Source organism: Bradyrhizobium sp. LTSP849 (assembly GCF_000938255.1).
In the GTDB taxonomy this organism is placed as follows: Bacteria; Pseudomonadota; Alphaproteobacteria; order Rhizobiales; family Xanthobacteraceae; genus Bradyrhizobium.
This window is the reverse complement of sequence record NZ_JYMR01000013.1, coordinates 1-115,343: the sequence shown is the minus strand read 5'-3', so window position 1 is coordinate 115,343 and position 115,343 is coordinate 1. Positions and strand designations below refer to the sequence as shown.

Annotated in this window: 100 protein-coding genes and 1 tRNA gene; 49 read left to right on the top strand and 52 right to left on the bottom strand. The window is 63.8% G+C overall.

Annotated elements, in window-relative coordinates; all coding sequences use genetic code 11:
* Window positions 1-192: 192 nt before the first annotated feature.
* From UB31_RS11505 to UB31_RS42140, 6 genes are all read right to left on the bottom strand, one after another.
* Entirely contained in the window at window positions 193-678 is a 486-nt protein-coding gene (locus UB31_RS11505; RefSeq protein WP_045005662.1) for a F0F1 ATP synthase subunit B family protein, read from the bottom strand.
* A gap of 5 nt (window positions 679-683) precedes the next feature.
* Window positions 684-1,247, bottom strand: a complete 564-nt coding sequence (locus tag UB31_RS11500) for a F0F1 ATP synthase subunit B (protein WP_045010967.1) — start codon at window positions 1,245-1,247, stop codon at window positions 684-686.
* A 62-nt stretch (window positions 1,248-1,309) separates the two neighbouring features.
* Window positions 1,310-1,540, bottom strand: a complete 231-nt coding sequence (locus UB31_RS11495; protein ID WP_007599451.1) for a F0F1 ATP synthase subunit C — start codon at window positions 1,538-1,540, stop codon at window positions 1,310-1,312.
* A gap of 53 nt (window positions 1,541-1,593) precedes the next feature.
* Window positions 1,594-2,343: a F0F1 ATP synthase subunit A gene (locus tag UB31_RS11490; protein WP_045005660.1), complete on the bottom strand. Its 750-nt coding sequence runs from the start codon at window positions 2,341-2,343 to the stop codon at window positions 1,594-1,596.
* A gap of 110 nt (window positions 2,344-2,453) precedes the next feature.
* Window positions 2,454-2,828, bottom strand: a complete 375-nt coding sequence (locus tag UB31_RS11485) for an AtpZ/AtpI family protein (RefSeq protein ID WP_045005659.1) — start codon at window positions 2,826-2,828, stop codon at window positions 2,454-2,456.
* 51 nt (window positions 2,829-2,879) lie between these two features.
* Window positions 2,880-3,152: a hypothetical protein gene (locus UB31_RS42140; RefSeq protein WP_045010966.1), complete on the bottom strand. Its 273-nt coding sequence runs from the start codon at window positions 3,150-3,152 to the stop codon at window positions 2,880-2,882.
* A 59-nt stretch (window positions 3,153-3,211) separates the two neighbouring features.
* Here UB31_RS42140 and UB31_RS11475 point away from each other — a divergent pair, with 59 nt between their 5' ends.
* Window positions 3,212-3,733 (top strand): hypothetical protein, encoded by a 522-nt coding sequence (locus UB31_RS11475; RefSeq protein ID WP_045010985.1) that lies wholly within the window; start codon window positions 3,212-3,214, stop codon window positions 3,731-3,733.
* Between the two features lie 134 nt (window positions 3,734-3,867).
* Window positions 3,868-4,341 (top strand): secondary thiamine-phosphate synthase enzyme YjbQ, encoded by a 474-nt coding sequence (locus UB31_RS11470; RefSeq protein ID WP_045010965.1) that lies wholly within the window; start codon window positions 3,868-3,870, stop codon window positions 4,339-4,341.
* Between the two features lie 64 nt (window positions 4,342-4,405).
* Here UB31_RS11470 and UB31_RS11465 read toward each other — a convergent pair whose 3' ends face one another.
* Window positions 4,406-6,091, bottom strand: coding sequence for an MFS transporter (locus UB31_RS11465; RefSeq protein WP_156175297.1), 1,686 nt, complete (start codon window positions 6,089-6,091; stop codon window positions 4,406-4,408).
* A 303-nt stretch (window positions 6,092-6,394) separates the two neighbouring features.
* Here UB31_RS11465 and UB31_RS11460 point away from each other — a divergent pair, with 303 nt between their 5' ends.
* A complete protein-coding gene (locus UB31_RS11460) occupies window positions 6,395-7,066 on the top strand; it encodes a response regulator (RefSeq protein ID WP_045010984.1) in 672 nt (223 codons plus the stop codon).
* A 177-nt stretch (window positions 7,067-7,243) separates the two neighbouring features.
* Here the strand turns inward: UB31_RS11460 and UB31_RS11455 are convergent, their stop codons facing one another.
* Both UB31_RS11455 and hemA read right to left on the bottom strand, forming a co-directional pair.
* Window positions 7,244-10,753 (bottom strand): PAS domain-containing hybrid sensor histidine kinase/response regulator, encoded by a 3,510-nt coding sequence (locus tag UB31_RS11455; protein ID WP_045010983.1) that lies wholly within the window; start codon window positions 10,751-10,753, stop codon window positions 7,244-7,246.
* Between the two features lie 279 nt (window positions 10,754-11,032).
* On the bottom strand, window positions 11,033-12,262 hold the full coding sequence (hemA, locus tag UB31_RS11450; RefSeq protein ID WP_045005655.1) for a 5-aminolevulinate synthase: 1,230 nt from the start codon (window positions 12,260-12,262) through the stop codon (window positions 11,033-11,035).
* A 301-nt stretch (window positions 12,263-12,563) separates the two neighbouring features.
* Here hemA and aroQ point away from each other — a divergent pair, with 301 nt between their 5' ends.
* Window positions 12,564-12,995, top strand: a complete 432-nt coding sequence (gene aroQ, locus UB31_RS11445) for a type II 3-dehydroquinate dehydratase (protein WP_045005653.1) — start codon at window positions 12,564-12,566, stop codon at window positions 12,993-12,995.
* Between the two features lie 46 nt (window positions 12,996-13,041).
* Here aroQ and UB31_RS11440 read toward each other — a convergent pair whose 3' ends face one another.
* From UB31_RS11440 to UB31_RS11425, 4 genes are all read right to left on the bottom strand, one after another.
* On the bottom strand, window positions 13,042-14,103 hold the full coding sequence (locus UB31_RS11440) for an MBL fold metallo-hydrolase (protein WP_045005651.1): 1,062 nt from the start codon (window positions 14,101-14,103) through the stop codon (window positions 13,042-13,044).
* A 95-nt stretch (window positions 14,104-14,198) separates the two neighbouring features.
* Entirely contained in the window at window positions 14,199-16,352 is a 2,154-nt protein-coding gene (locus UB31_RS11435) for a methyl-accepting chemotaxis protein (RefSeq protein WP_045010964.1), read from the bottom strand.
* Window positions 16,353-16,519: 167 nt separating this feature from the next.
* Complete coding sequence (locus UB31_RS11430) at window positions 16,520-17,245, bottom strand: outer membrane protein (protein ID WP_045005648.1); 726 nt, start codon at window positions 17,243-17,245, stop codon at window positions 16,520-16,522.
* Window positions 17,246-17,468: 223 nt separating this feature from the next.
* Window positions 17,469-17,789, bottom strand: a complete 321-nt coding sequence (locus UB31_RS11425; RefSeq protein WP_045010963.1) for a hypothetical protein — start codon at window positions 17,787-17,789, stop codon at window positions 17,469-17,471.
* Window positions 17,790-17,910: 121 nt separating this feature from the next.
* On the opposite strand from UB31_RS11425, the gene UB31_RS11420 reads away from it, so the two are divergent.
* Window positions 17,911-18,252, top strand: a complete 342-nt coding sequence (locus tag UB31_RS11420) for a hypothetical protein (RefSeq protein ID WP_045005646.1) — start codon at window positions 17,911-17,913, stop codon at window positions 18,250-18,252.
* Between the two features lie 122 nt (window positions 18,253-18,374).
* On the top strand, window positions 18,375-18,659 hold the full coding sequence (locus tag UB31_RS42515) for a hypothetical protein (RefSeq protein WP_082078490.1): 285 nt from the start codon (window positions 18,375-18,377) through the stop codon (window positions 18,657-18,659).
* 67 nt (window positions 18,660-18,726) lie between these two features.
* Here UB31_RS42515 and UB31_RS11415 read toward each other — a convergent pair whose 3' ends face one another.
* Window positions 18,727-20,025, bottom strand: coding sequence for an NADH:flavin oxidoreductase/NADH oxidase family protein (locus UB31_RS11415; RefSeq protein WP_082078489.1), 1,299 nt, complete (start codon window positions 20,023-20,025; stop codon window positions 18,727-18,729).
* Window positions 20,026-20,114: 89 nt separating this feature from the next.
* On the opposite strand from UB31_RS11415, the gene UB31_RS11410 reads away from it, so the two are divergent.
* Window positions 20,115-20,579, top strand: a complete 465-nt coding sequence (locus UB31_RS11410) for a MerR family transcriptional regulator (protein WP_045010962.1) — start codon at window positions 20,115-20,117, stop codon at window positions 20,577-20,579.
* A gap of 25 nt (window positions 20,580-20,604) precedes the next feature.
* Here UB31_RS11410 and UB31_RS11405 read toward each other — a convergent pair whose 3' ends face one another.
* From UB31_RS11405 to UB31_RS42135, 3 genes are all read right to left on the bottom strand, one after another.
* Window positions 20,605-21,117 carry a PaaI family thioesterase gene (locus tag UB31_RS11405; RefSeq protein WP_045005642.1) on the bottom strand — a complete coding sequence of 171 codons (513 nt, stop codon included), beginning with the start codon at window positions 21,115-21,117 and terminating at the stop codon, window positions 20,605-20,607.
* A 106-nt stretch (window positions 21,118-21,223) separates the two neighbouring features.
* Window positions 21,224-21,433 carry a hypothetical protein gene (locus UB31_RS11400; protein WP_045005640.1) on the bottom strand — a complete coding sequence of 70 codons (210 nt, stop codon included), beginning with the start codon at window positions 21,431-21,433 and terminating at the stop codon, window positions 21,224-21,226.
* Complete coding sequence (locus UB31_RS42135; RefSeq protein ID WP_197087341.1) at window positions 21,430-21,594, bottom strand: hypothetical protein; 165 nt, start codon at window positions 21,592-21,594, stop codon at window positions 21,430-21,432. The genes UB31_RS11400 and UB31_RS42135 overlap by 4 nt, the downstream gene beginning before the upstream one ends.
* Before the next feature lie 348 nt (window positions 21,595-21,942).
* Between UB31_RS42135 and UB31_RS43015 the strand changes: the two genes are divergently transcribed.
* The gene (locus tag UB31_RS43015) at window positions 21,943-22,212 is read left to right on the top strand and encodes a hypothetical protein (RefSeq protein WP_082078488.1); all 270 of its coding nucleotides are present in this window, start codon (window positions 21,943-21,945) and stop codon (window positions 22,210-22,212) included.
* A 19-nt stretch (window positions 22,213-22,231) separates the two neighbouring features.
* Here the strand turns inward: UB31_RS43015 and UB31_RS11390 are convergent, their stop codons facing one another.
* The 4 genes from UB31_RS11390 to UB31_RS11375 form a co-directional block, all read right to left on the bottom strand.
* On the bottom strand, window positions 22,232-23,851 hold the full coding sequence (locus UB31_RS11390; RefSeq protein ID WP_045010961.1) for an ABC transporter ATP-binding protein: 1,620 nt from the start codon (window positions 23,849-23,851) through the stop codon (window positions 22,232-22,234).
* A gap of 2 nt (window positions 23,852-23,853) precedes the next feature.
* The gene (locus tag UB31_RS11385; protein ID WP_045010960.1) at window positions 23,854-24,693 is read right to left on the bottom strand and encodes an ABC transporter permease; all 840 of its coding nucleotides are present in this window, start codon (window positions 24,691-24,693) and stop codon (window positions 23,854-23,856) included.
* A complete protein-coding gene (locus UB31_RS11380; RefSeq protein WP_045010959.1) occupies window positions 24,690-25,661 on the bottom strand; it encodes an ABC transporter permease in 972 nt (323 codons plus the stop codon). Before UB31_RS11380 ends, UB31_RS11385 begins: the two co-directional genes overlap by 4 nt.
* A gap of 271 nt (window positions 25,662-25,932) precedes the next feature.
* Window positions 25,933-27,483 carry an ABC transporter substrate-binding protein gene (locus UB31_RS11375; protein ID WP_045005630.1) on the bottom strand — a complete coding sequence of 517 codons (1,551 nt, stop codon included), beginning with the start codon at window positions 27,481-27,483 and terminating at the stop codon, window positions 25,933-25,935.
* Window positions 27,484-27,706: 223 nt separating this feature from the next.
* Here UB31_RS11375 and UB31_RS11370 point away from each other — a divergent pair, with 223 nt between their 5' ends.
* The 4 genes from UB31_RS11370 to UB31_RS11355 all read left to right on the top strand — a co-directional run bounded on the left by UB31_RS11370 (window position 27,707) and on the right by UB31_RS11355 (window position 30,873).
* A complete protein-coding gene (locus UB31_RS11370) occupies window positions 27,707-28,360 on the top strand; it encodes a TetR/AcrR family transcriptional regulator (RefSeq protein WP_045010958.1) in 654 nt (217 codons plus the stop codon).
* 250 nt (window positions 28,361-28,610) lie between these two features.
* On the top strand, window positions 28,611-29,273 hold the full coding sequence (locus UB31_RS11365; RefSeq protein WP_045010957.1) for a DUF3313 domain-containing protein: 663 nt from the start codon (window positions 28,611-28,613) through the stop codon (window positions 29,271-29,273).
* Window positions 29,274-29,308: 35 nt separating this feature from the next.
* The gene (locus UB31_RS11360) at window positions 29,309-29,890 is read left to right on the top strand and encodes a DUF2147 domain-containing protein (RefSeq protein ID WP_045005626.1); all 582 of its coding nucleotides are present in this window, start codon (window positions 29,309-29,311) and stop codon (window positions 29,888-29,890) included.
* 143 nt (window positions 29,891-30,033) lie between these two features.
* On the top strand, window positions 30,034-30,873 hold the full coding sequence (locus UB31_RS11355) for an alpha/beta fold hydrolase (RefSeq protein WP_050044762.1): 840 nt from the start codon (window positions 30,034-30,036) through the stop codon (window positions 30,871-30,873).
* A gap of 6 nt (window positions 30,874-30,879) precedes the next feature.
* Here the strand turns inward: UB31_RS11355 and UB31_RS11350 are convergent, their stop codons facing one another.
* Window positions 30,880-32,430: a winged helix-turn-helix domain-containing protein gene (locus UB31_RS11350; protein WP_045010956.1), complete on the bottom strand. Its 1,551-nt coding sequence runs from the start codon at window positions 32,428-32,430 to the stop codon at window positions 30,880-30,882.
* Window positions 32,431-32,564: 134 nt separating this feature from the next.
* Between UB31_RS11350 and mddA the strand changes: the two genes are divergently transcribed.
* Both mddA and UB31_RS11340 read left to right on the top strand, forming a co-directional pair.
* Window positions 32,565-33,353, top strand: coding sequence for a methanethiol S-methyltransferase (gene mddA, locus UB31_RS11345; RefSeq protein WP_045005624.1), 789 nt, complete (start codon window positions 32,565-32,567; stop codon window positions 33,351-33,353).
* 77 nt (window positions 33,354-33,430) lie between these two features.
* Window positions 33,431-33,853: a GFA family protein gene (locus tag UB31_RS11340; RefSeq protein WP_045010955.1), complete on the top strand. Its 423-nt coding sequence runs from the start codon at window positions 33,431-33,433 to the stop codon at window positions 33,851-33,853.
* A 53-nt stretch (window positions 33,854-33,906) separates the two neighbouring features.
* On the opposite strand, the gene UB31_RS11335 is transcribed toward UB31_RS11340, so the two are convergent.
* A complete protein-coding gene (locus UB31_RS11335) occupies window positions 33,907-35,463 on the bottom strand; it encodes a winged helix-turn-helix domain-containing protein (RefSeq protein WP_045010954.1) in 1,557 nt (518 codons plus the stop codon).
* A gap of 219 nt (window positions 35,464-35,682) precedes the next feature.
* Complete coding sequence (locus UB31_RS11330) at window positions 35,683-36,084, bottom strand: BA14K family protein (protein ID WP_045005619.1); 402 nt, start codon at window positions 36,082-36,084, stop codon at window positions 35,683-35,685.
* Window positions 36,085-36,534: 450 nt separating this feature from the next.
* Here UB31_RS11330 and pcaB point away from each other — a divergent pair, with 450 nt between their 5' ends.
* Together pcaB and UB31_RS11320 are read left to right on the top strand one after the other, a co-directional pair.
* Complete coding sequence (pcaB, locus tag UB31_RS11325; protein ID WP_045010953.1) at window positions 36,535-37,896, top strand: 3-carboxy-cis,cis-muconate cycloisomerase; 1,362 nt, start codon at window positions 36,535-36,537, stop codon at window positions 37,894-37,896.
* 113 nt (window positions 37,897-38,009) lie between these two features.
* Window positions 38,010-39,266, top strand: a complete 1,257-nt coding sequence (locus UB31_RS11320; RefSeq protein ID WP_045005617.1) for an aminopeptidase — start codon at window positions 38,010-38,012, stop codon at window positions 39,264-39,266.
* A 67-nt stretch (window positions 39,267-39,333) separates the two neighbouring features.
* Here the strand turns inward: UB31_RS11320 and UB31_RS11315 are convergent, their stop codons facing one another.
* Window positions 39,334-39,888, bottom strand: coding sequence for a hypothetical protein (locus tag UB31_RS11315; RefSeq protein WP_045010952.1), 555 nt, complete (start codon window positions 39,886-39,888; stop codon window positions 39,334-39,336).
* 236 nt (window positions 39,889-40,124) lie between these two features.
* Between UB31_RS11315 and UB31_RS11310 the strand changes: the two genes are divergently transcribed.
* A complete protein-coding gene (locus UB31_RS11310; RefSeq protein ID WP_045010951.1) occupies window positions 40,125-40,580 on the top strand; it encodes a cupin domain-containing protein in 456 nt (151 codons plus the stop codon).
* A gap of 73 nt (window positions 40,581-40,653) precedes the next feature.
* On the opposite strand, the gene UB31_RS11305 is transcribed toward UB31_RS11310, so the two are convergent.
* The 4 genes from UB31_RS11305 to UB31_RS11285 form a co-directional block, all read right to left on the bottom strand.
* Entirely contained in the window at window positions 40,654-41,706 is a 1,053-nt protein-coding gene (locus UB31_RS11305; RefSeq protein ID WP_045010950.1) for an amidohydrolase family protein, read from the bottom strand.
* 126 nt (window positions 41,707-41,832) lie between these two features.
* Window positions 41,833-42,645 (bottom strand): MBL fold metallo-hydrolase, encoded by an 813-nt coding sequence (locus UB31_RS11300; protein ID WP_045010949.1) that lies wholly within the window; start codon window positions 42,643-42,645, stop codon window positions 41,833-41,835.
* 400 nt (window positions 42,646-43,045) lie between these two features.
* On the bottom strand, window positions 43,046-44,572 hold the full coding sequence (locus UB31_RS11290) for a hypothetical protein (protein WP_045010947.1): 1,527 nt from the start codon (window positions 44,570-44,572) through the stop codon (window positions 43,046-43,048).
* A complete protein-coding gene (locus UB31_RS11285) occupies window positions 44,569-45,318 on the bottom strand; it encodes an ABC transporter ATP-binding protein (RefSeq protein ID WP_045010980.1) in 750 nt (249 codons plus the stop codon). The genes UB31_RS11290 and UB31_RS11285 overlap by 4 nt, the downstream gene beginning before the upstream one ends.
* A gap of 263 nt (window positions 45,319-45,581) precedes the next feature.
* Between UB31_RS11285 and UB31_RS11280 the strand changes: the two genes are divergently transcribed.
* The 6 genes from UB31_RS11280 (at window position 45,582) to UB31_RS11255 (ending at window position 52,367) form a co-directional block, all read left to right on the top strand.
* Window positions 45,582-46,457: a branched-chain amino acid ABC transporter permease gene (locus UB31_RS11280; RefSeq protein ID WP_045005604.1), complete on the top strand. Its 876-nt coding sequence runs from the start codon at window positions 45,582-45,584 to the stop codon at window positions 46,455-46,457.
* A 5-nt stretch (window positions 46,458-46,462) separates the two neighbouring features.
* A complete protein-coding gene (locus UB31_RS11275) occupies window positions 46,463-47,614 on the top strand; it encodes a branched-chain amino acid ABC transporter permease (RefSeq protein ID WP_045010946.1) in 1,152 nt (383 codons plus the stop codon).
* Window positions 47,611-48,369, top strand: a complete 759-nt coding sequence (locus tag UB31_RS11270) for an ABC transporter ATP-binding protein (protein ID WP_045010945.1) — start codon at window positions 47,611-47,613, stop codon at window positions 48,367-48,369. The genes UB31_RS11275 and UB31_RS11270 overlap by 4 nt, the downstream gene beginning before the upstream one ends.
* Before the next feature lie 4 nt (window positions 48,370-48,373).
* Window positions 48,374-49,162 carry an ABC transporter ATP-binding protein gene (locus UB31_RS11265; protein ID WP_045010944.1) on the top strand — a complete coding sequence of 263 codons (789 nt, stop codon included), beginning with the start codon at window positions 48,374-48,376 and terminating at the stop codon, window positions 49,160-49,162.
* 91 nt (window positions 49,163-49,253) lie between these two features.
* On the top strand, window positions 49,254-51,092 hold the full coding sequence (locus tag UB31_RS11260) for an AMP-dependent synthetase/ligase (protein WP_045010943.1): 1,839 nt from the start codon (window positions 49,254-49,256) through the stop codon (window positions 51,090-51,092).
* Window positions 51,093-51,167: 75 nt separating this feature from the next.
* On the top strand, window positions 51,168-52,367 hold the full coding sequence (locus tag UB31_RS11255; RefSeq protein ID WP_045005596.1) for an ABC transporter substrate-binding protein: 1,200 nt from the start codon (window positions 51,168-51,170) through the stop codon (window positions 52,365-52,367).
* Between the two features lie 174 nt (window positions 52,368-52,541).
* Here UB31_RS11255 and UB31_RS11250 read toward each other — a convergent pair whose 3' ends face one another.
* Together UB31_RS11250 and UB31_RS11245 are read right to left on the bottom strand one after the other, a co-directional pair.
* The gene (locus tag UB31_RS11250) at window positions 52,542-53,666 is read right to left on the bottom strand and encodes a lysozyme inhibitor LprI family protein (protein ID WP_045010942.1); all 1,125 of its coding nucleotides are present in this window, start codon (window positions 53,664-53,666) and stop codon (window positions 52,542-52,544) included.
* A gap of 191 nt (window positions 53,667-53,857) precedes the next feature.
* Window positions 53,858-54,613, bottom strand: a complete 756-nt coding sequence (locus UB31_RS11245; protein ID WP_045010941.1) for a transglutaminase-like cysteine peptidase — start codon at window positions 54,611-54,613, stop codon at window positions 53,858-53,860.
* Between the two features lie 618 nt (window positions 54,614-55,231).
* Here UB31_RS11245 and UB31_RS11240 point away from each other — a divergent pair.
* The gene (locus UB31_RS11240; protein ID WP_050044761.1) at window positions 55,232-65,971 is read left to right on the top strand and encodes a beta strand repeat-containing protein; all 10,740 of its coding nucleotides are present in this window, start codon (window positions 55,232-55,234) and stop codon (window positions 65,969-65,971) included.
* Between the two features lie 160 nt (window positions 65,972-66,131).
* Window positions 66,132-68,366: a CHASE2 domain-containing protein gene (locus tag UB31_RS11230; RefSeq protein WP_045010940.1), complete on the top strand. Its 2,235-nt coding sequence runs from the start codon at window positions 66,132-66,134 to the stop codon at window positions 68,364-68,366.
* 296 nt (window positions 68,367-68,662) lie between these two features.
* On the opposite strand, the gene UB31_RS11225 is transcribed toward UB31_RS11230, so the two are convergent.
* Complete coding sequence (locus tag UB31_RS11225; protein WP_045010939.1) at window positions 68,663-70,258, bottom strand: ABC transporter substrate-binding protein; 1,596 nt, start codon at window positions 70,256-70,258, stop codon at window positions 68,663-68,665.
* A gap of 201 nt (window positions 70,259-70,459) precedes the next feature.
* Here UB31_RS11225 and UB31_RS11220 point away from each other — a divergent pair, with 201 nt between their 5' ends.
* From UB31_RS11220 to UB31_RS11165, 12 genes are all read left to right on the top strand, one after another.
* On the top strand, window positions 70,460-72,115 hold the full coding sequence (locus UB31_RS11220) for an ABC transporter substrate-binding protein (protein WP_045010938.1): 1,656 nt from the start codon (window positions 70,460-70,462) through the stop codon (window positions 72,113-72,115).
* Between the two features lie 198 nt (window positions 72,116-72,313).
* Complete coding sequence (locus UB31_RS11215; protein WP_045005589.1) at window positions 72,314-73,267, top strand: ABC transporter permease; 954 nt, start codon at window positions 72,314-72,316, stop codon at window positions 73,265-73,267.
* A 162-nt stretch (window positions 73,268-73,429) separates the two neighbouring features.
* Window positions 73,430-74,332 (top strand): ABC transporter permease, encoded by a 903-nt coding sequence (locus UB31_RS11210; RefSeq protein WP_045010937.1) that lies wholly within the window; start codon window positions 73,430-73,432, stop codon window positions 74,330-74,332.
* Window positions 74,333-74,335: 3 nt separating this feature from the next.
* Window positions 74,336-75,397: an ABC transporter ATP-binding protein gene (locus UB31_RS11205; RefSeq protein ID WP_045010936.1), complete on the top strand. Its 1,062-nt coding sequence runs from the start codon at window positions 74,336-74,338 to the stop codon at window positions 75,395-75,397.
* Window positions 75,394-75,591: a hypothetical protein gene (locus UB31_RS11200; RefSeq protein WP_045005586.1), complete on the top strand. Its 198-nt coding sequence runs from the start codon at window positions 75,394-75,396 to the stop codon at window positions 75,589-75,591. Before UB31_RS11205 ends, UB31_RS11200 begins: the two co-directional genes overlap by 4 nt.
* The gene (locus UB31_RS11195) at window positions 75,588-77,003 is read left to right on the top strand and encodes an amidase (RefSeq protein WP_045010935.1); all 1,416 of its coding nucleotides are present in this window, start codon (window positions 75,588-75,590) and stop codon (window positions 77,001-77,003) included. The genes UB31_RS11200 and UB31_RS11195 overlap by 4 nt, the downstream gene beginning before the upstream one ends.
* On the top strand, window positions 77,000-77,974 hold the full coding sequence (locus UB31_RS11190) for an ABC transporter ATP-binding protein (protein ID WP_045010934.1): 975 nt from the start codon (window positions 77,000-77,002) through the stop codon (window positions 77,972-77,974). The genes UB31_RS11195 and UB31_RS11190 overlap by 4 nt, the downstream gene beginning before the upstream one ends.
* Window positions 77,975-78,183: 209 nt before the next feature.
* Entirely contained in the window at window positions 78,184-78,453 is a 270-nt protein-coding gene (locus UB31_RS11185) for a GlsB/YeaQ/YmgE family stress response membrane protein (protein WP_045005582.1), read from the top strand.
* Between the two features lie 265 nt (window positions 78,454-78,718).
* A complete protein-coding gene (locus UB31_RS11180; RefSeq protein WP_045010933.1) occupies window positions 78,719-80,467 on the top strand; it encodes a type I secretion system permease/ATPase in 1,749 nt (582 codons plus the stop codon).
* A complete protein-coding gene (locus UB31_RS11175) occupies window positions 80,464-81,798 on the top strand; it encodes an HlyD family type I secretion periplasmic adaptor subunit (RefSeq protein ID WP_045005578.1) in 1,335 nt (444 codons plus the stop codon). Before UB31_RS11180 ends, UB31_RS11175 begins: the two co-directional genes overlap by 4 nt.
* A gap of 214 nt (window positions 81,799-82,012) precedes the next feature.
* Window positions 82,013-83,482: an AMP nucleosidase gene (locus tag UB31_RS11170; protein ID WP_045010932.1), complete on the top strand. Its 1,470-nt coding sequence runs from the start codon at window positions 82,013-82,015 to the stop codon at window positions 83,480-83,482.
* A 79-nt stretch (window positions 83,483-83,561) separates the two neighbouring features.
* Window positions 83,562-83,837 carry a DUF1488 family protein gene (locus tag UB31_RS11165; protein ID WP_045010931.1) on the top strand — a complete coding sequence of 92 codons (276 nt, stop codon included), beginning with the start codon at window positions 83,562-83,564 and terminating at the stop codon, window positions 83,835-83,837.
* Between the two features lie 164 nt (window positions 83,838-84,001).
* Here the strand turns inward: UB31_RS11165 and UB31_RS11160 are convergent, their stop codons facing one another.
* Entirely contained in the window at window positions 84,002-84,484 is a 483-nt protein-coding gene (locus UB31_RS11160; RefSeq protein ID WP_045010930.1) for a CinA family protein, read from the bottom strand.
* Window positions 84,485-84,653: 169 nt separating this feature from the next.
* Here UB31_RS11160 and UB31_RS11155 point away from each other — a divergent pair, with 169 nt between their 5' ends.
* From UB31_RS11155 to UB31_RS11145, 3 genes are read left to right on the top strand one after another with little or no spacing between them, the layout of a single operon-like run.
* Window positions 84,654-85,712 (top strand): amidohydrolase family protein, encoded by a 1,059-nt coding sequence (locus UB31_RS11155; protein ID WP_045010929.1) that lies wholly within the window; start codon window positions 84,654-84,656, stop codon window positions 85,710-85,712.
* 24 nt (window positions 85,713-85,736) lie between these two features.
* A complete protein-coding gene (locus UB31_RS11150) occupies window positions 85,737-86,846 on the top strand; it encodes an amidohydrolase family protein (protein ID WP_045010928.1) in 1,110 nt (369 codons plus the stop codon).
* Window positions 86,846-87,259: a Rieske (2Fe-2S) protein gene (locus tag UB31_RS11145; protein WP_045005570.1), complete on the top strand. Its 414-nt coding sequence runs from the start codon at window positions 86,846-86,848 to the stop codon at window positions 87,257-87,259. Before UB31_RS11150 ends, UB31_RS11145 begins: the two co-directional genes overlap by 1 nt.
* 115 nt (window positions 87,260-87,374) lie before the next feature.
* Here the strand turns inward: UB31_RS11145 and UB31_RS11140 are convergent, their stop codons facing one another.
* Together UB31_RS11140 and UB31_RS11135 are read right to left on the bottom strand one after the other, a co-directional pair.
* Complete coding sequence (locus tag UB31_RS11140; RefSeq protein ID WP_045010927.1) at window positions 87,375-88,706, bottom strand: MFS transporter; 1,332 nt, start codon at window positions 88,704-88,706, stop codon at window positions 87,375-87,377.
* Between the two features lie 143 nt (window positions 88,707-88,849).
* Window positions 88,850-89,749 carry a transcriptional regulator GcvA gene (locus tag UB31_RS11135; RefSeq protein WP_045005567.1) on the bottom strand — a complete coding sequence of 300 codons (900 nt, stop codon included), beginning with the start codon at window positions 89,747-89,749 and terminating at the stop codon, window positions 88,850-88,852.
* A gap of 110 nt (window positions 89,750-89,859) precedes the next feature.
* Here UB31_RS11135 and UB31_RS11130 point away from each other — a divergent pair, with 110 nt between their 5' ends.
* Together UB31_RS11130 and UB31_RS11125 are read left to right on the top strand one after the other, a co-directional pair.
* Window positions 89,860-90,063 (top strand): DUF1127 domain-containing protein, encoded by a 204-nt coding sequence (locus UB31_RS11130; RefSeq protein ID WP_045010926.1) that lies wholly within the window; start codon window positions 89,860-89,862, stop codon window positions 90,061-90,063.
* An 82-nt stretch (window positions 90,064-90,145) separates the two neighbouring features.
* Window positions 90,146-90,769: a GNAT family N-acetyltransferase gene (locus tag UB31_RS11125; protein ID WP_045010925.1), complete on the top strand. Its 624-nt coding sequence runs from the start codon at window positions 90,146-90,148 to the stop codon at window positions 90,767-90,769.
* Window positions 90,770-90,821: 52 nt separating this feature from the next.
* Here UB31_RS11125 and UB31_RS11120 read toward each other — a convergent pair whose 3' ends face one another.
* From UB31_RS11120 to UB31_RS11110, 3 genes are all read right to left on the bottom strand, one after another.
* Window positions 90,822-91,442: a cupin domain-containing protein gene (locus UB31_RS11120; RefSeq protein WP_045010924.1), complete on the bottom strand. Its 621-nt coding sequence runs from the start codon at window positions 91,440-91,442 to the stop codon at window positions 90,822-90,824.
* Window positions 91,443-91,486: 44 nt separating this feature from the next.
* The gene (locus UB31_RS11115) at window positions 91,487-92,317 is read right to left on the bottom strand and encodes an enoyl-CoA hydratase (RefSeq protein WP_045010923.1); all 831 of its coding nucleotides are present in this window, start codon (window positions 92,315-92,317) and stop codon (window positions 91,487-91,489) included.
* Between the two features lie 117 nt (window positions 92,318-92,434).
* Window positions 92,435-93,136, bottom strand: a complete 702-nt coding sequence (locus UB31_RS11110) for an SDR family NAD(P)-dependent oxidoreductase (protein ID WP_045010922.1) — start codon at window positions 93,134-93,136, stop codon at window positions 92,435-92,437.
* A 233-nt stretch (window positions 93,137-93,369) separates the two neighbouring features.
* On the opposite strand from UB31_RS11110, the gene UB31_RS11105 reads away from it, so the two are divergent.
* Window positions 93,370-95,154 carry an acyl-CoA dehydrogenase family protein gene (locus tag UB31_RS11105; protein WP_045010921.1) on the top strand — a complete coding sequence of 595 codons (1,785 nt, stop codon included), beginning with the start codon at window positions 93,370-93,372 and terminating at the stop codon, window positions 95,152-95,154.
* A gap of 43 nt (window positions 95,155-95,197) precedes the next feature.
* Window positions 95,198-96,286, top strand: coding sequence for a Zn-dependent alcohol dehydrogenase (locus UB31_RS11100; RefSeq protein ID WP_045010920.1), 1,089 nt, complete (start codon window positions 95,198-95,200; stop codon window positions 96,284-96,286).
* A 255-nt stretch (window positions 96,287-96,541) separates the two neighbouring features.
* Here UB31_RS11100 and UB31_RS11095 read toward each other — a convergent pair whose 3' ends face one another.
* From UB31_RS11095 to UB31_RS11065, 7 genes are all read right to left on the bottom strand, one after another.
* Entirely contained in the window at window positions 96,542-98,014 is a 1,473-nt protein-coding gene (locus UB31_RS11095; RefSeq protein WP_045010977.1) for an amidase, read from the bottom strand.
* Between the two features lie 208 nt (window positions 98,015-98,222).
* Window positions 98,223-99,194, bottom strand: coding sequence for an iron exporter MbfA (gene mbfA, locus UB31_RS11090; protein ID WP_045010919.1), 972 nt, complete (start codon window positions 99,192-99,194; stop codon window positions 98,223-98,225).
* A 65-nt stretch (window positions 99,195-99,259) separates the two neighbouring features.
* Window positions 99,260-100,408 (bottom strand): alpha/beta hydrolase, encoded by a 1,149-nt coding sequence (locus UB31_RS11085; protein WP_045010918.1) that lies wholly within the window; start codon window positions 100,406-100,408, stop codon window positions 99,260-99,262.
* 126 nt (window positions 100,409-100,534) lie between these two features.
* Window positions 100,535-101,404, bottom strand: coding sequence for an MBL fold metallo-hydrolase (locus UB31_RS11080; protein ID WP_045010917.1), 870 nt, complete (start codon window positions 101,402-101,404; stop codon window positions 100,535-100,537).
* Window positions 101,405-101,419: 15 nt separating this feature from the next.
* On the bottom strand, window positions 101,420-102,031 hold the full coding sequence (locus UB31_RS11075) for a glutathione S-transferase family protein (protein ID WP_045010916.1): 612 nt from the start codon (window positions 102,029-102,031) through the stop codon (window positions 101,420-101,422).
* Between the two features lie 136 nt (window positions 102,032-102,167).
* Window positions 102,168-103,010 (bottom strand): fumarylacetoacetate hydrolase family protein, encoded by an 843-nt coding sequence (locus UB31_RS11070; protein ID WP_045005542.1) that lies wholly within the window; start codon window positions 103,008-103,010, stop codon window positions 102,168-102,170.
* A gap of 219 nt (window positions 103,011-103,229) precedes the next feature.
* Window positions 103,230-104,081, bottom strand: a complete 852-nt coding sequence (locus UB31_RS11065) for an MBL fold metallo-hydrolase (protein ID WP_045010915.1) — start codon at window positions 104,079-104,081, stop codon at window positions 103,230-103,232.
* A gap of 124 nt (window positions 104,082-104,205) precedes the next feature.
* Between UB31_RS11065 and UB31_RS11060 the strand changes: the two genes are divergently transcribed.
* Window positions 104,206-104,637: a DUF3775 domain-containing protein gene (locus UB31_RS11060; RefSeq protein WP_045010914.1), complete on the top strand. Its 432-nt coding sequence runs from the start codon at window positions 104,206-104,208 to the stop codon at window positions 104,635-104,637.
* A 4-nt stretch (window positions 104,638-104,641) separates the two neighbouring features.
* Here the strand turns inward: UB31_RS11060 and UB31_RS11055 are convergent, their stop codons facing one another.
* From UB31_RS11055 to UB31_RS11035, 5 genes are all read right to left on the bottom strand, one after another.
* Complete coding sequence (locus UB31_RS11055) at window positions 104,642-105,631, bottom strand: NADPH:quinone reductase (protein ID WP_045010913.1); 990 nt, start codon at window positions 105,629-105,631, stop codon at window positions 104,642-104,644.
* Window positions 105,628-106,410 carry an SDR family oxidoreductase gene (locus UB31_RS11050; protein ID WP_045005535.1) on the bottom strand — a complete coding sequence of 261 codons (783 nt, stop codon included), beginning with the start codon at window positions 106,408-106,410 and terminating at the stop codon, window positions 105,628-105,630. The genes UB31_RS11055 and UB31_RS11050 overlap by 4 nt, the downstream gene beginning before the upstream one ends.
* 202 nt (window positions 106,411-106,612) lie before the next feature.
* The gene (locus UB31_RS11045; RefSeq protein WP_045005534.1) at window positions 106,613-107,125 is read right to left on the bottom strand and encodes a CvpA family protein; all 513 of its coding nucleotides are present in this window, start codon (window positions 107,123-107,125) and stop codon (window positions 106,613-106,615) included.
* Between the two features lie 295 nt (window positions 107,126-107,420).
* Window positions 107,421-109,019 (bottom strand): GMC family oxidoreductase, encoded by a 1,599-nt coding sequence (locus UB31_RS11040; protein WP_045010912.1) that lies wholly within the window; start codon window positions 109,017-109,019, stop codon window positions 107,421-107,423.
* A 36-nt stretch (window positions 109,020-109,055) separates the two neighbouring features.
* Window positions 109,056-110,501 carry a coniferyl aldehyde dehydrogenase gene (locus tag UB31_RS11035; RefSeq protein WP_045010911.1) on the bottom strand — a complete coding sequence of 482 codons (1,446 nt, stop codon included), beginning with the start codon at window positions 110,499-110,501 and terminating at the stop codon, window positions 109,056-109,058.
* Between the two features lie 312 nt (window positions 110,502-110,813).
* Between UB31_RS11035 and UB31_RS11030 the strand changes: the two genes are divergently transcribed.
* A tRNA-Met gene (locus UB31_RS11030) sits at window positions 110,814-110,890 on the top strand.
* A gap of 205 nt (window positions 110,891-111,095) precedes the next feature.
* Here the strand turns inward: UB31_RS11030 and UB31_RS11025 are convergent.
* Together UB31_RS11025 and UB31_RS11020 are read right to left on the bottom strand one after the other, a co-directional pair.
* Entirely contained in the window at window positions 111,096-111,530 is a 435-nt protein-coding gene (locus UB31_RS11025) for a hypothetical protein (RefSeq protein ID WP_045005529.1), read from the bottom strand.
* Complete coding sequence (locus UB31_RS11020; protein ID WP_245305976.1) at window positions 111,527-112,120, bottom strand: nucleotidyltransferase domain-containing protein; 594 nt, start codon at window positions 112,118-112,120, stop codon at window positions 111,527-111,529. Before UB31_RS11020 ends, UB31_RS11025 begins: the two co-directional genes overlap by 4 nt.
* A gap of 744 nt (window positions 112,121-112,864) precedes the next feature.
* Here UB31_RS11020 and tnpA point away from each other — a divergent pair.
* The 3 genes from tnpA (at window position 112,865) to tnpC (ending at window position 115,303) form a co-directional block, all read left to right on the top strand.
* Entirely contained in the window at window positions 112,865-113,260 is a 396-nt protein-coding gene (tnpA, locus tag UB31_RS11010; protein WP_044999804.1) for an IS66-like element accessory protein TnpA, read from the top strand.
* Entirely contained in the window at window positions 113,257-113,604 is a 348-nt protein-coding gene (gene tnpB / locus UB31_RS11005; RefSeq protein ID WP_044999806.1) for an IS66 family insertion sequence element accessory protein TnpB, read from the top strand. Before tnpA ends, tnpB begins: the two co-directional genes overlap by 4 nt.
* Before the next feature lie 70 nt (window positions 113,605-113,674).
* Window positions 113,675-115,303: an IS66 family transposase gene (gene tnpC, locus UB31_RS11000; RefSeq protein WP_044999807.1), complete on the top strand. Its 1,629-nt coding sequence runs from the start codon at window positions 113,675-113,677 to the stop codon at window positions 115,301-115,303.
* Window positions 115,304-115,343: the final 40 nt, after the last annotated feature.

Below are 115,343 nucleotides of genomic sequence, written 5' to 3'. Positions count from 1 at the left end.
CTCTGCCGTCATGCCCCGGCTTGACCGGGGCATCCCAGTACGCCGCGGCCTATCGATCCATCACAACCGTCTCGGAGTACTGGATCGCCCGATCAAGTCGGGCGATGACAGCTCATTCGCGGATGCCCCACCGGACAAACAAAAAAGCCGGCGCTCATCGCGCCGGCTTTTTGATTGGTGAGACGTTCGCCCTCAGTTCAGCTTCTGCCGAACCTCGGTGATCCCTTTGGCGAGCAAATCGTCGGCGACCTGGCCTTTGACCGACTGCGACAGGATCGTGGAGGCGGCCTGGACGGCGGCTTCCGCGGCTGCGGCGCGAACGTCGGCAAGCGCCTGGGCCTCGGCGAGCGCGATCTTGCCCTCCGCGGTCTTGGTGCGGCGGGCGACGAAGTCTTCCATCTTCGCCTTGGCCTCAGTCGCGATGCGCTCGGCTTCGCTCCTGGCGTTGGCGATGATGTCGGCAGCCTCGCGCTCGGCCGAAGCGGTGCGGGCCTTGTAGTCGGCGAGCACCTTGGCGGCTTCCTGCTTGAGGCGCGTCGCGTCGTCGAGCTCGGCCTTGATGCGGTCGGCGCGATGGTCGAGCGCAGTCATCGCCTTCTTGAAGACCCCGAGATAGCCGAACAAGACCATCAGGATCACGAAAGCGATAGCGACCCAGGTTTCAGGATCGAAGAACATATCGATTAACCCTTCAAGGACGCATCAACGGCGGCATTGACCGACGCTGCATCCGGAACGACGCCCGTAAGCTGTTGCACGATCGAGCCTGCCGCATCGGCTGCGATGCCGCGGACGTTGCTCATGGCAGTCGTGCGGGTCGAGGCGATGGTCTTCTCCGCCTCGGCGAGCTTGGCCGCCAGCTGCTCTTCCAGAATCTTGCGCTCGGCTTCCGTCTGCGCATTCGCCTTGTCGCGGGACTCGTTGCCGATGGCCTGCGCCCGCGAGCGCGCCGAAGCGAGCTCGCCTTCATAGGCCTTCAGCGCTGCGTCGGACTGGTCCCTCAGCTTCTGCGCTTCGGCGAGGTCACCCTCGATCTTGTTCTGACGCGCCTCGATCGCACCGCCGACGCGTGGCAGGGCGAGCTTGGACACGATCACGTAGAGCGCGACGAAGAAGATCGCGAGCCACACCAGCTGTGAAGCATAGGTGCTGCTCTCGAACGGCGGAAAACCGCCACCGTGACCGCCTTCGGCCTCGGTGTGGGCGCGCGCCGCCGGACTTTTCGCCCCGCCATGACTCTCAGCCATGGAGTACTCCTGTTGCTGTCATGCGCGCCGCTTCGGTCGAAGCGGCGCGAAGAACGTCGTTCTCAGAGCGGAACGAACAGCAGCAGCAGCGCGATCAGCAGCGAGAAAATGCCGAGCGCTTCGGTCACGGCGAAGCCGAAGATCAGGTTGCCGAACTGGCCCTGAGCGGCCGACGGGTTGCGAACGGCCGCGGCGAGGTAGTTGCCGAAGATCACGCCCACGCCGACGCCCGCACCGCCCATGCCGATGCACGCGATGCCCGCGCCGATAAGTTTTGCTGCTGCCGGATCCATTTTAGACTCCTTGGAAGAAAGATTGGGTTTTGGGTGGAAATTCCCCGGACCGCTCAGTGTCCCGGATGAATGGCGTCGTTGAGGTAGATGCAGGTCAGGATCGCGAACACGTAGGCCTGCAGGAACGCGACCAGAATCTCGAGAGCGTACAGCGCGACCGTGAGCGCCAGCGGCAGCACGCCGCCGAACCAGCCCAGCGCGCCGAGCGAGAAGCCCAGCATGGCAACGAAGCCCGCGAACACCTTCAGCGCGATGTGGCCGGCCAGCATGTTGGCGAACAGACGGACGCTGTGGGAGACCGGCCGCAGGAAGAACGACAGGATCTCGATGAACATCACCAGCGGCAGGATGTAGCCGGGGACACCGTGGGGCACGAAGATCGAGAAGAATTTCAGGCCGTTCTTGGCAACGCCGTAGATCAGGACGGTGAAGAAGACCAGCAGCGCCAGGGCTGCAGTCACGATCAGGTGGCTCGAGATCGTGAAGGTATAGGGGATGATGCCGACGAGATTCGAGACGCAGATGAACATGAACAGCGAGAAGATGAGCGGGAAGAACTTCATGCCTTCCGCGCCGGCGGTCGAACGGATGGTCGAGGCGACGAACTCGTAGGAAATCTCGGCGACCGACTGGAAGCGCCCGGGAACCAGCTGCGTGCCGCTGGCGAGCATCAGGATCGAGATGATCGCCACCGCCACCAGCATGTAGAGCGATGAATTGGTGAAGGCGATCGTTTGATTGCCGATATGGCCGATCGTGAAGAGAGGCTCGATGTTGAACTGGTGGATCGGATCGATTTTCATCGGCGCGGCATCTCTTGGTCTGCCGGGCTAGCCGGCTGGTCTCGGTCTGCCGGCCGGGCCGGCCCGCACCGGCGAAGCCGATGCGATCATTCCTCTCCTGTGCGGATCGCTTAAGAACCACCGCGCCTGTTTTGACCCGCGCCCGCCGTTCTCACCACATTCACCACGCCGGCCACGAAGCCCAGCAGCAGGAACACGATAAATCCGAAAGGCGACGTCGACAGCAAGCGGTCGAAACCCCAGCCAATCCCCGCCCCGACAACGACCCCGGCGACCAACTCGGAGGATAACCGGAAACCAAGCGCCATCGCCGAGGCTCTGGCCGCTTTGTCTTCACCGTCACCTGCGGGTTGCTCGGTCTTGATGTGGCGGCCGCGAAATTCGGACAACCGCTGATCAAGATTTCCGAGCCGTTCGGAAAGCGCAGCTTCCTCGGGCGATCTATCGCGATCTCCATTCTCGCCGCGTCCCGTGTCTTGAGCCATGCCACGAAGACCCGAAACGCTGCGGTTGAATGGAAGTTACGCCCGCCACCCTCAAAAGCCGCGCGGACCATACTGATCGCTCATAATCAAGTCAAGCCAAGTCACGATCGCGTCGTGTTCGATTATGTAGTTGATTTGATTGGTGATATTGCCTTGCACGCCAACGCTGCACACAGCGTGACGCCGCACCGCAGCAGCTCTCCGCGCGATCCGCCGATATAGCCGACATTTCGCCGCGCTGCCGGGATCAAAGGGCGTGCTGCGATCGTTGATTTCGCAGATGCGTTTTTGGTGGCGGATTCGGCAGGCCAAGCGATGCGTCATCGCCCGCCGAGGTGTAGAATTTGGTGATGTGCCACCTGCGCATCGTGGCGGAGAGCGCGATGAGACCAGCGACATCATCCACAACATCATGGCTTGCGACGGCGGCGATTGCCGCGGTGATGGCCACCAGCGGCGGCCTGGTGGCCGCGCAATCGGCGCCCGACAGCGAAAACGGCCGCTACACCATGACGCCGATCCCGGAAGGCGTGCTGCGGCTCGACACCCGCACCGGCACGGTCTCGACCTGCACCAGGAACGGCGCCGGCTGGGCTTGCTACGCCGTGCCCGACGAACGTTCCGCGCTCGATGCCGAGATCGGCCGGCTCCAGGCCGAGGTCGAGAAGCTGAAGGGACAGCTTGCGGCCGGGCCGACCGTGTCGGGCAAAGTCGACGAGGCGCTGCCGAAATCGGATTCGCTGAAGAAGGCGGAGCCGAAGGTCGCCGAGGGCGACCGCAGGATCGAGATCCCGCTGCCCAGCGACCAGGACCTCGACCGCGCGATGTCGTTCCTCGAAAAGGCCTGGCGGCGGCTGATCGACATGGCCAACCGCGTGCAGAAGGACGTTTCGGGGAGGATTTAGCGCGCGGCGGGACGCCGTAGGGTGGGCAAAGGCGCCAAGCGCCGTGCCCACCAACTCGACCTCTTTGCGTGAATTCGGTGGGCACGCTTCGCTTTGCCCACCCTACGGCGGCCTCTGGAATTGAGAGAGATTTGATGACATCAGCCAGATCGCTGACACGTTCAGCACCATCGACGGTGCAAGCCACCATCATCTCATCGTCACTGCTCACCGTGCAGACTCCGGGCCGCGGCTTCACCGATCTCACCGCGGAAGTCGCAAAATTCATCAGGGATGTTCACGGACGTGACGGCGCGCTGACGCTGTTCATCCGCCACACCTCGGCCTCGCTGACGATCCAGGAGAATGCCGATCCTTCCGTGCTCGTTGATCTCACGACGGCCCTATCGCGCCTGGCGCCCGAGAATGCGCCCTGGACTCATGATACCGAAGGGCCGGACGACATGCCGGCGCACGTCAAGACGATGCTGACGCAGACCTCGCTGCACGTGCCGGTGCTCGACGGCGTACTCGCGCTCGGCACCTGGCAGGCGATCTACCTCATCGAGCACCGCGCGCGTCCGCATCGGCGCGAAGTCGTTCTGCAATTCATCGGCAACAATCAATAAGGCCCAAAAGAAAACCGGCCGCGGATCGCTCCGCGGCCGGCTGACGAGACGCGTTGCGACGCGATCAGGTCTTGGTGATGTCGACGTCCTTGGTCTCGGGGACGAAGATCAGGCCGACGATGAAGGTCATCGACGCGATCGCAATCGGGTACCAGAGACCTGCGTAGATATTGCCTGTTGCTGCGACCAGCGCGACCGCAATCGGCGGCAGCAAACCTCCGAACCAGCCGTTGCCGATATGATAGGGCAGCGACATGGAGGTGTAGCGGATCCGCGTCGGGAACAGCTCGACGAGAGCCGCAGCGATCGGGCCGTACACCATGGTCACGAGGATCGCGAGGTAGGTCAGGACGACGATCAGCATCGGCATGTTGATCGCGGCCGGATCGGCGCCCTTGATCGGGTAGCCTGCTTCGCCGACCGCAGCGGTCACCGCGGTCGTGAACGCCGTGCGGGCGGTGGCGAACGCCTTGGGATCAGCGCCAGCGCCGTTCACCGAGTCGAACGACTTGTTGCCGACCACGACCTTGGCAAGGCTGCCGGGCGCGCCCGGCTCCAGCTTGAAGTTCACCGACGACGCGATCAGCGCGTTGCGGGCGACGTCGCAGGAACTGGTGAATACCCGGCCGCCGACCGGGTCGAACAGCACGTTGCAGTCCTTCGGATCGGCGACGACGGACACCGGTGCATTGGCCAGCGCCTTCTCGAGCGCCGGGTTGGCGGCGGACGTCAGCAGGCTGAAGGCGAAATGATAGGTCAATGCGCCGAGCAAACAGCCCGCCAGGATGATCGGCTTGCGGCCGATCTTGTCCGAAAGCCAGCCGAAGAACAGGAAGCCCGCGGTCGCAATCGCCAGCGCGATAATGAGCGCGATGTCAGCCGAGTTCGCCGGGACCTTGAGCGTATTGACGAGGAAGACGCGGGCGTAGAACTGCCCACCGTACCAGATCACCGCTTGGCCCGCGGTGAGGCCGAACAGGGCGATCAGCGCGACCTTTCCATTCTGCCAATTGCCGAAGGCTTCCGACAGTGGCGCCTTGGAGCCCTTGCCTTCGTCCTTCATCTTCTGGAACAGCGGCGATTCGGACAGCTGCATGCGGATCCAGATCGAGATGCCGAGCAGCAGGATCGAGAGCAGATAGGGGATGCGCCAGCCACCCGAAAGCCCCGAGTCGCTGAATGCATCGGCACTCATGCTGTTACGGACGATGTAGACGACGAGCAACGACATGAACAGACCGATCGTGGCGGTGGTCTGAATCCAGGCCGTGTAAAATCCACGACGGCCCTGTGGCGCATGCTCGGCCACGTATGTCGCGGCGCCGCCATACTCTCCACCGAGCGCGAGGCCCTGCAGCAGACGCAAACCGATCAGGATCGTCGGAGCCAGCCAGCCGAGCGTCTGGTAGCCGGGCGTCAGGCCGACCAGGAAGGTCGACATGCCCATGATGGTGATCGTGACGAGGAAGGTATATTTGCGGCCGACCAGGTCACCGACGCGGCCGAACACCAGCGCGCCGAGAGGGCGAACCAGGAAGCCCGCCGAAAAGGTCAGGAGTGCGAAGATGAATTGCGTGTTGGCGTCGAACGCCGAGTAGAACGCCTTGCCGATCTGCGCTGCGGTCCAGCCGTACAGATAGAAATCGTACCATTCGAACACGGTACCGAGTGAAGATGCGAAGATGACCTTCTTCTCTTCGCCGGTCATTCCCCGCGCCCCGACGCCGCCGGCGGCCGCTGCCATTGTCATAGTTAGACTCCCCGAATTTCGTTTCCTCGCGTCCCGGCTGTCCGGCCATGCCGGATCAACCTGGGTCCTACCCCCAAGGTAACATCGGCGTGAAACCGGTCCCAATACGACTTTCGGCCTTGCGCACTGACACGCAACTGACGGTGCGGACCGGTAGTGCGGCGCCGTTGCACATGACTTGCGGATTAACCCCTTTCCCGTAAAGGAATAATGTGCCCTTGCATGCCACGGCCGGTCGGGGAAGAATTGACCATTGCGCCGGTCCGGACTACTGGCCCGGTTGCGAACGACAGCAAGAGATCGATGAGCGCTCCCTCCACCCATCTCGTCATCGCCGATGACCATCCGCTGTTCCGCGATGCGCTGCGGCAGGCGGTGGCTAGCGTCCTGAGCACGGCGAAGATCGACGAGGCCGGGTCGTTCGAGGATCTGACGAAACTGCTGGAGCAGACCTCCGACGTCGACCTGATTCTGCTCGACCTCTCGATGCCCGGCATCTCCGGCTTTTCCGGCCTGATCTATTTGCGCGCGCAATATCCGGCGATCCCGGTGGTGATCGTCTCGGCCTCCGACGACAGCGCCACGATCCGCCGTTCGCTCGATTTCGGCGCCTCCGGCTTCATCCCGAAGCGGTTCGGCGTTGAGACGCTGCGCGACGCCATTCTCAAGATCATGGACGGTGAGGTCTGGGTTCCCGCGGACACCGACCTGTCAGCCGCCGCCGACCCCGACATGACGCGGCTGCGCGACCGCCTGGTGACGCTGACGCCGCAGCAGGTGCGGGTGTTGATGATGCTGTCCGAGGGATTGCTGAACAAGCAGATCGCCTATGAGCTCGGCGTCTCCGAGGCGACCATCAAGGCGCATGTCTCCGCGATCCTGCAAAAGCTCGGCGTCGAGAGCCGGACCCAGGCGGTGATCGCCGCGGCCAGGATCTCCGGCGGTCAGTGGAAGTCGGGCACGCCGACGGGGTGATCCTTAATCCGTCATCCTGAGGCGCCGGAGCGTAGCGGAGGCCTCGAAGGATGAACGGCCCTGCTGTCTCCTCGGCCGTTCATCCTTCGAGGCTCGCCATCCGGTGCGTCGCACCGAATGGCTCGCGCCTCAGGATGACGGGTCATGCAAGGCCGAATTGCGGATTTCGTTCAAGCCTCACTCCGCCGCCACCATCTGCTGCGTCCGCCATTGCCCGAGCAAAGCGCGCAGCGAAGCTGGCTTCACCGGCTTGTTCAGCACCGCGATCTTTTCCTCGCGCGCAGCCATCTGCACGGCGGGGCTGCGGTCGGCGGTGATCAGGATCGCGGGGATAGAGTCGCCGAAGCGGCGGCGGATGTCGCGGATGGCGGCGATGCCGTTGCCGCGGTCGAGGTGATAGTCGACGAGCAGGCCGGTGACGCGTTTGCCGGCGGCCTCGATCGCGGCGATTGCGCCCTCGGGATCGGTGACCGCGATCACCTCGGCATCCCAGGCCTTCAAGAGCGTTCGCATGCCGTCGAGGATCGCGGCGTCGTTCTCGATGCAGACGATCAGCGCGCCGGAGATCGACATGCGCGCCAACGGGGTCGCGCTGGTCACCGCCGCGGTCAGCGTCACGGCCTTCGCCGTCGGGACGGTCACGGAGAACGACGAGCCGCGGCTCCTATTGGCGTCGATGGCGATGCCGTGGTTGAGCACGCGCGCCAACCGTTCGACGATCGAGAGTCCCAGCCCCAGCCCGCGCGCGATCCGCGCGCCCTGCTCGAGGCGGTGAAATTCCTTGAAGATCTCGCCGCGCTTGGCCAGCGGTATGCCGACGCCGGTGTCGTAGACGCAGATCTTGAGCGAGGGGCCTTGGCGGCGGCAACCGACCAGCACGCGCCCGCGCGGGGTGTATTTGATCGCATTGGAGATCAAGTTCTGGAGCAGGCGTCGCAGCAGCAGGCGATCCGACTCGACCGGCAGCGAGCTGGGCACGAAGGCGAGCTCGAGGTTCTTGGCGCGCGCGATCGGCGCGAACTCGATCTCCAGCGAGCGCATCAAATCGGCCATCTTGAAGCTCGAGATCGAGGTCGCCATCGCGCCGGCATCCAGCCGCGAGATATCGAGCAGCGCGCCGAGGATCTCTTCGATCGCCTGGAGCGATTCGTCGATGTTCTCGACCAGCCGCGTCTCCTCGCCGCTGTGCTGGCGCTCGACCAGGCTCGTGACGTAGAGCCGTGCCGCGTTGAGCGGCTGGAGAATGTCGTGGCTGGCGGCCGCGAGGAAGCGCGTCTTGGAGATGCTGGCGTCTTCAGCCGAGCTCTTCGCCTGCGCCAGCTCCGAGTTCAGCCGGGTCAGCTCCTCGGTGCGGTCACGCACGCGCTTTTCGAGCGTCGCATTGGCGCGCTCCAGCGCTTCGGCCGCTTCGAACGTGGGCGTGACGTCGGTGAAGGTGATGACGAAGCCGCCGCCGGGCATGCGGTTGGTCAGGATCTCGATCACCATGTGGCGTTCCAGCAGACGCTCCAGATAGGGCTCGCCGTCGGTGGTGTAGGCGGCAAGCCGCCGCTCCAGCATGGCTTCGCGCTCGATCGGATCGTCGGGATTGCTCACGCCCATGAATTCCAGGATTTCGCGCAACGGCGTGCCGAACTGGATGAAGTGCGGCGGCACGTTGAGGAGTTCGCCGAACTGCCGGTTGGAGCAGATCAGTTGCAAATCGGCGTCGAACACCGCAATGCCCTGGCGCACATGGTTGAGCGCGGTCTGAAGGATCTCGCGGTTGAAATGCAGCGCCGCATGGGAATCGTCGAGCAGTTTTAGTGCGGCTTTCGCCGAGACCGTTCGTTTGCGCAGCAGGAGCGACATCACGAGGCGCGAGGACGCCGCCCCGATCGAGGAGGCGATCAGATGCTCGGCGTGCTGCAACAGCTCGAAATCGGCGGGTGCGGCGAGCTCCAGCCGCATATTGCGCCGCGCCGAGAACGCCTCGAAGGAATGCCGGGCGCGATCGGGGCCGAGATATTGCGCGACCGTGGTCTGGATGTCCTGCACCGTGATGGTGGTGCGCCAGCGGCGGAAGTTCGGAGCGATCGGGGCGAGCGTGTTGGGAACGAACAGATCGGCCTGCACGAGCTCGATGGAAGAGGGCCGCCGCGCCAGCGACAGCAGCACATAGGTGAGGATGTTGAGCGAGAGCGACCAGACCACGCCATGCATCAGCGGCGGCAAATCGGCGCCGAACAGCGCCTGCGGCCGCAGCGCCTCGATCCCGAACGGTCCGTGCTGGAGCAGCAGGATGCCGGCCGTCGAGGAATCCATGAAGCTCGGAATGAACAGCGTGTAGAGCCACACCGCGAAACCGACCAGCATGCTGCCGATCGCGCCGCGCGCGGTGGCCCGGCGCCACAACAATCCGCCGAAGAAGCTCGGTGCGAGCTGCGCGATGGCGGCGAAGGAGAGCAGGCCGATCGCCGCGAGCTGGGTGTTGCCGAGCGCGCGATAGTAGAAATAGGCCATCACCATGATGGCGAAGATCGCGAGCCGCCGCGACCGCAGCAGGAAGTCGCCGAAATCCGCGCCGCCGGTGCGGCCCTCCGGCCGCCGTTGCAGCACCAGCGGCACCACGAGGTCGTTCGAGACCATGATGGAGAGTGCGACGCATTCGACGATCACCATCGCGGTCGCTGCCGACAGGCCACCGACGAAGACGGCGACGCTAAGCAGATCCGCGCCGCCCTCCATCGGCAGCGCCAGCACGTACATGTCGGGATCGGCGGCGCCGAATGGGAAGCTGACGAGGCCGGCGAGCGCGATCGGGATCACGAACAGATTGATGACGACGAGGTAGAGCGGAAACAGCCAGCGCGCGCGGCCGACCTCGGCATCCGAGGAGTTTTCGACCACGCTGACGTGGAACTGGCGCGGCAGCAGCATGATCGCACAGAGCGACAGCAGCGTCATGGTCAGGAAGTTGCCGATTGACGGCGAATAGTTGATGGCGCGCACCGCCTCCGGCGTCTTCATGGCGCGCTCGATCAGCTCGTGCGGCGAGAACATCCAGAAGGTGACGAAGATGCCGGCGGTGAGGAAGGCGACCAGCTTGATAATGGATTCGGTCGCCACCGCCAGCATCAGGCCGTGCTGGTGCTCGGTGGCGTCCGTGTGCCGCGTACCGAACAGCACGGCGAAGGCCGCCATCGCCAGCGTCACCATCAGCGCCATGTCGCCGAGGATCGGGATGTGGGAGAACGCCTGGTCCTCGCTCAGGATAACTTCGAGCGAGGAGGCGACCGCCTTGAGCTGGAGCGCGATATAGGGCACCGAGCCGATGATCGCGATCAGCGCCACGGTCGCCGCCACCGCCTGGCTCTTGCCGTAACGCGCGCCGATGAAGTCGGCGATCGAGGTGATGTTGTGGGCCTTCGCAAGCTGGATCACGCGGCGCAGCACGCCGGCGCCGAGCCCGATCATCAGGATCGGGCCGACATAGATCGCGAGGAAGTCGGTCGAGGTGCGGGTGGCGAAGCCGACCGAGCCGAAGAAGGTCCAGGAGGTGCAGTAGATCGCCAGCGACAGCGGATAGATCAGCCCGGACGCGCGACCGCGCCCGGCCGGCGAGCGGCGGTCGCCGTGGCTCGCCACCAGAAACAGGAAGCCGATATAGCCGAATGCGGCGGCAATCACGCCCCAATCGTGCAGCATGGTGAGCGCGCTCTCCCTGGACGCGGCAGCCCCGCGCCAGATCTCATTTTCCAAGCAAATTTCTAAGTAAATCTAGCGCGTTGGCCGGGCGCAAGCGATAGCGAAATGCCTTGTGGATGCAGGAATTGGCATTGTCGTTAAGCTGCTAACCCGAATGTCGTCCTGGCGAAGGCCAGGACCCATAACCACAGGACAGGCGTATGGGCACGCGGGTGGCTCCAGCGATCTGCAACAATTCACAGTCGGGGTAATGGGTCCTGGCTTTCGCCAGGACGACGATTACTCCGCCGCCAGCGACTTTTCGCGCAACGGCAGACCCAAGCGGTCCCAGACTTGCAGCAGGGCTTCGGCGAGCTGATCGATCAGGCCGTCATCGTGATAGGGCGACGGCGTGATGCGCAGGCGCTCGGTGCCCTTGGCGACCGTCGGATAGTTGATCGGCTGGATGTAGATGCCGTGATTTTCGAGCAGCAGGTCGGAGGCCTGCTTGCACTTCTCGGCATCGCCGATGAACAGCGGCACGATGTGGGTGTCGCTCGACATCACCGGCAGGCCGGCGGCATTGAGGATCGCCTTGACGCGGGCGGCGCGGTCCTGGTGGCGCTCGCGCTCCCAGTTCGAGGTCTTCAGATGCTTGATCGCGGCGGTCGCAGCCGAGCAGATTGCCGGCGGCAGCGCGGTGGTGAAGATGAAGCCCGGCGCGTAGGAGCGCACGGCGTCGATGATCTGGCCGTTGGCGGCAATGTAGCCGCCGAGGCAGCCGAACGCTTTTGCCAACGTACCTTCCAGAATGTCGATGCGATGCATCACGCCGTCACGCTCGGCAATGCCGCCGCCGCGCGGGCCGTACATGCCGACCGCATGGACTTCGTCGACATAAGTCATCGCGCCATACTTCTCGGCGAGATCGCAGATCTTGGCGAGCGGGGCGATGTCGCCGTCCATCGAGTAGAGGCTCTCGCAGGCGATCAGCTTCGGCCGGGCAGGGCCTGCGGCCTTCAAGAGGTCTTCGAGGTCGGCGAGGTCGTTGTGGCGGAACACGACCCGCTCGCAGCCGGATTGGCGGATGCCTTCGATCATCGAATTGTGGTTGAGCTCGTCCGACAGGATCAGGCAGTTCGGAATGAGTTTTGCGATGGTCGCGATACCGGTCTGGTTCGAGACATAGCCCGAGGTGAACAGCAGCGAGGCTTCCTTGCCGTGGAGATCGGCGAGCTCGGCCTCAAGCTGCACCAGCGGATGGTGCGTGCCGGCGATGTTGCGCGTGCCGCCCGCGCCGGTGCCGACCCGGGTCGCGGTCTCGACCATGGCGCCGACCACCTTCGGGTGCTGGCCCATGCCGAGATAATCGTTCGAGCACCAGATCACGACGTCGCGCTTGCCCTTGGGCGAGTGCCAGAGCGCATGCGGGAACCGGCCGGCGATGCGCTCGAGGTCGGCGAACACGCGGTAGCGCCGCTCGGTGTGGAGACGGTCGAGGGCGGAATTGAAGAACTGGCTGTAATCCATCGGCAAAAACCTGCAACGGAACCAAGGGGTCGCACTTTTTAGAGCTTTTCCAGCTCTAATGTCTATGCGCTATCCCACATTTGGGCAGGCGCGGCATTTGGGCAAAATGCCCTATCGGGCCCCGACATGGCTTGAACCGGATTGACGCGTTCACAGTGGTTTGTGCTTCTGCGGAGCGGTGTCCGTACACCGGCCTGATCGGCCTTTGCCTTTCTTGCGGGGGATCGCTCATGTTGCTGTGCGGTAGCAGCGGGCGCGAGTCCCCGCCGTGCTCTGCGGTTAAATATTGAAAGGACCTTCCATGAAACGCGTGATGATCCTCAACGGTCCCAATTTGAACCTGCTCGGCGTGCGTGAGCCGCACATCTATGGCATGACGACGTTGGCAGAGGTCAATGCGAGCTGCGAGGAGGCGGCCGTCAAGCTCGGGCTCGAGGTCGCCTGCCACCAGTCCAACCATGAGGGCGTTCTCATCGACCTGATCCAGGCGGCGCGGCAAGATGCCGATGCCATCATCATCAATCCGGCCGGCTTCTCCTTCACCTCGGTCTCGATCATGGACGCCATCAAGGCGTTCGAGGGCCCGGTGCTGGAGGTCCACATCTCCAACATCCATGCCCGCGACGAATATCACCGGCACTCGAAGATCTCGTTCGTGGCGACGGGCGTGATCTGCGGGCTGGGGCCGTATGGCTACATCGCGGCCATGCACGCGATTGCGCAGATGAAGTGAAGGTCTGCTCCCTCTCCCCGCAAGCGGGGCGAGGTGAAGTGAGCTCTCACGTCGTCCTGAACTGGAGCACGCCGTCCTTCGTCTCCGCGGTCAGGCGGCCCTCGACCAGCATGTAGTTGACATGGGCGACCAGTTCGCCGGCGGCAAAACCCATCTGGTGTTCGTCCAGCACATGCTTGTTGAACACCACCGGCACCAATACGCGCGAGGTCTGCGGCACTTCGCGGCAGGCTTCCGCGATCAGGCGGCAGCGCTCCTCATGGTGGTCGGCGAGCTGCTTGATGCGGGTCTTGAGTCCATAGAACGGCACGCCGTGGCCGGGCAGCACCAGCAAATCATAGGGCAGCGTAGTGGTGAGGCTTGCGAGCGAGGCCAGATATTCGCCGAGCGAGTTCTGGTCGGGCTCGACCGCCCAGACGCTGACGTTCGGCGAGATCTTGCTCAGCACCTGGTCGGCGGAGAGGAACAGCTTGTCGTCGGCGCAATACAGCATCACTTGGTCGAGCGCATGCCCGCCGCCGGTGATCACCTTGAAGCGCCGCGTGCCGATCACGACCTCGTCGCCATGCGAGATGCGACGGTAGGACGGCGGCAGTACCGACACCTGCTTCAGATAATCCTGGCCGCGGCCGAGCAGCTTTTCGGTGAGCGACTCGTCCATGCCGTGGCGGCGGAAGAACAGCCGCTGCGCGTTGCGCCGCTCCTCGGTGCCGCGGTTCTGGTGATAGACCGATTGCAGATATTCGACCTGCGACATCACCAGCGGGCAGTTGAACCGCTCGACGATCCAGCCCGCGAGCCCGACATGGTCGGGATGCGAATGCGTCACGATCAGCCGCGTGATGTGGACGCCCTTCAGCGGGCCGTCGAACAATTTCGTCCAGGCCTCGACCGTCTCTTCGTTGCCGAAGCCGGCATCGACCATGGCATAACCGTCGCCGTCGGCGAGCAGGTAGATGTTCACGTGGTTGAGGCGGAACGGCAGCTTCAGCCGCACCCACAGCACGCCGGGCCGTATCTCCACGACCTCTTCGGGGCTGGGATGCTGTTCCCAGGGGTAGCGCAGGGCCTCTGCGGAGGACTGCGCGGTGTCGCTCTTTGAATTCATGCTTCCGGCTTAAACCCAGAGGCCGCGCCGCGCCAGCCGAAAAAGGACGCGCGCGTGGCCTGCATAGCGGTCATTCCGGGTTACGGAACGGCGCTTTACGCCGCCCGCATATTGTTGAGGAACGCGTCGATCTCTCCGCGCAGCATGTCGGCTTCGCGGCGGAGTGCATCCGAAGCGCCAAGCACTTCGCTGGCCGCAGCACCCGCCTCGGCGGACGCCGTGGAGACGCCGACGATGTTGCTGGAGACCTCGCTGGTGCCCCCGGCCGCATGCTGGATATTGCGGGCAATCTCGCGGGTGGCCGCGCCCTGTTCCTCAACCGCAGCTGCGATTGTCGTGGTCACGTTGTCGATCTCGCCGATGATCCGGCCGATGCCCTGGATGGCGCCGACGGCAGAGGTCGTGACCTGCTGCATGCTGGCGATCTGGGTACGGATCTCCTCCGTCGCCTTCGCGGTCTGGCTCGCGAGGCTCTTCACCTCGGAGGCGACCACCGCAAAGCCGCGGCCGGCTTCGCCCGCGCGCGCTGCCTCGATGGTGGCGTTGAGCGCGAGCAGATTGGTCTGCGATGCGATGGTCTGGATCAGGTCGACCACGACGCTGATGCGGCTGGCGCTGTCGGCAAGGCTCTGCACCGTGGCGTCGGTGGCACCTGCTTCTTCGACCGCCTTCTTGGCGATCGCCGCCGAGGTGACGACCTGCTTGCTGATCTCCTCGATCGAGGACGAGAGCTGCTCGGTGCCGGCCGACACGGTCTGCACGTTGACCGAGGTCTCTTCGGCCGCAGAAGCGACCGCATTGACCAGCGCGTTGGACTGGTCGGCGGTGTTCGACATGCTCTGCGCGGTCGACTGCATCGAGTTGGCCGATTGCGCGAGATTGTCGAGCGCGGAACGCACCGCGCCTTCGAATTCGGCGATCTTCGCCTCCATCTGCGCGGCACGCTCGGCCTTGACGACACGATCCTTGTCCTGCTCGCTCGCAAGCGCCCGGGCCTCGATCATGCTGTCGCGGAACACCGTCAGCGTCTCCTTCATCGCGCCGATCTCGTCATTCTGCCGGGAGCGGACGATCTCGGTGTCGAGATCGCCGGCCGAGAGCAGCTGCATCGCGTGCTGAAGTTCGCGGATTCGGCGCAGGATGTTGCGCCCGACATAGAGCCAGACGAACAGCGCCGAGCCGATCAGCGTCAGCGCACCCAGCGCCAGCGTCGTCGTGGTGGCGAGCGAAATCTCCCGGCGGGCCTGGAAGGTCGACGCATCAGTCTCCTTCTGCACGCCGTCGACCAGCTGCTGCACGCTGATGCCGAGACCGACATTCAGTTTGCGGGTCTCATCCAGGATGGTCTGGCCGTAATCGATCGAGTCGAGCTCTTTCTCGCGGATCTTGAATACGCCGGTCTTGCCCTCGCCAAAGGCGAACAGCTTTTGCACGGCGTCGCGCACCGCCTGCATCGAGGGAATGTTCGGGAGATCCTCGAGGTTCGACTTGACGCGGTCGCGCGTCGTCTTGAACTCCTTCTCGATCGCCTCCAGCGTGTCGCTGCTGTTGGCCGAGAGCGCGGCCATCATGTCGGCGGCCATCAGATTGCCGTTGGCGGAGACGGTCGAGATCTGCGCGACGGTGCGGGCGGCTTCGGTGGCATCGTCCGCGGAGAGGTCGGCGGCGCCGAGGATCGCGTTCAGGCGGGTCTGCGCATCCAGCATCGCGGGACCGGCCGCGCCGGTGAAGGCGAGCTGGGATTTGCGCAGCGCCTCATACTGCTTGTCGTGCAGCGCGCCGGTGTCGAGCCGTTCGCGCGCGGCCGAGACCAGGCTCTGCGTTGCTTCGTCGATGCTCTTGGCGGTGTCGCGCAGCGCGGTTGCGGTCTGCTTGTCGGCGCCGAGCTCGATGATCTCGCCGAGCTTGGCCATGGCGAGTTGCTGGATTTCCTGCACCTTCTTGGTGCGCTCCTTCAGTGCCTCGTCGGACGGCGATGCCAGCAGACCCGGCCCCTGCGCCGCGAGCGTCGCGCTTTGCGAGGCGAGCTGAAGGCTTGCGGAGAGGCGCGGGATGTCGCGGCCGCTCAGATCCATCACGGTCGAGCCCAGATGGTTGAACACGAAGCCGGCGCCGGCTGCGATCACCAGGCCCATGCCTGCGATCACCGCGAAGGCTGCAAACAGGCTGCCGCGCAGGCCCATTTTCGGCATTTTGAAACGCGGCTTGAGACGACCAAGGAAACGGCCAACACTCAGACGGATCGCCATCGAAATTTCCCCACACCCGTGATCTCTTATATTTTCGGTGCAGAGTATCCGTGGGGCGGGTTAAAAAATCGCAAGTTGCACAATTGGTTGGCTTGTTCCGCAGAGCGAAAAAAGAAAGAGCCGGCAAAGCTGCCGGCCCTTGATAGCGAAGAGATTTTGACGCGCGATCAGTAGCGCGCGACGACCGGGCTCGCCCAGTTGAAGCGGTAGTTGACGCCCGCCTTGAAGGTATGGTCGTCGGTGGTGAAGTTGCCGGTGCCCGCCAGAGGGCCGCCAGTGAAGTGTGCGTCGCCGAAATTGTAGTACTGGTACTCGGCCTTGGCCGACCAGCTCGGAGCGAACATGTATTCGAGGCCGGCGCCGACGGTGTAGCCGTTGCGGTGATCGCCAGCGATGACGAAGGCCGCCGGCACGCCGCCGACCGTTACCTTCTCGTTGTTGTCCGAATAGGCGTAGCCACCCTTTACGTAGAGGAGGCCCGGACCCCAGGTGTAGCCGACGCGACCAGTGATCGAGCCGAGGCCGCGCTGGTCGTTGGTGTAGGCCACGCCGCCCGGGAACACCGCGCCGACATTGCCGGAGAGCCAGGAATACTGGGCTTCGGCGCCGATCACGAAGTTCGGGTTGACCTGCCAATCCGCACCGGCCTGCAAGCCGCCGAGGAAACGGCCGTTGCCGTTGTTGCCGGTGGAGAGGCCGCTGAAATTGTTGTCGCTGGAGAACGCGCCGCCGACATGTGCACCGATATAGAATCCGGTCCAGTTGTAGATCGGCGCGGCATAGGCCGGCGCAGCCTTGTTGTAATAGGGGCGGGCGCCGAGATCGGCACCGACGGCCGGCGCGGCCGCGCCCACCACGAGCAGCGCCACGGTTGCAAACAGAATCTTCTTCATAGTCCAAACTCCAACACTCAGGTCCCCGGCAGGCGCGCTTTCCGCGCCGTCGTTGGTTTTGCAGATAGCTTGCTTTTGACGAAAATGCTGTCACATGCATGGCACAGCGACGCCCAACCTAACTTATTGGGCTGCAAATGATTTTCGTACTTAATGTCGGCTTAAGAAGTGCTGAAGGAAGGCTTAATCTTGGAGTCTTCGGGTAACTTGCGCGCGCCTTTCATTAACCAAGACGCCGCCGCGCCTCGTCGCGCATCTGCGCGCGGAATGCCGCGCGCTTTGCGGGCCGGTCTTCCTCGCGCACGTCGTGGCGGTCGAAGATGTCGAACTTCTCCAGGATCGGATAGCGCTCGCTTGCCATCGCGAGCACGCGCAGCACCTTGGTTGCCTCCACGGTCGGACCGCTCACCTCCCAGCGCCTGATCGTGACGGCGCCGGTTGGCGCCGGCAGGCCGCACAGTTTTGCCATGTCGGCAACCGTGAGCTCCCGGCCGAGCACCTCGGACAGGTCGGCGCGCAATTGCTTCAGTTCAGGGCCGGTCATGTCACCTCGATACGCGAAGTCGTTGAGGTGAATGCACTAGCGCTGATTCGGGTCCATCCGAAGGCAGGCATGATCGTGGTAGTGTTTCCGCGCCGGTCGAGCGTCAGCGAGGGGAAATCGTATGCCCGTGTTCAAGCTGCCCCTGTCGGGGGATGTCGTCCAGTCGATCTATCCGTCATTCTTCAGTCCGACCGGTGGCCAGTTCGGTCTCGTCAACATCACCGTCGGGCAATCCTCGGCGCCTGATGTCGAGAAGGACGTGCTCTCCGACGTCGCCGGCTACGGCAAGCAGATCGGCCAGATCGCGGATGCTCTCCTCGCCGTGATCGAGCATCTGGAAACACATCCCGAAAACGTGCTCGCCGAGGACAAGGCGATCGCAGCCTTCAAGGAGCTGATGCATTCAGTCGCGACCGTGAAGGAGCGCCATGGCCGCAAGGCGTGCCGGCCGAAGCGGCGGTGATCCTTTGCAGCGTTGCTTCGGCACATTTGCGCATACACGGAGTTATGAACGGAGACCTCTGGAACTCCTCCGCTGAGTGAACAGATGGCGCAATGGGCCCGCAGTGAATGAAGGAATCAGCCATGACAAGCATCAAACTAGCGATTGCCACACTCATCACTGCCGGACTCCTTACCGCACCTTTTGCGGCTGAAGCGAAGAAGCACAGACCCAGCAGGCACTACACTACGAGCGTGATGGCCCCAACCTATGGAGGCTCCGGCGTGGCCGCGACGCAGCCTCGAGCGTACGGGGCGTCCGGACAGACGGTCGGGACCGTCACCGCGCCTTCGATCGGAACGTATAATTGGCCGTCGGTCGGCGTGACCAATTCAGTCCCGACCTGGAGCAACACCAACCCGAAGTAAAGAGGGCGCCTCTCTGCGCGAGAGACGACGACTTGCGGCGCCAGCAAATGCCGCCAATTCAGATGCTTCAGGATTTGGTGCGAGAAGCCGCACGATGCAAGGCCGGCTCAGACGCAGAGGTGATCGATACCTCCTGCGGCGAACGCTGCGCGATCCACCGCCGATATTGTCGCGTCCGGAATGCGGTGGCGACTTGTTGCAGGATCAATGCCCGTAGCGGCGACACTTTTGGATCAGGGCTTCCGCCTCGGCTCAATCGCCGCAATTGGAATTTGACGACGGCCATGTTCGCGAGTGAAGCCATGGTCTTGTTCTTCCAAATGATCGGCGGAAGCTGGTGTGCACTGTCTTGGCCGAGACGCCACTCGCGCGGCAAATGCGGGTCGATCGCCAGCGCCGTGCCGATGCCGACCATGTCGACGCCACTGTCGAGCACCTGATCGGCAATCGCGCGACGGCGGATGCCTCCGGTGATCATCAGCGGCATGCTGGCAACCGTTCTGATGTCGCGGGCAAAATCCAGAAAGTATGCCTCGCGGGCAAGCGTTCGGCCGTCGCGCGACTGGCCTTGCATCGCCGGCGCCTCGTAGCTCCCGCCCGAGAGCTCCACGAGGTCCACGTCGAGATGGTTGAGCATCTCCACCACCTGCCGGGCGTCATCGCTGCTGAATCCGCCGCGCTGGAAGTCGGCGGAGTTGAGCTTGACGGCGACCGCGAACCCCACTGATACCCGACCGCGAACGGCCCTCACGATCTCCAGCAGCAGGCGAGCCCGGTTCTCGAGCGAGCCGCCCCACGCATCCGTTCTTCGGTTGGTGAGCGGCGAAAGGAATTGGCTGAGCAAATAGCCATGAGCGGCGTGGATCTCCACTCCGGTAAATCCGGCCTGCTCTCCCAGTTGAGCCGTCCGCGCGAAACGCGTGATGACATCAGCGATGAGATCCTCGGTCATCGCCTCCGGCATGGCGAAGCGACTGGACATCTTGCCGAGGTCCATCGCCACGGCTGAGGGCGCCCATGTTTTCTGGCCAAGATTGGCCTGCATCTGGCGACCCGGATGGTTGATCTGAAGCCATACCTGCGCGCCGCTGGATCGGCCGATCTCGGCCCAGCGCCTGAACCTGTCCAAATGCCTGTCGTCCTCCAGCACGACGCCGCCCGGGCCCGTCATCGCGCGCCCGTCGACCATCACGTTGCCGGTGAGGATCAAGCCGGCCTCGCCATCTGCCCAGGACGCGTAGAGACGCATCAAGTCCTGCGACGGCGCCTGGTCCGCGTCGGCCATGTTCTCCTCCATCGCGGCCTTGGCGATGCGGTTGGGAATGACCGACCCATTGGGGAGCGTCAGCTTCTCGAACAGTTTCATGGAGCTCGTTTCATCGAAGAGTTGGCTTGATCGTGGCCCGACCCTACCCTTAAAGTTAACTTTAAGGTCAACCCCCGTTGAGGTCCGGTATGAGGATTGGAGAACTGGCGGCCCGCAGCGGCCTGACCGCGTCCCGCATTCGCTTTTACGAAGCGAGCGGCCTGATCAGTGCCGTCGAGCGCGGCGCGAACAATTATCGCGAGTACACGCCGGACGCGGTGCTGCTGCTGGAGATCATCACCAGCGCGCAGAATGCCGGATTCTCGCTTCAGGAGATTCGCCGCCTGATGCCGCCAAGGTTCGATGCAAAGTTCGATGCCTCGCACCATGACGAACTCGTGGGCGCGCTCAAGCGGAAGGTTGCCGAAATCGAGGCGCTGCGCGAGCGGCTGGCCGAGAGCCTGGAGCGTCTGCACGGCATCATCGACACCATCGAGAACAGGCCGGAAGGGTTGAGCTGCGGCGACAATGCGAAGCGGGTGATGACACGCTTTCGCAAACAGGGCGCGTCGGCGCCGAAGACGCGGAGAGCGCCCCGCGCGAGGTCGTCCTAGCGCGCGTCCGCGGAGCAATGCAACATCAGCCCTCCGCGCTGCCCGCCGCAATTCCGAACACGAGGCACGTCGTCGTCGCGTGCGCGAGCAGGCGGCCTTTTGCATCGGTGATGCGCGCTTCGGCGGTGGCGACGCGGCGGCCGGCGTTGAGCACGCGGCCTTCGGTGCGGATCACGCCGCTCGCTTCGCTCATGCCGCGCACGAACGAGATCTTGAATTCCAGTGTGGTGTAGCCGGTGCCCGCGGGCAGCGTGCTCTGCACTGCCAGACCCATTGCGGAATCCAGCAGGATCGCGGCATAGCCGCCATGCACCGAGCCGATCGGGTTGTAGTGGCGCATGCCCGGCACGCTGTGGATCACGACGATGCCGGGGTCGGCCGTGCAGTCGAACGGCTCGACCGTCTGCATGATTGGCGGCTCGGGCAATTGCCGCGCGAAGATCGCGCGGACGAAATCAAGGCCCGACATCGATGCCATCACCTCGATAGGTACGACGCCGTATTGAATTACCTGCTTGCTGGATTTGTCGTCCACCATCGCTCGCCCCCATGTCGCCATCCGCGGACTCGATGCGGGCATCATTCTTCAGAAGAATGGAGTTCCGGGTCAAGACCGGCAACGAGAACGCAACCCGCGAGCGGCCCTAAGCTCCCCGGCCTTCCTGTTTGCCAATCACGCAGCGCCATGCTGCCAGTCGTTCGGCCGGATGCTGGCGCATCCATTCGGCGAGCTGCGGCGCGCCCATCAGACAGGACTGCATCGAGACGTCGGCGAAGTCCGAGGTGGTGACGATCTGCTCGTGGCAATTGGCTGGAGAGGACAGGCTACAGAGCACGGCGATGATTTTGATCACGAGAGATTGCTCACGCCGTCACCGCCGATCGCCGCCTTGTCGTGCCGCACATTGACCGGATCAGCCGGCGGGAAGATGCTGTCATAGATCGCGCGTGCTTCCTGGATGAGGCGAACGCGTTCGCGCTCGGATTTTGAGACAAACTGAATAACCTGGCCCATGTCGGCCTCCAAATAGGTTGGTAGATTCATCATAAGATGACGAATATCATTCAATAGAGACATAGGGAGGGGGCTGCAGGTTTGCAGCTGCGCGGGTGGTCACGAGGGATAAAAAACCCGTGACTGCTTTGTTGTGGGGGCGGAACGGGATACCGGAACGATGCGCCGCCTCGCAGCGGCAGCGCGCACTCCTTCCGTCGCTGCATCGTGATGGAGTGTTGACCCCGCAGTATGACCGTGTCGTGGCACATTTTCGCGCGCGTGGAGTTGTAAGGTTGCCCAGTGCAGGAGCGGTTCGACGAACGGACGGCTGACGCGACTGAGGCTCCGCGCCGGAAAGGATCAGCCATGACAAGAACGAGACACTTCGTTGCCGCACTTATCGCCGTCGGATTTGCCGCATCGCCGTTTGCTGCAAGCGCGCAGACATCTGCGACGGGCGCACAAAGCAGCACGCACAGCACCCCCGGAGCGCCGGTGCAGCAAGGCACGATTGGAAATTCCGGGCAGACTGTCGGGACGGTGACGGCGCCGTCGGTCGGAACGTCTACTCAGCCCTCTGTCGGCGTGACCAACTCGGTCCCCACCTGGAATAGCACCAATCCCCGAGCCAAGTAGCAACCGCGATCGGCGGCCCTCACGCCGCCGGCGCGCGCACCTTCTGCCCCGGCACCGCCGCAAGCAGTTCGCGGGTGTAGGGATGCTCCGGCGCGGCGAAGAGCTGCCCCGTCGGCTTCAGCTCGACGATGGCGCCGCGCTGCATCACTGCGATGCGGTCGCAGATTTGCGCGGCGACGCGGAGGTCGTGGGTGATGAACAGCATCGAGAGTCCGAGGCGCGCCTTGAGGTCTTCGAGCAGCCTCAACACCTGCGCCTGCACGGAGACGTCCAGCGCGGAGACGGCTTCGTCGGCGACGATGATCTCCGGCTCGAGCGCGAGCGCACGCGCGATGCCGACGCGTTGGCGCTGGCCGCCGGAGAATTCGTGCGGGTAGCGATCGAGCGCGCCGGCGTCGAGGCCGACCATTTTGAGCAGATCGCGGGCGCGCTCGAATGCCACCTTCGGATCGGTACCGGCCGCGATCGGGCCGTCGGCGATGATGTGCCCGATCTTGCGGCGCGGATTGAGCGAGGCGAACGGATCCTGGAAGATCATCTGGATGCGATGGCGCTCGGCGCGTAGCGCCTTGCCGGAAAGTGATGTGAGGTCGGTCTCGCCGATCCGCACCGTGCCGCGATCGGCCTCGATCAGCCGCATCACCAGCCGGGCCACGGATGATTTACCCGACCCGGACTCGCCGACGAGGCCGAGCGTCTCACCCTTGAGGATCGTGAAGTTGACTTCGCGCGCAGCATCGACGCGGCGGTCTTCGCGAAACCAGCCGCCCGAGGTGACGTAGGTCTTGTCCAGTCCGATCACTTCGACGGCCTTGGCCTGGTCATCGAGCGGCTCGCGCGCCGGCGGGTCCATCGTCGGCACGGCGGCGAGCAGTGCCTTGGTGTAATCGTGCTGCGGATTGTTGAAGACGGTCGCGGCCGGGCCTTCCTCCACGACCTTGCCATGCCTGAGCACCACCACCTGGTCGGCGATATCTGCAACCACGCCGAAATCATGGGTGATGAACATCACCGCCATGTTGCGATTGCGCTGGAGGTTGCGGATCAGCTTGAGGATCTGCGCCTGCGTGGTGACGTCGAGCGCGGTGGTGGGCTCGTCTGCCACCAATACGGCCGGTTCGAGCGCGAGCGCCATCGCGATCATGGCGCGCTGGCGCTGGCCGCCGGAGAGCTGGTGCGGATAGGCGCGCACGATGCGCTCGGGGTCGGGCAGGCCGACCTCGCGGGCAAGCGACAAAGCCTTGGCGCGCCGGTCCCTCGGCGTGAGCAGGCCGTGGGCCTCGAACATCTCCGCCATCTGATCGCCGATCCGCATCAAAGGATTGAGTGCGGTCATCGGCTCCTGAAAAATCATCGCGAGCCGGCGGCCGCGCAGATCGCGCCAGCCATCGTCGTCGAGCTTGAGCAGGTCGCGGCCTTCGAACATGATCTCGCCGGAGGTGACCTCGACCGTATCAGGCAGCAGACCCATCAGCGCATGCGCGCACATCGATTTGCCGGAGCCGGATTCGCCGACCACGCAGACGATCTTGCCAGCCTTCAGGTCCAGCGAGATGCCGTCGACCGCGAACTGCCGCTCAGCGCTCTTGGGCAGCGCGATCCGCAAGTTCTTGATGGAGACGGTGGCGGGTGCGGTCATGGTCAACGCCCCTCGCGCGACAGCCGCGGATTGAGCGCATCGTTGAGGCCTTCACCGATCAGGTTCAGCCCGAGCACCGAGATCAGGATGGCGACGCCGGGAAACACGGTGATCCACCAGGCCTGCCGGATCACGGTGCGGCCAGCGCCGACCATGTAGCCCCAGGAGATCAGATTGGGATCGCCGAGGCCGAGGAATGACAGCGAGGATTCCAGCAGGATCGCAGTCGCGACCATCAGCGAGGCCAGCACGATCACCGGCGACAGCGCGTTGGGCAAAATCTCGCGGAGGATGATCCAGGTGTTGCTCTGGCCGGTGACGACGGCCGCCTGAACATATTCCCGCGTGCGCAGCGACAGCACCTCGCCGCGCACGAGGCGGGCGACCGGTGGCCAGCTCACCACCGCGATCGAGGTCACGATCGAATAGATCGAGGGTTGCAGGATCGCGACCAGCACGATCGCTAGCGCGAAGCTCGGAATGGTCTGGAAGAATTCGGTGAAGCGCATCAGGGCGTCGTCGACCTTGCCGCCGAAATAGCCGGCCATGGCGCCGATCGGCACGCCGACGATCAGTGCGACCAGCGTCGAGACGAGGCCGACCAGCAGTGACACCCGTGCGCCAAAGATCATGCCGGCAAAGACATCGCGGCCGAGCGCGTCGGTGCCGAGCGGCACGGTCGAGAGCGTGAAGGGCGGCAGGAACGGCCGCTGCACCATGCGCCAGGGCGAGTTCGGAAACAGCAGCGGTCCGAACACCGCAATCGCAATGGCGAGCAGCAGGATGACGAGCCCGATGACACCGCTCGGGCTCTTCAGCATCGATTTCCAGAACTGTTTCATGTGGCGTATTCGATGCGCGGATCGACCAGGCGATAGACCAGGTCAGTGATGAGGTTGAAGATCAAGACCATGACCGAGCAGGTCACGAAGACGCCGAGCAACAGATTGTAGTCGCGCTGGAGCAGCGCGTCGTACATCAGCCGCCCGATGCCGGGCCAGGCGAACACGGTCTCGGTGATGACGGCGCCGCCGATCAGCGTGCCGGCATGCACGCCGGCGAGCGTCACCACCGGCAACAGCGCGTTGCGCAACACGTGGCGGCGCTGAATCACGGCGTCCGAGAGGCCCTTGGCGCGTGCGGTCTTGACGAAGTCGAGCCGCTTCACCTCCAGCATGGAGGCGCGCGTCATGCGGGTGTAGGTCGCCATGAAGAACAGGCCGAGGGTCATCGCCGGCATGATCAGATGCGCGCCGACGTCGAGCACATGGGCAAGCCCGGTATAGTTGGCGCCGACCGTCTCGTAGCCGAAGCTCGGCAGCCAATCGACCGTGACCGAGAACAGCAGGATTCCCATCAGAGCCACCCAGAAGATCGGCATGGCGTAGAAGATCAGCGCGAAGACGGTGATGGCGGTGTCGAGAAAGGTTCCGGCAAAGCGCGCGGCGAAGGTGCCGAACAGCACGCCGAGCACGAGCGAGATCGTGAACGCCGTCAGCGTCAAAAGCAGTGTTGCCGGCAACCGCTCGAGGATCAGCTTCGATACCGGCGCCTGCTGCCGGAACGAGAAGCCGAGATCGAACGTGGCGATGCCCTTGACGTAGATGAAGAGTTGCTCGGGCAGCGGCTTGTCGAGGCCGAACTTTTCCCGTAGCTGCTGGACGAAGACCTGATCGCTGGCCCCGGCCTCGCCCGCCATCACGGCAGCGGGGTCGCCGGGTGCGAGCCGGATCAGGAAGAAATTGAGGACGACGATCGCGAGCAGGACGATCACGCCCTTCACGACACGCTGAGCGACGAAGGAGAGCATAGTTAGAACGACGCTTGTTTGACTTGAGTGCCACCGTGGTGACGGTGTGCTTCCTCTCCCGCTTGCGGGGGAGGGTTGGGGTGGGCGTGCTTCCGCAGAGGGGGTCTTCGAGTGGAGAGAGCCCCCACCCGCCGCGCTTGGGTCGATGCTTCGCATCGCCCGGCGCGCGTCGACCTCCCCCGCAAGCGGGAGAGGTGCACCTTTTCCGTGGCCGGAGCGGCAATCATTCGGCGAAAGCTATAGCAAGAAAGATCAGACGCGAAGCGCGCCATCACTTGTCGAGCCATGCGTCCTTGAAGCCGTCATTGACCCCGATTCCCGTGGTGATCAGGTTCTTGACCTTGCAACGCGTGATGGTCGGGAATTGCAGCTCGAGCATCCAGGCCACCGGCACGTCCTCGACCAGGATCTTCTGCGCCTTCTCGTAAATCTCCTTGCGCTTGGAATCCGGGGTTGCGACCGCGCCGTCGGCAAACAGCTTGTCGATCTCCGGATTGGAGTAGCCCTCGACATTGTTGAAGACCTGGCCCTTGGCGATCGCGCTGGAGACGTAATTGCGGCCGACGCCGAGCGCGGGATCGCCGTACTGGTAGAGATAGGTGAAGGCGATGTCGTAATCCCAGTCGCCGATCTTCTGGTTGCCACCGGCGACGTCGGTCGAGATCGTCTCGATGTTCATGCCGACGTCCATGAGGTTCTGCTTAACGGCTTCACCCCAGCGCTGCCAGGTCTCGCCATAGGCGAGCGGCAGGATGCGGATCTTCTCGCCCTTGTAGCCAGCTTCCTTCAGGAGCGCCTTGGCCTTGGCCGGATCGTACGGATATTTCGGCACGTCGTCGGTGTAGAACTTGATGGACGAGGCGGAGGGACCGGTGGCGACCTTGCCGAGCCCGTTCCAGATCACGTCCTTGGCGAAATCGCGGTCGATCGCATACATGACCGCCTGCCGCACCCGCTTGTCGGCGAGCGGACCCTGGCGGTTGTTCAGCCACAGCCAGGCCAGCGGCGAGAAGAACTCCCAGCCGGCGCCGGTGACGCAGGTGTCCTTCAGCTTGGACAGCCGCGGCACGTCAAAATTCTCGACCGAGCCGCCGGGCAGCACGTCCACCTTGCCGGTCTCATACGCCACCGAGCGCGCGGCGGCGTCGGGGATGATCTGCCAGTAGACCTCATCGAGATAGGGCTTGCCCTTCTCGTGGTAGTTCGGGTTCTTGACCATGCGAATGAACGAGCCCTTCTGCCATTCCTTGAACATGAAGGGGCCGGTACCGACCGGTGCGTTGTTGTAGGGATTGGTCTTCCAGTCGGTGCCTTCATAAAGATGTTTCGGCACCATCGGCATTGAGCCGACCTCGAAGATGCCGAGGAACGGGCCGAACGGCTGCTTCAGCGTGAACACCACGGTATAGTCGTCGGGCGCCTCGACCTTGTCGACCTGCACCAGGTTGGCGCGGGCGCGCGCATGCGTCTGCTTCAGCATCTCGATCGAGAACAGCACGTCGGCGGCGGTGAACGGCTTGCCGTCATGCCAGGTCACGCCCTTCTTGAGCTTGAACGTGTAGGTCTTGGCGTCCTCGCTGACGGTCCAGCTCTCGGCGAGCTCCGGCTGCGGCTCGAGCTTGGGGCTATAGCGCAGCAGGCCCTCGAAAATGTTGCCCGAAACCATCTGGGTCGGGCCGTTCTGGATCATCGCGAGCATCAGGCTGGGCGGCTCGGGCTGGATCACGGCATTGATCACGCCGCCCATTTTCGGCTCTTGCGCCAGCGCCGAGGCCGAGAGGCCGCAAGCCAGGAGGACACCAAGCAACACTCGTTTCGACATGTCGTATCTTTCTCAAGCGAGACCAGCCGTAAACGCTTCGCAACGTCCTCGCGCGCGAAACGACGGCCGGCCCATCCCAGTCCCCATCCACCATCCACCATCGAGGCTCACATAGTCTCATTCGGCGCCGCAAGATGAAAGTCTCAACAGTGTTCGCACAAAAAATGTACAGCGCGTCCTGTTTTCACTTGATTCATGGTCCTGTCACGGAGACAAGTCGGCCATGGACAATGCCACACGCTCCGAACGATCCCGCAATGCCGCGCTCGAAGCGGCCATCGCGATCATCGCGCGTGACGGGCCCGGCCGGTTGACGCTCGATGCGATTGCGCGCGAGAGCGGGCTGAGCAAGGGCGGTGTGATGCACCAGTTCCGTACCAAGGAGGCGGTGCTGAAGGCGCTGCTCGAGCGTCAGATGGCGCATTTCGAGGAGTTTTCGAGCCGCTATCAGGCGAAGGTGAGCGCCACCTCTGCGAATCCCGAGCTCGCCACCCAGCTCGCGACGGTGCGCGAAGCGGCGACTGCGCCGAATTCGGCGGCGCTGGCGTTGGTCGCGGCCATGGTCGAGAATCCAGGCCTGATGTCGCTGCCGCGCGACAGCGAAATGAAGCGGGTCGCGGCCATCAAGGCCGAAGCCGCTGATCCGGATCTGGCGCTGTTGCGCTGGGCGGCGGCGCGGGGGCTGCTGTTGAGTGGCCTGTTCGGCATGTCTCCGCTCAGCAAGGCGGAGCACGATCGCCTGTTCGCGCGCCTGCTCGACGACGCGCAGTGGACAAGCCTCGAACAGCCGGCCAGGGCAGAGCTTACCAAGGCGCGCGCCGCCAAATCCGGTGCGCTGCCGCCGGCAAAGGCTGCAACCTCGCGCAAGCGCCCCTGATTCATCGTTAACAAATTCCAACCGGCCGCTGCCCAAAGCCGCGCCTGCGGCCAAATGCGCCAGGCCGTCGTTTTCGCACTTTACAAACCAACTAGTCGGTTTTATATGTAGGAACACTGAAGCGGCCCAGGGCGTCTGACATGGCCCCGGACGATGCCTTGGGTTGGCAATAGTGAAGGCCGCAACCGCGTCTGGTCCCACACGTGGTTGCGGCCGCCATCGCATTTCGAAAAGCCAGAGGAGTTTTGGAATGGATCGCTCGATCGCCCTGCGCGGTCTGGGAACGCTGGTGCTTGGCGCGGCCGTCGCCGGCTGCGCCTCGGTTGCGCCCGTGCCCTATTCGGAGATGGCATCCTCGGCCTACATGGCGCCGGACAAGTCGGACGCCTCCGGCCGCGTGCCCTACCGCTACTCCACGCCCGTCGAATGGCGCACATATAATAAAGTGATCCTCGAACCCGTCGTGGTCTACCGCGGCAAAGATCACCAGTTCGGCGACATGTCCGACAAGGACAAGGCGGCGCTCGCCGCCTACATGCAGACTCGCTTCGCCGAGCGACTGCGCGGCCGCTTCATGCTGGTGCGGGAGCGCGCGCCGAACACGCTGCGGATCCGGCTGACGCTCACCGGCGCCGTCACCAACACGCCGGTGCTCGGCACGCTCTCGCGTTTCGACATGGCCGGCGCGGCCTACAACGGCGTGCAGGCCGCGCGGGACGGCGAGGGGATGATGACAGGCTCGGTCATCTACGGCGTCGAGATCTTCGACGCCGCGACCTCGCGCCTGATCAGCGCCTACGTCACCAAGCAATACCCCGGCGCCTACGACATCAAGGCCAGCGTCGGTGCGCTCGCGGCTGCCAATGCCGGCGTCGACAAGGGCGCCGACGCGCTGATGGCGCAACTGAACTGACACCCCCAAAGCCCTGCCAACGAAAGGCGCCGCTGATGAACATTGTCCTTCGCTTCGTGCTGCGCGTCGCCATCACCATCGTGATGATGGTCCTCGGCGGTCGCGCCGGCGCCGTTACGCCCAATGATCCCAGTGGCACCTGGCTCGTCGAAGACGGCCGCGCCCGTGTCCGTCTCGAGCGCTGCGGACCGTCGCGCGACCGCATCTGCGGCTTCATCGTCTGGATGAAGGAGCCGGCCGACAAGCGCGGCCAGCCTTATCGCGACAAGGAAAATCCAGACCCCGACAGACGCGCCCGCGCGCTGCTCGGCCACCAGCTCATCATGGGCTTGCAGGCGACGCCGGAGGGCCGGTTTGCCGGCGACATCTACAATGCCGAAGACGGTAAATTCTATTCGGTCTCGCTGTGGCGCGAATCCGGCGACCGCCTCAAGCTCAAGGGCTGCCTGATCAAGCTGTTGTGCCAGACCCAGACCTGGCAGCAGACCCTCGACGCCCCGCCCGGCCAGCTCGTCGGTCTCACCGGCGATCTCAACGGTCCCCGCGCCGACAAGGAATGGGCGGCCGTGCCGGCGCCGAAGCCGATGCAAGCCAAGACGGAAGTGAAGACGAAGTAGAAGATTGCTTCTCTGTGCGCCCGAATGACGACGTGGAGGCAATCGCGCACTAACCATGCCGATTTCCTTGATGGGTGGCGCCGTCTTGCGCGGCGTGGCAGATTGGTTCGTGATCTCTGTCGAGAACCAGATCGGTACGCCTCATGAGTGACCAGCCGTTTCCGGGCCCGGATCTGCGCCCGCTCAATTTGCAGATCGGCGCGCAGACCATTGCGGGCTTTGAGAGCGCGGGCGCGGGACGCCCGATCCTGCTGATCCACGGCAACTCATCCTCGTCCCACATCTGGCAGAAGCAGTTGCAGGGGCCGCTCGGCGCCAAATACCGCGTGATCGCGATCGATCTGCCCGGCCACGGAGCCTCCTCGCCGCCGCCCCATCCGGAAAGTGATTATTCCGGCCGTGGCTATGCCGCGGCGATTTCGGCCGTGGCGCGCGAACTCGATCTCCGGAGCACCATCGTCGTCGGCTGGAGCCTGGGTGGCCATTCCGTACTCAATGCTGCCGGCTCGCTGCCGATGGCGGCCGGCCTGATGATCTTCGGGACGCCGCCGATCGGCCGCGGGCCCGAGGGCTTCGCCGGCTTCAAGGGACTGTCAAAAACGGTGTTCACGGCTTCGCCGAGCGAAGCCGAGATTCAGGAATGGGCGCGGTCGGCGTTCGCGCCCGGCTACAAGCCGATTCCCGATTTCCTCATCGAGGATTTTCGCAGGACCGACGGCAACGCCCGCGCCTGCCTCGGCGCCAGCGCGCAAAGTGGCGGTCTCGTCGACGAGGTCGCGATCGTGGGCGACATGAAGATCCCGCTCGCGATCGTGCAAGGCCGCGAGGAGCAGATCGTCGATCTCGGCTATCTCCAGCGCCTGCCCGCGCCGACCCTGTGGCGCGGCACTGTCCAGGTCATCGATGGCGCCGGCCATTCCCCGCACTGGGAGCAGGCGGATGCGTTCAACGAGATGCTCGACGCATTTGCTGCAAGCGTGTGATTTTCTTCAGCGGAGCCCCGCCCGCCGAAATCCTTCCAGATAATGCTCGCGATCCGCATCATTGGCCCACGGCAGTTGCGTCGATATCCAATGCAGCGAGATGCCGGGCTGGGTGCGGCGGAGCTCTTGCAACGCCATCTCCGCAAGCGCGCTGTTGCCGGTCATGCCGGCGGAGACGGCGAGCACGCGATAGGCGCCGGTGAGGTCGCCGCGATGGCGGATCGCCTCGCGCGCAAGCGTGATCGCCTCGTCATAGTGCCGTTCGGTGAAGCGTGCATAGCCGGCGATGCCGTAATAAATCGCCAGCGACGGATCGCGCGGTGAGAGTCTGATCGCCTTTTGCGCCGCCTCGAACGAGTCGTTCGGTCGCCCGGCATAGGACAGCGCCAGCGCGTAATAGCCCTGCGCCAGCGAGAAGTTCGGATTGAGTGCGAGCGCCTGCTCGAACTCGGACAGCGCGTCCGCGAGCCGTCGCGTCGAGAAGCAGACGCTGCCAAGCGCGGCATGGGCCCAGGCATCCTCATGGTCGCAGCGCACCGCGGCGAGCGCGGCGGTTTCCGCGATCGGTGCCGTCGTGGCGAGCTCGGCCCAGCCGAGATGCACGCCGAACATGTGGCTCGCCGCCAGCACCGACAGCGCCTGGCCGTAATCCGGGTCGATCGCGATCGCGCGTTCGAGCAGCGCCTGCGCCGCGATGTGGTCTTGCGGCGTCACCCGCCAGTAATGCGACAGCGCCCGCATCAGCAGGTCCCAGGCATCCAGGCTCGCTGGCGGCTTGCGATGGGCGCGAAAATTCTCCGCGGCATGGATCTGCGGCTCGATCGCCGCGACGATCCGCTCGGTGATCTCGTCCTGCACGGCGAAGACGTCGACCAGCTCGCGGTCGTAGCGCTCGGCCCAGAGATGGCCTCCGGTGGTGGCGTCGTTGAGCTGCGCGGTGATGCGCACGCGGTTGTCGACTTTGCGTACGCTGCCCTCGACGATATAGCGGACGCCGAGCTCTTCGGCGACCTGCTTGATGTGGACGGCGCGTCCCTTGTAGGTGAAGGACGAGTTGCGGGCGATCACCATGAACCAGCGTTGCTTCGACAGCGCGGTGAGGATGTCCTCGCTGATGCCGTCGCCGAAATATTCCTGGGCGGGATCGCCGCTCATGTTCTCGAAGGCGAGCACGGCGATTCCCGGCCGGTCCGTCACGACACGCGCGGAGGCGGGCGCGGCCTCGGCCGGCGCAGGCGAGGCTGCCACCTCTTGTCGGACTTCGCCGACGAAGCGAAAGCCCTTGCGCGGGATCGTCTTGATCAGCCGCTGCGTCGCGCCATCGTCACCAAGGGCCTTTCGCGCGGCGTTGATCCGGCTGTTCAGCGCGGAGTCCGAGACGATGCGGTCGCTCCAGATCTGGCTGATCAGGTCATCCTTGCTGACCACACGGGTGCGCTGCGCGACGAGATAAAGCAGCAGATCGAACACCTGCGGCTGCAACGGAACAGCCGTGCCGTCGCACGTCAGCTCGCGCAGGTCGCCGTCGAGCACATTGTTTTCAAAGAGAAATCGCACGTTTCTGTCGTCTCAAGCAAAAATCAAAGTCGTCTCAGGCGAAAATCAACCGTCTGCGAAAGTCAGGGGACGTCCGATGCGGCATGGTGCAGCGACCAATGAAGTGCCGACGTTTTGGCACAACGGAGCTGTTTATGACCCAAATTGATCATCATGTTGATTCCTTGGGGCCCGAAGTCTCGGGCTCGAAAGTTTTCAAGTTCATCGCCTTTCTGTACGGAATTGCGGCATATCTCGTGTTTTTCGTTACCATTCTCTACGCCATCGGCTTCGTCATGGGGCTCGTGGTGCCGAAGACCATCGACACTGGAACCGACACGCCGACGGCTGAGGCCGTCATCATCAATCTCCTCCTGATGGCGCTGTTCGCGGTTCAACACAGCGTGATGGCGCGCCAACGCTTCAAGGCGTGGTGGACGCAATTCGTCCCCAAGCCGGTCGAGCGCTCGACCTATGTGCTGTTCGCGAGCCTGTCATTGCTGCTCCTGTTCTGGCAGTGGCGTCCGTTGCCGTCAGTTATATGGGACGTCGCGAATCCAGATCTCGCCGTGACGCTGGTCACGCTGTCCTTGGCAGGCTGGGTGCTGGTGTTCACTTCGACCTATATGATCAACCATTTCGAATTGTTCGGATTGCATCAGGTCACCAATCATCTGGTCGGCAAGGAAGCGGCACCGGTGCGCTTCAAGACGCCGCTGCTCTACAAATTCGTCCGGCATCCGATCTATCTCGGCTTCATCATCGCGTTCTGGGCCGCACCGACCATGACCGCAGGCCATCTGCTGTTCGCGGCCGTGACCACGATCTATATCCTGCTCGGCATCGCGCTGGAGGAGCGCGACCTCGTCGATCTCTTTGGCGACGAATACCGGCAGTACAAACAACGTGTGTCGATGCTTATTCCCTGGCGCAGGTCAGTATAGGCGTCGCCTCTCCCGGCGCGCGTCCGCCGAACGGAGGATGCGCTCCCGAACTTCATTTCCATTCAGGAGAAACCCAAATGAAACATGTCGGAAATTGCTTCTGTGGCGCGGTCACGATCGAGGTCACGGGCGAACCCGCGGCGATGGGCTATTGCCATTGCCGCTCCTGCCGCTCGTGGTCCGGTGGGCCGGTGAATGCCTTCAGCCTGTGGAAGCCGGAAGCCGTGCGCATCACCGAAGGCGCCCAGCACGTCGAGACCTTTGCCAAGACGCCGCTGAGCCAGCGCAAATATTGCGGGAAGTGCGGCGGTCATCTCATGACCAATCATCCGCCGCTCGATCTGATCGACGTTTTCACCGCCACCATCCCGACCATCGCCTTCACGCCCGGGGTCCATGTCAACTATGCCGAGACCGTGCTGCCGATGCGCGACGGCCTGCCCAAGCTGAAGGATTTTCCCGCCGAGTTCGGCGGTAGTGGCGAAATGATGCAGGAGTAGATGATACAGGAGTAGGAGTTCTTCCTCTCCCCGCAAGCGGGGAGAGGAAGCTTTCATTTCATTCCCGCGCGCCTAAATCCTTCCAGATAATGCCCGCGATCCTCGTCCCGCAGCATCGGCAGCTCGCGCATGATCCAGGCGAGTGAGACGCCGGGCTGGGCGCGGCGCAAGCCTTCCAGCGCGGAAGCGGCAAGTGCGCGATCACCCAGCATGCCGGCGGCCGCCGTCAGCACGCGATGTGCGCCGACGAAATCGCCGCGCTGACGCATCGATTCGCGCGCCATCTGCATGGCTTCCTCGTAATTGTGACCGATGAACTGGGCATAGCCGGCGACGCCACAGTAGATCGCCGCGAGCGGATCGCGCGGGCTGAGCCACAGCGCGCGGCGCGCCGCGGCATCGCCATCCTGCCATCGTCCCGCATAACACAGCGTCACGCCGAGAAAGGCGTGCGCCATCGCGAAATTCGGATTGAGCTCCAGCGCCAGTTCGAATTCCGCCAGCGCGTCGTCGAAGCGGCGGCGAAACAGGTAAGTATAGCCGAGGCCGCAATGGGCCCAGGCATCCTCGCGATCGGCTTCCACCGCCGCGAGCGCCGCGCGTTCGGCAACCGGGACGGTCGCGACCATGTCGGCCCAGCCCATATGTGCGCCGAAGATATGGCTGGTGGCGAGCAGGCCCAGCGCCTTGCCATAGGCGGGATCGATCGCGATCGCCTTTTCCAGCAGCGCTTGTGCCACTGCGTTGTCCTCGCGCGTGATGCGCCAGTAATGCGACAGCGCGCGCATCAGGAGGCCCCAGGCGTCCAGACTGCCCGGCGGTTTCTGCTGCGCGCGAAAATTCTCGGCAGCGTAGAGCTGCGGCTCGATCGCGGCGACGATTGCCTCGGTGATCTCGTCCTGCACGGCAAAAATGTCGGCGAGATCGCGGTCGTAGCGCTCTGCCCAGAGATGGCTGCCGGTCGAGACGTCGTTGAGCTGCGCGGAGATGCGCACGCGATCGCCGCTCCGCCGTACGCTGCCTTCGACCACGTAGCACACGCCGAGTTCGCGCGCGATCTCGTGGATGTGCACGGCGCGGCCCTTGTAGACGAAGGAGGAGTTGCGCGCGACGACGAAGAACCAGCGCAGCTTGGACAGCGCGGTGATGATGTCCTCGCTGATCCCGTCGGAGAAATAGTCCTGCTCGCGGTCGCCGCTCATATTGGTGAAGGGCAGCACGGCAATCGCGGGCCGGTCGGGCAGCGCGAGCGTGACCTGCGGCGCAGTGACGCTGCGGCTCGGTTCCGCCGCCGCACCGAGCTTGGTCTCGACGTTGCCGACGAAGCGAAAACCCTTGCGCGCGATGGTGCGGATCACTGCCTGGTTCGCGCCATTATCGCCGACCGCCTTGCGCGCCGCGTTGATCCGGCTGGTCAGGGTGGATTCGGAAACGCTGCGGCCGTGCCAGATCTTGTCGATCAGCTCGTCCTTGCTGACCACCCGGTCGCGATTTTCCATGAGGTGCACGACCAGGTCGAAAACCTGCGGTTCCACGGACACAGGAACCTGCTCGCGGCTCAGCTCGCGCCGGTCGGTATCGAGAAGGTGATCCCGGAACAAAAACTGCACGTCGAAAACTCAGACCTCACTACGACATCAGGCAATCATGAAATCAAAATGGATTTCGAACCGAGTCTGTGAGTCCGCCGGGAAGTCGGTCCGGTTCATCGCAACAGCAGGATGGCTGCTATGCCATTTGCGGGGAGGAATACAACCTGAATTAGAATGTGGCGCGTGTCGGTCAAATTGTCGCGGCATCCGGGCGTGACCCGGATGCCGTGACAGTCATCATGGGCAGGGATGGCGCCGACCATCGTTGCCGAGATACATGCCGGTGTTCGGATTGTACGACTTGTAGCGCTGCATGCAGTACTGCACGTCGCCCTCCGGCGGCGGTCCATAGGCGACGGGCGGGGGCGGATAGCCCGGCCCGTAATAATAAGGTGAGCCGTAATAGTAGGGCGCAGCGACCGCGCCGCCGATGATCGCGCCGGCTGCGAGGCCGCCGACGAACGCGCCGCCGCCCCAGCCACGATGCCCGTACCAGCGCACTTGTTCGATCTGATTGGGCGCAGACTGCGTCATTGCGAGCGGCTGACCGATCGGCGCCGCCGATGCTTCAGTCAGTGTTGCTGCCGACAGGCCCGCAAGCAGACAAGCTCCAGCAACGAAGCGAAACGATTTCAACATTGTGGTCTCCTCGTCATGCGGCGGCTCTGCGCGCCGCAGTCCAAGTGATAGTGCAACTCGAGAAGTGCGCTGAATTAAAATTTGGACAGAAAGGAGACTCGCGCCGCTGTCATTGCGAAGCGCAGCGAAGCAATCCGGAATTTTTCCGCGGAGACAGTCTGGATTGCTTCGCCGCAAGAGCTCCTCGCAATGACGGCGTTGAGGCAGTAGCACGCAATCTCCTCCTACGTCGTCCTGGCGAAAGCCAGGACCCATACCGCGGAATCTATCGATTGAGGGACGGTAGCAGTACCGAGCATCGAGTCTTCGCCAAACTTCTACCTGAGATAATGGGTCCTGGCTTTCGCCAGGACGACACTGAATGTGTGACGAACTGTGAATGTCCATTGCCGAACACCGCGGCCTGCGTAAGCTGGCTCCACACGAAACGCCAGCCATAAAGAAACGCCCATGACCGCCTTTCCCGCTTCGACCACCGTGCTCGATTCCATCCTCTTCCGCGACGCCTTCGGCACGCCGCAGATGCGGGAGGTGTTCTCCGACGTCGCGCTGGTGGCACGTTATGCTGAGGTCGAGGTGGCGCTGGCCAAGGCGGAAGCACGATGCGGCGTGATCCCGCAGGAGGCCGCCGACGCGATCGCGGCGCGGACGAATGTCGCCGCGCTCGATTTCGAGCTGTTGCGGCAGGAGACTGACATCGTCGGCTATCCGATCCTGCCGCTGGTGCATCAGATGGTGAAGCAATGCGGTGAGGCGGGCCGCTACGTGCATTGGGGCGCAACGACGCAGGACATCATGGACACCGCCGTGGTCCTGCAACTGCGCGCCGCCTTCGAGATCATCGAACGCGACATCGCCGAGCTGCGTAAAATCCTTGCTGACCTCTCCGAGCGCCATCGCGACACGCCAATGGCCGGCCGCACCCATCTCCAGCAGGCGCTGCCGGTGACGTTCGGCTACAAGACCGCGATCTGGCTTGCGATGTTCGATCGCCACGCCGAGCGTCTCGCGCAATTGAAGCCGCGCGTGCTGGTCGGCCAGTTCGCCGGCGCCGCCGGCACGCTGGCCTCCCTCGGCAACAAAGGTTTTGAGGTGCAGGAAGCGCTCTGCGCCGAGCTGAAGCTCGGTGTTCCCGCCTCGACCTGGCACGTCGCGCGCGACGGCTTTGCCGAAGCCGTGAACTTCCTCGCGCTCGTCACGGGCTCGCTCGGCAAGATCGCGCTCGACATCATGATCATGGCCTCGACCGAATTCGCCGAGGTCTACGAGCCCTTCGTCAAGGGCCGCGGCGCCTCCTCGACCATGCCGCAGAAGCGCAACCCGATCTCCTCGGAGCTGATGCTCGCGGCCTCCAAGGCGGTGCGCCAGCACGCGGGGCTGATGCTGGATGCGATGGTGCAGGATTTCGAGCGTGCCACCGGTCCGTGGCACGCCGAATGGATCGCGATCCCCGAGAGTTTCGTGCTGACCGCAGGCTCCCTGCACCAGGCCAAGTTCGCGCTTGGGGGCCTCATCGTGGACGAGACCAAGATGAACGACAATCTCGCCCTTAGTCGCGGTCTGATTGTGGCCGAAGCGGTCATGATGGGGCTCGCGCCACAGATCGGGCGCCAGGAGGCGCATGACGTCGTCTATGACGCCTGCCGGCTCGCCAACGAGAAGGGTTTGACGCTGGCGGATGCGCTGTCGGCCGATCCGCGCGTCACGGCCCAAATCGACCGCGCAAGCATCGAGGCGCTGACTTCACCGAAAAATTACCTTGGCCTTGCGCCCGCCATGGTCGACCGGGTGCTGAAATCGGCAACGCGTTGAAAACCAAGATGCGTGAAACTGCGTATCTTTCGCTGGCCCCAAGACGCTCGCGCACTTGTGTCTCGTGATGCTAGACTTAGATTGAATCACAGACGTTCGGCAGAGGACCCCGCATGACTGATCACCGCAATTCCGCCACGCCCATCGATCCCGTGAAACTCGACCGGCTGGCCGAGGTGGCGGTGAAGGTGGGATTGGGCTTGCGGCCGGGACAGGACCTTCTTTTGACGGCGCCGGCGATCGCGCTGCCGCTGGTGCGGCGAATCGCCGTGCATGCCTACAAGGCGGGTGCGGGCATCGTGACGCCGATTCTCTCCGACGAGGAGATGACGCTGGCGCGCTATCGCCACGGCCACGACAACAGTTTTGATCGCGCCGCCAACTGGCTCTACGAGGGCATGGCCAAAGCGTTCTCGAACAACACCGCGCGTCTCGCCATCGTCGGCGACAATCCGATGCTGCTGTCGGGTGAAGATGCTTCCAAGGTCGCGCGCGCCAGCAAGGCCAATTCCATGGCCTATCAGCCGGCGCTGGAAAAGATCGTCAATTTCGACACCAACTGGAACATCATTGCCTATCCGAGCGCGGCCTGGGCCAAGTTGGTGTTTCCTGACGATCCCGAAGACGTTGCGATCGGCAAGCTCGCGGACGCGATCTTTGCGGCGTCCCGCGTCGATCGCGAGGACGCGCCGGCCAATTGGGCCAGCCACAATGCGGTGCTGCGCGAGCGAACCAATTGGCTGAACGGCAAGCGCTTCCGCGCCCTGCATTACACCGGCCCGGGCACCAATCTCACCATCGGGCTCGCTGACGGCCATGAATGGGAGGGCGGCGCCTCGTTGTCCAAGAACGGCATCAGCTGCAACGCCAATATCCCGACCGAAGAGGTCTTCACCACGCCGCATTGCCGGCGCGTCGAAGGCCATGTCGTGAGCTCGAAGCCGCTGTCCTACCAGGGCACGCTGATCGACAACATCGCGGTGCGCTTCGAGGATGGCCGGATCGTCGACGCCAAGGCCTCCCGCGGCGAAGAGGTGCTGAACAAGGTGCTCGACACCGACGAAGGGTCGCGCCGGCTCGGCGAAGTGGCGCTGGTGCCGCATTCCTCGCCGATCTCGCAGAGCGGGCTGTTGTTCTACAACACGCTGTTCGACGAGAACGCGGCGTCTCACATCGCGCTCGGCCAGTGCTATTCGAAATGCTTCGTCAACGGCGCGCAGCTCACCCCGCAGCAGATCGCGGCGCAAGGCGGCAACCAGAGCCTGATCCATATCGACTGGATGATCGGCTCGGCCGAGACCGATATCGACGGCATCCTGGCCGACGGCAGCAAGGAGCCGGTGTTCCGCAAGGGCGAGTGGGCGAAGTAACGCGCATGATCCCGAAAAGTGGGAACCGGTTTTCGGACTAGATCATGCGCAAATTTAAGACTTCCCCTCACGCCGCCGCGTTGCGCAGCATCGGATTGCTGTCGATGCTGAAGCGGTTGAATAGCGTCGTGAACGGACTGCCGTCGGTGGTCCGTACGATGGCGTCGGAAGCCGCGACCGCCTCGTAAAGCGCACCAACCGGATCATCCGGTTGCGGCAGGTCGAGCGCTCGGCGCATGTCCGCGCGGGCCTCGTTGACCTCATCCTTATCATCGAGCGTGGTCTCCAGCGCGTGGGCCGCGCGCCGCATCTCCGCGAGGTCGCCGCCGGCGGAGAATTTGAGGATGTCCAGCCAATAGGGGCGGGCGACGACGAGCTGGACGAACGCCTCGAAACTGTCGGCGATGATCCCGGCGCGGCCTTCGGATGAGACGTAGAGCACTTCCTGGGACGGCAGCAGCACGAAGGCGCCGCCGGAGCCGTCGCTGCCGATCTGCCGGGGACTTTCGATGCCGTCGATGGTGAACCAGGGCTCTTCGTCCGGCTCGAAGGCGACATCGAAGGTCCCAAGCCGTGTGACGACCTCGCTGTTGGCGCTCAGGCTCTCCGGGCTGAGGGGCATCGGCGTGGCTCCTTCCTGGTGGTGTCGCGCATTTTGTCGCACCCAGGAAAAGATGGGTTCATATGCGCGAATTTGCAGGCAAATCGCGGCGTTAGGCCCTTCGCGCATGCAACTTGCGGCTGATTGTCGGGGCCTGCGTAAGAAAGAATTAAAAGCCGGCTACTAGCGTTCCCAACACCTTTTGAAACAATCCGGGTCCGCCCCGGGCATACTTATTCTATCCCCTGGGGAAACAGATGTCGCGCGCGTTGATTGAAATCGGTAGTTGCAATGTGGATCTGGAACTGCGGCCAATTGAGCCGGCCTGGATCATCGAGGGTAACCCGGTGTCGCGTTCGCACATCCTGTCGACCAGCGCCGACGGCACCTCCTCGACCATCATCTGGTCCTGCACCGAAGGCCGCTTCAATTGGTACTACGATTTCGACGAGACCATCATGATCCTGGAAGGATCGATCGTGCTCGAGAGCGACGACATGCCGCCGAAGCGCTACGGCGTCGGCGACGTGATCTTCTTCCGCGACGGCGCGCACGCCAAATGGCATGTCGAGGGCCACGTCAAGAAGATCGCCTTCTGCCGCAAGACCAACCCGGCGCTGATCGGCTTCATGGTCCGCGTCGTCAACAAGCTCAAGCGGATGTTCCTCTCGCCCGGCGAGCGCCGCCCCGCGACGCTGATGGGTGCCAACTAGCCTTTTCAAGGACGCTTCCCAGCGGCCACGACGGAGGAGGGGACGGGACCAACATCCCGGCCCCTCTTTCGCGTCATGACGGCAGTTCAAGCCGGTAGACATCCGTCGCTGTCTGCGAGAACAGCGCGGTCTTCTCAGGCTCGCTCAAGGGCGCTGCAATGCGCTTGAAGGCGTTGAAGATCACCTGATAGCTGCACTGGCCCTTGTCCGGCGGAAAATTGCTCTCGAACATCGCGCGCTTTGGCCCGAACGCCTCGATGCAGGTCTCGATATAGGGTCGCCAGGCGGCGGCAAGCTCCTCGGATGATGGCGGCCTCGCGCGCAGATGGAAGTCATAGCCGAGCAGGCACATCGCGAGCCCGCCGAGCTTGACCACCACATTCTCGCATGTCGCGATCTCGCGGATCGAGGCGCGCCATTGCGGAAACACCTCCTCGCGCCGCCCCGCGAACCGGCCAACGCCAGCCGGTCCGCCGCAATGGTCGAGCACGATTTTGGTGTCGGGGAAGGCACGCGCAAGTTCGGTCAGCTCGCCGATCTGCGGATGAAACAGCCAGGCATCGAAGCTCAGGCCAAGCGGCGCGAGGCAGGCAAAGCCCTTGCGGAAAGTCGGATCCTGCAAAAGCCCCTTCGGCCTGTTCGCATACATGCCGGCGACGGCGGGATCTTCATCCCAGGCCGAGGAATGCCTTATGCCGCGGAAGCGGCCGTTGCCGGCGGCGATCTCCGCCTCCAGCACCGGCTTGGCCGCATCGCCGAGCAAGAGGTTCACATGGCTGACGATGCCGGCGCAGATCGCGGCCGTGCCGTAAGCACCGCTCGCGCTCATCGCAGCGACGCCGTTGGCGAACTCGACCTCGCCCACCGGCCGGAACGCCTCGGGCCCATGTGCGCGGTACATCGAGCGGCAGTCGACATAGACGGTGGCGATGATGTTGTGGCCGGAGGCGATATCGGCCGCCATCTCCTCGATCAGATAGCGATGGCCGCGATTCCAGAGATGGTGATGGGGATCGACGATCGGCCGCAAGGGATCGATGATCTCCTCCTGATGCAGCGCGAGCCAGTCCTCGCGCGGGTCGACGAAAAGCCCGCTCGTGTTGGCGGGTAGACCACTTGCAGCCATTGGCGTTCGCTCCCCTCATGTTTTGTGGAGGAAGCCTAGCACCTTGTCTGCGTACGCAGCAGCGCGTGCCGCGCAACCGCGCCCATCGGTGCGAGCACAGCGGGCGCGGTTGCCAGTTCCTGGGCGTCAGACTCCGTCGAGGATGATCACAGTCGGCGTCGACGGCAACGTATCCCGCGAGATCCGCAAGGAACGCTCGGTACGGCGGTCGATCTCGAACTGCTGACCGATCAGGCGCATGAACTCGTCGAGCGGGGTGGCGAAGCGGTGCATCGGCAGCACCACCGAGGCGCGCAGCCGCTTGGTGATCTCCGAGACGCCGTCGAGCGACATGGTGTAGGTGCCGTCGATCGGCACCATCACGATGTCGAGCCGCCCGATCTGCGCGAAATGGCTGTCGTCGAGCTTGTGGTGGAGATGGCCGAGATGGCCGATGCAGAGGCCCGCGACCTCGAAGATGAAGATCGAGTTGCCGTCGCGGATCATGTCGGTGCCGGAATCATCGCCGAAATAGCGGCGTATGTCGGTCGTGACGTTGCGGATCAAGGTGTCGCCGATGCGTTCCGAGACCACCGCCGGCTTGCCGTCCTCGCCCCAGCCATGCAGCACATGAGGAATGCGCTTGTCGGGATTTAGCGAGTAGTGGGTGCTGTGGGCCCGGTTCATGGTGACGACGTCGGGCAGTCGGCCGATCTGATAGGCGCCGCTATAATCGGTCGCGATGCGCACCCCGCCCGGCGTGTCGATGAAATAGGTGGAATGACCGGCATAGGTGATCTCGACCTCGGCCGAGGTTGCCGCCTGCCGGAAGGCGACCGGCATCGCGCGGGGCGCGGCGTTCGCCATCGCCAGGCATTCGCTGCGCTGAGGCTGCTGGGCGAGGGCAGGGGAGAGAGTTGCGCCGAACAGCGCCAGAACCGCCGAAACAAGTCGCCACATAGATCCGTCCCCGATGACGCTCGGGAAAGTCTAACGTGCAATGCAGCACATCGCCAACAGATCAGGATCAACAGCGCGTCAGTGCCGCAGGTCTACCGCTCGCCCGCCCATCCCGCAGCTATAATTTCATTGATCTCCTCGATCGAGAGAGGAGGGCCCTGCCTCTGCGTGTGCAAGAAGCCAAAAGCGTCTGAAATCTTGCCCCTTGGGGCTGCTCTCAATTCGACGCTTCCATTCGGAAGTTCACTTGCAACGAGCCTATCGCCCGGCTGCACACCAAGGTGCTCAAGCAACTCGGCGGTCAGCGTCACTTGTCCGTCAGCGGCCACCTTGAATGTTTGCATTGCCCATCAATAAGGCAGAATGCACTCGCCTTAAAGGGGTAAATAAACGTCGCCCCTCACTCCCTGCGCGGGCTGAATTTCCATGTAATCGCAACCAGGCCCGCAGTGATCAAGCCGCTGATGAGGCCGGCGATCGGGAGTGCGAGGAGCAGCGCGGCAGTGGCGGCCCAGCCGATCGAGGAGAAGGCCTCGGCGAAGGTCGCAAGCCGCGAGGAGGTCTGGCGGCGGCGGAATTGGCTGCGGCGGGCCTGAACGCGGAACCAGAGCTGGATCGCGGTGGCGGAGGCCGCGCTGATGATGACCGCGGCCGCGGTGATCGCGGCCTGGGCCGGCGAGGCGAATGCCAGCACCGCGACCAGCGGGCAGAAGATGACGGCGATCGCGATGAGCACCACCTCGATCTTGGCGCGGATGATACCGGAGGGCGTCAGCGGTGCGGTCGCGACCAGGTCGGGCGCGTCCTCGCCCGAGATGGTCAGCCAGGCGAGTCCGCCCGCAAGCTGTCCCGCGGCCATGACGATGACCGGCGTGATCAGAGTCAGCGCCGCGGAGCTGTCGGCAAAGCTGCGCCAGAGCAGCAGCGCCGGTGGCACCAGATAGAGCAGCTGCATCAGGGTCTGCGAGATCAGCCAGGGATCGCGCCACAGCAGCGTAAATTCCTTGCGCCGTAGCGCCTGCTGCCGTGATCCGCCGCGGAACGGGCGCTCCTTCGTGATCCGGCGCCCTGACTTGCCGTAGGCGGCTGCTTCGATCGCAGTGTCGGCGAAGCGGCCTGAGAAGATCGCCATCACGCTTCCGAGCAGCACCAGCCCGAGCGCCAGCAGAAGCAGCAGCGCCTCGCTGTCACCCATCGTCGCCCGCGCGGGCCACCACCAGATGCTGTCGACATCGGGGGCGTGTTCGGCAAAGGCACCGGAGGTCAGGATGGTGAAGCGCGACAGCGTACCATAGGAGATGATCGCCGCGACCTGGAGTGCGATCACGAAGCCGGCGCCGATGATCGCGGCCAAGATCTGGGCCACGAAGCGCGTCCGTGCCGGACCGATCAGGCGAAACAACAGGATGGTGACGGCAATCGCGATCGCCGCTGCCGACAGGCCCATCGCGACGACCACGCCGAAGGCTGCCAGCCAGCGCGGCCCGCCGCCGATCACAAGCACGTCGATGAAGGGCGTTGAGAACAGCAGCGCCATCGTTGTGACCGTCAGCGCGATTGCTGCGATGCGCACCGAGAACAGATTGGCCAGTGGCGCCGGCGACGACATGATGAGGTCGAGATCGGCGCGGGCGTAAAACACCCGCGTCACCGACTCGATCGCCTGCGACAGCATCAGCGTCCAGGCGAGGAAGATCGTCGCCGAGATCACGATCAATGAGGATTTGTCGAGCGGTAGCTGCAGATCGGCAAAGCGGCCGATCACCGCCCAGGCCGGCACGTGCAGGAGTGCCGCGAACAGCAGCAGGCCGATGACCGCGACACGCGTCCGCCGTCGCCGGCCGCCGGTCATCATCGCCAACCATTCGCGCCAGGCGAGCCGGAGTTCGTGGCGGGCAAACCACGAAAGCGCCGTCGCCGAGCTCATGCGGCTTCCTGGAGCGTCACCAGCGCGATGAAGAGATCTTCCAGGCTGGTGTCGGCATGGCCGTTCTGCTGGCGCAGCTCGGTCAGCGTGCCTTCGGCGACAAGACGTCCCGACGCGATCACGCCGATGCGGTCGGCCATGCGTTCGGCCACCTCCAGAATATGTGTGGTCATGATAACGGTACAGCCGGCACGGACCCGCTCGCTCAGGAGGCCCTTCACATGGCGGGCGGAAACGGCGTCTAACCCGGTCAGCGGCTCGTCGAGGATGATGAGGCGGGGATCGTGCACCAGCGCGCCGGCCAGCGCCACTTTCTGACGCATACCCTTGGAGAAACCTTCGCAGCGTTCGCGCCGGTGCGGTTCGAGGCCGAGCGAGCTCAACAGTTCCTGAGCGACCGGTTCGGAGACCGATGGCGCGATGCCCCAGAGGCCGGCGACGAATTCGAGATATTCGAGCGGCGTCAGCTTGTCATAGATCATGGGCTCGTCGGAGACCCACGCCATCACCTGCTTGGCGGCGACGGGATTTTCGAGCGCATCGATGCCGAAGATCGAAACGCCCCCGGCATCGGGCCTGAGCAGGCCGGCAACCATGCGCAGGGTGGTGGTCTTGCCGGCGCCGTTGGGGCCGACGAGGGCATAGAATTCACCGGCGTGAATGGTGAGATCGAGGCTATCGACCGCCAAACGGTCAAAACGCTTCGTTAACCCCAAAACTTCGAGCGCCGAGCTGTCGGGCTTCATGACGGCCACACCATCCGGTTTTGCATTGCTCGCGACCATGACCCGAAGATGTTTCGGCACGGTGAATCGCGCTGCCACAAATTCCGGCATCCGCCTTGGACTAAAGGCAAGTCACCGTTTGTTGACAGCGCTTGGCGGTTCAGGCTGAATTGACGCCGGGACAAATGGCGCTCACGCGGCGAAACGACTGCGTAGCGGCTGGACACAAGATGCGGCAAGGCGGTCAAAAAGAACCGCTGGTTGCATCGGGAGGAAGCGCGGCGATGCTGGATTTCGTTCAGCAGCTGGTCAGCGGTGTTGCGCTCGGCTGCGTCTACGGCCTGATCGCGCTCGGATTCGTGCTTGTCTACAAGGCCACCGAGGTCGTCAATTTCGCCCAGGGCGATCTGATGATGCTGGGCGGCTTCTTCGCCTTCACCTTTATCGGCATGATGGGCCTGAACTACTGGGTCGGCTTTGCCGGCGCGGTGGCTGCGATGGCGCTGTTCGGCATGCTGGCCGAGCGGATCGTGGTGCGGCCGATCCTCGGCTATCCGCAATTCTCCATCATCATGGCCACGATCGGCCTCGGCTATTTCCTGCGCTCGGTCGCCGGCATGATCTGGGGCACCGACGATTTCAAGATCGACACGCCGTTCAGCCAGGGCGTGCTGCGCATCGGTTCGCTGGTGCTCGCCCATGACAAGCTCTCGGTGATCGCGGCGACAATCATCCTGTGCGCGCTGCTCTATCTCTTCTTCAACAAGACCATGCTCGGTACCGCGATGCGCGCCAGTTCCGAGAACATGCTGGCGGCCTACTACATGGGCATTCCGGTCAAGCGCGTGGTGTCGATCGTCTGGGCGATCAGCGCGGCGGTCGCGACCTGCGCCGGCGTGCTGCTCGCGCCGATCACCTTCATCCACTCCAATGTCGGCCTCGTGCTCGGGCTGAAGGCGTTTCCCGCCGCCGTGCTCGGCGGCTTCGGCTCGATCCCCGGTGCGGTCGTCGGCGGCGTGCTGATCGGCGTGATCGAGAGCATGGCCGGCTTCTATCTGCCGGAGGGCTGGAAGGACGTCGCGCCTTATATCGTGCTGCTCGCGGTGCTCTTGCTCAAGCCCGAAGGCCTGTTCGGTCTTCACGTCCGCAAGAAGGTCTGAACGCCATGCGCTTCCTGTTCAAGACCGACTATGAGGACGACATCAGGCTGTTTCCGCATTCGGGCTATTTGGTCTCATACGGTCTGCTGCTCGCCGTGCTGCTGGTCGCGCCTTACGTGCTCTCCAGCTATCTGATGAGCCAGCTCGTCTTCGTCTGCATCTATGCGACCGTCGGCGTGGCGCTGTTGATCCTGACCGGCTTTACCGGGCAAGCCTCGCTCGGGCACGCGGCGTTCCTTGCGATCGGCGCCTACACCGCCGCCTATTTGCAGAAATACAACGTCCCCTTTCCAATCTACTTCCTCGCTGCCGGCGCGCTGACCGGCCTGATCGGCGCGTTGGTCGGCTTTCCCGCGCTACGGCTCCAGGGCATCTATCTCGTCATCGCGACCATCTCGTTTGCCTTCATCGTCGAGGAGATCCTGGCGCGCTGGGAGAGCGTCACCAACGGCAATGAGGGCATGCGGATCAAGGCGCCGTCGCTGCTCGGCGTGACGGTGCCACGCGACAGCCCGACCTTCTATTTCCTTTGCCTTGCCGTGCTGGTGCTGACCATCGTCGGCACGCTCAATCTGCTGCGTTCGCCGACAGGCCGCGCCTTCGTCGCGATCCGCGATAGCGAGACGGCGGCACGCAGCATGGGCATCAACGTTGCGCTGTACAAGGTGAAGTCCTTTGCGATCTCGGCGGCGATCACCGGCTTTGCCGGGGTGCTGTTCGCGCACAAGCTCTCCTTCATCTCGCCGGAGATGTTCACGCTGCAGCTCTCGATCGAATTCATCATCGTGATCCTGATCGGCGGCACCTTCAGCCTGCACGGCGCCGTGCTGGGCGCGATCTTCATCGTGATGATCGACCCGTTCCTGACTTATTTGAAGGACGACATGCCCGGCATCATCGCCGGCATTGCCGCGACGTTCGGGGCCGGCACGCAAGGCGCGGCGAACGTCCAGTCCAAGGTCGCCGCGTTCGCCTCGCTGAACGGGCTGAAGGGGGCGATCTACGGCATCATCATCGTGCTGTTCGTGCTGTTTGAGCCGCTCGGGCTCTATGGGCGCTGGCTCAAGATAAAACTCTTCTTCCAGCTGTTCCCGCTCTACAAGCGCGCCACCTTCAAGCGGCAGAAGATCTATGTGAAGTCGGAGCGCAACCGATGAGCTATTTCCGCGCCGAGAATTTGTCGCTGCATTTCGGCGGGCTCAAGGCCGTCGATGCGGTGTCGTTCGCGGTCGAGAAGGGCGAGATCCTCTCGATCATCGGGCCGAACGGCGCCGGCAAGAGCTCGATCTTCAATTTGATCTCGCGGATCTACCGGCCGACCTCGGGCCGTATCTTCTTCGAGGACCAGGACATCACGGAGCAGCCGCCCTACGATATCGCAAGGCTTGGCATCGCCCGCACCTTCCAGAATATCGAGTTGTTCGAGAATGCGACCGTGCTGTCGAACCTGCTGGTCGGGCGTCACCGCCATTCCACCACGCAGCTCTGGCAGGAGCTCCTGTTCCTGCCGAGCGTGCGCGCCAACGAGAAGCTGCATCGCCGTCGGGTCGAGCAGGTCATCGAGTTCCTGGATCTCGAGCCCTATCGCGACAAGCTGATCTCGGGCCTGCCCTACGGCGTGCGCAAGGTGATCGAGCTGGCACGCGCGCTGTGCTCGGAGCCAAAGCTGATCCTGCTCGATGAGCCCTCCTCAGGTCTCAATGTCGAGGAGACCGACGACATGTCGTTCTGGATCCGCGACATGAAGAGCGAGCTCGGCGTCACCGTGCTGATGGTCGAGCACGACATGTCGCTGGTCAACCGCGTCTCCGATCGCGTCATCGCGCTGAACTATGGCCGCGTGCTGGCGATGGGCTCGCCCACTGATGTGCAGCAGCACCCCGACGTCGTCGCCGCGTATCTGGGAGCCTGACGCAATGGATGCCGCGGTGACATCGGACATCATCCTGAGGCTTTCCAATATCGAGAGCTATTACGGGCCGATCATGGCGATCCGCGGCATTTCGCTGGAAGTGCCGCGCGGCCGCATTGTTACGCTGCTGGGCGCCAACGGCGCGGGCAAGACGACCGTGCTGAAGACCATCTCGGGTATTCTCGATCCGCAGAAGGGCTCGATCGAATTCATGGGCAAGCCGATCCAGCGCATGGAGGCCGACAAGATCGTGCGTCTCGGCTTGAGTCATGTGCCGGAGGGGCGCGAAGTATTCCCGTTCCTCTCGGTGCGCGAGAACCTGATGATGGGCGCCTATCCGCGCCGGGATCGCGACGGCGTCGCAGAGGACATCGAGCGCGTGTACGGCTACTTCCCGCGGTTGAAGGAGCGCCTCAACCAGCCGGCAGGCCAGCTCTCCGGCGGCGAGCAGCAGATGCTCGCGATCGGACGCGCGCTGATGAACCGGCCGACGCTGCTGCTGCTCGACGAGCCCTCGCTCGGCCTGTCGCCGATCCTGGTGAAGGAGATTTTCACCATCATCCGCCGCGTCAACGAGGAGCAGGGCATGTCGATCCTGCTGGTCGAGCAGAACGCCAGGGTGGCGCTGGAGACGGCGCACTACGGCTACGTGCTGGAAATCGGCCGTGTCGTGATGAACGACAGCTGCGACCGCTTGATGCATTCCCAGGACATCCAGGAATTCTACCTTGGTGCCAAGGAACAGGGCGCGCGAGGCGAGCGGCGCTGGAAAAAGAAGAAGACTTGGCGTTAGGAGAAGATTTGGCGTTAGATGAACCTGCTCATCCGCAATAGACCGCCGGCAAGGCAGGCAGCGGAGGGAAAGCGACAAGGAGGAAACGCGCATGGCCCGACCGGCGGTGCTGACGGTCGCCGATACGATCGCGAGGAGTTTTCTACGCGCAGCGGAGGTGCGTGGGGACAGGCCTGCGATCCGCGAGAAGAAATTCGGCATCTGGCAACCGACGAACTGGCGCGAATGGCTGCAAATCTCAAGGGAGATCGCCTACGCCCTCCATGCGATCGGATTCAGGCCCGGCGATGTCGCCTCGATCGTCGCCAACGCCGTGCCCGAATGGGTCTATGCCGACATGGGCATCCTGTGCGCCGGCGGCGTCTCTTCCGGCATCTATCCGACCGATGCCGCGGCGCAGGTCGAATATCTCCTCAATGATTCCGCGACGCAGGTGATCTTCGCCGAGGACGAGGAGCAGCTCGACAAGCTCCTGGCCTGCCGCGCGCGCTGCCCCAGCCTGCAAAGGATCATCGTGTTCGACATGGAGGGCCTCAGCGACTTCTCCGACGACATGGTGATGTCGCTCGACGAGTTTCGCGCGCTAGGTCGCAACCACATGGTCGGGCGCGAGACGCTGTGGCAGGAGATGATCGACAGCCGCAGCGCCGGCGATCTCGCCGTGCTCGTCTACACCTCCGGCACCACCGGGCCGCCCAAGGGGGCCATGCATGCCAACCGCAGCGTCACGCACCAGATGCGGCACGCCAACGATTTCATTTCGGCGCGAGAGGACGAGGACCGGTTGATCTTCCTGCCACTCTGCCACGTCGCCGAGCGGGTCGCCGGCTACTACATCTCGGTCGCGCTGGGCTCGGTGATGAATTTCGCCGAGAGCCCGGAAACCGTGCCGGATAATCTACGCGAGGTGCAGCCGACCGTCTTCTTCGCGGTGCCGCGCATCTGGGAAAAATTCTATTCCGCCATCACCATCGCGCTGAAGGACGCGACGCCGTTGCAGCAATGGGTCTACCGCCATGCGATTGGCATCGGTTACCGCATGGTCGATTGCCGGATCGAAGGCAAGACGCCGCCGCTGTCGCTGCGCATCGCCAGCCGCATCGCTTATCGGCTCGCATTCCGCAACATCCGCCGCATGATCGGGCTCGACCGCTGCCGCATCGCCTTCACGGGCGCAGCGCCGATCGCGCCGGATTTGATCCGCTGGTATCTCGCGCTCGGCATCGACATCCATGAGGTCTACGGTCAGACCGAGAATTGCGGCGTCGCCACCATGATGCCTGCGGAGCGCATCAAGCTCGGTTCGGTCGGCACGGCCGTGCCCTGGGGCGAGGTCGCGCTCTCGCCCGACGGCGAGATCCTGATCAAGGGCGACTTCCTGTTCATGGGCTATCTGAACCAGCCGGAGAAGACGGCGGAGACCATCGACCCGCGCGGCTGGCTGCGCACCGGCGATGTCGGCACCATCGACAACGAGGGCTTCGTCAAGATCACCGATCGGATGAAGGACATCATCATCACCTCCGGCGGCAAGAACATCACGCCGTCGGAGATCGAGAACCAGCTCAAATTCTCGCCCTACATTTCGGACGCCGTGGTGATCGGCGACAAGCGGCCCTATCTCACCTGTCTCGTGATGATCGACCAGGAGAACGTCGAGAAGTTCGCCCAGGACCACGACATCCCCTTCACCAATTACGCCAGCCTGTGCCGGGCCATGGAGATCCAGGATCTGATCTGGCGCGAGATCGAAACGGTCAACGGCAATTTCGCCCGCGTCGAGACCATCAAGAAGTTTTACCTGATCGAGCGCCAGCTCACGCCGGAGGATGAGGAGCTGACACCGACCATGAAGCTGAAGCGCAATTTCGTGAACAAGCGTTATGCCGCGGAAATCGATGCGATGTATCACGCGCGGGCGGTTGCCTGAATCTCGTTTGAAAAAACAGCGAAGGAGCGATGGCCCTCGCCCTTTGTACAACACGGGCCCAAGGAGGAGACGTCAATGTCGAGATCGTTGAGAGCGTTCGGCCTTGCGATGGGCGCGGTGGCGCTCACCTGTCTGCCGGCCGCGGCGCAAACCAAGGTCACCAATGAAGGCATCTCGGCGGGCGAGATCGTCATCGGCACCCATCAGGATCTGTCGGGTCCGATCAAGGTCTGGGGCGTGCCGGTCTCCAACGGCATGAAGATGGCGGTCGAGGAGATCAACGCCGCCGGCGGCATCCAGGGGCGCAAGATCAGGATGATCCTGGAAGACAACGGCTACGATCCGAAGAAGGGCGTGCTGGCCTCGCAGAAGATGGTCGAGCGCGACAAGATCTTTGTGATGATCGGCTCGATGGGATCGGCGCCGACGCTTGCCGCGCAGGACATCCTGTTCGAAGCCGGTGTGCTCCAGCTGTTTCCGCTCACGGCCGCCGAGTTCACCTTCAAGTTCGATCCGGCCAAGCCGCAGGAGCGGCTGAAGTTCAACAACCTGCTGCCCTACGTCGAGAGCACGCGCGCAGCGCTGAAATACATGATCGAGTGGAAGGGCTTCCAGAAGCCCTGCATCATGCATCAGGACGACGAGTACGGAAAGAACGTGCTGGACGGCTTCAATCAGCAATTGGTTGCGATGAAGGTGCAGCCGGCCTCGGTGACGAGCTACAAGCGCGGCGCCTCCGATTTCAGTGCGCAGGTCGCCAAGATGAAGTCCGACGGCTGCGACCTCGTCGTGCTCGGCACCGTGATCCGCGAGACCATTGGCGCGATGACGGAAGCGAAGAAGCTCGGCTGGGACGTCACCTTCCTCGGCGCCACCCCGACCAACGTCCTGGAAGTGCCGACGCTGGGCAAGGAGGCGGTCGAAGGGCTCTATGCGGCGTCGGGCTTCGAGATTCCCTATGAGGACACCGCCAAGGGCAAGGTCCACGACTGGCTCATCAACTACAAGAAGATGTTCGGCACCGACGCCAATACGCAGGCCATCATCGGCTACAACGCGGTGACGACATTCGCGTTCTATGCGGACAAGGCGGGCAAGGATTTGACCGGACAGAAGATGCTGGATTCGTTGGAGTCGGGCGAAAAATTCCTCGACATCTTCAACTCGCCGCCGACGAAGTTCTCCAAGACCGACCACCTCGCCAACACCATCACCCAGGTGCAGCAGGTCAAAGGCGGCCGCTGGGTGCTGGTGAAGGACAATCTGATGTTTTGATCTCTCGCCGCACGAGCAGTGCACCCTCGCCCCTTGTGGGAGAGGGTGGCTCGTCGCGCAGCGACGAGACGGGTGAGGGGTCTCTATCCTCACGAACGGTCTTACGAGTGGAGAGCACCCCTCATCCGGCGCTTCGCGCCACCTTCTCCCGCAAGGGGAGAAGGAAGAAAGAGGCTACGATCCCCCGCCCGACGTGCCCGAGCTCACCGGCGCGAGCTCGTCCTCCCGGCATCGCCAGCCGTCATTGGCTTTGACGAAGGCGAAGGTCCGCTCGATCCTGAGCCGGCGCGTGACGTTGAAGGCGTCACCGGATCGCTCTCTGCCGCCGGTTGCCGGCTGCGGACGACCCGTCCTGAGATCCCAGCAGGTGCCGGTGCAGGTGGAGGCGACCTTGCTACAGGCGGTGAAGGGCGCCAGCACGACCATCTCGATCTCGCCGGTGACCTGCGCCTCCTGCTCACTGACCTGGCTGCCGAGCGCGTAGACGCGGTTGATGCGGACGAAATTGCCGCAGGAATTGGCCGCATGAATCCGCGCGGCGCAGAAGTCGACCGCGTCGGTGTCGGGCAATTTGGCCGCGACCTGGCGGCCGAACACTTTCTTCGGATCGCCCTTGGCGGTGGCGATCTCGTCGGTCCGGCGCTTCAGATAGTCGGCGAGACAGCCTTCCGCGGACTCAAGCTCGGCAAGCGGCACATTCTCCTTGCCGACCAGATTGCATTTGCGATCGCGCTCCCGGGTCCATCGTCCGTATTCGGCGTAGGCAAAGCGTGCCGCGGTCGGGTCCAGCTTGCCGATCAGGCCGAGCACCAGGCTGTTCAGCTCGGTCTCGGCAAGCGCCAGCGACGGGTCTGCGCAGATCAGCGCGCCGGCCGCGGTGTTGGCTGCGAGGCAGTCGAAATCGGCATCGCGCAGGATCGCGGCGCGCTCCTCGGTCACCTTGAGCAGGCAGGCCTTGATCTGGTCGACGTCGTCATAGCGGATCGCGGCCTGGCCGATGATTCCGCAGCCGAGGCTGCGCTGCCGGATCCAGATCGCATTCTCCTCGATCGCGGGCAGGCGATCGGGCAGGCGGGCAAGCCGCGCCTCGATCGCCGCGCTCAGCTTCTCGGCGGCAGTGCCAAGCTCGGCATCGCTGCAGAACATTTGGTTGGCGGGGTCGCGGTTCTGCTGGCAATTGTTCTTGGCAAACAGCGGCAGCTTGTCGGCGATGGAGCGGTCGGGCGTGGCGGATTGGGCGGAAGCCAGTGCCGCAGGCCAAGCCAGCAGCGCAAGCACAGACAGCACGATCAACCGCATTCCAGTCGTCCCCAGCATGGTTGGAGCCATGCTAGCAGTTTCAGACGGCATGAAGGAATGGACTTGTGGCGGTGCGGTTTATGTGAGGGCCGTAGCCCGGATGGAGCGGAGCGCAATCCGGGACTCGTGCAAGACGCGAGAGACCCCGGATTTCGCTGCGCTCCATCCGGGCTACAAGGCTAGAAGATAATTCAGCGCATCTCCGCCGTGACCAGCGACAGGCGCGGGCTGTCCAGCCCGGAGAACTGCACGGGCTCCCCGACATATTTCAGCACGGCGGACTGGTAGAGCACGAACAACGGCTGGTAGCCGCGCGCGTTCTCATCCTCGACCATCGCCATGCGGCGGTTGTCAAGCATCAGCCAGTGGCCGTCGAGCTTTGCTGCGACGACCGCATGCTCTTCGCCGGTGGGAGCGTCGCGAACCACCACGAGGCGGAGGTCGTCGGTCGCGACGCCTGCGAGCCGCAGCGCGGCCAGCTTGGCGATGGCGTAATCCTCGCAGTCACCGGCGCCGCGCTGGAAGGTCGCAAGCGGCGAGCTCCAGACGTCGTCGGCACCGTCATTGGCGGCGCGGATGGCGAGATTGATGGCGCGGTTGGTCTCGCCCAGCCGTGCGCGGCCGTCGCGGGTGCGGGCCTGGTCGACAATGGCGAGCAGCTTGATCGCCGCCGGCGACGCGCAATTGTCGCGGTCGCCGTCGCACAGCGCGAGCTGCACCATGTCGTCGTCGAGCTTGTCCTTCAGCGCGAACCATTTCTGCCGCAGGCTGCCGGTCGAAATGGCGAAGGCGAACACGCCGAACGGCTCGGCGGATTTGCGCACGAGGATGCCGGGTCCCGGCGACAGCAGCGTGCCGGCACGAAGATCGGCGGCCGATCCGAACAGGATCAATCCGCACAGAACAACGATTGCGCGCCAGGCGCGCCTGTGAGTAGCGGTCTCCATCTGACATCCCCTTCCGGCTTCGCCAGGTCCCCCTCGACCTGTACGTGCCGGGCTTTGTTGCTTTCGCGGAGATAGTGCGAGACGGGCCGTTTTGTTCTGCTTAACGCGCCCGGCAGGGGTCCCAAAACCGCGGAGCAGGCTGAAGCGGCGGTCCTCAAGTTTCGTAAAATTTTACGAATTAGGGACTAGGAGTGCCCCGGCCGCCGCGAAATGGAACCAATTGCAGGCAGAAGTTGTGGGAACGCCGATTCTACGGCTTATGGCTAATGACCCGCTATTTCGCGGGTTCTGTTAGTTGGGTCACAGATTTAGCTCCGTATTTGCCGCAGTATGTTGCGGGGCACTACGAAGAAAAGATGACACAAGTATCCGCCGTCGGATTTTTACATCCGAATACAAGGGGTGGCAGGAAATGCGCTCAAATAAGCGAAGCTCTACTTGCAAAAATTTTAAGAATTACTTTGGTGTCGCTTCAGGCATAGTGGTCGGCACGCATGCCCATGGCCTAGTGATGCGAAATCACACAAGCAATAGATGGTTTCACTAAGGACTTGGTAATGATATGCAAGCTTAGGCGCTCGATACTTATTTAAATATTAACCCTTTTACGGTGCCCGGTTGAATTACGCTGGCAAATTTGACGCCGCGCTCTCTTTGGACGGCCAGGGCTTCCGCTCGCCTGGCCATGACCATGTCGATTCCTTTACCGCCAAGGGGCACGGACACGTGCCTGACGGCGCGGTCGTTGTTCCCGACCCCAACCTGATCTTCAACGGCGAGTTCAAACGCACAGGCAGCGACCTCGTGCTGTCTCATGACGGTCATGAGTTCGTCGTTCACGATTATTTCAGGGGCGACAAGCGTGCGGCGATCGCTTCGCCCGATGGCGCCCACCTGACCGGCGACATCGTCAACGCGCTTACGGGGCACGTTGAATATGCGCAGGCCGGGCCCGGCGCGTCCGCGGCACAGGTCATCGGCCACGTCACCAAGCTTGCCGGCAGTGCGACCGCGGTCCGCAACGGCGTCTCGATCATTTTGAACAATGGCGACAATGTCGAGAAGGGCGACGTGGTCTCGACCGGCGGCGACTCGACGCTCGGCATCACCTTCATCGACGGCACCGTGTTCGGCCTGTCCTCCAACGCGCGGATGGTGCTGAACGATATGGTCTACGACCCCAACGGGTCGAACAATTCCTCGCTGCTCAGCCTGGTCGCGGGCACCATCACCTTCGTCGCCGGCGAGACCGCCAAGCACGGCGACATGAAGGTCGACACGCCGGTCGCCACCATGGGCATCCGCGGCACGGCGGTGCTGAGCCAGATCAATTTCGTTGTGCCCGCCGGCGGCGGCGATCCGCAGCCGCAGGCGAGCTTCCAGGTGCTGGTCGAGCCGAACGGCACCACCGGCTCCTACATCCTGTTCGACAAGACGACCCTGCTGCCGATCGCGACGGTCAACCAGGCCGGCCAGATGATCCAGATCAGCGGCGGCAACGTCTCGATCTCAAATGCGCTGATGTCGCCGGACGTCCAGAAGCTGATCACGGATGTGTTCACGCTGAAGTTCACGGACAACGGCACCAACACCAAGCTGACCCAGAACTTCACCGACACGATCACGCAGAACGGCAACATCGTCTTCATCAAGACGGACACCGGCGCCACCGCGACCGCGACCTTTACCAACCAAAATCAGCCGGGAACGCAGGGGCCCGGCACTCCCCTGCAGTCCAGCGACCGCATTCCCGGCAAGCCGTTGGTGGAGAGCCTCGATCAAAGCGGCAGTGTCAAGACGGCGTTCGCGCTGACTGAGCGTGCGGACCAGACCGGCGACACTGTGGATTCCGACACGATCTCCGGCCAGATCACCTTCCTCGATCAAAATCTTGGCGACCGGCCGACGGCGCAGATCACTTTCACGTCCTTCACCTACCAGAGCGCCGGCCAGCAGGATGTCACCGCGGGATTGTCGGGCCTTCAGAAGGCCGATATCGCGGCGACCGAGATCGTCATCAATGTCGCTCCGGATTCCGGCAACACCAATCACGGCGTGGTGCACTGGACCTACAGCATTCCAGACCACGCCTTCGATTTTCTCGCGGCCGGCGAAACGTTGACGCTGACCTACACGATCCGTGTCGACAACAACTTCTCCGTCAACAATGAATTCGCCACCGAAACCTTCACCATCACCATCACCGGCACCAACGACAAGCCGGTGATCACCTCGAGCGTGCCGAATATTACCTTCTCGGGCGGCACCAGCGTGCCCGGCGGCCCGCTCACCAGCGATGTCCCGACCTCGGGCACGCTGACCTTCAAGGATGTCGACCTCACCGACACGCACGCGGTTTCGGTGAAGTTGACCAGCGCGACCTTGCCGGACGGCACGGTGCCCCCGGGCCCGCTCGCTGTGTTTGAAAGCGCGATGTCGGTCGCGATCGCGAATGGCGCCGACTCGACCGGCAGCGGCACCGGCACCATCAACTGGTCGCTGGCCGATCTGCCGGTCTACCTCGCCGACTTCATCCCTAGGGGCGAAGTGCTGACGCTGGTCTACACCGTGACGGTCAAGGACGAGCACGGTGCGACCTCGGACCAGACCATCACCGTCACGATCACGGGCACCGACGCGGCCGCGGTGGTGTGGATCGCGACGAACAAGGATGGTGCTCCGGCCGGCGGTTTCTGGAAGGACGCGGCGAACTGGGAAACTGGTACGGTCCCGACCATCACCGACGACGTCATCGTCATCACCGATCAGTTGCACGGCCTGACGCCGTCCTATCCGGTGACGATCGACGCGGCGGCCTACGCCAACTCGATCACGATGAATGATTTCGGCGGCCCGCCGCCGGAAGTGATCAACAAGAGTTCGCTGACGATCGCCGGCGCGCTCAACATGAGCGCGGACTCGATCTTCAACAACACCGCGACTGGTACGATGTCCGTCGGTGGCAAGGCCGAGATCCTGGACACGGCCGTGTTCACCAATGCCGGCTATCTGACGCTCGCGGGCGGCGGCGATTTCGCCAGCGGGACCTCGATCACCAATTCCGGTACTATCGAATTGTTTGGCGGCACGCTGAAAACGCTGGCCGAGATCCATAATGCCGGCGGTACGCTCAAGGCCGACGCCGGCACGACGCTGATTGTCGACACCGCGACGGTCGACGGCGGCACTGTCACCATTCTCGGTACGCTGAAGCTCGACGGCATCAGCCTGATCGAGAACGGCGCGCTGAACAATTCGGGCGTGGTCAACGTCGAGGGTGCGGTAGAGTTCGCGCACGAGACCGTCTCCAACACGTCCAGCGGCACGATCAAGGTGCTGGCAAATGGCTGGCTGACCGTCGACAAGGGCTCCAGCGTCGACAACAGAGGTGCGGTCACCGTCGATGCCAGCGGCAAGCTGACCGTCAATGGCGCAACGATCGATGGCGGAGCGATCACCATCCTCCCCGGAGCGCCGGTGTTCGATGGTGTTGCGGGCGACACCACCGACGGCACGATCATTGTGACGACCGGGCCAACTATCGGTACGGTTACGAACAACGGCGAGATCGATTTCACCGGCAATGCGGTGCTCAGTAGCGGCATCCTGAAGAACAACGGCGTCCTCAATGTCAGCGGCACCGGCAACGCGCTGGACAGCGAGACCGTCACCAATAGCTTGACCGGCACGATCGAGGTGCTGGCGAATGGCGCGCTGACGATTGACCTGGGATCGGTCGTCACCAACACCGGCAACCTCACGGTCGATGCGACCGGCAAGCTCACCGTCAACGGCGCCACCATCACCGGCGCCGGCACGGTCACCGACAACGGCGAGATCGACCTGACCGGCAACGCCGTGCTGAGCGGCGGCACGTTGAAGAACAACGCGACCTTCAAGGTTAGCGGCACCGGCAATGCGCTGGACAATGAGACGGTCACCAACGCCTCGACCGGCACGATCGAAGTACTGGCGAACGGCGCTCTGACGATCGACCAGGGGTCGACCGTCACCAATACCGGCAACGTCACGGTCGATGCGGCCGGCAAGCTGACCGTCAACGGCGCGACCATCAGCGGCGCGGGCACGGTCACCGACAACGGCGAGATCGACCTGACCGGCAATGCCGTGCTGAGCGGCGGCGCGCTGAAGAACAATGCTGTCTTCAAGGTCAGCGGCGCCGGCAACGCATTGGACAACGAAGCTGTTACCAATGCGAGCACTGGCACGATCGAAGTGCTGGCGAACGGCGCGCTGACGATTGATCAGGGTTCGGTCGTCACCAACACCGGCAATGTCACGGTCGATGCGACCGGCAAGCTGACGGTCAATGGCGCCACCGTCAGCGGCGCCGGAACGGTCACGGATAACGGCGAGATCGACCTGACCGGCACCGCGGTGCTGAGCGGCGGCACGCTGAAGAACAACGCTACCTTCAAGGTCAGCAGCACCGGCAACGCGCTGGACAATGAGACGGTCACCAACAGTTCGACCGGCACGATCGAAGTACTGGCGAACGGCGCTCTCACGATCGATCAAGGCTCGGTCGTCACCAATACGGGCAACGTCACGGTCGATGCCACTGGCAAGTTGACGGTCAACGGTTCCACGATCAGCGGCGCCGGCACGGTCACCGACAACGGCGAGATCGATTTGACCGGCAATGCCGTGCTGAGTGGCGGCACGCTGAAGAACAATGCTATCTTCAAGGTCAGCAGCACCGGTAACGCGCTGGACACCGAGACGGTCACCAACAGTTCGACCGGCACGATCGAAGTGCTGGCGAATGGCGCGCTGACGATCGACCAGGGCTCGGCCGTCACCAACACCGGCAACGTCACGGTCGATGCGACCGGCAAGCTGACCGTCAACGGCGCCACGATTAGCGGGGCCGGCACGGTCACCGATAATGGCGAGATTGACCTGACCGGCAACGCCGTGCTGAGCGGCGGGATCCTGAAGAATAACGCGGCCTTCAAGGTCAGCGGCAGCGGCAACGCGCTGGACGGCGAGACGATCACGAATGCGAGCACCGGCACGATCGAAGTGCTGGCGAACGGCGCGCTGACCATCGACCAGGGTTCGGTCGTCACCAATACGGGCAACGTCACGGTCGATGCCACTGGCAAGCTGACCGTCAACGGTGCGACCGTCACCGGCGCCGGCACGGTCACGGACAACGGCGAGATCGATTTGACCGGCAACGGCGTGCTGAGCGGCGGCACGCTGAAGAACAATGCGACCTTCAAGGTCAGCGGCACTGGCAATGCGCTCGACGGCGAGACCATCACCAATGCCGGCACCATCGAAGTGCTTGCCAATGGCGCGCTGGCCATCGATCAGGGCTCGACGGTCGATAATGCCAGCGGCAACGTCATTGTCGATGCCAACGCCGCGTTGACCCTGAACGGAGCCACGATCAGCGGCGGAGCCGTCAAGGGTGGCGGCAGCATCGATGTCGCCGGCGCCAGCAAGATCGATAGCGGCGCCACACTCAGTGTCGCTACAGTCACGGCCGACGCCAAGCTGACGCTGGACGGCGTCACCGTGTCCGGCACGGTCATCACGGACAATTCCAGCATCGAGCTCGACAATACCGTCAAGCTCCAGGGCGGCGCCAAGATCCAGGGCGCCTCCGCGGACGCCAAGGGTGCGATCACCAATACCGGCACGCTGGAGATCGCGGGCGCCGCGACACTGCTCAACGATGTCATCGCCAACACTGGTCACATCATCCAGGTCGACGACGGCAAAACGCTGACGTTGTCCGGCACCGAGATTACCGGCGGCACCATCAACAATTACAGCGGCGTGCTGGGCGGCACGATCGATGTCACCGGTGACAGCCAAATCGACGGCAATGCGACGCTGAACCAAGGCGCGATCACGGTCGAAAGCGACGTCACGCTGACGCTCGATGACGCGACGGTGTCGGCCAGCACCATCACCAATGGCGGCACCGTCCAGGTCGACGCCAGCAAGAAGCTGACGCTGGCCGGCTCGAAGCTGACCGGCGGCACGCTCTCCGTCTCCGGCACGCTGGACTCGTCCGGCACGACCACGATCACCGACGCCAACATCTCGAACACCTACCTGATCGAGGCGACCCTCGGCGGTCTGCTGGCGCTGGTGGCGACGACCTCGGCGACGGCGATCACGAATGACGGCGGCACGATCCAGGCCAACAACGCCGAGCTCGACATCAACGGCGAGGCTGTCACCAACACCGGTACGCTGGCTGCGATCAACGACGGTACGCTCAAGCTGATCTCGATGACGGTGGCCAACACCGACGGCGCGGTGTCAATCGAGTCCGGCTCGACGCTCGATCTCACCGGCGCGACCATCGACGGCGGCACGGTGACGATCTCGGGCACGCTGGAATCGACCGGCACGAGCGCCATCTCCGAAGCCGACATCACCAACACCGGCACGATCACGGTCACCAGCGGCACACTGACGATCGATCCCGCCGCGCTCCACACCATCACCAATCATAAGCTGATCCAGGCGAGCGGCGGCGAGCTCGACATTTCCAGCGAGCTGATCGTCAATACCGCGGATATCAAGGCGATCAACGGCGGCATCCTGAAGCTCACGACCCTCTCCGTCACCAACGACGGCGGAACGGTCACGGTCGACGGCACCTCGAAACTCTATCTGACCGCAGCCTCGATCAACGGCGGCAGCCTGAGCAATTCCGGCAATCTTTACGGGGTCTCCGGCTCCAACACGATCTCGGCCGCCGTCACCAACACCGGCACCATCGAGGCGCAGGCCGGCACGCTGAACCTCTCCGGCGGCCTGACCGGCGCCGGCTCGCTGATCATCGATGACAGCGCGACGCTGGAACTGGCCGGCGCGACGGCGCAGACCGTTACGTTTGCCGGCGGTGCTGACACGCTTCAGCTCGACAAGCTTGCTGGCCAGAGCTTTACGGGCACCATCACCGGCCAATCCTCGAAGGGCGGAACGTTCACCATCACGGGCGCAGCTGATGTCACGACATCAGGCGGCGACGCGCTCGACTTCACGGCGACCGGCGGCACGCTCGCCAAGGCCGCCGACGTCGTTCTCACGCCCACCGGCGCGCTGAAGGGCGCGGCCAATGGCATCGTCGTCACCCAGAACGGCACCGGCGACATCTCGCTGACGGCGACAAAGGACATCACGGGCCTTGCCGGCAACGGCATCACGCTGCGTGACAGTGCGACCGGCGCCGGCGATATCACGGTCTATGATCTCACCGGCAAGGCGACTGGCACCGGTGCGAATTCGGAAGGCATCCTCGTCGAGAATCTGAATGCCGCCAATGCCGGCGACATCTCGATCACCCAGCACGGCGGCGCCGTCGGCGGCGCATTTGGCATCGATGCGACCACCCAGGGCGACGGCAACGTCACCATCGACGCGGGCGGCACGATCACGGGGAGCTCGACCTACGGCATCCGCGCGCGCAGCTATGGCGCCGGCAATGAGACCGTCACCACCGAGGCCGGTAGCGTCCTCAATGCGGGCAGCTCCGGCATCGTCGCCGTCAATCGGGCGATCTCGCTCGACGCGACGAGTGACAGCACCATCACCGTCAACGCGCACGGGACCATCAATTCAGGCAGCAGCCTGAACCAGAGCGGCAATGCGCCTGCCGGCATCCAGGCCGGCTACACGGGCGCCACGAGCGGCACCAGCGCCAATACCGACGTCAACGGCACGGTTGTCGTCAACAACTACGCTGACATCACCGCCGCGGCGGGCTCCGGCATCGACGCCTACAATTACGGAAATGGCGACGTCACGGTGAACAGCTTCGCCGGTACGACGATTTCCGTCGCCGGCACCCAGAGCTACGGCATCGAGGCCTCCGCGCTGAGCGGCGGCACCGGCGACATCGCGGTCACGCTGGGCACGAATGTCACGATCTCGGGTGCAACGGCCTACGGCATCAAGGCCTACAGCATCGATGCTGGCGACATCAGCGTCACCGTGGTCAAGGGCGACAGCATCACGTCCGGCAGCTCCGGTATCGTGGCCGTCAATTACGCGACCGGGATCGGAAGCGGCCTGGACAGCACGATCTCCGTCAAGGTCAACGGCACGATTCATTCCGGTTCGACCGCCAACAACGACGGCACGACGCCGGGCGGGATCATCGCCGGCTACAAGCCGGGCGGCAACGCCACCTTCTCGAGCGCGGTCCATGGCGACGTCGAAGTCGACAGCGATGCCACGATCACCGCGGATGCGGGCTACGGCATCGAGGCGTTCACCTGGGGTGCCGGCGACGTTACGGTCACGACCGGTGAGACATCGTCGATCACCGCCGCGGGCACCGCGATCGGCGTCTTCGATCATGGCGGCGGCGATGTCAGTGTCACCAATGAAGGCTCCGCCACCGGCGCTGTTGGATTGTCCGCGCTTGCCACCGGCGCGGGCAACGTCACCATCGTCAACGACGGCGATCTCACCGGAACGAGCGCAACCGGAATCACCGTCACGCAAAACTCTGCGGGCGCGACCGGCTCGACGCACATCACCAACACCGGCACGGTCGTCGGCGCCGACGGCCACGCGGCGATCTACGTTCAAGAGAACGCGGTCGGCACCGCGCTGATCGACAATTCCGGCACGATCGGGCCGGACGCCGCGCATGTGACCTCGACGACCTACGCGATCTTCGAGACCGGCGGCGCCATCACCATCAACAACAGCGGCGACATCGACGGCAACATCTCGGTCGCCACCGCGACGTTCAACAATAAAGCTGACGGCACCTGGACGGTCTCCGGCACCAGCGTTTTCGGCAGCCTGTCCACCATCACAAACGACGGCGTCATCGATCTGCATGACGCCTCGATTTCCGGGGCCGGGCTGAGCATCGCCAATCACAGCGACATCGACAGCTGGGGTACGGCGTCGATCTCGGGCACCATCACCAATACCGGCGCCATCGAGGTCAATAGCGGGACCCTGACGCTGTTCGGTTCGCTGTCGGGCTCAGGTTCAGTCACGATCGATGCCGGCGCGACGCTCGATGTCAACGGCACGGTGGCGCAGACGATCACCTTCAATGGTGGCGGTGGCGAACTCGAGATCGACACCACGAGCTTCGGCGGGTCGGTTGCAGGCTTCGCCGCGACCGACAAGCTGGATCTGTCGACCATCAAGTTCGACGGCGGCACCTCGGCGACCTACGACTCTGAGACCGGCGATCTCGTCGTGAGCGATGCCTACGGTCACAGCATCTCGGTGAAGCTCACCGGCGAGGATTACACCAATGCGCATTTCGCCGGCAGCAGCGACGGTCACGGCGGTACGCTGATCACACTCAACGCCCATGACGATGCGCCTGCGTTCACCGCCGCCGAGACCTCGCAAAGCGCCGTCGTGGCGGAGCAGCCGGACCTTACCGGCGCCACGGCGACGATGGACCAGTCGACGCCTGCGAGCGGCACGATCCATTTCACCGACATCGACCTGACCGACCGGCCGACGGCGACGATCACCGACCACACCGTGACCGGGTTTGCTGCCGATGGCACCACGCCGCTGACGCTGACGCCGGACGAGATCACCACGCTGGAAAACGCGCTGTCGCTTCAGCAGACCGGCAACAACAACGGCACGGTCGGCTGGAGCTATTCGATCGCCGACAGTGCGCTGGATTTCCTGGGCGAGAACCAGACCGTGACGGTGGTGTCCACCATCACGATCTGCGACGATCACCACAAGACCGACACGGCCGAGGTCACCGTCACGATCACGGGCAAGAACGACGCGCCGGCGATCACGACCGGGACGAGCGACACCGCCAGCGCGAACCTGACCGAGACCAACGCAGGGCTGAGCAAGACCGGCACGCTGACCGTGTCCGATGCCGACGCCACCGATCACGTGACGGTGGCGCTCGATCACGTCTCCATCTCTCTCGACGGCGTCTTGCAGACCGACGGGATCGATGGCTTGTCGAATGCGGACCTGTTGAACTATCTGACCGTGCAGTCCGGCGACATCCTCAACGGCACCGCCACCCACGGCCAGTTCTCGTGGGACTTCAATTCGGGCGAGCAGCCCTTCGACTTCCTCGCCGCCGGCCACACGCTGTCGCTGCAATACACCATCGCGCCCAACGACGGTCACACGACCGGCACAGGCGAGACCGTCACCATCAATATCGCCGGCAGCAACGACGCGCCGACGCTCGACAACGCGACGCTGGGCTCCGTCGCCGGCAACGACAGCAATCCGGCCGGCGACACCGTCAGCCATCTCTTCGCCGACAAGTTCCACGACGTCGACGATGGCGCGAGCTTCCATGCCATCGCGGTGGCTTCGGACGCTGCCACGGCCACCGAAGGTGTCTGGCAATACGAAGTTGCCGGCACCCATCAGTGGGTCGATATCGGATCGGTCAGCGACACGAATGCGCTGGTGCTGGACACCGACACGCAAATCCGCTTCGTGCCGGCCGACGGCTTTACGGGTACGCCGGATCCGCTCGGCGTCCATGCCCTCGACAACACCTATACCGGCGCCGTCACGGCTTCCGGATCGCCGGCGACGATCGACATCACGGCCATGAGCCCCGATGGGACGGCCCCGGTGTCGGCCAACGCCGCCACGATCAGCACCAGCGTTTCGGCTCCCGCCGCGCCCGCCGGCGGGCCCGTGATCGACACCACCCATTTCTACGTCTCGCATGATCGTGAGCTCGGCACCGACACCATCACCAATCTCTCGGTCACCGATACCGACTCCGGCGCGTCGACGGATGAATTTACCGTCACGGCGTCGACCGCGCATGCGCCGGGCAGCAGCGTCGATCTGTCACCGACATCCGGCTCGCTCGACGACATCAACACGGCCTTCGAGAACGGCGTCACCTACAGTTCCGGCGAAACGCCGCCGGACACCGACCAGATCACTCTGACGGTGACGGACAAGACCACCGGCGCTTACGATACCGTCAACTTCATCTTCAACGAGAATGGCAATACCGAGAACGGCATCACCCTGACCGGCACCAGCGGCAAGGACGTCATTTTCTCGGCCAGTACGAATGACACGCTGACCGGCGGCGGCGGCCTGGATCAATTCGTGTTTTCGCCGGACGGGAGCGGGACTAACGCCGCCCACACCGTCAGCGATTTCGCAACGGGCGACAAAATCGACCTGCGGCAGTTCTCGGATGTCAGCTCCATCAACAATCTCACCATCACCCAGCAGTCCGGCGATACGCTGGTCACGTGGCAGCAGCAGGTCGGCGTCGGCGAGGGCTCGGTGACCGAGCATGAGCAGTTGTTGCTGAAGAGCGTGACCGCCACGCTCAAGGCCAGCGATTTCATCTTCCACATCACCTGATGCCGCGTGGCGCTGGCGAGCGGCTGGCCTCCCGGCGATCGGCGGGCATCTTGACCGTGGCAAAAAATCGGTAATCCTTCGCCTGAGGAATAGCCATTCGCGCGCCGGCGCTCCATGATCGGTCCCGAGGACGTGATGCGCGGCAGGAAGCTCGACTGACATGAAACGTCTCAGGATCTGGCGGCGATGGTTCGCGCGAAAGTTCGGCTTTGCGCGGATGCTGTGCCTTGGGCTGCTGATCGTCTTTGCAGGCCTGCGCGTCTGGGATCCGCCGCCGGTCCAGGAGCTGCGGCTGCGCACCTTCGACATGTTCCAGCTGATCGATCCGCGCGACAAGAAGGGGGTGCGGCCGGTCACCATCGTCGACATCGACGACAAGAGCCTCGCCAAGTTTGGCCAATGGCCGTGGTCGCGGATGCGGATCGCGGACATGATCATCAACCTCACCAACAACGGCGCGGTGGCGATCGGCTTCGACGTCGTGTTCTCCGAGGCCGATCGGCTCAACCCGGATCTGGTCGCCAACCAGATGCGCTATCTGGACGACGCCACGCGGACGAAGCTGCGCGAGCTGCCGAGCAACGACCAGATTCTCTCGGAAGCGATCAAGCGCTCACGCGTCGTCCTCGGCGAAACCGGACTGCCGGAGGTCGGATCCGAGCTCGACAAGACGCTTCCCTTCACCGGCGTCGCGACTGTCGGCGAAGAGAATGCCGAAAAATTCCTGTTCGAATTCCCCGGCCTGCTGCGCAACGTGCCCGTCATCGAGAAGGTTGCCGCCGGTCGTGGCCTGTTCTCCATCAAGACCGAGCGCGACGGCTTTATCCGCCGCGTGCCGATGATCATGCGCGCCCAGGGCAACATCATGCCCTCGCTCAGCCTCGAGATTCTGCGCGTGATCACCGGCACACCGACCCTGCTGGTCAGGACGGACAAGACCGGAGTTCGGGCCATCCGCATCAAGGGCGTCGAGATCCCGACCGACAAGAACGGCCAGCTCTGGGTGCACTACGCCCGCCGCGATCCCTCGATCTATGTGTCGGCAGCCGACGTGCTGGACAACACGGTGCCGCCGGCCAAACTTGCCGGCAAGCTGGTGCTGATCGGCACCTCCGCGGCCGGGCTGAACGACCTCAAGACCACGCCGGTGTCCTCGACCATGCCCGGCGTCGAGATCCACGCCCAGGTGCTCGAAAGCGTGCTGAGCGGCGCGGTTATCTCCCAGCCGAACTATGCGCTCGGCGTCGAGCTGCTCGCCGCGCTGATCATCGGCATTCTCGTCATCATCTTCACGCCGAATCTCGGGCCGGTGCGGCTGGTGATCGCGGGCGCGATGTTTGCCGCTGTCCTGATCGGCACGTCCTGGTTCTTCTATTGGAAGTACCGCTACCTCATCGACTTCACCTATCCGCTGTTGTCGACCACCGCGATCTATTTGACGTTCATCTTCTCGAGCTTCGTGCGCGAGCAGCGGCAGCGGAAGGAGATCCGCGGCATCTTCGCGCAATATATGTCGCCCGTTCTGGTCGAGCAGATGGCGCAGTCGCCGGAAAAGGTGGTGCTCGGCGGCGAAGAGCGCGAGATGACGATCATGTTCTCGGACGTGCGCGGCTTCACCACGATCTCGGAGAGTTACAAGCATGATCCGCAGGGCCTGATCGCGCTGATGAACCGCTTCCTGACGCCGCTCACCGACGTGATCATCGAAGAGAAGGGCTACGTCGACAAGTACATGGGCGACGCCATCATGGCGTTCTGGAACGCGCCGCTCGACGACAAGGCACACGAGGTCAACGCCTGCGAGGCCGCGATCCAGATGCTCGAGAAGATCGATGTGGTCAACAAGGACCGCGAGCAGGAGGCCGCCGATGGCGGTCACGTCTACATCCCGCTCAATGTCGGCATCGGTCTCAACACCGGCATCGGCGTGGTCGGCAACATGGGCTCCGATCTGAAGAAGAACTATTCGGTGCTCGGCGACAGCGTCAACCTGGCCTCACGCCTGGAAGGCCAGACCAAGGAATACGGTTTTCCGATCATCGTCGGCTCCAGGACCGCGCTCGCCGCCAAGGACAAGTTCGCGATCCTCGAGCTCGACTTCATCATGGTCAAGGGCAAGACCGAGCCGGAGGTGATCTACGCCATCGCCGGCCGCGAGGACGTGATGCATTCGGCCGCGTTCCAGCGCCTGCGCAACATCACCATCGAGATGCTCGGCTGCTACCGCAGCCGCGACTGGCAGGGCGCGCTGGACGCCATCGAGCGCGGCCGCCGGAGCGAGGACGCCGACACGCTGGAAAAGCTGTTCGGGCTCTACGAAGCCCGCATCAAGGATTTCCAGGTCGATCCGCCGCCGGAGGGTTGGAACGGGGCGTTTGCGCTACTGACGAAGTAGGGGGGCGCGCTTGGGGCCCGCTGGCGCCTCAATAAAGGTGTCGTCCCGGCGCAGGCCGGGACCATACCCCCAGGGAGAAGTCGTTGCGCGAGATCGGAGTGGGCAATCTTCGCCAAACCCAATCCTTCGCCCGGACGACGGCGGAGTGTTTGGCGCCAGTGCGGCCGCATCAATAGCTCTCGTAGGGTGGGCAAAGGCGCCCGAGCGCCGTGCCCACGATCTCTCCTCGCGTGAGGCTTAAAGTGGTGGGCACGCTTCGCTTTGCCCACCCTACGATTGCTGCGTTTGAAGCCCCCTCACTCCACCCCGATCGTCGTCAAATCCTGGAACCAGTGCTGCGCCTGGACGAACTGCTTGATCTTCGGCGACAGCGCGTGCGGGTTGGTGTCGTGGACGACCCAGACCAGCACGGCATCGTCGACGATCAGCGCGTGCGCCTGCGCGATCAGATCGTCCTGCTTGGCGGTGTCGAAGGTCTGCTTGGCCTCGTTGATCAGCGCGTCGACCTTCGGGTTCTTGTAGCCGCCCCAGTTGACGCCGACCGGCGCGATCTGGTCGGAGGCGAAGAAGCGGACGATGGCGTAGAGCGGGTCTGACGTCACATAGGCGATGTTGTTGGCGGTGATGCCGGCGTTCATCTCGTCGGCCGCGCCCTTGCGCCAATGCGTGTAGAGCGTCTCGAGCTCGACCACCTTGAAGTCGATGTCGATGCCGATCTCCTTGAAGCTCTGCTGCAGGAACTCGTTCATCGGCAGCGACAGCATCTGGCCGGTGCCGCCCTGCGCGATGATGAAGGTGGCCTTCAGCGGTTTTGCCTTGGAGTAGCCGGCTTCCTCGACCAGCTTCTTCGCGGCGGCGAGATCATACTTGATGTCGAATGTCGGCTTGCCGAACCACGGGCTCGACGGGTCGACTTGTCCCTTCGCGGGTTTTGCCAGCCCGTTCATCAGCCCGACGACTTCGTCGCGGTTGATGGCGAGATTGAGTGCCTTGCGCAGGCGGATGTCGGTCCAGGGCGAGCCCGGCAGCACGCTCAGATGATAATTCCAGACATGCGGCGTGACGTTGTCGACGATCTTCATGCCGGCCGCTTTCAACTGCGGCACGGCGTCCGGCGCCGGTGTTTCGATCAGGTCGACTTGGCCCGCAAGCAGCGCATTGGTGCGCGTCAGCGCTTCCGGCATCGGCACCAGCACGATCTTGTCGACCTTCGGAATGCGCTTGGTGTTCCAATAGTCCGGGTTCTTCGTGAGCTCGGCGAGCTCGCGCGGCACCAGCTTTGTCAGCTTGAACGGGCCGGTGCCGGAGGGCTGGCTTGCGAACTTGTCCCAGTCCTTGCCGAGCTTGTCATATTGCGCGGGGCTGGAGACCAGGAACCACAGCATCTGATAGGGGAAGAAGGAATCGACCGTCTTGGTGGTGATCTCCACCGTGGAATCGTCGATCTTGGCGTAGCTCGCGACCGACGGAAGCCGCGTCTTCACCTGCGCGCTCTGCCGCTTGTCGAATTGCGGCGCCTTGTCGTTGAGCACCTTGTCGAGATTCCAGATCACCGCATCGGCGTTGAACTCGCTGCCGTCATGAAACTTCACGCCTTTGCGCAGCGTGAAGCGCCATTTGGTCTTGTCGGTATCGTCGACCTTCCATTCGGTGGAGAGGCCCGGCACCAGCTTGCCGGGCCGGTCAGCGACGTCCATCTCCCAGGCCACCAGCGGATCGTAGATCGTATAGGCCGTGAACTGATAGGCGCCGGCGCCGCGATCGGGCTGGCCGGTCGTCAGCGGAATGTCCGCCATCGAGATGCCGTAGCGCACCACCGTTTCGGCGCGCGCTGAGATTGCGGACAACGCCAGCGCAAGCACGGCGAGACAGGTCGATAATCGGATACGCATGGCCTAAAGCTCCCAGGGAGAAATCGGAGCAAAACCTGCAATCTTGATGCCAGAATAGGCAGCGAAGTGCCCATGCGACCATTTGATCACAAGGACTTGTCGTCGCAGGGGCAATTCGCAGAATAAGTTTCCCCATTGGCATAGGCATTGCATACGTTTGCATCAAAATTAGTCATCGAAAGCCGTAAAAGGACGAAAGTAATGTTTATCAAGACGACTACCCGCGCGGCGCTGATTGCTGCGCTGGCCCTGACGACTGCGGCCGCATGGCCGCGCATGGCCAGTGCCGAAACGGTGCTGCGCATCGGCATGACCGCTGCCGACATTCCGCGCACGCTTGGCCAGCCTGATCAGGGTTTTGAAGGCAACCGCTTCACCGGCGTCACCATGTATGACGCACTTACTGGCTGGGACCTGTCCTCCGCCGACAAGGCCAGCGTGGTGATCCCCGGCCTCGCCACCGAGTGGAAGGTCGATGATGCCGACAAGACCAAATGGACCTTCAAGCTGCGCCCCGGCGTCACCTTCCATGACGGCTCGCCGTTCAACGCCGATGCCGTGGTGTGGAACGTCGAGAAGGTGCTGAAGCAGGACGCGCCGCAATTCGATCCGAGCCAGGTCGGCGTCACCGCCTCGCGCATGCCGACGCTGGCGTCTGCGAAGAAGATCGACGACATGACGGTCGAGCTCACCACCAAGGAGCCCGACAGCTTCCTGCCGATCAACCTCACCAACCTCTTCATGGCGAGCCCGGCCAAGTGGCAGCATTTCTATGACAAGGCGGACGGCGCCGACGCCAAGGCGAAGTCGCAGGCCGCCTGGACTGCGTTCGCCAAGGATGCCGCAGGCACCGGCCCGTGGAAGATGGCGAGCTTCACCCCGCGCGAGCGGCTCGAGCTGGTCAAGAACGCGAGCTATTGGGACAAGGCGCGCGTGCCGAAGATCGACAAGATGGTGCTCTTGCCGATGCCGGAAGCGAATGCGCGCACGGCAGCGTTGCTCTCCGGACAGGTCGATTGGGTCGAGGCACCCGCGCCGGATGCGCTGCCCGAGATCAAGCAGCGCGGCTTCAAGCTCTACGCCAACGAGCAGCCGCATGTCTGGCCGTGGCAGTTCTCGCGCGTCGAGGGCTCGCCCTGGAACGACATCCGCGTGCGCAAGGCCGCCAACCTTTGTGTCGATCGCGAAGGCCTCAAGGACGGCCTGCTCGCCGGCCTGATGGTGCCGGCGACCGGCACTTTTGAGCCCGGCCATCCCTGGCGCGGCAAGCCGACCTTCGAGATCAAGTACGACAAGCCGGCGGCGCAAAAGCTGATGCAGGAGGCAGGCTTCGGTCCGAACAAGAAGCTGACGGTGAAGATCCAGACCTCGGCCTCGGGCTCGGGCCAGATGCAGCCGCTGCCGATGAACGAATATCTCCAGCAGGCGCTCGCCGAATGCTATTTCGACGTGCAGCTCGACGTCATCGAGTGGAATACGCTGTTCACCAATTGGCGCCGCGGCGCCAAGGACCCCTCGGCCAACGGCTCGAACGCGACCAACGTCACCTACGCGGCGATGGACCCGTTCTTCGCGCTGGTGCGCTTCCTGCAATCGAGCATGGCGCCGCCGGTCTCGAACAATTGGGGTTTTATCAACAATCCCAAGTTCGACGAGCTGGTGAAGAAGGCGCGGCAGACCTTTGATCCCGCCGCGCGCGATGCCGCGCTCGCCGAACTGCACGCGGCCTCCGTCGACGACGCAGCCTTCCTCTACGTCGCCCACGACGTCGGCCCGCGCGCCATAAGCCCGAAGGTGACCGGCGTCATCCAGCCGAAGAGCTGGTTCATCGACTTCTCGCTGGTGTCGATGCAGTAGTAAGCTCGCGCAACACGCTCAGTGCACCCTCTCCCCTTGCGGGAGAGGGTGGCTTCGCGCAAGCGAAGCCGGGTGAGGGGTCTCTCTCCGCGGATGCGGACCTCTCAATAGAAGCAATTTCATCCGCGGATAGAACCCCTCATCCGGCGCTTCGCGCCACCTTCTCCCACAAGGGGAGAAGGGAAGAAAGAATCCGACGTGCTCGCCTATATCGCCAGACGCATCGTCTATGTCATCCCGATCGTCATCAGCGTCGCGCTGGTGTGCTTTCTGCTCGTGCACATCACGCCGGGCGATCCGCTCGTCGCGGTGCTGCCGGCCGATGCCTCGCAGGAGCTCGCGGCGCAGTTGCGCACAGCCTACGGTTTCGACCGCCCGTTGCCGGTGCAGTTCGGCCTGTGGCTGCTGCGCGCGCTGCATGGCGATCTCGGCAACTCCATCGCGACGGGACGCCCCGTGCTCGCCGAAGTCATGCGCGCGGTCGGCAACACCGTCACGCTTGCAATTGCGGCGGCTATCATCGGCTTCACGATGGGCATCCTGCTCGGCCTGATCGCCGGCTACTTTCGCGAGACCTGGATCGACAAGGTCGCGACGTCCTTTGCCATCGCCGGCGTCTCGGTGCCGCATTACTGGCTCGGCATGGTTCTCGTCATCATCTTCTCGGTCGAGCTGAACTGGCTGCCCGCGGTCGGCGCCGGATCCGGCGGCTCCACAGCCTGGGCCTGGGATTGGGAGCATCTGAAATATCTCGTGCTGCCGGCGATTACGACCTCGGTGATCCCGATGGGCATCGTCACCCGCACCGTGCGCGCGCTGACTGGTGACATCCTCTCGCAGGATTTTGTCGAAGCCTTGCGTGCAAAGGGTCTGCACGAACGGGGGGTGTTTCGCCACATCATCAAGAACGCCGCGCCCACCGCGCTTGCGGTGATGGGCCTCCAGCTCGGTTACATGCTCGGCGGCTCGATTCTGATCGAGACCGTGTTCTCCTGGCCGGGCTCCGGCTTCCTGCTCAATTCGGCGATCTTCCAGCGCGATTTGCCGCTGTTGCAGGGCACGATCCTGGTGCTGGCGCTGTTCTTCGTCTTCCTCAATCTGCTGGTCGACATCGCGCAAGCCGCGATCGATCCGCGCATCAAGCGGGGCTAGCGGGATGAGGTGCCACACATTCAGTGTCGTCCCGGCGAAGGCCGGGACCCATAACCCCAGTAAGCGGTTGTGGGACGAGATAGCAACCACGAGTCCTCGCCAAATGACCTTTCGTGGTTATGGGTCCCGGCCTTCGCCGGGACGACGTTGGAAATTGCGGCAATGAGCGAGCTTCCGTTGTCAGCCACCACCGACGCCGCACTCCAGGCCGCGCCTGCGACCAAGGCGCGCGGCTATTGGGCGACCGTCGGCCGCCGTATTCGTCGCGACAAGGTCAGCATGGCCTGCGCGCTGGTGCTGCTGCTGATCTTCCTCTCCGCGATCCTCGCGCCCTGGCTCGGTCTCGAAGACCCCTACAAGGGCTCGATGATCCGCCGCCTGCGCCACATCGGCACAGTGGGCTATCCGCTCGGCACCGACGAACTCGGCCGTGACATGCTGGCGCGGTTGATCTATGGCGGGCGGCTGTCGCTCGTTATCGGCATTCTGCCCGTGGTCCTGGCTTTCGGCATCGGCACCTCGCTCGGTCTCGTCGCGGGCTATGTCGGCGGCAAGCTCAACACAGCGATCATGCGCACGATCGACGTGTTCTACGCCTTTCCCTCCGTGCTGCTTGCGATTGCGATCTCTGGCGCGCTGGGCGCCGGCATCCTCAACTCCATCGTGTCGCTGACCGTCGTGTTCGTGCCGCAGATCACCCGCGTCGCCGAAAGCGTCACCACCGGCGTTCGCAACATGGATTTCGTCGAGGCCGCGCGCGCTTCGGGCGCGGGGCCCTTCACCATCATGCGCGTGCATATCCTCGGCAATGTGCTGGGCTCGATCTTCGTTTATGCCACCAGCCTGATCTCGGTCTCGATGATTTTGGCGGCAGGCCTCTCCTTCCTCGGCCTCGGCACCAAGCCGCCAGAGCCGGAATGGGGGCTGATGCTGAACACCTTGCGCACCGCGATCTACGTTAATCCCTGGGTCGCAGCTCTCCCCGGCGCGATGATCTTCGCGGTCTCGATCTGCTTCAATCTTCTCTCGGACGGCCTGCGCAGCGCCATGGACATCAGGAACTAGGCCATGAGCGAGAGCAATACTTCCATCGCCATGCTGGAGCCGGTCGAAGACGTCGGCGGCGTCGCGCAGCCGCTGCTCCAGGTCAACGGACTCACCAAGCATTTCCCCGTGCGTGGCGGGCTGTTCGCCGCCAAACGCACCGTGCGCGCCGTCGACAATGTCTCCTTCTCCATCGCCAAGGGCGAGACCGTCGGCATCGTCGGCGAATCCGGCTGCGGCAAGTCGACCACTGCGCGGCTGCTGATGCATCTGATGCCGCGCGATACCGGCGACATCATCTATGACGGCATGGCCGTCGGGCAGTCGTTGTCGCTGCGAGAGCTGCGCCGCGGCATGCAGATGGTGTTTCAGGACTCTTACGCCTCGCTTAATCCGCGCCTGACCATCGAGGAATCGATCGCGTTCGGCCCAAAAGTCCATGGCATGGCTGATGGTACGGCGCGCGCACTGGCGCGCGAGCTGCTCGGCAAGGTGGGCTTGGTCCCTGCAAACTTCGCCAACCGCTATCCGCACGAGATCTCCGGCGGCCAGCGCCAACGCGTCAACATCGCACGCGCGCTGGCGCTGTCGCCGCGGCTGGTGATCCTCGATGAAGCCGTCTCCGCGCTCGACAAATCGGTCGAGGCGCAGGTGCTCAATCTGCTTGCCGATCTCAAGCGCGAGTTCGGCTTGACCTATCTCTTCATCAGCCACGACCTCAACGTCGTCCGCTACATCAGCGATCGTGTGCTGGTGATGTATCTCGGCGAGGTCGTCGAGCTCGGCCCGGTCGACCAGGTCTGGGACAAGCCGGCGCATCCCTATACGCGCGCGCTTCTTGCGGCCATGCCGTCCTCCGATCCGGACCGCCGCACCGAAAAGCCGCCGATCACCGGCGATCCGCCCAATCCGATTGATCCGCCCCCGGGCTGTCGCTTCCACACCCGTTGCGCGTTTGCGGAGCCGCTCTGCGCAAATGCTGCACCAAAGCTCACCGCCGTCGATAGAATGGGCCACGAGGCCGCGTGCTACATGGCAATCCCTGGTTCAGGCCATAGCCGTGCGCCCCGAGAGGAAATCGCATGACGAGACCCACGACCAAAGAGATCAAGGCGACAGCGCAAGTCGCCGGCATTCCCGTCGACGATGAGATTGCGACGCGCATCTCCAATTCCATCGGACCCGCCTTCGAAGGCTTTGCGGCCATCGCCGGCACGTTGCCGTTCGATCTCGAACCGGCGCTCTACGTGCTCGCGCAGACTACCAAGGTGTCGAAATGAGCACCGAGCCTGCCTTGATGACGCTCACCGAGGTCGCGCTTGCGATCGCGATGAAGCAAGTGTCCTCGCATGAGGCGACGCGCGCGCTGCTGCACCGCATTGCGCAGTGGCAGCCGCATCTCAACGCCTTCATGTCGATCGAATCGGAGGCTGCGCTGAAGGCGGCTGACGCCGCCGACGCCGAGCTTGCCAAGGGCGATCTGCGCGGTCCGCTGCATGGCGTGCCGCTCGCGCACAAGGACATGTATTACGATGCGGGCAAGGTCGCGACGTGCGGCTCGCTGATCCGCCGCGATTTCGTGCCGACCACCACCTCCACCGCCTTGCAGCGGCTGAAGGATGCCGGCCAAGTTCGCCTCGGCACGCTGCATCTTGCCGAATTCGCCTATGGCCCGACCGGCCACAACGCCCATTACGGTCCGGTGCGCAATCCCTGGAACGTCGCGCATATCACCGGCGGCTCGTCGTCGGGGTCGGGCTCGTCGGTCGCCGCGCGCCTGACCTATGCCGCGCTCGGCTCCGACACCGGCGGCTCGATCCGGATGCCCGCGCATTTCTGCGGCGTCACGGGGCTCAAGACCACCTGGGGCCGCGTCAGCCGTGCCGGCGCGATGCCGCTGTCGCAATCGCTCGACACCGTCGGCCCGCTCGCCCGCACCGCCGAGGATTGCGCGCTGCTTCTGGCGTTGATGGCCGGTCCCGATCCCGAAGATTCGACCGCGAGCCACGAGCCGCTGTCGGACTATGTCGCCGCGACCAAGGGCTCGCTCAAGGGCTTGAAGATTGGCGTGCCTGCGTCCTTCTATGTCGACGATCTCGACAGCGAAGTCGCGCGCGTGCTCGACGAGACCATCGCCGTGCTCAAGCGCGAAGGCGCCGATATTGTCACGGTCGAGCTGCCCGATCAGCGGCAATTGTCCTCCGCGAGCCAACTTGTGCTCGCGGCCGAAGCGGCCGCATTCCACAAGCGCTGGATGATCGAGCGTCCGCAGGATTATGGCTCGCAGGTGTTGATGCGGCTTCAGAACGGGCTCGCCGTTCCCGCCATCACCTATCTGGAGGCGATGCGCTGGCGCGGGCCCGCGCTCGCCGCGCACAATGCGGCCACCGCCGGCGTCGATGCGGTGATCGCACCGGCATCTCCGGTGCCGGCGCCCACGATTGAGGAAAGCGATGTCGGCGGCGGGCCGAACGCGCCGGCGCTGTTGCAGCGGCTGACGCTGTTCACCCGCCCTGTGAACTTCCTGGGCCTGCCGTCGCTGACCGTGCCGTCCGGCTTCACCAAAAGCGGCCTGCCGATCGGCATGCAGCTGATCGGCCGCTCCTTCGATGAAGCGACCTTGCTCACCATCGGCGCCGCCTTCCAGCGCGTCACCGATTACCACGACCGGGTACCCAAGCTGCCGTCATGACAAAGCTCGTCGACATCTCCGGCCTCAACATCCGCTTTACCGGCGAGCGCACGGTCTATGCCGTGAACGATCTCAGTCTCACGCTCGGCGATGGCGAGGTGCTGGGTCTGCTCGGCGAGTCCGGTTCGGGCAAGAGCGTGACCTTGCGTGCGCTGATGCGGCTGTTGCCGAAGAAGCGCACGCAGATCGCAGGCACGGTCAACGTCATGGGGCGCGATGTGCTGGCCATGAACGACGAGGAGCTGTCGTCGTTCCGCGGCCAGACCGTCTCGATGATTTTTCAGGAGCCCGCGCTGGCGCTCGATCCGGTCTACACCATCGGCGCGCAGATCGCCGAGAGCGTGGTGCGCCACGAAGGCAAGTCTTATGCGGAAGGCCGCGCGAGAGCCTTGGAGATGCTCGAGGTCGTGCGCATCCCGTCCGCAAAGCGCCGGTTGGATGCCTATCCGCACGAAATGTCCGGCGGCATGCGCCAGCGCGCCATGATCGCGCTGGCGCTCGCCTGCCGTCCCAAGATCCTACTGGCGGACGAGCCGACCACGGCGCTCGATGCCACTGTGCAGATCCAGATATTGTTGCTCTTGCGCGAGCTACAGCGCGAGTTCGGCATGTCCGTCATCTTCGTCACCCACGACATCGGCGTCGCCATCGAGATCTGCGACCGCGTCGCGGTGATGTATGCCGGCCAGATCGTGGAGCAGGGGACGCTTCGCGACATCGTCCGTTCGCCGGTGCATCCCTACGCCAAGGGCCTGCTCGCCTCCACCATCCACGGCGCCAAGCGGGGGGCAAGGCTCGAGACCATCCCCGGCACGCCGCCGTCGCTGGCCGAGAGGCCGCACAACTGCTCCTTCGCTCCGCGTTGTTCGGTGGCGCAGCGCCGCTGCCTGGAGCAACTGCCGCCGAATGTGGAGGTGGGGCCGGGCCGGGCGGCAAGGTGTGTGCTGGCGGACGCCGTGGTCGCGTCGTAGGCCGGCCGCGCCTGATCTCGAAAATCCCCTGCGCCAGCACCGAGTTGTCACGATTCACCGGGCGTACTCGGCGAAGAGGTGTTCTACTGTGCATGGGGTTGTTTTCGACGTTTTTGCCGGCGCGGTCCGGGAGAGCGGGGAACAGCATTCAGACCCCATTCATCCCGATTCCGGTTCCATGCGGCCGTTCACGGAGAGGGATCTGACTTATGTACATTTCGAATGAAGGCCTGCTCGTCATCCTGTTCGTCGGCCTCGTGGCCGGCTGGCTGGCCGGCAAGATCGTGCGGGGCGCAGGCTTCGGCATCATCGGCGACATCGTGATCGGCATTGCCGGTGCGTTTGTCGCGACGTTCCTGTTCCCCAAGCTCGGCATTCATATCGGTACCGGGCTGGTATCGGAGATCATTTATTCCGCCATCGGCGCGGTCATCCTGCTGCTGGTGGTGCGGCTGGTCCGCGGCGGCGGCCGGTTCTAGGCTTCTCCGTTCAGCGAAGCGGAACTTTGCGCCTCTCCCCAGGCTGGGGAGGGGCGTATTTGTCTGCTATAAAAAGCCGCGAAGACTGTGAAATACCGGACTTGCGCATCAGGCCATCCGCGGTAGATGTGACGTAATCAAGGTCCTGGATTAATTCGATTGCGCCGCACGCGGGAGAGAACGCGATATTAATCCGGGGCAAGTACCCCTCAATGTACCTTTGAAATCAGGGGTTTCTGCCCCTCGCCCGAAAGAGATCAGACTGATGGCAGCCGTTCCCGGCCTCCGCCGTTCAGAGCTCGGTGACGCGCTGCGTGCCTGCCGCACGGCGTTGATCGGCCTTGGCTTCATGAGCTGCATGATCAACCTGCTCTATCTGACCGGGTCGATCTTCATGCTGGAAGTCTACGACCGGGTGCTGCCGAGCCGCAGCATCCCGACCCTCGTCGGTCTGATCGTCCTCGCCGGCGGCCTCTATATGGCGCAGGGCGTGCTCGACATGATCCGCAGCCGCATCCTGGGACGGATCGGCACCGCGCTCGACGAAGCCCTGAACAAGCGCGTGTTCGACACCATCGTGCGCCTGCCGCTGCTGGTCGGCAGTCGCAACGAGGGGCTTCAGCCGCTGCGCGACCTCGACAATGTCCGCTCCTTTCTCGGCGGCATGGGACCGAGTGCGTTCTTCGACCTGCCCTGGCTGCCGCTCTATCTCGCCATCTGCTTCGCCTTCCATGTCATGATCGGCCTCACCGCACTGGTCGGCGCCATCATCCTGGTCGGGCTGACGCTGGTCACCGAGTTCCTCTCCCGCCAGCCGGCGAAAGAGGCGATGGGCCTTGCCGCCCAGCGCAACGATCTCGCCCAGTCCAGCCGCCGCAATGCGGAAGTGCTGGTGTCGATGGGCATGGCCGGCCGGTTGAACCAGCGCTGGAGCGAGGCCAACGAAAAATATCTCGCCGGCAATCAGCGTGCGAGCGACGTCGCCGGCGGTCTCGGCGCGGTCGCCAAAGTGTTGCGCATGATGCTGCAATCGGCGGTGCTCGCGGTCGGCGCCTATCTCGTCATCCACCAGGAGGCGACCGCCGGCATCATCATCGCAGGCTCGATACTCTCCGCCCGCGCGCTGGCGCCGGTCGATCTCGCGATCGCGCATTGGAAATCCTTCGTCACCGCACGCCAGAGCTGGCACCGCCTCAGCCGTCTTCTGGAACAGATGCCGGCGCAAACGATGCCGACCCAGTTGCAGGCGCCCACCAGCCGGCTCTCGGTCGAAGGCGTCGCGATGGTGCCGCCCGGCGACCAGCGGCTCATCGTGCAGGACATCACCTTTGCGCTCGAAGCCGGCAACGGCCTCGGCGTGATCGGGCCGAGCGGCTCCGGCAAATCGTCGCTGATCCGGGCGCTGGTCGGCGTCTGGCAACCGGTGCGCGGCAAGGTGCGGCTCGACGGCGCAGCGCTCGACCAGTGGGCGTCCGACATGCTCGGCCGCCATATCGGCTATCTGCCGCAGGACGTCGAACTGTTCGGCGGCACCATCGCGCAGAACATCAGCCGCTTCGATCCCGAGGCCACGTCTGACGGCATCATCGGCGCGGCGAAAGAAGCCGGCGTGCACGAGATGATCATCAAGATGCGCGAGGGCTACAACACGCAAGTGGGCGAGCAGGGCACTTCGCTCTCCGCAGGCCAGGCGCAGCGTGTGGCGCTGGCGCGCGCGCTTTACGGCAATCCGTTCCTGATCGTGCTCGACGAGCCCAATTCCAATCTCGACACCGAAGGCGACGAAGCGCTGACCCGCGCCATCCGTGCCGCGCGCGAGCGCGGTGCCATCGTCATCGTGGTGGCGCACCGGCCGATCGGCGTCGAGGCGGTCGACCAGATCCTGGTGCTGCGCGACGGCCGTATGCAGGCCTTCGGGCCGAAGGAGCAGGTGCTCGCCCAGGTGCTCCAGTCCCGCGTCGCGCCGCCGGCGCCGATCAAGATCGTCAGTGAAGGCGGAGTGGCCAAAGCATGAGCACGATGACGATTGGCGGCGCAAAGCCCGGCGCGAAGAGAACCGTGCGGGAGTCGATCCGGTTTCACCTGATCCTTGGGGTCTCGATCGTGCTGGTTCTGGCCGTCGGCCTCGGCGGTTGGGCGTCGATGGTGCAGATCTCCGGCGCGCTGATCGCGCCCGGCCAGATCGTGGTCGAATCCAACGTCAAGAAGGTGCAGCATCCGACCGGCGGCGTGGTCGGCGAGGTGCGTGCCCATGACGGCGACCTGGTCAAGGCCGGCGACATCGTGGTGCGGCTCGACGACACCGTCACCAAGGCCAATCTCGCCATCGTCACCAAGAATCTCGACGCGGGGCAGGCGCGAGCGGCGCGGCTTCAGGCCGAGCAGCGCGGGCTCGACAAGCTCGAGTTTCCGCAGGCGCTGCTCGATCGTGGCAACGATCCCGACGTCAAGGTGCTGCTCTCCGCCGAAACAAAGCTGTTCGACGTTCGCGTCAATGGCCGTGCGGGGCAGAAGGCGCAGCTCCGCGAGCGCATCCAGCAGCTCAACGAGGAGATCGAGGGTCTCTCCGCGCAGGAGAAGGCCAAGGACAAGGAGATCTCGCTGGTGCAGCAGGAGCTCATCGGCGTCCGCGATCTCTACGACAAGCACCTGGTGCAGATCTCACGTCTGACCACGCTCGAGCGCGACAGCGCGCGCCTCAACGGCGAGCGTGCGCAGTACATCGCCTCGCGGGCGCAGGCCAAGGGCAAGATCACCGAGACCGAGCTCCAGATCATCCAGGTCGACAAGGACATGGTGAGCGAGGTCTCGAAGGATTTGCGCGAGACCAATGACAAGATCGGCGAGTCGATCGAGCGCAAGGTCGCGGCCGAGGATCAGCTTCGCCGTGTCGACATCCGCGCGCCGCAGGACGGCATGGTGCTGCAATCGACCGTGCACACGGTGGGCGGCGTCGTCACCGCCGGCGACGCCTTGATGCTGATCGTGCCGCAGGCCGACGACCTCCAGGTCGAGGCCAAGGTCAATCCGGTCGATATCGACAAGCTCCAGATCGGCCAGAAGACGCTGTTGCGCCTCTCCGCCTTCAACCAGCGAACCACGCCCGAGCTCAACGGCGTCGTCACCCGCGTCTCGCCCGACGTCACCACCGATCAGCGCACCGGGCAGAGCTACTACACCATCCGAGTGTCGATGTCCGCGGAGGAGGTCGCCAAGCTCGGCGACTCCAGGCTGATCCCCGGCATGCCGGCGGAAGCCTTCGTCCAGACCGGCGACCGCACGATGTTCTCCTACTTGATGAAGCCGCTGCACGACCAGTTCATGCGGGCCTTCCGGGAGAAGTGACGCGCGAAGGCGCAGCATCCCGGAGCGCGCTTGGCGCGCATCCGGGATCTCGAGCGGCAGACTCGATCTCGTAGGGTGGGCAAAGGCGCAAAGCGCCGTGCCCACCATTTTTCGTTCGGCAATGAAGATGGTGGGCACGCTTCGCTTTGCCCACCCTACGCTTTCTCGTTCTTGCTATAGTTCGACTCAGGCCCCAGCAACCCGGCGTCGAACAATGCAGACCCCACCCTCCATCGCCACCGAAGCCTTCATCGACCCGGCCGCGGCCGTCGCCCGCCTCGAAGAGATCTATGAGCGCAACACAAAATTCCTGCGCGACCGGTTCGAGGCCTATGTCAACGGCGAGGCCGTCACGACGCGCGCGAGAGCCTATTATCCCTTCGTCCGGGTCACGACTGCGACGCATGCGCGGCTCGACTCGCGTCTTGCCTATGGCTTCGTCGCCCGGCCCGGCGTGCACGAAACCAGCGTGACCAGGCCGGATTTGTTCCGCGCCTATCTCACCGAGCAGATCGGATTGCTGATCCAGAATCACGGCGTGCCGGTCGAAATTGGTGAATCCAGTGAGCCGATCCCCGTTCACTTCGCCTATCGCCGCGATATCAACATTGAAGCCGCCATCACCACCAGCGAGAATTCGCCCGTGACGCGGTCGCTGCGCGATGCGTTCGACGTGCCCGATCTCGCCACCATGGACGATGCGATCGCCGACGGCACGTTCGAGCTTCAGCCGGGCACGCCCGAGCCGCTGTCGCTGTTTCGCGCCGCCCGCGTCGATTACTCGCTGCGCCGGCTCTATCACTACACCGGCACCGACCCCGAGCATTTCCAGAACTTTGTCATTTTCACCAACTACCAGTTCTATGTCGATGCATTCGCCCAGCTTTGCGAGCAGCGCCTTCAGTCCGGCGAGGCGGGCCTCGACGCCTTTGTCGCGCCCGGAAACGTCATCATGCGCAATGGCGGCGCAACGACGGGTACAGCACCCGTGCGCGCGCCGCAGATGCCGGCCTTTCATCTGGTCGCGCCCGGCTATCGCGGCATTACCCTGATCAACATCGGCACCGGCCCGTCCAACGCGCGCAACGTCACCGATCACGTCGCGGTGCTGCGGCCGCACGCCTGGCTGATGCTCGGGCATTGCGCCGGCTTGCGCAACACGCAGCGGCTCGGCGACTACGTGCTCGCCCATGGCTATGTGCGCGAGGACCACGTGCTCGATCGCGAGCTGCCGCTATGGGTGCCGATCCCGGCGCTGGCCGAGATGCAGGTCGCGCTCGAAGAGGCGGTCGAAGACGTCACGGGCCTGGAAGGTTTTGAGCTCAAGCGCCTGATGCGCACGGGCACCGTTGCCAGCGTCGACAACCGCAATTGGGAGATCAGCGGTCCCGAGGTCATTCGTCGCCTGTCGCAATCGCGTGCGGTGGCGCTCGACATGGAATCGGCTGCGATCGCCGCCAACGGCTACCGCTTCCGCGTCCCCTACGGCACGCTGCTGTGCGTCTCCGACAAGCCGCTGCATGGCGAGATCAAGCTGGCGGGCATGGCCAGCGAATTCTACCGCCGCCGCGTCGGCCAGCATCTCGAGATCGGCCTGAAGGCGCTGGAGCGGCTCAAGCAGCAGGAATCGGAGCGGTTGCATTCGCGAAAGCTTCGCAGCTTCGCCGAAGTCGCGTTTCAGTAGGGCGAAGTCTCTGTTTGCTGCTGACAGGCGGAAAGATTTTTAGCATTGTCTCGTTCGGGGGCTCGACCGGGACGACTTGATGCCGCTGACGCGCGACAGGATCATCGGCCATGACCTTGAACGGCTGGCCTTTCGCTTCACCATGATGAACGACGGCGAGGTCGTGGACTGCCAGATCAGCGACGCGGCGCTGGACGAGCTTGCGGGCATGCAGGGCACCGAAAGCAGCGCCCGCCAGGCGCAGTTCGTGTCGCTGCGCGAGACCGTCGAACGGATCGCGTCGGATGTCTTCGACGAGGCGCCGCGCTTCAAGGGCTACGTGGTGCGGATTTTCATGCGGCATTTGGGGCGGTAGTGTCGCTCCGTTCTCCGCTGTCCTTGCCCGGCTTGGCCGGGCGATCCAGTACTCCGAGACAGTCGTGATTGAATCGATAGGCTGCGGCGTACTGGATGCCCCGCCTTCGCGTGGCATGACAGCGGTGTTTGTGGCGATACTGCCCTCACTCACAGCACAGCAGCTCACCCCTCCAACTTCCTCAGCAGCAACTTCAGCGCCGTCGCCGCAAACACTTGCATGTTCGCAAACCGGTCATTGCTCCCGGTCTCCAGCGTGATCACCTCCGCCGCGGGGCCAGCCACCGCCATGCAGCTGTGGCCGGCCGCGTCGCCGTAGCGGTTGCCGGTGGGGCCGGTGGCGCCTGTTTCCGAAAGCCCCCAGTCGCTATTGAAGCGGCCGCGCATCTGCTCGGCCAGGAGTTGCGCATAAGGCTCCGAGGACGAACGAAAGCCCTTCATGCCGTCATCCGAAATATCCATCAGCACGCGCCGGGCGTCGCGGGTGTAGACCACGGCGCCGCCGAGGAAATAGGCCGACGCACCGGGCACTGCGAGCAGGCTGGCCGAGATCAGGCCGCCGGTCGAGGATTCCGCGACCGCGATGGTCTGTTTGCGCGCGGTCAGTTTCGCCGCGACCTGTTCCGCAATGCCGACAAGCTCTTTCATGTCCTGTACCTCACTCCATCGCAACCGAGCTGCGCCTTCCTAGCATATGACAGCGGCTTTGGCCGAGTTGCAGGCGGCGGGCAGGCCTGCTTGAATGGCAGGACGCAAGACGGCGCGGCGAAGCGCTGCGCAAAAGTAACGTCAAGAGGAAACGCAAAAGGGAGACGTCATGGCGTCCCTGATCGCCGGCGGGGTGGATTGCGACGTGCATCCGGCCGTGCCGCATCTGACCAGCCTGCTGCCGTATCTCAACGACTACTGGCGCGACCAGGTGACGACGCGCGGCATGGTCGACCTCGTCTCGCAATCCTATCCGAAGAACTCGCCGATCGTGGCGCGGCCGGACTGGCGTCCAGAAACGGGCAAACCCGGCGAAAGCCTCGACGACATGCAGCGCCATGTGCTCGAACCCTTTCGGCTCACGTATGCCATCTGCAATCCGCTTTACGGCGTGCAGATGGTGTTTTCCGAGGATCTGCAAGCCGCGTTCTGCCGCGCGCTGAATGAATGGCTGGCGAAGGAATGGCTCGATCGCGATCCGCGGCTGCGCGGCTCGATCGTGATCCCGACGCAAAGCGTCGAGAAGGCCGTTGTCGAGATCGAGCGCTGCGCGCAGGACCGGCGCTTCGTGCAGGTGCTGATGCTGGTGATGGGCGACACGCCACTGGGCAAGCGCGCGCTGTGGCCGATCTACGAGGCGGCGGAACGGCTGGAACTGCCGATCGGCATCCACGCCGGTTCCGCTTATCACAATCCGCCGACCGCGGTGGGCTGGGGTTCCTACCACATCGAGGATTATGTCGGTCAGGCCCAGGCGTTCCAGACCCAGCTCACCAGCCTGATCGTCGAGGGCGTGTTCGCCAAATATCCGCGGCTGAAGATGGTGATGCTGGAATCCGGCATCTCCTGGATCTCCCCCTATCTCTGGCGTCTGCACAAATTCTGGCGCGGGGTGCGGATGGAGACGCCCTGGGTCGATCGCGCGCCGCTTGAAATTGTGCGAAGCAACATCCGCTTCTCGTTACAGCCATTTGACGCGCCGCCGGACGAAGCGACATTAATTCGCCTGTTTGATCATATGCAGTCGGATGAATTGGTCCTATTCTCCACGGACTACCCGCACTGGCAGTTCGACGGCCAGGACGCGCTGCCCGCAGGTCTCACCCCCGATCTCGTGCGCAAGATCATGATCGACAATCCGCTCGCCACCTATCCCCGCCTGACTTAGCCCGCTGCCAAAGGAGGCAAGGCGATGAATATCCAGTTCCGCGAAGGCACCGAAGCCGCTTCCCCCCTGACCGTCAAAACCGCGATCGCGGACTGCGACATCCATCCGGCGCGCGCCAGCCGCACCGAGCTCTATCCTTATCTGGCCAAACGCTGGCAGCATCATCTCGAGATCTACGGCGTCCATGCCTATCAGGGCATGATGGAAGGTCCGCCCTATCCGAAGGCCCAGCCCAATGCCTCGCGCCGCGACGCCTATCCGCCGGAAGGCGGCCCGCAGGGGTCCTCGCTGTCCTTCATGCAGAAGCAGCTGCTCGATCCCAACAACGTACAGCTCGGCGTGCTCAATCCGCTCAACTCCGGGCAGGGCATCCGCAATCACGAGCTCTCGGCCGCGCTGTGCTCGGCGATCAACGACTGGCAGATCGACAAATGGACCAGCAAGGACAAGCGGCTGAAGGCGTCGATCGTCGTCGGCAATGAAGACGGGTTGTCGGCCGCCGCCGAAATCCGCGAGCGCGCCGGCGACAAGAATTTCGTTCAGGTGCTGCTGCTCAGCCGCAATGTCGAGCCGCTCGGCCAACGCCGCTACTGGCCGATCTATCAGGCTGCGGAAGAGGCGGGCCTGCCGGTCGGCGTCCACGCCTTCGGCTTCGGCGGCAACCCGATCACGCCGTCGGGCTGGCCGAGCTATTACATCGAGGAGATGGTGGGACATTCGCAGTGCCAGCAATCGGCACTGGCCAGTATTGTTCTGGAAGGCGTGTTCGAGCGCTTTCCGAAATTGAAGATGGTGATGATCGAGGCGGGCTTCGGCTGGGCGCCGTCGCTGGCCTGGCGGCTCGACAAGGTCTGGCAGCGCCTGCGCAGCGAGGTGCCGCATGTGAAGCGTCCGCCGTCGGAATATATCCGCGAGCAGGTATGGTGGACGACGCAGCCGATGGAGGATCCGGAGCGGCGCGAGGATCTGTTCGACGTCATCAAATGGATCGGCTGGGATCGGCTGTTGTTCGCGACCGACTATCCGCATTGGGACTATGACGAGCCGTCGCGCGTGCTGCCGGCCGGCGTCAGCGAGGCCAATCGCGAGGCGTTCTATCTCGGCAATGCCAAGAAGCTTTACGGGATGAGTTGATGGCGCGGCATGTGATTGCGGCGGTCGATGAGCTGCCGCCGGGCACGCGAAAATTTCTGGAGATCGAGGGACGGCCGATCGCGGTCTTCAACATCAAGGGCGAGTATTTCGGTCTGATGAACCGCTGCCCGCATCAGGGCGCGGCGCTGTGCGAGGGCCCGCTGATCGGGCTTGCGCAATCGAGCGACCCCGGCGAGATCGAATACACCAAGTTGGGGGAGATTATCCGCTGTCCATGGCACGGCTGGGAATTCGACATCCGCACCGGCCAATCCTATTGCGACCCCCGCCGCTTCCGCGTGAAGGCATATGCGGCCCATGTCGAGCCGGGCGCGAGCGTGGTCAAGGGGCCCTATGTCGCGGAGACTATCCCGGTGCGGGTCGAGAGCGATTATGTGGTGGTTGAGCTGTAAGTCCCCACCGTCATTCCGGGGCGATGCAAAGCATCGAGCCCGGAATCCATTGTGCGACAGGAATGCTGGGAGAAATGGATTCCGGGCTCGCCCTTCGGGCGTCCCGGAATGACCATCAGTGGCTTGCCGCCGGTTCGCCAACCGCATCATACGTCGTCACCGCCTGGCGGCCGCCGCGATAGACGATCGACGTCGCGATGATGCCGAGGAAGGCTGCGAGCATCAGCCACAAACCGGGCGAGGCCTTGTCGCCGGTGTGCTCGATCAGCAAGGTCGAGGCGAACGGCGTGAAGGTGCCGAACAGCGCAGCAGCGAGCGCAAAGGCGAGCGAGAAGCAGGTGGTGCGGACATGCGCCGGCACGATCTCGACGAGTGCACCGAGCATGGTGCCGCTGTACATGCCGAAATAGAACGAGAACATCATCTCGACCGCGAGCAGCTTGCCGAAGGTCGGCGCCGCCACCAGCCAGGACAATGCCGGATAGGCGGTGACGAACGCCAGGCCGGCGATGGCGAGCAGCACCGGTTTGCGGCCGATGCGGTCGGACAGCGCGCCACCGACCGGATTCCAGATGAAATTGCTGACCGCGACCAGCAGCGTGACAAGCAGGGCGTCCTGCGTCGACAGCTTCAGCACGGTCTTGCCGAAGGTCGGCGTGTAGACGGTGACGAAGTAGAACGTCGTCGTGGTCAGGATCGCGATCATCATGCCGAGGATGACGATGCGCCAGTTGGCGAGCGCGGAGGCGAACACCTCGTTCGCGGTCGGATGCTTCTTCATCGCGAGGAAGGCCGGTGTCTCTTCGAGCGTCCGCCGCAGCATGAAGATCAAGGGGATGATCAAGCAGCCCACGAAGAACGGAATGCGCCAGCCCCAGGCGGCCACGGTGTCGGCCGGCATCACCTCGGACAGGAGGAAGCCGAGGATCGACGCCACGAAGATCGCAACCTGCTGGCTCGACGACTGGAACGAGGTGTAGAAGCCGCGATTGCCGGGCGTGGAGATTTCCGCGAGATAGACCGAGACACCGCCGAGCTCGACTCCGGCGGAGAAGCCTTGCAGCAGCCGGCCGAGCAGCACGATGATCGGTGCTGCAATGCCGATGCTCGCGTAGGTCGGGCAGAATGCGATGACGACAGTGCCGGCGGCCATGATGGCCAGCGTGACGATCAGGCCCTTTCGGCGGCCGATGCGGTCGATGTAGGCGCCGAGCACGATGGCGCCGACAGGGCGCATCAGCGCGCCGAGCCAGAAGACGCCGAAGGTGTTGAGCAGCGATGCGGTTTCATTGGTCGAGGGGAAGAACGCCTTGCCGATGGCGGCGGCATAGAAGCCGAACAGGAAGAAGTCGAACTGCTCGAGGAAATTGCCGCTGGTCGCGCGCAGGATCGCGCCGATGCGCGACTTGATCTCGGGCGGATTGGTGGATGCTGCTGGCCCAGCCATGACGTTTCTCCCCTTTTTTGACGCGGCCGGACCGGAACTCATCTTCACGGCAAGGCGACAGATTGTTGCTGTGACAATCTGACTACCCCTCTCGCGCGAGGCGTTGCGAGTCAACTTATTTTGCGACGGAAGCTGATGATTTTTCAGGCTTTATTCTGCGTTGCAGCGATCATCCACTCGCGGAAGGCGGCGAGCTTCGGCGCCTCGCGGCGCCCCTCCGGCGAGACCAGGTAGAAGCCCGCATCGGCCGGCAGCGCGATCTTGAAGGGAACCACGAGCCGGCCCTTGGCGATGTCGTCCTGGACGTAGGACGTCCGTCCCATCGCCACGCCGATGCCGTCGATCGCGGCCTGGATGGTCATGAAGATCATGTCGAAGGTGATGCCGGGCTGCTTGGCAATGTCGGCGGGCAGGCCTGCCGCCGTCAGCCACAGCCGCCAATCGTCGCTGTTGGCGTTGGACGTGTGCAGCAGTGGATAGCCCCTCAGATCCTCCGGCTGGCGTAGAGGCCTGTCGCCGCGCAGCAGCGAAGGGCTGCACACCGGAAACAGCTCGTCCGCCATCAGCCAGTCGGCGCGCAGGCCCGGCCACTGGCCACGGCCGTAGCGGATCGCCGCATCGACATTGTCGCGCTGGAAGTCGACGAGGCTGGTCGAGGTGGTGATGCGGACATCGATGCCGGGATGCGCCTCCTGGAAATCGGTCAGTCGCGGCAGCAGCCACTTTGCGGCGAGCGAGGCCAGCGTCGAGATGGTCAGCACCTTGTCGTCGTCCTTGCGCAGCAGCCGGTCGGTCGCAAGGCGGAGGTCGTTGAAGGCGGCGCGGACGCCCGGCAGGTAGTCGCGCGCCTCAGGCGTCAGCGCCAGCGCGCGGTTCTGCCGGATGAACAGGCGGATGCCGAGCTCCTCCTCGAGCCTGCGGATCTGATGGCTGATCGCGGTCTGCGTCACGTTCAGCTCGGCCGCGGCTAGCGTGAAGCTGAGATGGCGCGCGGCGGCCTCGAACGCCCGCAATCCGTTCAGGGAAGGCAATCTGGCAGTCATTTGGCAGCAGAATGCATGAGCTTATTTCATGCGAAGAGGTACAAATTGTCGTTTGTCGAAACGCGCGCGCGGGCAGATATTGGCACCCAAGTTAGCTCGAGGAGCTTAAAATGTCTACTTGTACCGATAATTCGATGACAAATCATCATGCACCCGGCCTGATCTACCAGATCGGCGAAACGATCCATGTCTGGCACGAGCGCTACCGGACCCGTCGCGAGCTGAGCCACTGGACCGCCCGCGATCTCCACGACGTTGGCCTGTCCTGGACCGATGTGGCCTTTGAGGCCGACAAACCCTTCTGGCGGGCCTGATTGGCCGCCAGGCCGGCGCCGCCTGATCACAGGGGCGCCGGCGGTCCCTTTTCCGCAAGGGAAATTTCTGAAGGCACGTGTCATGAGCATTCTTCGCCTGGAAGATCTGAAGCAATATTCGGACACGCTGCGCACCCGGCAAGGTGAGGCGCTCGACGTCCGCTTCGTCGAGCCGCGCGACACCGACGAGCTGCAGCATTATTTCCGTTCGCTCACGACCCGCTCCCGTTACAACCGCTTCTTCGGCGCCATCAGCGAATTGCCGAAGGGGCTGCTGCACGACTTCCTCCAGGTCGGCGAGCGCGAACGTTTCACGGTCGTCGCGACCATGACGGTCGACGGTTTTGACACGATCGTTGCTGAGGCCCGTTATGCCTTTCATGCCGAAACTTCGGCACTTGAGTTCGGTCTCTCGGTCGACGACCGCTGGCAGGGCCACGGCATCGCCACCGCCCTGCTGAAGAATTTGGAATGCCGCGCAGCCGCGCTTCGAGCCGAGCACATGTTCGGCGACACGCTGCGCTCCAACCAGACCATGATCTCGCTCGCGCGCAAATCCGGCTTCGCCTTCGTCAACCATCCGGACGACTGGAAGCTGGTGCGCTTCGACAAGGAGATCAATGTCGCGCCGAAGGACATTCCCTGCGCCAGCTGGCGCCTCGCCGCTCTTTCCCGTCAGGCCGTAAGCCCCTCAGCCTCGGCCTGACACCACTCCAAGCCCGGCTCTGTTGATTCAGAGCCGGGCATTTTTTTGCGCCTCATTCGAACTTGGCCGGCACCGAGGCCGGCCGGGTCGCATCCAACAAAAACATCACCAGTTGGTCCAGGTCCGTCGTCCCGTCGCTGAAGACTTCCATGGCCATGTCCGGGCCGTGGCCGACCATCGACTTGCCAGCTTCGGTGCGGCTGACGCCGTGCGGTGTGCGTTGGCCGACCTGTCCGGCGAGCACATAGAACGACTCCGAGCCGGGATGGGAATGCACCGGCGTCCTGGAGCCGGGCGGACCGCCGGCGTGATTGATTTGCAGCAGATATTCGGGCGCCGCGAAGACCGGTACCGGCCCGATCTCGGCGGCTGTCGTGCCGCCAGGCGTCATGCCGCCTTTCGGGCCGAGCGTGAACAGCCAGACCTTGCCCGAGACCTCAGCGGCCAATGAATTCGGGCTCGCGCTCGCAGCGTTTTGCGCCAGATCGAGTGTGGGGAAATTCTCGACGCGCCAATAGAGCTCTCCCGGTGGGAGGCCACTCAATTTTTTCTGCGCGACTTGAGTGACAACGAATTTTCCCGGCTCGGCTGCTGCCGCCGGCAACACGGCCAACGCAATCAGCGAGACCACCCCGGCGATGAGATAGTAAGCGCCTGATCTTCGAGGGCTCATGGTGTCACTCCTCGATTGCTCTTGCGGTCAGCGGCTGTGTGACCCTATTTCCCCGCGAACACCGCCTTGCGCTTCTCGATGAAGGCCTGCACGGCCTCCTTGTGATCGGCGGTCGTGGTCAGGCGGACCAGACGTTCGGCCTCGTGGTCGCGGGCGGTCTCGAAGTCGAATTGCAGGGCCTCGTCGAGATTGTCTTTCATGTAGCGCAGCGCGAGGCGCGGGCCTTCGGCGAGCGACTTGGCCAGCGCGAAGGCCTCAGTCTGCAATTTGTCGTCGGGCACCACGCGGTTGACGAGGCCGATGGCCTCGCAGCGCGCCGCGTCGACCTTGTCGCCGGTGAACATCAGCTCGCGCGCCCGTGCGGTGCCGACGAGCCGGGTCAGCAGCCAGGCGATACCGTAATCGCCGCTCAGCGCGATACGAGCATAGCCGGTGGCGACGAAGGCTGATTGCGCGGCAATGCGGATGTCGCAGGCCATGGCGATGGCAAGCCCGGCGCCGGCCGCGGCGCCGGGCAGGGCGGCAATCGTCGGCTTGCGGACGGACACCAGCGCGCCGGTGAGCAGCCGCTGCCGCTCCTGGAGATCGGCGACCTTATCCTCGAGCGACATTTCCAGCTTCTTCGGGTCGCGATGCGCGCCCATGCCCTTGACGTTGCCGCCGGCGCAGAACGCTTCGCCGGCGCCGGTGATCAGCAGCGCGCCGACATTGGGGTCCTCGCCGCAGGTCCGGATCATCGTGCGCAGCGCCGGCGTCAGCGTGTCCGACAGCGAGTTGCGTGCCTCCGGACGGTTCAGTGTGATCACCGCGACGCGGTCGCGGATGACGCAGAGCAGTTCATTGGTGCCGGTGTCGACGGTGGTTTCCATGGTCATGTCGCTCCCTCTGCTCTTGTAGGGTGGGCAAAGCGAAGCGTGCCCACCATTTGCGTCCTCGTCGTCACTGGTGGGCACGGCGCGATGCGCCTTTGCCCACCCTACGGCAGTCGTGCTTCAAAATTTCTCCACCCAGGGCCGCAGCTCCAGCTCCCAGCTCCAGGCGCTGCGCGGCTGCTGCAACACGTTCCAATAGCTCTCCGCGATCGCATCGGGATCGAGCATCGAGTCAGGCTTGTCCGTTGGCTCGGTGCGCGCTGTGCTCTTGATGCCGCCGTCGATCACGAAATGCGCGACATGGATGCCTTGCGGCGACAGCTCGCGCGCCATGCTTTGTGCGAGCCCGCGCAGCGCGAATTTGCCCATCGCGAACGGAGCGGATTGCGCATAGCCCTTGACGCTTGCCGAGGCGCCCGTGAACAGGATCGCGCCGTGCTTGTTCGGCAGCATGCGCTTTGCGGCCTGCTGTGCCACCAGGAAACCGCCATAGCCGCTGACCGCGATGGCTTGAGCAACGTCGGCCGGGACCAGATCGACGAACGGCCCGCGCGCGCGGCCGCTGGCGTTGTAGACGACGAGGTCGGGGGTGCCGATCTCGCGCTCGACCAGGCCGAACAGGCGCTCGACCTCCTCCGGCTCCGTGGCGTTGCAGGCATAGGCCTTGGCGCCGGTCTCGCTACAGAGTGCGCCGAGCTTCTCGATCTTTCGCGCGGCGAGTGCGACGCGAATCCCCTGGGCGGATAGCAGCCGCGCCAGCGAGGCGCTGAGGCCTTCGCCAGCGCCGACAATGAGCGCGATCTTGTACTTTGGGTGTTCCATGGCGTGATCTCTCGAAGACTGGGAGCCGTTGATCTATGCATCCGCCGCGCGGACAACCAGCCGGCTTGATCACAATTCCGCAGAGCGAATTGCTCCCTCGCGGCGATCATGCCTCCCTGACAATTTGCGGCTTTATCCAATCTGTCGGCTGGAGCATGATCGACATCATCCCAAGCGGCAAGCGTTAAAGCAGCGCAAAATGACCGCAGGGCGCGGAAACGAAGAGGACGATCATGCGACATCCGGGCACAGCACAGGAGAAAAATGTCGCGGCCGCGCCATCCGGCCTGCTGGCGCCCGATACCACTGGCATGAACTTTTACCGTGCGGATCAGGCGCTGACGGATCTCCTGCGTATCCATCTGCCGGACACGCTGTTCCGCCACATCGAGCCGCATCTCGATCGCCTGGGTGAATTGGCCGGCGGCCCGCTCGACGATTATGCGCGGCTGGCCGACCGGCACACGCCAGTACTGCACCAGCGCGACAAGTTCGGCCGCGACGTGCAGTGGATCGAATACCACCCGGCCTATCGCGAGCTGGAGAAGGCCGCGTTCGGCGAGTTCGGCATCCATGCGCTCTCGCTCCGCAAGGGGATCATGGGCTGGCCCGACAAATATCCTGTCGTGGCCAAGCATGCCTTCACTTTTCTGTTCAACCAGACCGAATTCGGCATGGGTTGCCCGATCAACGTCACCGACGGTTGCGCCAAGCTCTTGGCGAATTTTGGCAGCGACGCGCTGAAGGCCAAATATCTCGACGGCCTGACCCAGACCGACATGAGCAAGCTGACGCAAGGCGGCCAGTTCATGACCGAGAAGGAAGGCGGCTCCGACGTCGGCACGCTGACCACGCGCGCGGTGCAGGAGGGCGACCATTGGCGCCTCACCGGCGAGAAATGGTTCTGCTCGAACGCGGACGCCAAGGTGGTGATGCTGCTGGCGCGTCCCGAAGGCGCCGGGCCCGGCACGCGCGGCGTCGGCCTGTTCCTGATGCCGCGTTTCCTCGACGATGGCTCACAGAATCACTACCGGATCGTGCGTCTCAAGGACAAGCTCGGCACCCGCTCGATGGCCTCGGGCGAGATCAAGCTCGAAGGCGCAATCGCGTACGCCGTCGGTAAGCTCGATCGCGGCTTTGTGCAGATGGCCGAGATGGTGAACTCGTCGCGGCTCTCGAACGGCGTCAAGTCGACTGCGCTGATGCGCCGCGCCTATCATGATGCGATGACGGTCGCCAAGAACCGCGTCGTGTTCGGCAACCGCATCATTGACCTGCCGCTCGGCCGGCGCCAGATGCTGAAGATCATGCTGCCGGTCGAGCAGGCGCTGTCGATGAGCTTTCTGACCGCCGATGCGCTCGACCGTGCCGAGGCCGGCAGCCAGGATGCGGCGGCGCTGCTGCGCATCCTGACGCCAACGTTGAAATTCCGCGCCACGCGCGACGCGCGAAAAGTCTGCGGCGATGCGCTCGAGATGCGCGGCGGCATCGGCTATATCGAGGAATTCGCCACTCCGCGGCTGCTTCGCGATGCGCATCTCGGCTCAGTCTGGGAAGGCACCGGCAACATCGTCGCCATCGATGCGCTGAGGCGCGCCGTCGGCCGCCACGGCGCCGAAGCCGCGCTTGCCGCCGACCTGCACGCCCGGCTCGACGACAGCGCGTCCGTGCCGCAGGCCTGGCGCGACCGTCTGCGCGGCCTTACCGATCGCGCGGTTGGCTTTGCGCGCGAGGTTGCGGGCAAATCCGAGAACGAAGCAGATGCGCGGCGCGCGACGAGCCTGCTCTATCATGTCGCTAGCGCCGTCGCGCTCGCCTGGGAAGCGCACCGTATCTACGACATGCGCGGCGATGCCCGCAGGCTGCTGCTGTCGCGTCTCGTGATCGATCACCGGGTGTCGTCGAGCGATCCGTTCCGGCTGACGGAAAATGCCACGCAGCAGAAGATCGCCGCACTGCTGCTCGGCGATCGCGACGCTGGCATGAGCGAGGTTGGCGAACTGGTTCTGGCAGCGTAGGCTGCGCCCGCGTCCAAAGCAAAAAAGCGATAGGGAGTGCTCGATGAAGGCCGCTGTCCTCTATGAAGTCAACAAGCCTCTGGTCATCGAGGATGTCAGCTTGCCGAAGCCGGGCCCGCGCGAGGTCCTGATCCGCACGTCGGTCGCCGGACTCTGCCATTCCGATTTGCACTTCATGGAAGGCCTCTATCCACATCCGCTGCCCGCGGTGCTCGGGCACGAGTCCGCCGGCGTGGTCGAGCAGGTCGGCTCCGACGTCACCTATGTGAAGCCCGGAGATCACGTTGTCACCTGCTTGTCCGTGTTCTGTGGCACCTGCGACAATTGCACTACCGGCCGCACCGTGCTCTGCACCGACACCACGGTGAAGTTGCTGCCGGGCGTCTCCGACCGAATGCAGTGGTCGAAGCCGGAGAAGCTGCACCAGTTTCTCAATCTCTCGTCCTTTGCCGAGCAGATGCTGGTGCACGAAAATGCCATCGTCAAAATCCGCAAGGAAATGCCGCTCGATCTTGCCGCGCTGATCGGCTGCGGCGTCATCACCGGCTACGGCGCGGTCGTGAACACCGCGAAGGTGACGGCCGGCGAAACCGTCGCGGTGATCGGCTGCGGTGGCGTCGGCATGGCCGCGATCAACGGCGCGCAGATCGCGGGCGCCGGCCGCATCATCGCCATCGACACCAATCCGGCAAAGCTCCAGCTCGCGACCAAGCTGGGGGCCACCGACATCATCAATCCCGCCGACGGCGACGTGGTGAAGCAGGTGCGCGATCTCACCAATGGCGGCGTGCATCATTCCTTCGAGGTGCTCGGTCGCAAGGAAACCGCGGAGCAGGCGTTCGGCATGCTTGCCGCCGGCGGCACCGCCACCATCGTCGGCATGATCCCGTTCGGCCAGAAGATCGAGCTGCACGGCTTCGACTTCCTGCGCGAGCGCAGGATCCAGGGCTCCTCGATGGGCTCGAACCATTTTCGCGTCGACATGCCGCGGCTGGTCGATTTCTACCTGCGCGGACGGCTGCATCTGGAAGACTGGATCTCGGCCAAGCTGAAGCTGTCGGAGATCAACGAAGGCTTTGCCAACATGAAAGCCGGCAAGACGCTGCGCAGCGTGATCATGTTCGATAGCTGAGCCACACTGACCGTGTCATCGCCCGGCTTGACCGGGCGATCCAGTACGCCGCAGCGGGAGTTGTGTGTACCAATTGTCGCCGCGGCGTACTGGATGCCCCGCCTTCGCGTGGCATGACGGCGGAGAGTGGGTTACGCCTTGCTCCACGCCATTTTGCTCCGTCATCGCGAGGAGCCATTGCGACGAAGCAATCCAGACTGTTTCCGCGGATAGATCTCTGGATTGCTTCGCTTCGCTCGCAATGACGAGGCGGCACTAATCGTCAAACATCTTCGGTGGCACAAATCCGCCGAACTCGCGCTCGATCAGCTCGGCGAGCTTGAGCGGTGTGCGGTCCTCCAGCCATGGGCCGACGATCTGGACGCCGACCGGCAGCCCATCCGGCGCAAAGCCGGTCGGGATCGCGGTGGAGGGCAGGCCGGGCAGCGTGGCGATGCCAGGCCAGGCGAGTTGGTCGGGATAGGCGTACTTCTTGCCGTCGATGGTGATGCGGCGGGTTTCCTGGTCTTCCGAATGGTCGTGCGGATAGGCCGGCGTCGGCATGACCGGACAGATCACTGCGTCATATGTCTTGAAAAGCTCCCGCCATTGCGCGCGCAGCCGCGTGCGTCCTGCGTTCGCCACCACCCAGTCGCGGTGGCTCAGCGCGATGCCGCGCAGCCGCTCTGCGGCGAGGCTGTTATCGCCTTCGGGGAGCGCCGCCGCAGCGGCCTTGGCGCCAGCATAAATGTCGGGTGCAAAACTTGCGGCGAGGAATGACATCAGCATCCGCATGTAGAGCCGCGAAGAGGCCGCGAAGTCCGGCAGCAGCGGGCTCTTGCGTTCGATCTTCACGCCAGCCTTGGCGAGATGGTCAGCGAGCTTGTTGAGGGTGCCGCGCACGGCGGTATCAGTCGGCAGCACCGGGTCGGTGTCGATCAGCAGCACGCGGAAATCCCTGAGCGCGCTGTGGCGCGCCGCCGGCAATTCGAGACGATAGGCCAGGCCCGCGTCGATTGGATCGGGGCCGGCCATGACATCGAGCAGGAGGGAAAGGTCGGCGGCGCTGCGCGCCATCGGACCGATCACCGAGAGGTCGCGCTCGAATGGCAAAGGCGGCGCCGGTGGCGCGACATGCCCGCGCATGGCCACGAGATTGAAGGTCGGCTTGTGTGCATAGACACCGCAATGGAACGCCGGCACGCGCAGCGAGCCACCGATGTCCGAGCCGATCGAGAGCGGCCCATAGCCCGCGGCCAGCGCGGCCGACGAGCCACCGGACGAGCCGCCCGGTGTGCGGCCGAGATCGTAGGGGTTGTTGGTGGTGCCGTAGATGTCGTTGTAGCTCTGCCAGTCGGCGAGCGCGAGCGGCACGTTGGTCTTGCCGAGAACGATGGTGCCGGCGTCCTTCACCCGCGTGATCGGCAGCGCGTCTTCCTTGGCGATGTAATCCTTCTGCGCGGGAATACCCCAGGTCGTGGGCAAGCCGGCGACGTTGTAGGACTCCTTCACCGTCATCGGCAGGCCAAGCAGCGGCTTTCTTTCGCCGCGCGCGAGTGCTGCGTCAGCTGTGCGTGCAGCGTCGAGCGCACGGTCGAAATCCCGGACGCAGATCGCGTTGACCTTGCCGTCATGCCGCTCGATGCGATCGATCGCATCCTGTGTGAGCTCGACCGACGAAACTTTCTTGGCAGTCAATGCGGCCGACAGCTCGACCGCGCTCTTGTAGCTCCATTCCGACTTGGCCACGACATGCTCCTGCGTTTCACTGGCGAGATGATGCGCAGTTTGGCCAAATGGCGCAACCGCCGTTTGATGGCGATTGATATGCCGGCTAGCTGTCATCGCCCGGCTTGACCGGGCGATCCAGTATTCCGAGACGGCTGTGATTAAACTGATCGGCCGCGGCGTACTGGATCGCCCGCTTTCGCGGGCGATGACACCGACAGTGAGGCTGCTACGCCGCCCCGATCAAGATCCCCACCGCGAGCACGATCGCGCCGCCGAGCACGATCTGGAACACGGCCTGCAGGAACGGAGTATCCATGTAGCGCGAGCGGATGAAGGCGATCGCCCACAATTCGAAGAATACGACCACGCCGGCCATCGCAGTGGCGATCCAGAACGCATTTGGCCAACTATCAGGGACCAAGAAGGGCAGGGAGTGACCGAGCCCGCCGAGCGCAGTCATGATGCCGCTGGCGGCACCGCGCAGCCAGGGCGAGCCGCGGCCGGTCAGCGAGCCGTCATCGGACAGCGCTTCCGCAAAACCCATGCTGATGCCGGCGCCGATCGAGGCGGCCAGGCCGACCAGAAACGTTTGCCAATTCTGATGCGTGGCGAAGGCGGCCGCGAACAGTGGCGCCAGGGTCGAGACCGATCCGTCCATCAGCCCGGCGAGGCCCGGCTGCACATATTGCAGCACGAACATCCGCCGTCGCGTGCGGTCTTCCTCGGCGCGCACGTCGGGCTTCAGGATCTCGTCGGTCAGCGTGACCGCGCGGTTCTCGTGGTGCTTCTCTTCCTCGGCGAGATCGCCGAGCAGGCGGCGCACGCCGACATCCTCGGCCTGCTCGGCGGCCCTCGCGTAGAAACGCTCGGCCTCGAGCTCCATGGTCTCGACTTCCTTCCGGATCGTGTCGAGCGGCAGGTTCTTGGTCAGCCAGATCGGACGCCGCCGCAAAAAGCCTTTGACGTTCTCGCGGCGGATCGGCGGCAGATGCGGGCCAAAGCGCTCTTCGTAGAGTTTGAGCAGGCGATGCCGGTGGCCGCGTTCCTCCTCGGCCATCTCCTCAAAAATCTTGGCCGTGTCCGGGTATCGCTCTCTCAGATCCTCGGCGAAGCTCATGTAGATGCGGCTGTCCTCCTCCTCGGAGGAGATCGCGACCGCAAGCACCTCGCGCTCGGTCAGATCGGAAAAATTCTTCACGACGGCCCTGTCTTGCTAGTTTAGAATTATTCTAAACTATAGGGCGCCGAGGTTCCTGGGTCAAATCAGGCGGAACGGGCCTTTGCCAGGAAGTCGAGCAGCAATCGGCTGACCTCGGCCGGCTGCTCCTGCTGCACCCAATGGCCGGCGCCGTCGACGAGATGGCAGCCGAGCATCCTGGTGCAGCCGCGCCCCTGCATCGCCTCGAACACGCCGGGCCGTTGATAAGTGCCCCAATCCTGCTTGCCAGAGATGAAGCAGGAGGGCACGTCGATGCTGCGGCCCGCAAACAGCTGCATCTCGCTGTTGAGCATGCCCGTGGTGCCGTAGCGATACCATTGCAGACCGCCCTGGAATCCGGTGCGGGCATATTCGGCGCTGTAATAGGCGAGATCGCTGTCCGGCAGCCATCGATTGGCAGCGATCGCGGCCGGCGATGGCATCTCCTTTGCGACCGTCTCCGCCATGGTCTCGTTGAGGTCCATCACGTAATAGGTCGGCAGCTTTGCGAGTTCTCCCGCGGACCATGATTTGAGCGGATACGGCTTGTTGTCGATCCAGTCCGCGCTCTTGTGATGATAATAGGCGCGCAGAAAATCATGCACGCCTTGCGGCGCGTGCTGCATGTTGGCGTTCGCGGCGCGCGTCGCATAGTACCATTGATAGTGGATGCGCGGGCGCGGCAGCGCGGCGAGTTCGCGATGCACGGGATCTTCGACCGCAGGCTTAGCCGGACTATCGACCGTGTTGAAGGGCAATTGCGGCGTTCCGCCGAACGGCGCGCTCATCAACGTCACCGAACGAAACACGTCGGGCCGGATCAGCGCGCACCACGCCGCGACCGGGCTTCCGAAATCATGTCCGGCGAGATCGACCTGCTTGTAGCCGAACGCCGACACCAGGGCGAGCGCATCGCGCACGAGGTTGAGAAGAGAGAACGGCGTGAGATCGCCGTCGTAATCCGCGGTCCAGCCGATGGTGCGGCCATAGCCGCGCTGATCGGGTGCGAGCACGTGATAGCCGGCGGCTGCGAGCGCCGGCATCACCTTGCGCCAGGAGAAGGCGAGCTCCGGAAAGCCGTGCAGCAGCAGGATACAGGGACGGCCCTTGGTCTCGAAGCCGGCCTCCAGCACATGCATGCGCAAGCCGTTGATGCCCTCGACATAGCGCGAGCGGATTCCGGCGGGCAGGGGGATGTCGGGGAGCGCTGTCATCGTTTCCTCCGCTCGGGTGGAATCGTAGGGTGGGCAAAGGCGCGCGCTTCGCGCGTCGTCCCCACCATTCTCTAACGCGTTTGGAAGGGTGGGCACGCTTCGCTTTGCCCACCCTACGGCATCTCGCTAAACCGCCGCGCAGACGAACCCGCTGCCCTTGCGCCTGATCTTCCCCACCGACGGCGAAGGGAAATGCGCGGTGCAGCACAGCGTGTCGGTGTCGCAATAGCGCTCCAGGAAGCTTCGGCGCGTCGTTGCCGCCGCTGCCGGATCGACGTCGAACTTCACCGACATCTCCGGATAGAGCGTCTGGATCGGCGAATGCATGAGATCGCCGCTGAAGACAGCGTCGTCCTTGCCGCGGCCGAAGGTAAAGGCGACGTGGCCGGGTGTGTGGCCCGGGGTCGGCAGGATGCGGACGTGATCGCCGATCTGGTGATCGTTGCCGACCACCTCGTGCCGTTTGGCCTCGACCACCGGCAGCACGCTATCCACGAAGGGCGGCACTGGCGCCTTCGCATTCTGCTCGGACCAGTAGTCGAACTCCTGCTTGGCAAACACGTAGCGCGCCTTCGGGAAGGTCGGCACCCAGCGGCCGTTCTCCAGCCGCGTATTCCAGCCGACGTGGTCGACATGCAGATGCGTGCACATCACGAAGTCGATGTCGTCGACGGAGACGCCCGCGGCCGCGAGCCCGCGCGCGTAGTTGTCGTCGGTCTTCATGTTCCAGTTCGGCCGCTGCGGCCGCGGCTTGTCGTTGCCGATGCAGCTGTCGACCAGAATGGTGTGGTGCGGCGTCTTGATCACATAGGACTGGAAGCAGAGGATCAGCACATCCTGATCGTCCAGCGCCTTCGCCTGCTTCATCCACGCGCGGTTCTCGGCCAGCACGTCTGGCGTCAGTCCCGGCAACAGCTCCAGTGCGGGGAAGAACGTGGTTTCCTGCTCGATGATTCGATGGATGGTGAGATCGCCGACGGTGAATTTCAAGCTCATGAGAACTCCCGAGATTTACGCCGCCGGCGGCACCGAGATTTTGACAGAGGGCCGCTCCAGCATCTTCTGGTGAAACGCATCGAGCTTCGGATAGGCCTTGCGCCAGCCGCAATCGGCGAAGCGGAAGTCGGCATAGCCGAGCACGCAAACGAGGCCGATCTGCGAGATGTCGAACGGTCCGTTCAGGACGTCCGGCATTTTCTCGAAGCGCGCCATGCCGGTCCAGGCCCGGTTCCAATGGTCGTCAGACCACGCCTGCCATTGCAGGCCCTGCGGCCGTACCATCCTCTCGTAGCGGCACAGCAGCAAGGAATCGAGCATGCCGTTGATCAAGGAGTGATTGGTCTTGGTCTTCCAGCGCTGCGGGCCGTAGTCCGGGATCAGACTGCCGCCGGCCATCTCGTTGAGATATTCGACGATGACGTAGGAATCCAAAATGACGTCGCCGTCATTGGTGATCAGCACCGGCAGCTTTTTCAGCGGCGTGATGCGCGAATAATCCTCGTTGGCCTGGCCCGGCGCGACGGTGGCCGGCGTGAATTCGATCTTGTCGATCAGCCCGAGCTCGATTGCGGCAATGCGCACCTTGCGGGCGAAGGGCGAGGCGGCGGAGAAGGAGAGTTTCATCGATGTGTCCTACGGGATGGCCAGCAGTTGATTTTCGTCATTGCGAGGAGCGAAGCGACGAAGCAATCCAGACTGTTTCCGCGGAGGGATTCTGGATTGCTTCGCTTCGCTCGCAATGACGGGGAGAGGTCGCAGCCTACGCCGCCACGATCTCCTGGCGCTGCTCGCCGAGGCCCTCGATGCCGAGCGTGATGACGTCCCCGACATTGAGGAACGTCGGCGGCTTCATGCCGAGGCCGACGCCGGGCGGGGTGCCGGTGGTGATGATGTCGCCGGGCAGCAGCGTCATGAACTGCGAGACATAGGAGATGCACTTGGCCATCGAGAAGATCATGGTCTGGGTCGAGCCGGTCTGGCGGCGCTGACCGTTGACGTCGAGCCACATCGACAGGTTCTGCACGTCCTTGATCTCATCCTTGGTGGCGAGCCACGGGCCGACCGGGCCGAATGTGTCGTGCGACTTGCCCTTGGTCCACTGGCCCAGGCGCTCGGTCTGGAAGTTGCGCTCGGAGACGTCGTTGCAGACGCAATAGCCGGCGACGTAGTTCAGGGCGTCAGCCTCAGAGATGTATTTGGCGCGGGTACCGATGATGGCGGCGATCTCGACCTCCCAGTCGAGTTTGGTCGAGCCGCGCGGCTTCTCGACCACATCGTTCGGGCCGGACAGCGACGTGTTGGCCTTCATGAAGATGATCGGTTCGGTCGGGATCGCAGCGCCGGTTTCCTTGGCGTGGTCGCTGTAGTTGAGGCCGATGGCGACGAATTTCGAGATGCCGGTGACGGGCGCGCCGAACCGCGGCTTGCCGGAGACGGCGGGCAGCGACGCCGGGTCGATGGCGGCGAGCTTCTTCAGCGAGTCCGGCGAATAGGCCTCGCCGGTCAGGTCCTTCACATGCGCCGACAGGTCGCGCAACTGGCCGGATTTGTCGATCAGGCCGGGCTTTTCCGCACCCTTTTCGCCATAACGAACAAGCTTCATTCTCGTTTCTCCCTCAGATGGACCGATCGGTTAAATAGCTTCATGGAACAGCGCGGCGGGAAATTCAACCGCTCAAAAGGGGGCGCATTGCAGCCCCTCTTTGTAGGGTGGGCAAAGGCGCGGAGCGCCGTGCCCACCAATTCTTTTGATGGCCCGGCATGGTGGGCACGCTTCCGCCTTCGCTCTTCGAGCTACGGCGGACAAGTCGCTTTGCCCACCCTACGATTGCAGCGCCTCAAATCTGAACGCGTCTCCCTCTCGCCGGATATGCCCGGCCGAAAAATGCCCGCCGATCACCAGCGTCGGTGTGTCGGCAAATCGCCCGAACAATTCGCGCCGCGTCGCGGTTGATTGTGTCTGGTCGAAATCCGGCGTCGAAGACCAGTCGAGATGGGCCATCTGGCAGGGGTGATGGGCGACGTCGCCGGCGAGCAGCCCCTGTTCTCCCTCGGACCGGATCAGGACGCTCATGTGGCCGGCACTGTGGCCCGGGGTCGCGATCATGCTGATCTCCTCGCAGAGCCGATGATCGCTCGGGATCAGGTCGGCCCTGTCGGCATCGATGATCGGCTTCACGGAATCGTTGAACACCGCCTGCTTGTCCGGCGCGGTCGAATGGTCGCGCCAGTGCTCGTATTCGGTCCGGCCGAACACGTAGCGCGCCTTCGGGAAGGTCGGCACCCATTTGCCGTCGACGAGCTTCGTATTCCAGCCGACATGGTCGACATGAAGATGCGTGCACAGCACGGTGTCGATGCTGTCGGGCGGAAACCCCGCGGCACTCATGATCTCCAGGAACGGCGTGGTGCGGTTATTCCAGATCGGAACGCTGCGGCCTTGCTTGTCATTTCCGAGGCCGGTGTCGACCACGATCCGCTGCGAGGGCGTCTCCACCACCAGCGAGTGAATCGACATTTTCAGGCGGCCCTCTTCAGTCGCGAAATCCGGGATCAGCCAGGGCAGTTTCTGGATTTCGTCGTTGCTCGCCAAGGGCAGGACGAAACGGGTCGAGCCGACCGTCTCCAATTCCACCATCTTGGTGATTTTGACCCGGCCTACCTTCCACTGCATGCGGTGTGTCCCCATGTTCTCGTTTGGCGCCGAAACATGCGGGTTTCCGCCCGCAAGCGCAATGGATCATCTGTCGTGATCGTGCGTTATCGAAGGAACCCGTCAGGATCCAAAAGGGGGAGCCATGCCAGAGCTTTCAATTTCCGCCGAGAAGGTGACCTTCATCATTGAGAAGGCCCGCGAATTCGACGTCAAGGAAGCGGCGTCCGATACGGATTCGGGCTCCAACGCTACCGACGATGACGAGATCGACGTTCTCGAGGACACCAATTCCGATCCGGTCGCGAGCGAATTGACCGGCTTCATCGGGGCGATGAACGAGGACGAGCAGCTCGATCTGGTCACGCTGATGTGGCTCGGTCGCGGCGACGGCACGGTGGAGGAGTGGGACGATTTGCGCGCCCGCGCGATCGAGGCGCGCGCCGAGTACAAGAAGCCCAGGCATGAGACGGTGCAGTATCTGCTGGGCGAGCCGATGCTGGGCGATTTGCTGGCCGACGGCCTCGACGAACTCGGCATCGACTGGACCGACGAGCGGACCACGCCCGTCGTGTAGGCAGCTAGCGCGCGCAGTCGACGATCACGGTGCCGAGCTTGTCGCCCTTCTCGACGGCGAGGTGCGCCTGCGCCGTGTCCGACAGCGCAAACTGCGCCGCGACATTATGGATACGCGGCCCGGCCGCCAGCCATTTCGAGATGTCGGCCTGCGCCGCTGCAAGCAGCGCGGGCGGCAGCGCGAACAGCACCAGCGCGCGAAGCGCGATGCACTTCTCCATCAGCTCGCGCATCGGCAAATTCGGCGTGCGATTGCCGTTGGTGGCATAAACCGCGATGGTGGAGTTCATCGCCATCAGCTTCAGCGTGGTCGCGATGTTGCCGCCGAAATCGACGTCGACCACGCGGTCGACGCCGCGACCGCCAGTGAACGCCATCGCCTTCGCAACGACGTCCTCGTCTTTATAGTTGACCACGAGATCGGCGCCCGCACGTCGGGCCTGTTCGCCCTTCATCGCCGAACTCACGGTCGCAATCACCTGCGCGCCGCCCCATTTCGCGAGCTGCACGGCATAGTGCCCGACTGCGCCGGCGCCGCCGGTGACAAGCACGGTCTTGCCGACGATCGGCCCGTCTGCAAACAGGCCGCACCACGCCGTCATCGCGGGGATGCCGAGCGTCGCGCCTTCCGCGAAGGACAGATTGTCCGGCAGCGGCGTCACGAGCGCCTCTGCGAGCGCGATATATTCCGCCGCCGTGCCGAACGCGCGGCCGTTGCGCTGGCCGTTGAACAGCCAGACCCGGTCGCCGTTCTTGAACCGCGTCACGCCGTCGCCGATCTGGTCGACGAAGCCCGCGCCATCGCTGTTCGGGATGACGCGCTCGTAGTCCATCGCCCGGTAGCTGCCGCCGCGCCGGCCGACATCGGCCGGGTTGACACCGGAGGCTTCCAGGCGAATGCGAACTTCGCCTGGACCTGCGACCGGCGTCGGCATCTCACCATAGGTGAGGACGTCGACCGCCGGTCCCGTCTGTTCGTACCAGATCGCTCTCACAGCGTTCCGGGGAAGGCGCCGCCGTCGAGCAAAATGTTCTGCCCGGTGATGAAGCCGGCCTTGGCGCCGCACAGGAAGGCGCAGGCATAGCCGAACTCGTCGGGCTGGCCGAAGCGGCCGGCGGGGTTGAGTTTGGCGCGCTCGGTCAGGATCTGCTCCGCCGTGACGCCGCGCTTGTCGGCTTCGGCCTTCGCGGTGCCGGTCAGGCGATCGGTCTCGAACGGGCCCGGCAACAGGCCGTTGATGGTGACGTTGTTGATCACGGTCTTGCGCGACAGGCCGGCGATGAAACCGGTCAGGCCGGCACGCGCGCCGTTGGAGAGGCCGAGGATGTCGATCGGCGCCTTCACCGCCGCCGAGGTGATGTTGACGATGCGGCCGAACTTGCGCGCCATCATGCCGTCGACGGTCGACTTGATCAGCTCGATCGGGGTCAGCATGTTGGCGTCGATCGCCTTGATCCAGTCGTCGCGGGTCCAGTTGCGGAAATCGCCGGGCGGCGGGCCGCCGGCATTGTTGATCAGGATATCCGGCTCGGGGCAGGCCTTCAGCACGGCCTCGCGTCCCGCGGGCGTCGTGATGTCGCCGACGATCTCGGTGACCGTCACGGTCGGATAGGCCTTGCGGATGTCGTCGGCCGTCTTCTTCAACGCTTCGGCGCCGCGCGCGGTCAGCGTGACGTGAACGCCGGCTTCGGCCAGCGAGATGGCGCAGGCGCGCCCGAGGCCCTTGCTGGATGCGCAGACGATGGCGCGGCGACCTTTGATCCCAAGATCCACTGTTTCACTCCCGTAATGTCAGGCAGGTTTTAGAGGGCGGCACTCTAGCCAAGAGTGGCGCCGCTGATAAGGGACCGGCTCGCATCAAAATGCATGCACGCCCGCGCGGCGATGCAAATGTGCGGGCATGATCCGGACCCGAAGGGCGCGTTAGCGAAAAGTGTGCAGCGGTTTTCCGAAAAGATCATGCCCGGACAATGAGCTAGATGCGCCGTTCCTGCTTGAGGCGGTCGATCGCGGCGGCGGCCTCCGGCGGCAGCGATTTGAAGCCCATCTGGCCGACCGCCGAGAACAGCGGCCGCAGGCGCGAACCGGCGAGGAAGGGCGGCTGGTGGTTGGCCGGCACGATCTGGTCGAACACCAGCACCAGCGTGGTGGCGACAAGACCGACCCTGATCGCGCCGAGCGCGGCGCCGCCGAGGCGGTCACCGATGCCGGCGTGGCGGATGGTGTCATCCAGCACGAAGCGGCCGATATATCCGAGCAGCATGCCGACCACCAGGAAGATGCCGAAGAACCAGATCCAGTTCTGCAGCAGCGGTGCATTCGGATTGCCGGTAATTTGCGGCGCGATCATCGGCATCAGCGAAACCGCGATGGGGGCGGCGAGAAGATAGGCCAGAATGGTCATGGCGCTGCGCAACAGCCCGATCCTGAAACCGAAGATGACCGCAATCGCGAGTGCCGCATAGACCGCGAGATCGAAACTGTTCATGAGCGAGAGCCTGCCATGGAACGAATGAACGCCGAACCGATCGTTCCGGTTTCAGATCGCTAAAATCGTCTGTATTTTTTGGCTCCAGGGCGCGGGGATTGCGTCGACATCAGATCTATTCGACGCCGGTAAAGGAACTATCCTCAGTCGTCGTCCCGGCGAAGGCCGGGACCCATACCGCGTGATCTGTCGATGAATCGCAGGTGGCGGTACCGCGTAACGACTAGTCTTCGCCAAACTACTTCTTGTGGGTATGGGTCCCGGCCTTCGCCGGGACGACGACGTAGAGCGCCGCTTAGTTCGCCCGCACCTCCGCCCGGATCATGTCTGCGGCCTTCTCCCCGATCATGATGGTCGGCGCATTGGTGTTGCCGCCGATCAGTGTCGGCATGATCGAGGCGTCGACCACGCGCAAGCCGTCCATGCCGTGCACCTTCAGCGCCGGATCGACCACGGCCATCGCATCCGTTCCCATCTTGCAGGTGCCGACGGGGTGATAGACGGTGTCGACGCGCGCGCGCAGGATGGCGCGGATGTCGTCGTCCGTTCTCACATCGGACGTGAACATGTCCTTCTTCTGCAAGGCGCGCAGCGCAGGTGTCTCCATCAGCCGCCGTGTGGTCTTGAAGCCCGCGACCATCGTCTCGAGATCCTCCGCCTCGCCCAAAAAATTCGGATCGATCATAGGTGCAGCGAGCGGATCGGCGCTTTTCAGCCATATGCTGCCGCGGCTCTTCGGTCTGAGCAGGCAGACATGGCATGAGAAGCCTGCCTCCTTGTGCTTCTTGCGGCCGTGGTCGTCGAGCATCGCGATGACGAAGTGCAACTGAATATCGGATATTTCGAGATCGGGGCGGGTCTTCAGGAAGCCGCCGCACTCGGCAAAATTGGTGGTCATCAGGCCGCGTCGCTCCCTGCGGTAGCGCTGGATGGCGCGAAGCAGGGATGGCAATCGACCGATCGATGAGTGAACGAAGTGCGGATAGTCTGAGGCGTAGACGAACACGAAATCCGGATGGTCCTGCAGATTGCGCCCGACGCCCGGCAAATGATGCACGACGCCGATGCCATGCGCGCCAAGTGCGTCGCCATCGCCGATGCCCGACAGCATCAGCAATTGCGGTGACTGGAAGGCGCCGGAGGTGAGGATCACCTCGCGGCGGGCGCGCAGCTGCTTTGTCTGCTTGCCCTGTACATATTCGATGCCGACCGCGCGCCCGCCTTCGAACAGGATTTTCGTGGCCTGCGCACCCGTCTCGACGCGCAGATTCGCGCGCTTGTCCATGTGGGGTTGCAGATAGGCGCGTGCCGCGCTCCAGCGCTCGCCCTTGTGCTGCGTCACCTGGTAGCTGCCGAGCCCTTCGTGGTCCTCTTCATTGAAGTCCTCGCGGGTGCGGAACTGCGCCTCACGCGCGGCCTGATGGAAGACGTCATGGATCGGATTGTCCGAGCGCAGCCTGTTGACATGCAGCGGGCCGCCCTTGCCGTGATAGGCGCCGTCGAAATCGGTGTTGTTCTCCGAGCGCTTGAAATATGGCAGCACGTCGGCGTACGACCAGCCGGCATTGCCGAGCGAGGCCCAATGGTCGTAGTCCCATTTGTGGCCGCGGATGTAGACCATGGCGTTGATCGCCGAGGAACCGCCGAGGCCCTTGCCGCGCGGTTGATAGCCGATACGGCCGTTCAATCCCTTCTGCGGCACAGTGTCGAAGGCCCAGTTGGCCGCGCGATATGGCAGAGCGAGCCCGAACGGCGTGGTGATCCGCCAATTGTCGTTCCGTCCGCCGGCATCGAGCAGTGCCACGGACGTCGCCGCACCCTCCGACAGCCGTCCCGCCACCGCGCAGCCGCCCGAGCCCGCGCCCACGACGACGAAATCGAATGTGTCAGTCACTGATATTTCCCCCCCCAATTTTCTTTTCGTTGAAACCTACGACATGAACCGCATCATCTTCTCCAGCCGCGCGATCTTGCCGCCATAGGGCGGATAGAGGTCGGCGAGGCGATTGAACTTCGAGCGGTAGAACACCGGCTTCAGCTTGCTGAACGTGCGAAAACCCCATTCGCCGTGATAGGCACCGGTGCCGGATGCGCCGACGCCGCCCATCGGCTGGTTGGTCTGCGCGAAGTGGAACAGGCAGTCGTTGATCGTGACGCCGCCGGAGACGGTGCGCGCCAGCACCTCGTCGCGCGCGCTGCCGTCCTTGCCGAACCAGTAGAGCGCCAGCGGCCGGTCGCGCGCGTTGATGAAGGCGATCGCATCAGCCGGCTCGCGATAGCCCAGCACCGGGAGCACCGGCCCAAAGATCTCCTCCTGCATCACCGCCATGTCTTCGGTCGCGCCTACGATCAGCGTCGGCGGGAATTTGCGATGCGCCTTCCAGTTGGGATCGTCGGCCTTCGCCGGTTGCAGGATCTTTGCGCCGCGCTGTGCCGCATCCGCGACGAGATTTTCCAACCGCGCATAATGCCGGTCGGAGATCACAGAGGTGTAGTCCTTGTTGGCGGGATCGGTGCCGAACATTCGGCGCATCTGCGCGCGCACTTTTTCGGCGAAGGCCTGCAACGAGCGCTCCGGCACCAGCACATAGTCCGGCGCGATGCAGGTCTGCCCGGCATTGAGCAATTTGCCATAGGCGATGCGCTCGGCCGCCTCCTCGAGATCGGCGGAGGCGTCGATGATCGCCGGCGACTTGCCGCCGAGCTCGAGCGTCACCGGCGTGAGATTACGCCCCGCGGCCTCCGCGACCAGCCGTCCGACCCGGGTCGAGCCGGTGAACACGAGGTGATCGAACGGCAGTGACGCAAAGGCCTTTGCGATCTCGTCCTCGATGCCGCTGACGAGCAGCTCCGCGGCGTCGAACCTCTCGGCGACCGTCTCCTTCAGCAGCGCGGAAAAATGCGGCACCAGCTCGCTCGGCTTGATGATGACACGGTTGCCGGCGGCGATCGCCCCGATCGCAGGCGCAAGCGTGAGCTGGAGCGGATAATTCCAGGGCGCGATGATGCCGACGACGCCGAGCGGCTGCGGCATCAGCCGGTTGCGCGCGGGCAAGAATTGCAGCGCGGTCGCGACGCGCTGCGGCGCCATCCAGGTCTTCAGGTGCTTGGTCGCATGCCGGATCTCGGAGAACACCAGCATCATCTCGGCAATGGTGGTCTCGACCGCCGAGCGATGGCCGAAATCGACCGAGATCGCCTGCCGGAAGCGCTCTTCATTGTCGGCGACGACGGCGCGCAGGCGCGCCAGCCGATCGAGGCGCTCGGTCAGCGCCGCGGCCGGCTCAGCCCGCGACCGCGCGACCATGGCATGGAAGGCGCCCTCAAGTGACCGCAGCGGGGCGCTCGTCAGGGATTGGTCCAAGATCTTGTCCATGGCCTTCCTCCCCAAGATGGCGTTTCGCCCTGAGTTTTGTTGCCGCAAGCTGGCCCTTTGTGGAACTTCTGGCAAGTGCGTGCCAAACCGGCCGAAATTCGGTCCATCGGCCTGTCATAAAGTCGAAAAAAACGTCCCCGCAGCCCTTTCCAAAGGCAGCCCGGGTTGGTACATACCGCCCGCACCCAACGGGCTTTGCCCCGGGGTTGCCTTCCAAGGAAGCCTTTGGGACGGGAGAAGCAAGCCACGCGAACAGCGTCGGCCCCGATCCATCGTCCCCGGCATTTAAGCGAAGGCAAAGCAACGGTTTAACGCGGGGTGGAGCAGCCCGGTAGCTCGTCAGGCTCATAACCTGAAGGTCATAGGTTCAAATCCTATCCCCGCAACCAAATTTGGAATGATCGGTTCCGATACGAAAATGGCCCGCTTGACGCGGGCCATTTTTGTTTTGGCGGAAGCGGGCAGGCCGACTGTCTTCCGCCAAGCGAGCCTTCTGTTAATGCGGCCGTCCCGGACAGGTAAGTCAGGCGCACGCGGCGGCGCAGAAGACACCGCACCCGGAGAACAATTCAACGAAGGTTGGGCTTAGAGACGTCAGGCCTGGCTATCGGAAGGTGGATCGAGCTTGGCGACGGCGGTCTCCAGTGTCTTGGTGCAGCGGATCAGGTCGGTGAGAAGTTTCTCGTCGATCTCCAGGCGGCCTTGGTATTCGGCGAGGTTTCGTTCGTTATGAGCTTTGAGAAGTATTTGCACGTCGGCCGCGTTCGTGCCGAGCGTATGAACAAGCGTCTGAAAAACGGTGATCCGGTTTTCCGACCGATAACCCTCGCGCCGCAAGGCGGCCAAGGCCAGCCGGTGTGCTGCGCCATAAGCCAGATCAAAGCGGCTGTCGGAATCGAGGTCTTCGTTTTGCGCGTCTTTCAAGCGACTGCGTGCGGCGGTGAGCATCCCCTGATATTCGCTTTGGGTAGGCGGCTCGGCCTTGAGCCGCTCGATCTTCACGAGATTGTCGAGTGCAGCTTTGCTCATGTGTACAGATTGTCCTTAGAGCCAAAAAGGAACATCATCGGACGAGCACCAAGCTTTTGAATGAACGAGCCGTCCGTTGATGATCGGCGCTGCCACTCGTCTGTCGACAGGAAAGTAGGATTGATCTTTCGTAGCAGGCGATCCTCGGCATGTTGGAAGGCCGTGTAGAGGTCGGAGTAATTCAGGTCGTCTCCGATCACCATGACGTCGATATCGCTTTGCGCGGTATCCGTGCCATTGGCAACGGAGCCATAGACAAACGCAGTCTTGATCTTGTCTGCGTAGGGCTCAAGAGCATTTCTCAGAGGCTCACGTAGGGCCACTGTCTTTAGCACGAGACCCTGCAACTCTTCGAAGATCGGTGAATGCCGATTGGCGCGGTAGTGCTTTTGGTTTCCGATGTGCTCGACTGAAACAAGCCCGCTACGTTGGAGGCGAGAGAGTTCGCGTTCGACGGCACCGCTGCCGGATTCAACCGTTCGGATGATCTCCGAGGTGTAGAAGCTACGATCAGGATGCGCGAAAATGAGACCCAGCACGCGTTGCTGGACCTTTGAAAACAGCGCACTCGATAGATTGATGGCTTCCATAGTCGTACCCATATCGGGGAATATACTACCCAAATTGGGGAAAAACAATTAACTCGACCGATAGTTGAGTAAATTCAGTATATTAGGCCCCCATGAATTACCCTCGCGACCATCACTATGTTCCGCAATTCTATCTGCGGAACTTCGCTTGTGACCCGGAAAGGAGAAAGATCAGGACACTCGCGAAGAATGGTGAGTACGCAATTTGGGCGGAGCGCTCGATCGGTCCGACAAGCCGATCCTTTATGCCTTGGTGCGACATCTTGAGGCGCGGACACCCCATTACTTGGAGACACAGTTGGAGCTTGCCCAGCTTGCCGCTCAGCCCGACAGCGAGATTCCGTTTACGGACGAGGAGAGGGAACACTACGCCGAGATGCGGGCGAACCCGGCGCTCGGCAAGGAAGTTTTCAACTATATGTCGGCTTCAGTGGAATGGTCCGAGGCAGCCTATCGCGGTGCTGGCGTAAGCATAGTTCGGACCGCCAAGCCCGTGCGGACTTCGACCACCCCCGTTAAGACAATCCGGTCTCCCGCGCGGTACGGTTACCGCTGCCGGGCACGGTGCCGTTTACGTACAACCTCGCCGTCAATCCAACGACCATCGTGAATCTTGTCCTGGGCGACTTTGACGACGCATTTCTCAATGTCCTGCAAGGTGAGGATTTTCGGCTCGGTATGAATCGTCTCCCTCCGGCGAGGGCCGCCTTGTTGGATTAGTCCAATTGGTGCGTAACAGTCCTTATGGACAGCCATAAGCGCAGTACTCAGCTTGAACGGCTTGAGGTGGTCGAGACTGGTCGCCGGCGACGCTGGTCGGATGACGAAAAGCTGCGGATCGTGACCGAAAGCTTTCAAGCGCCGCGCGCGATATCGTCGACAGCAAGACGCCATGGCATATCACGTTCGTTGCTGATGACATGGCGGCGCTCGTTCGGTCCCGAGCCGATCAGCCCTCAAAGCGAGCAATCCGGCTTTGCGCGGGTCGTCCTTGCCGCTGAGGTCGAGCCGGCGGTTGCTGCCACAGCGACGAGCGGGCAGATGGTGATCGTCGTTGGCCGGGATCGTCGGGTGATTGTCGATGCGGGCGTCGATGCGGCCGCCCTGGCGCGGGTGCTGCAGGTTCTGGAGCGTCGATGATCCCAGTCTCTTCGAGCGCACGCATCTGGATTGCGACCGGCTACACTGACATGCGCAAGGGCATGCAGGGTTTGTCATTATTGGTGCAGGAAAGCCTTGGTCGCGATCCGTTCGCCGGAGATGTCTTCGTGTTCCGCGGACGCGGCGGTTCGCTGATCAAGGCCTTGTGGCACGATGGAATTGGATTGTCGCTCTACGCGAAGCGGTTGGACCGTGGCCGTTTTGTCTGGCCGGCGACGGTGGGCGGTGTGGTGGGGCTGAGCGCGGCGCAGATGAGTTATCTGCTGGAGGCGATCGACTGGCGCAATCCGCAGCACACGTGGCGGCCACAGAGCGCAGGATAGGCTCAAAAAAGTTCTGAGGTGCGGAAGAAAAGACGCCTCAAATCGCCTCTTTTGTGATTCCATCGGGGCCATGGGTGACGGCCTTGAATCGCTGCCAGACGACATCGAAACGCTGCAAGCGGCATTGATCGTTGCTCGGGCGGAGGCTGCGGCCGCCCGTGCCCGGCAGTCCGACGACCAGGCGTTGATCGCCCATCTGAAGCTGCAGATCGAGAAACTCAACCGCGACCGCCATGGTCCGCGCTCGGAGCGTACCGCGCGGCTATTGGATCAGCTTGAACTGACGCTGGAGGAGCTGGAGAGTTCGGCGACGGAGGACGAACTCGCCGCCGAAATGGCCGCGGCCAAAACCACGAAGGTGGCGTCGTTCACGCGCAAGCGGCCGTCACGCCAGCCGTTCCCGGAGCATCTACCTCGCGAGCGGGTGATCGTGCCGGGACCTGTGGCGTGCGCCTGCTGTGGCGGCGCGCGGCTGTCCAAGCTCGGCGAGGACATCACCGAGACGCTGGAGGTGATCCCGAAATCCTGGAAAGTGATCCAGCACGTCCGCGAGAAGTTTACTTGCCGTGATTGCGAGAAGATCAGCCAGGCTCCGGCGCCGTTCCATGTGCTTGCCCGCGGCTGGGCGGGGCCAAGCCTGCTGGCGATGGTGCTGTTCGAGAAGTTTGGTCAACATCAGCCGCTGAACCGGCAAGCGGAGCGCTATGCCAAGGAGGGCGTGCCGATCAGTCTGTCGACCCTGGCCGACCAGGTCGGCGGCTGCACCGCGGCGCTGGCACCTTTGTTCAAGCGCCTCGAGGCCTACGTACTGAGCGCCGAGCGATTGCACGGGGACGACACCACGGTTCCGGTCCTGGCCAAAGGCAAGACCGACACCGGCCGGATCTGGGTCTATGTGCGCGACGACAAGCCTTTTGGAGGGCAGGCCCCGCCGGGCGCGGTGTTCTATTACTCGCGCGATCGGGCCGGCGAGCATCCCCAGGCTCACTTGGCCAACTACAGCGGAATCTTCCAGGCCGATGCCTATGGCGGCTATGGCAGGCTTTACGAACCGGGCCGCAACGCAGGTCCGATCCTGGAAGCCGCGTGCTGGGTCCATGCCCGGCGGCCGTTCTTCGTGATGGCTGATCTGGCCGAGAATGCGCGTCGCAAGGCTCAGGGCAAGAGGCCGGCAGTGATCTCGCCGCTGGCGCTGGAAACAGTCCGCCGGATCGACGCCCTGTTCGAGATCGAGCGGACCATCAACGGTCAGAGCGCCGAAAGGCGCCAGGCAGTTCGCCGGGAACTCAGCGCGCCGCTCGTGGCCGATCTGGAAGCCTGGATGCGCACACAACGCGCCAAGCTCTCGCGCAGCAACGATGTCGCCAAGGCCATGGACTACATGCTCAAGCGCTGGAGCGCATTTACCCGCTTCCTCGATGACGGCCGCATCTGCCTGTCCAACAATGCGGCGGAGCGTGGCGTGCGCGGCATCGCTTTAGGTCGGAAGTCGTGGTTGTTCTGCGGCTCGGATCGCGGCGGCGAGCGGGCGGCGGTGATGTACAGCCTGATCGTCACCGCCAAGATGAACGACGTCGATCCGCAAGCCTGGCTCGCCGACGTTCTGGCGCGCATCGCCGAGCATCCCGTCCAAAGGCTCGACGAACTGCTGCCATGGAATTGGCGCTCTGCCATCCGGAACGTTGATCAAGCCGCCTGAGCCGAAAATGACCCGCGCGCGGTCTTCGCCGGATGCTTAC

Bases quoted from the DNA above. Each gene is read 5' to 3' on its own strand.
- UB31_RS11505 (WP_045005662.1), bottom strand. From the start codon at position 678: ATGTTCTTCGATCCTGAAACCTGGGTCGCTATCGCTTTCGTGATCCTG.
- UB31_RS11500 (WP_045010967.1), bottom strand. From the start codon at position 1,247: ATGGCTGAGAGTCATGGCGGGGCGAAAAGTCCGGCGGCGCGCGCCCAC.
- UB31_RS11495 (WP_007599451.1), bottom strand. From the start codon at position 1,540: ATGGATCCGGCAGCAGCAAAACTTATCGGCGCGGGCATCGCGTGCATC.
- UB31_RS11490 (WP_045005660.1), bottom strand. From the start codon at position 2,343: ATGAAAATCGATCCGATCCACCAGTTCAACATCGAGCCTCTCTTCACG.
- UB31_RS11485 (WP_045005659.1), bottom strand. From the start codon at position 2,828: ATGGCTCAAGACACGGGACGCGGCGAGAATGGAGATCGCGATAGATCG.
- UB31_RS42140 (WP_045010966.1), bottom strand. From the start codon at position 3,152: ATGACGCATCGCTTGGCCTGCCGAATCCGCCACCAAAAACGCATCTGC.
- UB31_RS11475 (WP_045010985.1), top strand. From the start codon at position 3,212: ATGAGACCAGCGACATCATCCACAACATCATGGCTTGCGACGGCGGCG.
- UB31_RS11470 (WP_045010965.1), top strand. From the start codon at position 3,868: ATGACATCAGCCAGATCGCTGACACGTTCAGCACCATCGACGGTGCAA.
- UB31_RS11465 (WP_156175297.1), bottom strand. From the start codon at position 6,091: ATGACAATGGCAGCGGCCGCCGGCGGCGTCGGGGCGCGGGGAATGACC.
- UB31_RS11460 (WP_045010984.1), top strand. From the start codon at position 6,395: ATGAGCGCTCCCTCCACCCATCTCGTCATCGCCGATGACCATCCGCTG.
- UB31_RS11455 (WP_045010983.1), bottom strand. From the start codon at position 10,753: ATGCTGCACGATTGGGGCGTGATTGCCGCCGCATTCGGCTATATCGGC.
- hemA (WP_045005655.1), bottom strand. From the start codon at position 12,262: ATGGATTACAGCCAGTTCTTCAATTCCGCCCTCGACCGTCTCCACACC.
- aroQ (WP_045005653.1), top strand. From the start codon at position 12,564: ATGAAACGCGTGATGATCCTCAACGGTCCCAATTTGAACCTGCTCGGC.
- UB31_RS11440 (WP_045005651.1), bottom strand. From the start codon at position 14,103: ATGAATTCAAAGAGCGACACCGCGCAGTCCTCCGCAGAGGCCCTGCGC.
- UB31_RS11435 (WP_045010964.1), bottom strand. From the start codon at position 16,352: ATGGCGATCCGTCTGAGTGTTGGCCGTTTCCTTGGTCGTCTCAAGCCG.
- UB31_RS11430 (WP_045005648.1), bottom strand. From the start codon at position 17,245: ATGAAGAAGATTCTGTTTGCAACCGTGGCGCTGCTCGTGGTGGGCGCG.
- UB31_RS11425 (WP_045010963.1), bottom strand. From the start codon at position 17,789: ATGACCGGCCCTGAACTGAAGCAATTGCGCGCCGACCTGTCCGAGGTG.
- UB31_RS11420 (WP_045005646.1), top strand. From the start codon at position 17,911: ATGCCCGTGTTCAAGCTGCCCCTGTCGGGGGATGTCGTCCAGTCGATC.
- UB31_RS42515 (WP_082078490.1), top strand. From the start codon at position 18,375: ATGACAAGCATCAAACTAGCGATTGCCACACTCATCACTGCCGGACTC.
- UB31_RS11415 (WP_082078489.1), bottom strand. From the start codon at position 20,025: ATGAAACTGTTCGAGAAGCTGACGCTCCCCAATGGGTCGGTCATTCCC.
- UB31_RS11410 (WP_045010962.1), top strand. From the start codon at position 20,115: ATGAGGATTGGAGAACTGGCGGCCCGCAGCGGCCTGACCGCGTCCCGC.
- UB31_RS11405 (WP_045005642.1), bottom strand. From the start codon at position 21,117: ATGGTGGACGACAAATCCAGCAAGCAGGTAATTCAATACGGCGTCGTA.
- UB31_RS42135 (WP_197087341.1), bottom strand. From the start codon at position 21,594: ATGGGCCAGGTTATTCAGTTTGTCTCAAAATCCGAGCGCGAACGCGTT.
- UB31_RS43015 (WP_082078488.1), top strand. From the start codon at position 21,943: ATGACAAGAACGAGACACTTCGTTGCCGCACTTATCGCCGTCGGATTT.
- UB31_RS11390 (WP_045010961.1), bottom strand. From the start codon at position 23,851: ATGACCGCACCCGCCACCGTCTCCATCAAGAACTTGCGGATCGCGCTG.
- UB31_RS11385 (WP_045010960.1), bottom strand. From the start codon at position 24,693: ATGAAACAGTTCTGGAAATCGATGCTGAAGAGCCCGAGCGGTGTCATC.
- UB31_RS11380 (WP_045010959.1), bottom strand. From the start codon at position 25,661: ATGCTCTCCTTCGTCGCTCAGCGTGTCGTGAAGGGCGTGATCGTCCTG.
- UB31_RS11375 (WP_045005630.1), bottom strand. From the start codon at position 27,483: ATGTCGAAACGAGTGTTGCTTGGTGTCCTCCTGGCTTGCGGCCTCTCG.
- UB31_RS11370 (WP_045010958.1), top strand. From the start codon at position 27,707: ATGGACAATGCCACACGCTCCGAACGATCCCGCAATGCCGCGCTCGAA.
- UB31_RS11365 (WP_045010957.1), top strand. From the start codon at position 28,611: ATGGATCGCTCGATCGCCCTGCGCGGTCTGGGAACGCTGGTGCTTGGC.
- UB31_RS11360 (WP_045005626.1), top strand. From the start codon at position 29,309: ATGAACATTGTCCTTCGCTTCGTGCTGCGCGTCGCCATCACCATCGTG.
- UB31_RS11355 (WP_050044762.1), top strand. From the start codon at position 30,034: ATGAGTGACCAGCCGTTTCCGGGCCCGGATCTGCGCCCGCTCAATTTG.
- mddA (WP_045005624.1), top strand. From the start codon at position 32,565: ATGACCCAAATTGATCATCATGTTGATTCCTTGGGGCCCGAAGTCTCG.
- UB31_RS11340 (WP_045010955.1), top strand. From the start codon at position 33,431: ATGAAACATGTCGGAAATTGCTTCTGTGGCGCGGTCACGATCGAGGTC.
- UB31_RS11330 (WP_045005619.1), bottom strand. From the start codon at position 36,084: ATGTTGAAATCGTTTCGCTTCGTTGCTGGAGCTTGTCTGCTTGCGGGC.
- pcaB (WP_045010953.1), top strand. From the start codon at position 36,535: ATGACCGCCTTTCCCGCTTCGACCACCGTGCTCGATTCCATCCTCTTC.
- UB31_RS11320 (WP_045005617.1), top strand. From the start codon at position 38,010: ATGACTGATCACCGCAATTCCGCCACGCCCATCGATCCCGTGAAACTC.
- UB31_RS11315 (WP_045010952.1), bottom strand. From the start codon at position 39,888: ATGCCCCTCAGCCCGGAGAGCCTGAGCGCCAACAGCGAGGTCGTCACA.
- UB31_RS11310 (WP_045010951.1), top strand. From the start codon at position 40,125: ATGTCGCGCGCGTTGATTGAAATCGGTAGTTGCAATGTGGATCTGGAA.
- UB31_RS11305 (WP_045010950.1), bottom strand. From the start codon at position 41,706: ATGGCTGCAAGTGGTCTACCCGCCAACACGAGCGGGCTTTTCGTCGAC.
- UB31_RS11300 (WP_045010949.1), bottom strand. From the start codon at position 42,645: ATGTGGCGACTTGTTTCGGCGGTTCTGGCGCTGTTCGGCGCAACTCTC.
- UB31_RS11290 (WP_045010947.1), bottom strand. From the start codon at position 44,572: ATGAGCTCGGCGACGGCGCTTTCGTGGTTTGCCCGCCACGAACTCCGG.
- UB31_RS11285 (WP_045010980.1), bottom strand. From the start codon at position 45,318: ATGAAGCCCGACAGCTCGGCGCTCGAAGTTTTGGGGTTAACGAAGCGT.
- UB31_RS11280 (WP_045005604.1), top strand. From the start codon at position 45,582: ATGCTGGATTTCGTTCAGCAGCTGGTCAGCGGTGTTGCGCTCGGCTGC.
- UB31_RS11275 (WP_045010946.1), top strand. From the start codon at position 46,463: ATGCGCTTCCTGTTCAAGACCGACTATGAGGACGACATCAGGCTGTTT.
- UB31_RS11270 (WP_045010945.1), top strand. From the start codon at position 47,611: ATGAGCTATTTCCGCGCCGAGAATTTGTCGCTGCATTTCGGCGGGCTC.
- UB31_RS11265 (WP_045010944.1), top strand. From the start codon at position 48,374: ATGGATGCCGCGGTGACATCGGACATCATCCTGAGGCTTTCCAATATC.
- UB31_RS11260 (WP_045010943.1), top strand. From the start codon at position 49,254: ATGGCCCGACCGGCGGTGCTGACGGTCGCCGATACGATCGCGAGGAGT.
- UB31_RS11255 (WP_045005596.1), top strand. From the start codon at position 51,168: ATGTCGAGATCGTTGAGAGCGTTCGGCCTTGCGATGGGCGCGGTGGCG.
- UB31_RS11250 (WP_045010942.1), bottom strand. From the start codon at position 53,666: ATGCGGTTGATCGTGCTGTCTGTGCTTGCGCTGCTGGCTTGGCCTGCG.
- UB31_RS11245 (WP_045010941.1), bottom strand. From the start codon at position 54,613: ATGGAGACCGCTACTCACAGGCGCGCCTGGCGCGCAATCGTTGTTCTG.
- UB31_RS11230 (WP_045010940.1), top strand. From the start codon at position 66,132: ATGAAACGTCTCAGGATCTGGCGGCGATGGTTCGCGCGAAAGTTCGGC.
- UB31_RS11225 (WP_045010939.1), bottom strand. From the start codon at position 70,258: ATGCGTATCCGATTATCGACCTGTCTCGCCGTGCTTGCGCTGGCGTTG.
- UB31_RS11220 (WP_045010938.1), top strand. From the start codon at position 70,460: ATGTTTATCAAGACGACTACCCGCGCGGCGCTGATTGCTGCGCTGGCC.
- UB31_RS11210 (WP_045010937.1), top strand. From the start codon at position 73,430: ATGAGCGAGCTTCCGTTGTCAGCCACCACCGACGCCGCACTCCAGGCC.
- UB31_RS11205 (WP_045010936.1), top strand. From the start codon at position 74,336: ATGAGCGAGAGCAATACTTCCATCGCCATGCTGGAGCCGGTCGAAGAC.
- UB31_RS11200 (WP_045005586.1), top strand. From the start codon at position 75,394: ATGACGAGACCCACGACCAAAGAGATCAAGGCGACAGCGCAAGTCGCC.
- UB31_RS11195 (WP_045010935.1), top strand. From the start codon at position 75,588: ATGAGCACCGAGCCTGCCTTGATGACGCTCACCGAGGTCGCGCTTGCG.
- UB31_RS11190 (WP_045010934.1), top strand. From the start codon at position 77,000: ATGACAAAGCTCGTCGACATCTCCGGCCTCAACATCCGCTTTACCGGC.
- UB31_RS11185 (WP_045005582.1), top strand. From the start codon at position 78,184: ATGTACATTTCGAATGAAGGCCTGCTCGTCATCCTGTTCGTCGGCCTC.
- UB31_RS11180 (WP_045010933.1), top strand. From the start codon at position 78,719: ATGGCAGCCGTTCCCGGCCTCCGCCGTTCAGAGCTCGGTGACGCGCTG.
- UB31_RS11175 (WP_045005578.1), top strand. From the start codon at position 80,464: ATGAGCACGATGACGATTGGCGGCGCAAAGCCCGGCGCGAAGAGAACC.
- UB31_RS11170 (WP_045010932.1), top strand. From the start codon at position 82,013: ATGCAGACCCCACCCTCCATCGCCACCGAAGCCTTCATCGACCCGGCC.
- UB31_RS11165 (WP_045010931.1), top strand. From the start codon at position 83,562: ATGCCGCTGACGCGCGACAGGATCATCGGCCATGACCTTGAACGGCTG.
- UB31_RS11160 (WP_045010930.1), bottom strand. From the start codon at position 84,484: ATGAAAGAGCTTGTCGGCATTGCGGAACAGGTCGCGGCGAAACTGACC.
- UB31_RS11155 (WP_045010929.1), top strand. From the start codon at position 84,654: ATGGCGTCCCTGATCGCCGGCGGGGTGGATTGCGACGTGCATCCGGCC.
- UB31_RS11150 (WP_045010928.1), top strand. From the start codon at position 85,737: ATGAATATCCAGTTCCGCGAAGGCACCGAAGCCGCTTCCCCCCTGACC.
- UB31_RS11145 (WP_045005570.1), top strand. From the start codon at position 86,846: ATGGCGCGGCATGTGATTGCGGCGGTCGATGAGCTGCCGCCGGGCACG.
- UB31_RS11140 (WP_045010927.1), bottom strand. From the start codon at position 88,706: ATGGCTGGGCCAGCAGCATCCACCAATCCGCCCGAGATCAAGTCGCGC.
- UB31_RS11135 (WP_045005567.1), bottom strand. From the start codon at position 89,749: ATGACTGCCAGATTGCCTTCCCTGAACGGATTGCGGGCGTTCGAGGCC.
- UB31_RS11130 (WP_045010926.1), top strand. From the start codon at position 89,860: ATGTCTACTTGTACCGATAATTCGATGACAAATCATCATGCACCCGGC.
- UB31_RS11125 (WP_045010925.1), top strand. From the start codon at position 90,146: ATGAGCATTCTTCGCCTGGAAGATCTGAAGCAATATTCGGACACGCTG.
- UB31_RS11120 (WP_045010924.1), bottom strand. From the start codon at position 91,442: ATGAGCCCTCGAAGATCAGGCGCTTACTATCTCATCGCCGGGGTGGTC.
- UB31_RS11115 (WP_045010923.1), bottom strand. From the start codon at position 92,317: ATGACCATGGAAACCACCGTCGACACCGGCACCAATGAACTGCTCTGC.
- UB31_RS11110 (WP_045010922.1), bottom strand. From the start codon at position 93,136: ATGGAACACCCAAAGTACAAGATCGCGCTCATTGTCGGCGCTGGCGAA.
- UB31_RS11105 (WP_045010921.1), top strand. From the start codon at position 93,370: ATGCGACATCCGGGCACAGCACAGGAGAAAAATGTCGCGGCCGCGCCA.
- UB31_RS11100 (WP_045010920.1), top strand. From the start codon at position 95,198: ATGAAGGCCGCTGTCCTCTATGAAGTCAACAAGCCTCTGGTCATCGAG.
- UB31_RS11085 (WP_045010918.1), bottom strand. From the start codon at position 100,408: ATGACAGCGCTCCCCGACATCCCCCTGCCCGCCGGAATCCGCTCGCGC.
- UB31_RS11080 (WP_045010917.1), bottom strand. From the start codon at position 101,404: ATGAGCTTGAAATTCACCGTCGGCGATCTCACCATCCATCGAATCATC.
- UB31_RS11075 (WP_045010916.1), bottom strand. From the start codon at position 102,031: ATGAAACTCTCCTTCTCCGCCGCCTCGCCCTTCGCCCGCAAGGTGCGC.
- UB31_RS11070 (WP_045005542.1), bottom strand. From the start codon at position 103,010: ATGAAGCTTGTTCGTTATGGCGAAAAGGGTGCGGAAAAGCCCGGCCTG.
- UB31_RS11065 (WP_045010915.1), bottom strand. From the start codon at position 104,081: ATGCAGTGGAAGGTAGGCCGGGTCAAAATCACCAAGATGGTGGAATTG.
- UB31_RS11060 (WP_045010914.1), top strand. From the start codon at position 104,206: ATGCCAGAGCTTTCAATTTCCGCCGAGAAGGTGACCTTCATCATTGAG.
- UB31_RS11045 (WP_045005534.1), bottom strand. From the start codon at position 107,125: ATGAACAGTTTCGATCTCGCGGTCTATGCGGCACTCGCGATTGCGGTC.
- UB31_RS11035 (WP_045010911.1), bottom strand. From the start codon at position 110,501: ATGGACAAGATCTTGGACCAATCCCTGACGAGCGCCCCGCTGCGGTCA.
- UB31_RS11025 (WP_045005529.1), bottom strand. From the start codon at position 111,530: ATGAGCAAAGCTGCACTCGACAATCTCGTGAAGATCGAGCGGCTCAAG.
- UB31_RS11020 (WP_245305976.1), bottom strand. From the start codon at position 112,120: ATGGAAGCCATCAATCTATCGAGTGCGCTGTTTTCAAAGGTCCAGCAA.
- tnpA (WP_044999804.1), top strand. From the start codon at position 112,865: ATGGACAGCCATAAGCGCAGTACTCAGCTTGAACGGCTTGAGGTGGTC.
- tnpB (WP_044999806.1), top strand. From the start codon at position 113,257: ATGATCCCAGTCTCTTCGAGCGCACGCATCTGGATTGCGACCGGCTAC.
- tnpC (WP_044999807.1), top strand. From the start codon at position 113,675: ATGGGTGACGGCCTTGAATCGCTGCCAGACGACATCGAAACGCTGCAA.